The 109783-nt window shown below is 67.9% G+C and carries 104 protein-coding genes and 1 pseudogene (2 of these 105 cut by a window edge); 50 read left to right on the top strand and 55 right to left on the bottom strand.

Going from position 1 to position 109783, the window contains the following annotated elements:
* The 7 genes from VAR608DRAFT_RS09530 to tagF form a co-directional block, all read left to right on the top strand.
* On the top strand, positions 1 to 379 hold the 3' portion of the coding sequence (locus VAR608DRAFT_RS09530; RefSeq protein WP_088953850.1) for a hypothetical protein. It extends 38 nt beyond the left edge of the window; the window shows 379 of its 417 coding nt (coding positions 39-417); its start codon lies off the left edge, out of view; the stop codon is at positions 377 to 379.
* Positions 380 to 411: 32 nt separating this feature from the next.
* A complete protein-coding gene (locus tag VAR608DRAFT_RS09525; RefSeq protein WP_088953849.1) occupies positions 412 to 1146 on the top strand; it encodes a head GIN domain-containing protein in 735 nt (244 codons plus the stop codon).
* Positions 1147 to 1208: 62 nt separating this feature from the next.
* The gene (locus tag VAR608DRAFT_RS09520) at positions 1209 to 1841 is read left to right on the top strand and encodes an OmpA family protein (protein ID WP_088953848.1); all 633 of its coding nucleotides are present in this window, start codon (positions 1209 to 1211) and stop codon (positions 1839 to 1841) included.
* A gap of 132 nt (positions 1842 to 1973) precedes the next feature.
* Entirely contained in the window at positions 1974 to 3173 is a 1200-nt protein-coding gene (gene tssJ / locus VAR608DRAFT_RS09515) for a type VI secretion system lipoprotein TssJ (protein WP_088953847.1), read from the top strand.
* Positions 3170 to 4270: a DotU/TssL family secretion system protein gene (locus tag VAR608DRAFT_RS09510; RefSeq protein WP_088953846.1), complete on the top strand. Its 1101-nt coding sequence runs from the start codon at positions 3170 to 3172 to the stop codon at positions 4268 to 4270. Before tssJ ends, VAR608DRAFT_RS09510 begins: the two co-directional genes overlap by 4 nt.
* Before the next feature lie 17 nt (positions 4271 to 4287).
* The gene (gene tssM / locus VAR608DRAFT_RS09505; RefSeq protein WP_172843829.1) at positions 4288 to 7590 is read left to right on the top strand and encodes a type VI secretion system membrane subunit TssM; all 3303 of its coding nucleotides are present in this window, start codon (positions 4288 to 4290) and stop codon (positions 7588 to 7590) included.
* Positions 7584 to 8171 carry a type VI secretion system-associated protein TagF gene (gene tagF / locus VAR608DRAFT_RS09500; RefSeq protein ID WP_088953844.1) on the top strand — a complete coding sequence of 196 codons (588 nt, stop codon included), beginning with the start codon at positions 7584 to 7586 and terminating at the stop codon, positions 8169 to 8171. Before tssM ends, tagF begins: the two co-directional genes overlap by 7 nt.
* On the opposite strand, the gene VAR608DRAFT_RS09495 is transcribed toward tagF, so the two are convergent.
* Genes VAR608DRAFT_RS09495 through VAR608DRAFT_RS09475 form a run of 5 tightly spaced genes read right to left on the bottom strand, consistent with a single transcriptional unit; the run spans position 8135 to position 13630 of the window.
* Positions 8135 to 8875 (bottom strand): PP2C family protein-serine/threonine phosphatase, encoded by a 741-nt coding sequence (locus VAR608DRAFT_RS09495; protein WP_088953843.1) that lies wholly within the window; start codon positions 8873 to 8875, stop codon positions 8135 to 8137. The genes tagF and VAR608DRAFT_RS09495 overlap by 37 nt on opposite strands.
* The gene (tagH, locus tag VAR608DRAFT_RS09490) at positions 8857 to 10107 is read right to left on the bottom strand and encodes a type VI secretion system-associated FHA domain protein TagH (RefSeq protein WP_088953842.1); all 1251 of its coding nucleotides are present in this window, start codon (positions 10105 to 10107) and stop codon (positions 8857 to 8859) included. Before tagH ends, VAR608DRAFT_RS09495 begins: the two co-directional genes overlap by 19 nt.
* 18 nt (positions 10108 to 10125) lie before the next feature.
* On the bottom strand, positions 10126 to 11649 hold the full coding sequence (locus tag VAR608DRAFT_RS09485; protein ID WP_088953841.1) for a serine/threonine-protein kinase: 1524 nt from the start codon (positions 11647 to 11649) through the stop codon (positions 10126 to 10128).
* Between the two features lie 16 nt (positions 11650 to 11665).
* On the bottom strand, positions 11666 to 12538 hold the full coding sequence (locus VAR608DRAFT_RS09480; RefSeq protein WP_088953840.1) for a c-type heme family protein: 873 nt from the start codon (positions 12536 to 12538) through the stop codon (positions 11666 to 11668).
* A gap of 57 nt (positions 12539 to 12595) precedes the next feature.
* Positions 12596 to 13630, bottom strand: coding sequence for a hypothetical protein (locus VAR608DRAFT_RS09475; RefSeq protein WP_088953839.1), 1035 nt, complete (start codon positions 13628 to 13630; stop codon positions 12596 to 12598).
* 217 nt (positions 13631 to 13847) lie between these two features.
* On the opposite strand from VAR608DRAFT_RS09475, the gene VAR608DRAFT_RS36890 reads away from it, so the two are divergent.
* On the top strand, positions 13848 to 14087 hold the full coding sequence (locus tag VAR608DRAFT_RS36890) for a hypothetical protein (RefSeq protein ID WP_157730764.1): 240 nt from the start codon (positions 13848 to 13850) through the stop codon (positions 14085 to 14087).
* 24 nt (positions 14088 to 14111) lie between these two features.
* Here VAR608DRAFT_RS36890 and VAR608DRAFT_RS37590 read toward each other — a convergent pair whose 3' ends face one another.
* A complete protein-coding gene (locus tag VAR608DRAFT_RS37590; protein ID WP_157730762.1) occupies positions 14112 to 15074 on the bottom strand; it encodes an autotransporter outer membrane beta-barrel domain-containing protein in 963 nt (320 codons plus the stop codon).
* Positions 15075 to 15094: 20 nt separating this feature from the next.
* Here VAR608DRAFT_RS37590 and VAR608DRAFT_RS37585 point away from each other — a divergent pair, with 20 nt between their 5' ends.
* A complete protein-coding gene (locus tag VAR608DRAFT_RS37585; protein WP_157730760.1) occupies positions 15095 to 15634 on the top strand; it encodes a hypothetical protein in 540 nt (179 codons plus the stop codon).
* A gap of 330 nt (positions 15635 to 15964) precedes the next feature.
* Here VAR608DRAFT_RS37585 and VAR608DRAFT_RS09460 read toward each other — a convergent pair whose 3' ends face one another.
* A complete protein-coding gene (locus VAR608DRAFT_RS09460; protein ID WP_088953836.1) occupies positions 15965 to 16288 on the bottom strand; it encodes a DUF190 domain-containing protein in 324 nt (107 codons plus the stop codon).
* Positions 16289 to 16323: 35 nt separating this feature from the next.
* On the bottom strand, positions 16324 to 16710 hold the full coding sequence (gene crcB / locus VAR608DRAFT_RS09455) for a fluoride efflux transporter CrcB (protein WP_088953835.1): 387 nt from the start codon (positions 16708 to 16710) through the stop codon (positions 16324 to 16326).
* Between the two features lie 132 nt (positions 16711 to 16842).
* On the opposite strand from crcB, the gene VAR608DRAFT_RS38230 reads away from it, so the two are divergent.
* From VAR608DRAFT_RS38230 to VAR608DRAFT_RS09425, 6 genes are all read left to right on the top strand, one after another.
* Complete coding sequence (locus VAR608DRAFT_RS38230; RefSeq protein ID WP_088953834.1) at positions 16843 to 17991, top strand: ABC transporter ATP-binding protein; 1149 nt, start codon at positions 16843 to 16845, stop codon at positions 17989 to 17991.
* Entirely contained in the window at positions 17988 to 18914 is a 927-nt protein-coding gene (locus VAR608DRAFT_RS09445) for a carbohydrate ABC transporter permease (RefSeq protein ID WP_088953833.1), read from the top strand. The genes VAR608DRAFT_RS38230 and VAR608DRAFT_RS09445 overlap by 4 nt, the downstream gene beginning before the upstream one ends.
* On the top strand, positions 18914 to 19738 hold the full coding sequence (locus VAR608DRAFT_RS09440) for a carbohydrate ABC transporter permease (protein WP_088953832.1): 825 nt from the start codon (positions 18914 to 18916) through the stop codon (positions 19736 to 19738). The genes VAR608DRAFT_RS09445 and VAR608DRAFT_RS09440 overlap by 1 nt, the downstream gene beginning before the upstream one ends.
* Before the next feature lie 80 nt (positions 19739 to 19818).
* Entirely contained in the window at positions 19819 to 21102 is a 1284-nt protein-coding gene (locus VAR608DRAFT_RS09435) for an ABC transporter substrate-binding protein (RefSeq protein WP_088953831.1), read from the top strand.
* A gap of 4 nt (positions 21103 to 21106) precedes the next feature.
* Positions 21107 to 21907, top strand: a complete 801-nt coding sequence (locus VAR608DRAFT_RS09430; RefSeq protein WP_088953830.1) for a phosphodiesterase — start codon at positions 21107 to 21109, stop codon at positions 21905 to 21907.
* 18 nt (positions 21908 to 21925) lie between these two features.
* Positions 21926 to 22780, top strand: coding sequence for a type IV pili methyl-accepting chemotaxis transducer N-terminal domain-containing protein (locus VAR608DRAFT_RS09425; protein WP_231973385.1), 855 nt, complete (start codon positions 21926 to 21928; stop codon positions 22778 to 22780).
* Positions 22781 to 22812: 32 nt separating this feature from the next.
* Here VAR608DRAFT_RS09425 and VAR608DRAFT_RS09420 read toward each other — a convergent pair whose 3' ends face one another.
* From VAR608DRAFT_RS09420 to VAR608DRAFT_RS09410, 3 genes are all read right to left on the bottom strand, one after another.
* Complete coding sequence (locus tag VAR608DRAFT_RS09420; protein WP_088953828.1) at positions 22813 to 23934, bottom strand: ABC transporter substrate-binding protein; 1122 nt, start codon at positions 23932 to 23934, stop codon at positions 22813 to 22815.
* Between the two features lie 188 nt (positions 23935 to 24122).
* Positions 24123 to 25115 carry a Bug family tripartite tricarboxylate transporter substrate binding protein gene (locus VAR608DRAFT_RS09415; protein ID WP_088953827.1) on the bottom strand — a complete coding sequence of 331 codons (993 nt, stop codon included), beginning with the start codon at positions 25113 to 25115 and terminating at the stop codon, positions 24123 to 24125.
* An 11-nt stretch (positions 25116 to 25126) separates the two neighbouring features.
* Positions 25127 to 25999 carry a VOC family protein gene (locus VAR608DRAFT_RS09410; RefSeq protein ID WP_088953826.1) on the bottom strand — a complete coding sequence of 291 codons (873 nt, stop codon included), beginning with the start codon at positions 25997 to 25999 and terminating at the stop codon, positions 25127 to 25129.
* Between the two features lie 96 nt (positions 26000 to 26095).
* Here VAR608DRAFT_RS09410 and VAR608DRAFT_RS09405 point away from each other — a divergent pair, with 96 nt between their 5' ends.
* Both VAR608DRAFT_RS09405 and VAR608DRAFT_RS09400 read left to right on the top strand, forming a co-directional pair.
* A complete protein-coding gene (locus VAR608DRAFT_RS09405; protein ID WP_088953825.1) occupies positions 26096 to 27058 on the top strand; it encodes a LysR family transcriptional regulator in 963 nt (320 codons plus the stop codon).
* Between the two features lie 117 nt (positions 27059 to 27175).
* Positions 27176 to 27673 (top strand): hypothetical protein, encoded by a 498-nt coding sequence (locus VAR608DRAFT_RS09400; RefSeq protein WP_088953824.1) that lies wholly within the window; start codon positions 27176 to 27178, stop codon positions 27671 to 27673.
* Positions 27674 to 27717: 44 nt separating this feature from the next.
* On the opposite strand, the gene fabI is transcribed toward VAR608DRAFT_RS09400, so the two are convergent.
* The 8 genes from fabI to VAR608DRAFT_RS09360 all read right to left on the bottom strand — a co-directional run bounded on the left by fabI (position 27718) and on the right by VAR608DRAFT_RS09360 (position 35671).
* Positions 27718 to 28500: an enoyl-ACP reductase FabI gene (gene fabI / locus VAR608DRAFT_RS09395; RefSeq protein WP_088953823.1), complete on the bottom strand. Its 783-nt coding sequence runs from the start codon at positions 28498 to 28500 to the stop codon at positions 27718 to 27720.
* The gene (locus tag VAR608DRAFT_RS09390) at positions 28497 to 30926 is read right to left on the bottom strand and encodes a DUF3141 domain-containing protein (protein WP_088953822.1); all 2430 of its coding nucleotides are present in this window, start codon (positions 30924 to 30926) and stop codon (positions 28497 to 28499) included. Before VAR608DRAFT_RS09390 ends, fabI begins: the two co-directional genes overlap by 4 nt.
* Positions 30927 to 30937: 11 nt before the next feature.
* A complete protein-coding gene (locus VAR608DRAFT_RS09385; protein ID WP_088953821.1) occupies positions 30938 to 31504 on the bottom strand; it encodes a GNAT family N-acetyltransferase in 567 nt (188 codons plus the stop codon).
* 65 nt (positions 31505 to 31569) lie between these two features.
* A complete protein-coding gene (locus VAR608DRAFT_RS09380) occupies positions 31570 to 31875 on the bottom strand; it encodes a hypothetical protein (RefSeq protein ID WP_088953820.1) in 306 nt (101 codons plus the stop codon).
* A gap of 88 nt (positions 31876 to 31963) precedes the next feature.
* Positions 31964 to 33154, bottom strand: coding sequence for an acetate/propionate family kinase (locus VAR608DRAFT_RS09375; RefSeq protein ID WP_088953819.1), 1191 nt, complete (start codon positions 33152 to 33154; stop codon positions 31964 to 31966).
* A complete protein-coding gene (locus tag VAR608DRAFT_RS09370; RefSeq protein ID WP_088953818.1) occupies positions 33151 to 34092 on the bottom strand; it encodes a phosphate acetyltransferase in 942 nt (313 codons plus the stop codon). The genes VAR608DRAFT_RS09375 and VAR608DRAFT_RS09370 overlap by 4 nt, the downstream gene beginning before the upstream one ends.
* Positions 34093 to 34226: 134 nt before the next feature.
* A complete protein-coding gene (locus tag VAR608DRAFT_RS09365; RefSeq protein WP_088953817.1) occupies positions 34227 to 34706 on the bottom strand; it encodes a carboxymuconolactone decarboxylase family protein in 480 nt (159 codons plus the stop codon).
* An 86-nt stretch (positions 34707 to 34792) separates the two neighbouring features.
* Entirely contained in the window at positions 34793 to 35671 is an 879-nt protein-coding gene (locus VAR608DRAFT_RS09360) for an RNA polymerase sigma-70 factor (RefSeq protein ID WP_088953816.1), read from the bottom strand.
* A 143-nt stretch (positions 35672 to 35814) separates the two neighbouring features.
* Between VAR608DRAFT_RS09360 and VAR608DRAFT_RS09355 the strand changes: the two genes are divergently transcribed.
* From VAR608DRAFT_RS09355 to VAR608DRAFT_RS09345, 3 genes are read left to right on the top strand one after another with little or no spacing between them, the layout of a single operon-like run.
* Positions 35815 to 39492 carry a GAF domain-containing protein gene (locus VAR608DRAFT_RS09355; protein WP_088953815.1) on the top strand — a complete coding sequence of 1226 codons (3678 nt, stop codon included), beginning with the start codon at positions 35815 to 35817 and terminating at the stop codon, positions 39490 to 39492.
* A 1-nt stretch (position 39493) separates the two neighbouring features.
* Positions 39494 to 39835 (top strand): Hpt domain-containing protein, encoded by a 342-nt coding sequence (locus tag VAR608DRAFT_RS09350; protein WP_088953814.1) that lies wholly within the window; start codon positions 39494 to 39496, stop codon positions 39833 to 39835.
* Positions 39828 to 40880: an adenylate/guanylate cyclase domain-containing protein gene (locus VAR608DRAFT_RS09345; RefSeq protein ID WP_088953813.1), complete on the top strand. Its 1053-nt coding sequence runs from the start codon at positions 39828 to 39830 to the stop codon at positions 40878 to 40880. Before VAR608DRAFT_RS09350 ends, VAR608DRAFT_RS09345 begins: the two co-directional genes overlap by 8 nt.
* On the opposite strand, the gene VAR608DRAFT_RS09340 is transcribed toward VAR608DRAFT_RS09345, so the two are convergent.
* From VAR608DRAFT_RS09340 to VAR608DRAFT_RS09330, 3 genes are read right to left on the bottom strand one after another with little or no spacing between them, the layout of a single operon-like run.
* Positions 40877 to 41761: an alpha/beta fold hydrolase gene (locus tag VAR608DRAFT_RS09340; RefSeq protein WP_088953812.1), complete on the bottom strand. Its 885-nt coding sequence runs from the start codon at positions 41759 to 41761 to the stop codon at positions 40877 to 40879. The two genes, VAR608DRAFT_RS09345 and VAR608DRAFT_RS09340, sit on opposite strands and share 4 nt — an antisense overlap.
* Before the next feature lie 34 nt (positions 41762 to 41795).
* Complete coding sequence (locus VAR608DRAFT_RS09335; protein WP_088953811.1) at positions 41796 to 42881, bottom strand: TAXI family TRAP transporter solute-binding subunit; 1086 nt, start codon at positions 42879 to 42881, stop codon at positions 41796 to 41798.
* A gap of 45 nt (positions 42882 to 42926) precedes the next feature.
* The gene (locus tag VAR608DRAFT_RS09330) at positions 42927 to 43814 is read right to left on the bottom strand and encodes a hypothetical protein (protein ID WP_157730758.1); all 888 of its coding nucleotides are present in this window, start codon (positions 43812 to 43814) and stop codon (positions 42927 to 42929) included.
* 235 nt (positions 43815 to 44049) lie between these two features.
* Here VAR608DRAFT_RS09330 and VAR608DRAFT_RS09325 point away from each other — a divergent pair, with 235 nt between their 5' ends.
* Entirely contained in the window at positions 44050 to 45171 is a 1122-nt protein-coding gene (locus VAR608DRAFT_RS09325; protein WP_157730756.1) for a BamA/TamA family outer membrane protein, read from the top strand.
* A gap of 37 nt (positions 45172 to 45208) precedes the next feature.
* Here the strand turns inward: VAR608DRAFT_RS09325 and VAR608DRAFT_RS09320 are convergent, their stop codons facing one another.
* On the bottom strand, positions 45209 to 46432 hold the full coding sequence (locus VAR608DRAFT_RS09320) for a lipocalin family protein (RefSeq protein ID WP_088953808.1): 1224 nt from the start codon (positions 46430 to 46432) through the stop codon (positions 45209 to 45211).
* Between the two features lie 154 nt (positions 46433 to 46586).
* On the opposite strand from VAR608DRAFT_RS09320, the gene VAR608DRAFT_RS09315 reads away from it, so the two are divergent.
* Positions 46587 to 47000 (top strand): DUF4189 domain-containing protein, encoded by a 414-nt coding sequence (locus tag VAR608DRAFT_RS09315; RefSeq protein ID WP_088953807.1) that lies wholly within the window; start codon positions 46587 to 46589, stop codon positions 46998 to 47000.
* On the opposite strand, the gene VAR608DRAFT_RS09310 is transcribed toward VAR608DRAFT_RS09315, so the two are convergent.
* The 8 genes from VAR608DRAFT_RS09310 to VAR608DRAFT_RS09275 form a co-directional block, all read right to left on the bottom strand.
* Positions 46978 to 47904: a DUF1932 domain-containing protein gene (locus VAR608DRAFT_RS09310; RefSeq protein ID WP_088953806.1), complete on the bottom strand. Its 927-nt coding sequence runs from the start codon at positions 47902 to 47904 to the stop codon at positions 46978 to 46980. The genes VAR608DRAFT_RS09315 and VAR608DRAFT_RS09310 overlap by 23 nt on opposite strands.
* Before the next feature lie 16 nt (positions 47905 to 47920).
* Positions 47921 to 48919: a Bug family tripartite tricarboxylate transporter substrate binding protein gene (locus VAR608DRAFT_RS09305; protein ID WP_088953805.1), complete on the bottom strand. Its 999-nt coding sequence runs from the start codon at positions 48917 to 48919 to the stop codon at positions 47921 to 47923.
* A gap of 13 nt (positions 48920 to 48932) precedes the next feature.
* On the bottom strand, positions 48933 to 49913 hold the full coding sequence (locus VAR608DRAFT_RS09300; RefSeq protein WP_088958699.1) for a Bug family tripartite tricarboxylate transporter substrate binding protein: 981 nt from the start codon (positions 49911 to 49913) through the stop codon (positions 48933 to 48935).
* A 194-nt stretch (positions 49914 to 50107) separates the two neighbouring features.
* A complete protein-coding gene (locus tag VAR608DRAFT_RS09295; protein ID WP_088953804.1) occupies positions 50108 to 50608 on the bottom strand; it encodes a flavodoxin family protein in 501 nt (166 codons plus the stop codon).
* A 39-nt stretch (positions 50609 to 50647) separates the two neighbouring features.
* Complete coding sequence (locus tag VAR608DRAFT_RS09290) at positions 50648 to 51037, bottom strand: hypothetical protein (protein ID WP_088953803.1); 390 nt, start codon at positions 51035 to 51037, stop codon at positions 50648 to 50650.
* 300 nt (positions 51038 to 51337) lie between these two features.
* Positions 51338 to 52582 carry an integrase catalytic domain-containing protein gene (locus VAR608DRAFT_RS09285; protein WP_088958698.1) on the bottom strand — a complete coding sequence of 415 codons (1245 nt, stop codon included), beginning with the start codon at positions 52580 to 52582 and terminating at the stop codon, positions 51338 to 51340.
* 144 nt (positions 52583 to 52726) lie between these two features.
* Positions 52727 to 53317, bottom strand: a complete 591-nt coding sequence (locus tag VAR608DRAFT_RS09280) for a hypothetical protein (RefSeq protein WP_088953802.1) — start codon at positions 53315 to 53317, stop codon at positions 52727 to 52729.
* Positions 53318 to 53375: 58 nt separating this feature from the next.
* The gene (locus tag VAR608DRAFT_RS09275; RefSeq protein ID WP_172843828.1) at positions 53376 to 54347 is read right to left on the bottom strand and encodes a LysR family transcriptional regulator; all 972 of its coding nucleotides are present in this window, start codon (positions 54345 to 54347) and stop codon (positions 53376 to 53378) included.
* Between the two features lie 75 nt (positions 54348 to 54422).
* Here VAR608DRAFT_RS09275 and VAR608DRAFT_RS37415 point away from each other — a divergent pair, with 75 nt between their 5' ends.
* The 7 genes from VAR608DRAFT_RS37415 to VAR608DRAFT_RS09245 are packed head-to-tail and all read left to right on the top strand — an operon-like array spanning position 54423 to position 60623.
* Positions 54423 to 54992, top strand: a complete 570-nt coding sequence (locus VAR608DRAFT_RS37415) for a GAF domain-containing protein (RefSeq protein WP_172843827.1) — start codon at positions 54423 to 54425, stop codon at positions 54990 to 54992.
* Positions 54993 to 54994: 2 nt separating this feature from the next.
* Complete coding sequence (locus VAR608DRAFT_RS09270; RefSeq protein ID WP_172843826.1) at positions 54995 to 56596, top strand: FAD-dependent monooxygenase; 1602 nt, start codon at positions 54995 to 54997, stop codon at positions 56594 to 56596.
* Positions 56597 to 56600: 4 nt separating this feature from the next.
* The gene (locus VAR608DRAFT_RS09265; protein ID WP_088953799.1) at positions 56601 to 57008 is read left to right on the top strand and encodes a VOC family protein; all 408 of its coding nucleotides are present in this window, start codon (positions 56601 to 56603) and stop codon (positions 57006 to 57008) included.
* Complete coding sequence (locus VAR608DRAFT_RS09260; protein WP_088953798.1) at positions 57005 to 57796, top strand: alpha/beta fold hydrolase; 792 nt, start codon at positions 57005 to 57007, stop codon at positions 57794 to 57796. The genes VAR608DRAFT_RS09265 and VAR608DRAFT_RS09260 overlap by 4 nt, the downstream gene beginning before the upstream one ends.
* Positions 57793 to 58593 carry an ABC transporter ATP-binding protein gene (locus tag VAR608DRAFT_RS09255; RefSeq protein WP_088953797.1) on the top strand — a complete coding sequence of 267 codons (801 nt, stop codon included), beginning with the start codon at positions 57793 to 57795 and terminating at the stop codon, positions 58591 to 58593. Before VAR608DRAFT_RS09260 ends, VAR608DRAFT_RS09255 begins: the two co-directional genes overlap by 4 nt.
* Before the next feature lie 12 nt (positions 58594 to 58605).
* Positions 58606 to 59499, top strand: a complete 894-nt coding sequence (locus VAR608DRAFT_RS09250; RefSeq protein WP_088953796.1) for an ABC transporter permease — start codon at positions 58606 to 58608, stop codon at positions 59497 to 59499.
* A 26-nt stretch (positions 59500 to 59525) separates the two neighbouring features.
* Positions 59526 to 60623 (top strand): ABC transporter substrate-binding protein, encoded by a 1098-nt coding sequence (locus VAR608DRAFT_RS09245; protein ID WP_088953795.1) that lies wholly within the window; start codon positions 59526 to 59528, stop codon positions 60621 to 60623.
* Here VAR608DRAFT_RS09245 and VAR608DRAFT_RS09240 read toward each other — a convergent pair.
* Positions 60613 to 62709: an O-linked N-acetylglucosamine transferase, SPINDLY family protein gene (locus tag VAR608DRAFT_RS09240; protein WP_088953794.1), complete on the bottom strand. Its 2097-nt coding sequence runs from the start codon at positions 62707 to 62709 to the stop codon at positions 60613 to 60615. The genes VAR608DRAFT_RS09245 and VAR608DRAFT_RS09240 overlap by 11 nt on opposite strands.
* 77 nt (positions 62710 to 62786) lie before the next feature.
* On the opposite strand from VAR608DRAFT_RS09240, the gene VAR608DRAFT_RS09235 reads away from it, so the two are divergent.
* The 3 genes from VAR608DRAFT_RS09235 (at position 62787) to VAR608DRAFT_RS09225 (ending at position 65271) form a co-directional block, all read left to right on the top strand.
* Positions 62787 to 63905: a hypothetical protein gene (locus tag VAR608DRAFT_RS09235; RefSeq protein ID WP_088953793.1), complete on the top strand. Its 1119-nt coding sequence runs from the start codon at positions 62787 to 62789 to the stop codon at positions 63903 to 63905.
* Between the two features lie 131 nt (positions 63906 to 64036).
* A complete protein-coding gene (locus VAR608DRAFT_RS09230) occupies positions 64037 to 64762 on the top strand; it encodes a cytochrome c oxidase assembly protein (RefSeq protein ID WP_088953792.1) in 726 nt (241 codons plus the stop codon).
* Positions 64759 to 65271 (top strand): CopD family protein, encoded by a 513-nt coding sequence (locus tag VAR608DRAFT_RS09225; RefSeq protein WP_088953791.1) that lies wholly within the window; start codon positions 64759 to 64761, stop codon positions 65269 to 65271. Before VAR608DRAFT_RS09230 ends, VAR608DRAFT_RS09225 begins: the two co-directional genes overlap by 4 nt.
* Here VAR608DRAFT_RS09225 and VAR608DRAFT_RS09220 read toward each other — a convergent pair.
* The gene (locus VAR608DRAFT_RS09220) at positions 65235 to 65744 is read right to left on the bottom strand and encodes a DUF2231 domain-containing protein (RefSeq protein WP_088958697.1); all 510 of its coding nucleotides are present in this window, start codon (positions 65742 to 65744) and stop codon (positions 65235 to 65237) included. The genes VAR608DRAFT_RS09225 and VAR608DRAFT_RS09220 overlap by 37 nt on opposite strands.
* Positions 65745 to 65828: 84 nt before the next feature.
* Between VAR608DRAFT_RS09220 and coxB the strand changes: the two genes are divergently transcribed.
* The 4 genes from coxB to VAR608DRAFT_RS09200 are packed head-to-tail and all read left to right on the top strand — an operon-like array spanning position 65829 to position 70737.
* Entirely contained in the window at positions 65829 to 66491 is a 663-nt protein-coding gene (gene coxB, locus VAR608DRAFT_RS09215) for a cytochrome c oxidase subunit II (protein ID WP_231973382.1), read from the top strand.
* On the top strand, positions 66488 to 69025 hold the full coding sequence (ctaD, locus tag VAR608DRAFT_RS09210; RefSeq protein WP_088953789.1) for a cytochrome c oxidase subunit I: 2538 nt from the start codon (positions 66488 to 66490) through the stop codon (positions 69023 to 69025). Before coxB ends, ctaD begins: the two co-directional genes overlap by 4 nt.
* Positions 69026 to 69080: 55 nt before the next feature.
* Entirely contained in the window at positions 69081 to 69419 is a 339-nt protein-coding gene (locus tag VAR608DRAFT_RS09205) for a hypothetical protein (RefSeq protein ID WP_088953788.1), read from the top strand.
* Between the two features lie 7 nt (positions 69420 to 69426).
* A complete protein-coding gene (locus VAR608DRAFT_RS09200) occupies positions 69427 to 70737 on the top strand; it encodes a ferredoxin reductase family protein (protein WP_088953787.1) in 1311 nt (436 codons plus the stop codon).
* Positions 70738 to 70862: 125 nt separating this feature from the next.
* Here the strand turns inward: VAR608DRAFT_RS09200 and VAR608DRAFT_RS09195 are convergent, their stop codons facing one another.
* The 3 genes from VAR608DRAFT_RS09195 to VAR608DRAFT_RS09185 form a co-directional block, all read right to left on the bottom strand.
* On the bottom strand, positions 70863 to 71246 hold the full coding sequence (locus tag VAR608DRAFT_RS09195; RefSeq protein WP_088953786.1) for a glutaredoxin: 384 nt from the start codon (positions 71244 to 71246) through the stop codon (positions 70863 to 70865).
* Positions 71247 to 71439: 193 nt separating this feature from the next.
* Positions 71440 to 72672, bottom strand: coding sequence for an alpha/beta fold hydrolase (locus VAR608DRAFT_RS09190; RefSeq protein ID WP_088953785.1), 1233 nt, complete (start codon positions 72670 to 72672; stop codon positions 71440 to 71442).
* A 239-nt stretch (positions 72673 to 72911) separates the two neighbouring features.
* A complete protein-coding gene (locus tag VAR608DRAFT_RS09185) occupies positions 72912 to 75335 on the bottom strand; it encodes a DNA polymerase II (RefSeq protein ID WP_172843969.1) in 2424 nt (807 codons plus the stop codon).
* Between the two features lie 452 nt (positions 75336 to 75787).
* Between VAR608DRAFT_RS09185 and VAR608DRAFT_RS09180 the strand changes: the two genes are divergently transcribed.
* From VAR608DRAFT_RS09180 to VAR608DRAFT_RS09160, 4 genes and pseudogenes are all read left to right on the top strand, one after another.
* Positions 75788 to 77728 (top strand): IPT/TIG domain-containing protein, encoded by a 1941-nt coding sequence (locus tag VAR608DRAFT_RS09180; RefSeq protein WP_088953784.1) that lies wholly within the window; start codon positions 75788 to 75790, stop codon positions 77726 to 77728.
* Positions 77729 to 77814: 86 nt separating this feature from the next.
* Positions 77815 to 78842, top strand: a pseudogene (locus VAR608DRAFT_RS38480) (IS630 family transposase).
* Between the two features lie 656 nt (positions 78843 to 79498).
* Complete coding sequence (locus VAR608DRAFT_RS09165) at positions 79499 to 79951, top strand: MarR family winged helix-turn-helix transcriptional regulator (RefSeq protein WP_088953781.1); 453 nt, start codon at positions 79499 to 79501, stop codon at positions 79949 to 79951.
* On the top strand, positions 79951 to 81216 hold the full coding sequence (locus tag VAR608DRAFT_RS09160; protein WP_088953780.1) for an MFS transporter: 1266 nt from the start codon (positions 79951 to 79953) through the stop codon (positions 81214 to 81216). Before VAR608DRAFT_RS09165 ends, VAR608DRAFT_RS09160 begins: the two co-directional genes overlap by 1 nt.
* Here the strand turns inward: VAR608DRAFT_RS09160 and VAR608DRAFT_RS09155 are convergent.
* Complete coding sequence (locus tag VAR608DRAFT_RS09155; RefSeq protein WP_088958695.1) at positions 81213 to 82247, bottom strand: zinc-dependent alcohol dehydrogenase; 1035 nt, start codon at positions 82245 to 82247, stop codon at positions 81213 to 81215. The two genes, VAR608DRAFT_RS09160 and VAR608DRAFT_RS09155, sit on opposite strands and share 4 nt — an antisense overlap.
* A 180-nt stretch (positions 82248 to 82427) precedes the next feature.
* Between VAR608DRAFT_RS09155 and VAR608DRAFT_RS09150 the strand changes: the two genes are divergently transcribed.
* Positions 82428 to 82898, top strand: a complete 471-nt coding sequence (locus VAR608DRAFT_RS09150) for a group III truncated hemoglobin (protein WP_443082927.1) — start codon at positions 82428 to 82430, stop codon at positions 82896 to 82898.
* Here the strand turns inward: VAR608DRAFT_RS09150 and VAR608DRAFT_RS09145 are convergent.
* From VAR608DRAFT_RS09145 to VAR608DRAFT_RS09110, 8 genes are all read right to left on the bottom strand, one after another.
* Positions 82886 to 83254, bottom strand: a complete 369-nt coding sequence (locus VAR608DRAFT_RS09145; RefSeq protein WP_088953779.1) for a cupin domain-containing protein — start codon at positions 83252 to 83254, stop codon at positions 82886 to 82888. The two genes, VAR608DRAFT_RS09150 and VAR608DRAFT_RS09145, sit on opposite strands and share 13 nt — an antisense overlap.
* A gap of 38 nt (positions 83255 to 83292) precedes the next feature.
* Positions 83293 to 84099, bottom strand: a complete 807-nt coding sequence (locus VAR608DRAFT_RS09140; protein WP_231973380.1) for a c-type cytochrome — start codon at positions 84097 to 84099, stop codon at positions 83293 to 83295.
* Positions 84099 to 85721, bottom strand: a complete 1623-nt coding sequence (locus tag VAR608DRAFT_RS09135; protein WP_088953777.1) for a cbb3-type cytochrome c oxidase subunit I — start codon at positions 85719 to 85721, stop codon at positions 84099 to 84101. Before VAR608DRAFT_RS09135 ends, VAR608DRAFT_RS09140 begins: the two co-directional genes overlap by 1 nt.
* Positions 85708 to 86262, bottom strand: coding sequence for a cytochrome C oxidase subunit II (locus tag VAR608DRAFT_RS09130; protein WP_231973378.1), 555 nt, complete (start codon positions 86260 to 86262; stop codon positions 85708 to 85710). Before VAR608DRAFT_RS09130 ends, VAR608DRAFT_RS09135 begins: the two co-directional genes overlap by 14 nt.
* A gap of 94 nt (positions 86263 to 86356) precedes the next feature.
* Positions 86357 to 86521 carry a hypothetical protein gene (locus tag VAR608DRAFT_RS37410; RefSeq protein ID WP_088953775.1) on the bottom strand — a complete coding sequence of 55 codons (165 nt, stop codon included), beginning with the start codon at positions 86519 to 86521 and terminating at the stop codon, positions 86357 to 86359.
* Between the two features lie 11 nt (positions 86522 to 86532).
* Entirely contained in the window at positions 86533 to 87825 is a 1293-nt protein-coding gene (locus tag VAR608DRAFT_RS09120; RefSeq protein ID WP_088953774.1) for a c-type cytochrome, read from the bottom strand.
* Positions 87822 to 88571, bottom strand: coding sequence for a c-type cytochrome (locus tag VAR608DRAFT_RS09115; RefSeq protein WP_088953773.1), 750 nt, complete (start codon positions 88569 to 88571; stop codon positions 87822 to 87824). The genes VAR608DRAFT_RS09120 and VAR608DRAFT_RS09115 overlap by 4 nt, the downstream gene beginning before the upstream one ends.
* A 90-nt stretch (positions 88572 to 88661) precedes the next feature.
* Positions 88662 to 89561 carry a LysR family transcriptional regulator gene (locus tag VAR608DRAFT_RS09110; RefSeq protein ID WP_088953772.1) on the bottom strand — a complete coding sequence of 300 codons (900 nt, stop codon included), beginning with the start codon at positions 89559 to 89561 and terminating at the stop codon, positions 88662 to 88664.
* A 110-nt stretch (positions 89562 to 89671) separates the two neighbouring features.
* On the opposite strand from VAR608DRAFT_RS09110, the gene VAR608DRAFT_RS09105 reads away from it, so the two are divergent.
* Complete coding sequence (locus VAR608DRAFT_RS09105) at positions 89672 to 90646, top strand: Bug family tripartite tricarboxylate transporter substrate binding protein (protein WP_088953771.1); 975 nt, start codon at positions 89672 to 89674, stop codon at positions 90644 to 90646.
* Positions 90647 to 90651: 5 nt separating this feature from the next.
* Complete coding sequence (locus VAR608DRAFT_RS09100) at positions 90652 to 91935, top strand: FAD-dependent oxidoreductase (protein WP_231973376.1); 1284 nt, start codon at positions 90652 to 90654, stop codon at positions 91933 to 91935.
* A 28-nt stretch (positions 91936 to 91963) separates the two neighbouring features.
* Here VAR608DRAFT_RS09100 and VAR608DRAFT_RS09095 read toward each other — a convergent pair whose 3' ends face one another.
* Positions 91964 to 93148 (bottom strand): M20 aminoacylase family protein, encoded by a 1185-nt coding sequence (locus tag VAR608DRAFT_RS09095; protein WP_088953769.1) that lies wholly within the window; start codon positions 93146 to 93148, stop codon positions 91964 to 91966.
* Between the two features lie 102 nt (positions 93149 to 93250).
* Here VAR608DRAFT_RS09095 and VAR608DRAFT_RS09090 point away from each other — a divergent pair, with 102 nt between their 5' ends.
* Genes VAR608DRAFT_RS09090 through VAR608DRAFT_RS09065 form a run of 6 tightly spaced genes read left to right on the top strand, consistent with a single transcriptional unit; the run spans position 93251 to position 99254 of the window.
* Entirely contained in the window at positions 93251 to 94837 is a 1587-nt protein-coding gene (locus VAR608DRAFT_RS09090) for an ABC transporter substrate-binding protein (RefSeq protein WP_157730750.1), read from the top strand.
* Positions 94838 to 94846: 9 nt separating this feature from the next.
* On the top strand, positions 94847 to 95824 hold the full coding sequence (locus VAR608DRAFT_RS09085) for an ABC transporter permease (protein ID WP_088953767.1): 978 nt from the start codon (positions 94847 to 94849) through the stop codon (positions 95822 to 95824).
* The gene (locus VAR608DRAFT_RS09080) at positions 95821 to 96708 is read left to right on the top strand and encodes an ABC transporter permease (RefSeq protein ID WP_088953766.1); all 888 of its coding nucleotides are present in this window, start codon (positions 95821 to 95823) and stop codon (positions 96706 to 96708) included. Before VAR608DRAFT_RS09085 ends, VAR608DRAFT_RS09080 begins: the two co-directional genes overlap by 4 nt.
* Positions 96705 to 97721, top strand: coding sequence for an ABC transporter ATP-binding protein (locus VAR608DRAFT_RS09075; RefSeq protein WP_172843825.1), 1017 nt, complete (start codon positions 96705 to 96707; stop codon positions 97719 to 97721). The genes VAR608DRAFT_RS09080 and VAR608DRAFT_RS09075 overlap by 4 nt, the downstream gene beginning before the upstream one ends.
* Positions 97718 to 98551, top strand: coding sequence for an ATP-binding cassette domain-containing protein (locus VAR608DRAFT_RS09070; RefSeq protein ID WP_088953764.1), 834 nt, complete (start codon positions 97718 to 97720; stop codon positions 98549 to 98551). Before VAR608DRAFT_RS09075 ends, VAR608DRAFT_RS09070 begins: the two co-directional genes overlap by 4 nt.
* Before the next feature lie 7 nt (positions 98552 to 98558).
* Complete coding sequence (locus VAR608DRAFT_RS09065; RefSeq protein ID WP_088953763.1) at positions 98559 to 99254, top strand: phosphoribosyltransferase; 696 nt, start codon at positions 98559 to 98561, stop codon at positions 99252 to 99254.
* Between the two features lie 315 nt (positions 99255 to 99569).
* On the opposite strand, the gene VAR608DRAFT_RS09060 is transcribed toward VAR608DRAFT_RS09065, so the two are convergent.
* The 9 genes from VAR608DRAFT_RS09060 to VAR608DRAFT_RS09020 all read right to left on the bottom strand — a co-directional run bounded on the left by VAR608DRAFT_RS09060 (position 99570) and on the right by VAR608DRAFT_RS09020 (position 108248).
* The gene (locus tag VAR608DRAFT_RS09060) at positions 99570 to 100316 is read right to left on the bottom strand and encodes an SDR family oxidoreductase (RefSeq protein ID WP_088953762.1); all 747 of its coding nucleotides are present in this window, start codon (positions 100314 to 100316) and stop codon (positions 99570 to 99572) included.
* Entirely contained in the window at positions 100309 to 101058 is a 750-nt protein-coding gene (locus VAR608DRAFT_RS09055) for an SDR family NAD(P)-dependent oxidoreductase (RefSeq protein WP_088953761.1), read from the bottom strand. The genes VAR608DRAFT_RS09060 and VAR608DRAFT_RS09055 overlap by 8 nt, the downstream gene beginning before the upstream one ends.
* Before the next feature lie 66 nt (positions 101059 to 101124).
* The gene (locus VAR608DRAFT_RS09050; RefSeq protein ID WP_088953760.1) at positions 101125 to 102330 is read right to left on the bottom strand and encodes an NAD(P)/FAD-dependent oxidoreductase; all 1206 of its coding nucleotides are present in this window, start codon (positions 102328 to 102330) and stop codon (positions 101125 to 101127) included.
* Positions 102327 to 103145 carry an NAD-dependent epimerase/dehydratase family protein gene (locus VAR608DRAFT_RS09045; RefSeq protein WP_088953759.1) on the bottom strand — a complete coding sequence of 273 codons (819 nt, stop codon included), beginning with the start codon at positions 103143 to 103145 and terminating at the stop codon, positions 102327 to 102329. The genes VAR608DRAFT_RS09050 and VAR608DRAFT_RS09045 overlap by 4 nt, the downstream gene beginning before the upstream one ends.
* Positions 103146 to 103186: 41 nt before the next feature.
* Complete coding sequence (locus tag VAR608DRAFT_RS09040) at positions 103187 to 103891, bottom strand: ABC transporter ATP-binding protein (protein WP_197700556.1); 705 nt, start codon at positions 103889 to 103891, stop codon at positions 103187 to 103189.
* Between the two features lie 53 nt (positions 103892 to 103944).
* Positions 103945 to 104760 (bottom strand): ABC transporter ATP-binding protein, encoded by an 816-nt coding sequence (locus VAR608DRAFT_RS09035; protein WP_088953758.1) that lies wholly within the window; start codon positions 104758 to 104760, stop codon positions 103945 to 103947.
* Positions 104757 to 106046 carry a high-affinity branched-chain amino acid ABC transporter permease LivM gene (gene livM / locus VAR608DRAFT_RS09030; RefSeq protein ID WP_197700500.1) on the bottom strand — a complete coding sequence of 430 codons (1290 nt, stop codon included), beginning with the start codon at positions 106044 to 106046 and terminating at the stop codon, positions 104757 to 104759. Before livM ends, VAR608DRAFT_RS09035 begins: the two co-directional genes overlap by 4 nt.
* Positions 106046 to 106963 (bottom strand): ABC transporter permease subunit, encoded by a 918-nt coding sequence (locus tag VAR608DRAFT_RS09025; RefSeq protein ID WP_088953757.1) that lies wholly within the window; start codon positions 106961 to 106963, stop codon positions 106046 to 106048. Before VAR608DRAFT_RS09025 ends, livM begins: the two co-directional genes overlap by 1 nt.
* A gap of 73 nt (positions 106964 to 107036) precedes the next feature.
* A complete protein-coding gene (locus tag VAR608DRAFT_RS09020) occupies positions 107037 to 108248 on the bottom strand; it encodes a branched-chain amino acid ABC transporter substrate-binding protein (RefSeq protein WP_197700499.1) in 1212 nt (403 codons plus the stop codon).
* A gap of 494 nt (positions 108249 to 108742) precedes the next feature.
* On the opposite strand from VAR608DRAFT_RS09020, the gene VAR608DRAFT_RS09015 reads away from it, so the two are divergent.
* Positions 108743 to 109783, top strand: partial view of a hydantoinase/oxoprolinase family protein gene (locus VAR608DRAFT_RS09015; protein ID WP_088953755.1) — the 5' end (the start) only. 1053 nt of this gene lie beyond the right edge of the window; only the first 1041 of its 2094 coding nucleotides appear in the window; it begins with the start codon at positions 108743 to 108745; the stop codon falls past the right edge of the window.

The following is a 109783-nucleotide window of genomic DNA, read 5'->3' as shown; positions in this document are numbered from 1 at the left end:
GCAGCGACGTGCTCGCCTGGCAGTGCTGTCCCTCGCCGCCCTTGGCGCCGTGACCGCCCTGGTGCTGCAGTTGCCCCGCGGCGCGACCGCAGGCGTCGCTTCAGCCGGTGGCGACGAGCGTGTGGCATCCCAGCTCATGGCGGCGCAGCCGCCAGCGGGCAGGAAGGCACCGGCCACCTTTCACCTCCGCTGCTGGCAGAACGGCTACCTGCTGTTCGATGAAGGGCCGGTCACGCTCGACGCCGAATCACGGCAGGGTGCAAAGATGGTGGCGACCGACCGCCATGGGCGGGTCCTGATCGTCACCGCCGATATCAACGGAACGACCTGCCTGGCGCGCCCCTCCCCGCCGCCGCCCAGCCTCTGGCTGCCGCGCTGACCGCATCACCGCTCTGGCCTGGAGTCCCCGTCATGCACTGGTTCGCACAAGCCTTCTTCCCCGTTGCGGCATCGCTGCGGGCCGCGGCCCTCGCCGCCGGCTGCGCCGCAGTCCTTGCCGCAACCCCTTCCGGGCCGGCACAGGCAGCCACCGAAACCCGCAGCGTCGCCGATTTCGACGAAGTCGTGTCCACCGTCCCCGGCGAATTCAGCGTCGAACAGGGCCCGCGCGAGTCGCTGACCCTGGAAGCCGAGCCCGCGGTGCTGCGCAAGATTACTGCCGAGGTCCACGGTCGGCGCCTCGTCATCGGCATTGACGGCAAGGTCGAGACAGAGCAGCCGATCCGGATGAAGCTCGGCGTCAAGACATTGCGAGCCTTCGAGTCGCGCACCATCAACACGACCCGCATCGGGCCGCTGCGCAGCGAGGCCCTCGCACTGGTGCTGGCGGGCGGCGGCTCGATCCGCGTGGAGCGTCTGGAAAACGCGCAGAGCCTCGACGTTCGGATCACCGGCTCCGGCGATGTCGCCGTTGGCGGCGGCCAGGTGACGGCACAGCAACTCGATATTGCCGGCATCGGCAGCTATTCCGCACCCAGGCTCGCCAGCGAGCGCGCCACCGTGGCCATCGACGGCAACGGAAAGGCGCAGCTCGCCGCCAGCAACACGCTGGCAGTGCGCATCGGCGGCATCGGCCACGTGCGCTATCACGGCGATCCGGCGGTGACACGCTCCATTCGCGGCATCGGCTCGGTCGACAAAGATTGAACCGGGCGGACGGTGCGCGCAACCCATGGGCATCGACGACCCCAACGCCTCAGGAGCCTCAAATGATCCGCTACCTCAGCACCCTCGCCCTCGCCCTCGCCGCCGCCGTGGCAATGATCGCCGCCCCCGCCGCGAAGGCCGAGAAGGTCATGGTCTACCGCGAAGGCCAGCTCGTGATCCCGGAGGACGTGGCGGACGTGCTCGGCAACACCCGCTCGATTCGCCTGCTCGACGATGCGCCCGCGGCCCCGGCCAAGGCCACGGTGAAAACCACGGCGATGGCGACGGCTTCCCGGGTGAGCGTATCGGCGCATCCCTCGGACAAGGCACGCGTCGTGCGTGCCGATGCGAACAGCGCTGCCTCGGCGCTGTCCTTGCCGGTGCAGTTTGCCTTCGATTCCGCCGAGATCCTTCCGGCCGCACGGACCCAGCTCGACGCACTCGCCAAGGGCATCAAGCTGCTGGCACCAGGAAAGATCGTCACGGTCGAAGGTCACACCGACGCCTCGGGCAGCCCGGCCTACAACCTCGAGCTGTCGCGCAACCGGGCTCGCGCCGTGCGTGACTATCTCGTTCACGAGCACGGCATCGATGCCGCTCGCCTGAAGACCGTCGGGTACGGCCCGAGCCAGCCGATCGAAGACACCGATCCGTACGCCGCCATCAACCGTCGTGTGCAGTTCCGCGGTTCATGAGCGCCCCCAGGGCCGGGCTGCGCCCAGCCCGCCCCGCCCTCCCCTTGTGCCGCCGCAGCGCTCCACCGAGAATGGGATGCGATCGCCAGTGGAGCCCTCGAGATCCGCAGCATCCATTCTTTCGGCCGCACCATGAACCGCCGTCGCCTGCTCGCCTGCCTTGGCTTCGGTTTCGTGCCCGTCTGGTGGAGCCGAGCCGGCCTCGCGCAACCGCGGGCCACGGGCGAGTCGGCTGGCCAACGCCGTGTCGCACTCGTCATCGGCAACGGGCGGTACCCCGAGATCCCGCTGAACAACCCCGAGCACGACGCTCGCCTGGTCGCGCAGACATTGCGCTCCCTCAACTTCGAGGTCGGCGAGTATCTCAATCTCAATGCCCGCGACTTCAAGCGCGTGTTGCGGGAATTCGCGCGCCGCATGGACGACGATCAGGTGGCATCGGTCTTCTATTACGCCGGGCACGGCGTACAGATCGGCGGGCGCAATTTCCTGCTGCCGGTCGACATCGCATTGCGCGATGAGGCTGAAGTGCGCGACGAGGCCATCGACATGCAGGAGGCGCTGCTCACGCATATCGATCGGGTGCGTCCACGCGCGCGCATCTTCATCATCGATGCCTGCCGCAACGACCCCTTCGCGATGCGCGGCGCTTCGCGCAACGCCAACGGCCTGGCCGAGATGGCGGCGCCAGGTGCCCTGATCGCCTTCTCCGCCGCGCCGGGGCGCGTCGCCGAGGACGGCCCGGTCGGCGGCAACAGCATCTACACGCGTCACCTCGCCGCCGAGATGCGAACCCCTGGCGTGGATGTCGAGGAAATGATGAAGACCGTCCGCATCAAGGTGCTGCGCGACACCTCGGAGCGCCAGATTCCCTGGGTCAACACCTCGATGGTCGTGAATTTCATGTTCAACCCCGCGCCGGCGCCGGCGCTGGCCGGACCCAAACGCAACCTGCAGCTGCTCGTGCAGGCGCAGCGCAGCCTGAACACCGATGCACGCGATGCGTCTGCCTCATTGGCGCTCAGGGTCTACGTGCTGAGCGACGCGAGCAGCTTCGAAAAGGCGAGCTTCGACAGCCTCTACGACGATGACGAAGCCACCCTCGGGCCGAACATGCTCGCGCGCCAGAGTCTCTACCTGCGCCCCGGCGAAGCGCGCGAACTGGACCTCGAGCTGCGCGGCGACGCGCGTGCCGTCGCGGTGTTCGGTGCGTTTCGGGAAATCGAGCGCTCGGAGTGGCGTGCCGTCCTGCCATTGCCGGATGGATCGCTGGTGCCGCGTGCGCGCCTCGAAGCGCAGGCACGCCGACTGCAATTGGGGTGGGCCAAATGATGCAAGCCGATGCGCCGGATCGCGCGGGCGAGCCGGCCGCCGCGCGCGCGCTGCGCGTCGAGGCCCTCCCCCTCGTTGCCCTGGTGGCACGCCTTGGCGAGGCGACGCCGGCCGACCCGGCCGAATTGCGCCGCTCGCTGGCTGCGGCAGTGGCCCATTTCGAAGCCAATGCGCGCGTCGCCGGCGTTGACGAGGCCGGCGTCGCGGCCGCGAGCTACGTGCTCTGTGCCTGGGGCGACGAGCAGTTCGGCGCGGCGCCGTGGGGCGCGGGCGGCGCCGGACTGCTGCAGCGCTTTCACGGCGAAGCCGAGGGCGGCGACAGATTGCTGCGCCTGCTGTCGCGGTTGGCCGAAAAGCCGCGCGAGCATCGCGCGCTGCTCGAACTCTTCCATACCTGCCTGAGTCTCGGGCTGCGCGCGGGCATGGCCCTGGGCAGCCGCGACCACGAGATCCTGCGCACGCGCGTGCACCTCGCGCTCGAACAGGCGGCGCCGGCTCCGGCCTTGGTCGCTTCGTGGCACTGCGCGGCCGCTGCGGCGAGTCCGCCGCGGGCGCCGCGCGTCGCCTTGCCGGCGGTCCTGCTGCTCGGCGTGCTTGCGGTGGGCATCTACAGCGCCAGCCAGCTTCAGCTCGCAGCGCGCGTCGACGGCGTGCTGGCGGCCCTGCAGCGACTCGTACCGGCATCCACCGTCGCCGCGCAGCCGGTCGCGGCCGCGGCGACGGCGCCGCCGCGTCTGGCCCCGGAACTGCAGGGCGACATCGAAGCGGGACGGCTGTCCGTGCGCGACGAGGCGCTGCGCAGCGTGGTCGTGGTGAGCGCCGATGCACTCGGCGACGCCACCGGGCCATTGACGCGCCTGGGCGCAGCGCTGAAGAAGCTGCCGGGCAAGGTGCTTGTCGTCGGCTACACCGATGGCAGCGATCCCCCGACGGCACGCATGCCCTCGGCCTGGCATCAGGCGATGGAATGGGCGCGCGGTGCCGCCGACATCCTGCGGCCACAACTCGGCGATGAGCGGCTGGCGGTCGAGGCCCGCGTCGACGCCGCGGCCGGCGCGCCCCTCAGACGCGTCGAGATCGTCCTGTTCCCGCAATGAAGGCGTTGCCACGCTTCGTGCAACGCGCCGTCAACCTCGGTGCGGCCGGCATCTTGTTGTGGATCGCGGCACCGCTCGTCGCCTTCGGCAGCTGGCACCCCTTCGATGGCATGCGCGCGCGCATTGTCCTGCTGGCTCTGGTGGCGACCCTGCTGGCCGGCCTGCGCGGACTGCGGGCCTTGCTGGCGCGGCGGCGCAACGAGCGGCTGCTGAAGGGCCTCGAATCCGGCGACGCCGGCGCCGAGCTGAGCCAGCGTTTCCGCGAGGCGCTCGCGATGCTGCGGCAGGGAATCGGGGCGCAAGGCACGCATCGCTGGTGGCAGCGCCGGCGACAGGTGCAGCAGCTGCCCTGGTACCTGATCATCGGCGCGCCCGGGGGCGGCAAGACCACCGCGATACTGCATTCGGGTCTGCGCTTTCCGCTCGCAGAAAAGCTCGGACGCGACCCGCTCGCCGGCATCGGCGGAACGCGCCAGTGCGACTGGTGGTTCAGCGAGGACGCCGTGTTCATCGACACGGCGGGGCGCTACACGACGCAGGACAGTGACGCCGCGGTCGACGCCGGGGAGTGGCAGCAGTTCCTCGCGCTCCTGCGCCGGCACCGGCCCGTGCAGCCGATCAACGGCGTGATCGTCAGCGTCAGCGTGCCCGACCTGCTGCAAGGCGGCGCGGAACTCGGGCGCCAGTCGGCAGCCGTCGCATCGCGCCTGGAAGAACTGCGCCGCGAGCTCGATCTCTCCTTTCCGATCTACCTCTTGGTGACCAAGGCCGACCTGCTCGCCGGCTTCGTCGAAACCTTCGGCGACCTCGATGCCGCGCAACGCGAGCAGCTCTGGGGCCTGGTGTTCGACCCCGGCGTGGCAGGCATCCCGGTCGATCTCGCAGCAGCCCTCGACGACCTCGCGCAGCGCCTCGCCGAACGCAGTCCCGGCTTGCTGCAGCAGCAGCGCACGCCGCAGCTGCGCCTGCCGATCTATGCGTTCGCGGCACAGTTCAAGGCCCTGCTCGCGCCCCTCGAAGGCTTCGTGCGCGAGGCCTTCGCCGGCATTGCCGCCGAGCCCGCGCAGCGCCTGCGTTCCCTCGCGCTGACGAGCGGTACGCAGGAGGGCAATCCGATCGACCGGGTGATCGGCGAACTCGCGCGCAGCCACGGTCTGTCGCTCAAGCCGCTGCCGCGCCCGGATGCCGGCGGCAAATCATTCTTCCTGAACGCGCTGCTCAAGCGCCTGGTGATCGCCGAAGCGCCCCTGGCTGGCCAGCGGCTGCAGCGGCTGCGGCTGCGCCGGCGCGCCGCCATTTTCGGCGCGGCATTCGCCGGCGCCGTCCTGCTGGCCGCCTCTGCCCTCTGGTGGCAGAGCTACCGTCGCAACCTCGCCTATGTCGACGCCGTGCGCACCCGCGTCGAGCAGTTGACCCAGCGCATCGGTCCCCTGGAATCGGCAGGGCTCGAGCAGGTGTTGCCGCTTTATTCGCTGCTCGAGCATCTGGCCGCGAACGACGGCATCGATCCGGATGAGCCGCCGGCCGGCTTCGGCTTCGGGCTGTTCCAGGGACCGCGGCTGGCGCGCTCGGCGGAACAGGTCTACCGCGAGATGCTCGACCGGAGCCTGGCGCCGTTGCTCATCGAGCGATTGCGCCGCGATCTGCGCCAGGCCGAGGACAGCGCAACACGCTATGAGGCGCTGCGCGCCTCGTTGATGCTCGCCAACCCGCAGCGGCTGGTCCGCGGCGAGTTGCGCGGCTGGGTCGAGGAGACGCTGGCGCAGGCGAGCGGCGCTGGCGAACGCGGCGAACTGGCGCGCCATGCCCGGAACCTGCTCGAGCGCAGCGGGCTGCCCGAGGCCATGCGCCCCGACGATGCCGGCGTGCGCACGGCGCGCAGCGCCCTCGCGGCGCTGCCGCTGGCGCAACGCGTGCACGAGCGCCTGCTGCGACGCGTTCCCGATCCCGAGCCGCCGCAGGATCTTCCGACACGCCTCGGCGCGGCCAGCGCCCTCCTGTTCGCAGCGTCGAGCGCCGGGCCGATGCCGGCCCATTCGAGCGCCGGCGACTGGCGGCGCAATCTGGCGCCGGCGCTCGAGACGACCTTCGATGCGCTCGCGAGCGAGGCGGACTGGGTGCTCGGCGACACCGGCGGCGAAGTGCGACGCCTGCAGAAGGACCGCGCCTGGCGCGACGAGATCGCCACCCAGGTCGGCAAGCGCCAGGCCGAACGCGTGTTCGCCGCCTGGTCGCGCCAGCTCGATGCCCTTGCGTTGGCACCCAGCAGCGACGCCGGTGACGCGTCGCGCCAGGCCACGGAACTCACGGCACCTGATTCGCCGCTGCGCCGCCTGCTGACGCGCCTGGCCGACGAGTTCAGCGCCAGCTCGCAGGGCGGCAGCGCCGCCGATGTCGCCTTCGATGGCCTGCTCCGGGCCCGCTTCGGCGCCCTCGGCGATTACGCGGCGGGCCCCGGGCCGCGAGCGCTCGACCGCCTTCACGCCCTGGTCGCCGGCAAGCGCGACGAGACGGCCCGCGCCGACCTCGACGCGACCTTGCGCACCGAGGCTGCGGGCGCGCCCGCGGCGCTGCGCCGGGTCTACCTCGACCTCGGGACACTGATCCGCTCGCGCGGCGGTGCCAAGCCGGGTTTCGACGATGCGCTGGTCGAGCTCGCGCAGACTTGCAGCGCGCTGACGCGCGAGCGCTTTCCGTTCACTGCCACCGCGGTGCGGGACATGGCGCCGTCCGACTTTGCCCGCCTGTTCGGACCCGGTGGCCTGTTCGACGAATTCCGGCGCAACCAGTTGGCCGAACGCGTCGACACGACGAGCCGGCCGTGGAAGCCGCGCAGCGCAGGCGCCAACGCGGGCAACCCGGATGCCTTCGAGCGCGCAGCGGCGATCGGCAGCCTGTTCTTTCCCCAGGGTGCACCGCTGCCCGAGCTCAGGCTGCGCCTCACGCCGCAGCGCATGGACGGCGAGCTGCTGCAGTTCAGCATCGATGTCGACGGCCAGCTCCTGCGGTTCGAAAACGGCCCGCCACGCGCCAAGGAGCTGGTCTGGCCGGGACCGGCTTCGACCCAAAAAGTGCTGATGCGGGTGCTGCCCCCCGGCCCCACCGGGGTCGGCGCCGAGATCCATGAAGGTCCGTTCGCCTGGGTTCGGGTGCTGCTGCGCGGCGACTGGAAGGGCGCGCGCGGCGCGCCCGCGCTCCTCACCTTCGCCGTCGACACCCGGACCCTCGACGTCGAGGCGAGCGCAGCCGGCACGCCCGACGCCGATATCTGGACCCTGCGCGACCTGGCCGCCTTTCATTGCCCGCAGACATCATGGTGAAGTCGTCATCGCGTCGCGTCTCCTGGTATGGCAAATTGCCCGCGCGTGGCGACTTCGTCGGCCGCGGCCTGCCCGCGCGCTGGCGCAGTGACTGGGATGGCTGGCTGCAGCGCGGCCTCGCCCTCGCCGCCACGACCTTGGACGCCGCGGCGCTGCGCGAACGCCTGGGCAGCTTCGCACCGTGGCGCTACCTGGCGCTGCCAGCGCCCGGCGAGATCTGGTGCGGCATCATCACGGCGTCACACGATCGTGTCGGACGCGCTTTTCCGCTGACGCTGGCGGAACGCTTCAACGCGCCGCCTTCGCCTCATGAAAACGCCGCCCGGCTCGCGTCGCTGCTCGGCGCGGTCGCCGATGGACCCGACGCGCTCGAAGCCGCGATCGCCGCCTTGCCGCCTCGCCGAGAGCAGGAATTCAAACCCGCCGAGGCCTGGCCGCCGGAGCCGGCCAGCCTCTGGTGGCCGCTCGCCGCCGCGCAGGATGTCGCTGCGCGGCCTGCGGCCTGGCCACCGGACCCGGCGCTGGTGCTCGAACTGCTCGGTATTCAACCGGCCTCGCACCAGATCGCGAGCGCGGAGTAGTTGTCCTGGTCGTTGCGATCGGCCCGCTGCACATCCGCTTCGAGGCGATCGAGCCAGGCCTGGACATTGGTGCAACCGGCCAGGCTGCGCGCCATCGCGGCATCGTCGAAGGCCGACCAGAGGCCGTCGCTGCACAGCAGCAGGGCATCGCCGGAAGCGAGCACCTGGGGCGTCTCCAGGACCTCGAGGTCGAAGCCTTCGGGCGAGCCGAGCGCCGAAGTCAGCTGCCCCGGGGCGGCGTCGCGCGCATTCAGCCCGGCATCGCACAGGCTCTGCGCGAGGCTCTGATCACGCGTGCGCCCGAGCAGCCGGGCGTCATACCAGCGGTACAGGCGCGAGTCGCCGGCATGCGCCCAGAGCGCCGCGCCGCTGCGCAGGTTGAGCAGCAGCACGACGATGGTGGTGCGCATGTCGGCCGTCAGGGTACCGGCCACCTGCTGCGCCACCACTGCGTCGTTGGCCCCTTGCACGAGCCATTTCAGCGCGTTCAGGCTGACCTCGGGCTGGAGCGCGAAGGCCTCGAGCACATGCGTCACGGCCGCCCGCGAGGCCACCTGGCCGCCGCCGTGCCCGCCGGCACCGTCGCACAAGGCGGCAACCAGGGAGTCGGCGCCCAGCCAATAGCCGAAGGCGTCTTCATTGCACTCGCGCCGCCCGATTCGCGACAGCGCCGCGACCGAGACGGTCAGCGCACGTTGGGCCATGGCGCCTCCGGTGGTGGGGCGTCGACGTTGACGTGCGACTGGGCTTCATAGGCACGCAGGAATTCCCGTCCGAAGATGGTCTCGAAGTCGTCATCCAGGTGCTCGAGCAAGTGGGCGTGTTGCAGCCGATGGCGTTCCCAGAGGGCCGCGGCGCGGAGCATGGGAAAGCGCGCAAAGATGCCGCGCGCCGGGCCCTCCGCGTTCTCGGCGGCCTCGGGACCCAGGCGGGAGAAGAGCTCGAACACCGCAGCGCGCATGCCGGCCACCATCGCCACCTGGTGCACCAGCAGGTCGCGATTGGCGTCGCGCAAGGCCGCCACGGGGTCGAGGAAGCCGGGGCTCGGCTCACGCTGCAACATCCGGGTCAACGCTTCGGTGGCGTCGGGCGAGAACTTCAGCGGGTTGTTGTGGCGCGGCGCGATCACCGTCCCCTCGGCGCGCATGTGGCGTTTCGCGACCGCACGGCTTTGCAGCAGCGCGAGCGTGCCTTCGGCGGTCGCCCGCAGCAGCGCCCCCAGATGCTCCATCCATTCCGGCGTCAACGGCGGCACGTGGGCGCCGTCGAGTCCGGCGCCGCGACCGAATGCCGCCGCAAGCTCGGCCAGTTCCGGCGGCCCACCCTCGGCAACCCGAGCCGACGGCCGCGCCGGCACCGCCGACGCCACCGACTCAGGGGCTTGCACGGGCGGCGGAGCCGGTGGCATCGAAGGCGCGCTCTTCGCCATCGGAAAGCCGGTTCGCACGACCAGCCGATTCGTGTCCCACGACACCACGGCACTCGATGACGCCGGCTCGGGCGGCGGTGCCAGGTCCGGAGACGGCGCGACCTCCGGCAGCGGCGATTGCGCAGCCAGCGGATCGAGCGCGCCGTTCAGTTCGAACCAGCGGTCCAGGCGCGCGCGCGGAGCGGCCGGCGCGGCGATGCATTCGACAGCAAGCTCGAACCCGCCGATGCGCAGGCGGTCGCCCACCGACAGCGCGATCTGATCGCCCGGGGCCAGCTCGGTGTCGTTCACCCACAAAGGGGTGGTGCTGCTGATGCAGTGCACGAGCGCGTCCTGGCCGAGCGGGATGACTTGTGCATGTTGGCGCGACACCCTGCGCAGCGGGTCGGCCAGCACCAGGTCGCATTCGTGCGAACGCCCGATGACGAGGCCCTCGGGCGGCAGGGGAAGCGCCGTCGCATCGGGCTCGGAGGCACCGGGGCGGCGCACGACATGCAGCGCGATCACGGCGGCCCCGTTTCGAAATCAGCCCAAGGCTCGCCACAGGTCGGCCAGCACGCGGCGGGCATCGACAGCGGGCGTGAGCTGTTCCATCACGCTGGCAACGAATTGCTCGCGGGTCTTGGAATTCGCGGCGCAGCGCTTCGCGACGACCCGCGCAATCGGTCCCAGCGAGGAAAGGAGTGCGGCGGCCGCCTTGTCGACATCGCCTTCACGCATCGGCGCGCCGCTCGGCGCTGCGCCGTCGGTTCTCGAGGAATGGAAACCAGCGGGCGCTTGCGTCACCGCGCTCTGGGTTCGCGGCGCGCCGGCCTTGGCCAGGAAGGTCTCGCGCGCATCGATGTCGACGATCGCGCCGGCGACGGCGTGGCGCAGTTCGGCCAGCGAAGACGCCCCACGCGCGGCGCGGCGCACCAGCACGCGCGCCACCGCGCCCACATGCTGGGCCAGTTCGCGTTCGACCTCGGTCAGCAAGGCGGTGTCCCAGCCGGTGGGTGGGGGGATCGAAGGGGGCAGCGAGGGGGGAAGCGAGGGCGGGCTGGTGCCGGGCAGCGACTTCGACGGCGCGAGGGGGGGCCGCGCCGAGTCCGGCACCGTCGGCACGATCGGCGGGTACGTCACCGGGATCTCGGTCGCGCCGCGCGCCTTCGGGACGGTCGGGCTCGCCTCCAGACCTTCGAGCAGCGGCGGCATCAGCATGTGGGCCGGGAGCACCTCCGGCACCGCCTCCGTGGCGAGCGCCAGCAACGCGGTTCGCATCGCCAGCGCGTTCGGGTAGCGCTGCGCCGGATCCTTCGCCAGCGCCCTGTCCAGCACCACATCGAAGGGCTTGAGTGCGGCGTCGTTCGTCACCTCGCTCAGCGGCTTGTGGGGCTCGTAGACGATCTTGTACATGATCGCGTCGTCCGTGCCGACGAATGGCGTCGTCCCGCTCATCATCCGATAGAGCAGCACACCCGCCGAGAAGATATCGACGCGGCGATCGATCTCGCGGTCCGTGTACTGCTCGGGTGCGATGTAGCCCGGCGACCCGACGATCATGTTGGCGCGGGTCAGGTTCGAGGTTTCGGTTCGCGCGATCCCGAAATCGGTGATCTTGAGGCGTCCATCATCGGCAATCAGGAGATTCGCCGGCTTGATGTCCCGGTGCACGATGCCGCGCTCGTGGGCGTAGTGCAGGCCGTCGAGCAGCTGCGTCATCACGCACAGCACCTGCGGCACCTCCAGCTTGCGCGGTGCCTGGACATAGTCGCGCAGGTTTCGTCCGGCAACGTACTCCATGACGATGTAGGCGCAGTCGGCGTCTTCGCCGAACTGGTAGATCTGGACGATGTTGCGGTGGGTCAGTCGCCCCGCCGCCTTGGCTTCCACGCGGAAGCGCGCCGCCACGCCCTGGTCGTCGCTCAATTCGAGCAGGCCGCGGTGGATCGTCTTGATCGCCACCGCACGGTCGATTCCCGGATCGTGCGCCAGGTACACGATGCCCATCGCGCCCGAGCCGATCACGGCGCGGATGGAATACGGTCCGACGTGCGTGGGCATCGACATACGGGTGGCGGACCTCTCAGGTGTCGATCATCTTGATGGCCTGATCGAGGCTGCGGCGCATGCGCGTGAACGATTGCGCCAGGGTCCCGATTTCGTCACGGCTGCGCACCGCGAATTCCGGCACATCGGGTTCGCCCAGGCTGACGCGGTTGGCCACCTTCGACAGCGCAGCCACCGGTCGGATCACGAGCAGGTAAAGCATCACATTGAGCACGATGCCGATGGCCACGAAGATGCCGATGAGCGAAGCCATGAAGACCTTGAACGTCTGTTCGGCGCGCGCCAGCGGCACCGTCATGGGAACCGAGACGACCTGTGCGCCGATCACCTCGTTCATCTGCCAGCCGAAGCCGTTGGCCGGCCCGTACTTGTCGATCACCGTGTGGGGCGCCGCCTCGACCGTGCTGTGGCATGCCAGGCAGGCGCCGTTCGTGATGCGGATGGGCCGCGCGATGTAGAGCGCCCGTCCGGTACCCGACTCCCGCTCGCCGACGAACTCCTTCTGGTCGGCCTGGGTGCGAAAACGATTCACGATGTCGGCTTCCCAGTCGACGGCCCGATCGCGCGGATTGGTCGGGTTCAGGGCCGCCTCCTTGTAGGTGTAGTCGGGAAAGGTCTTGGACAGTGTCGCCAGCACTTCGGTGGCGGAATAGGCGGGTACCGTCTGGGGCAGGAACGTGTACTTCAACTGCGTTTCGAGCAAGGGGCGAATCTGGTCCTGGGTATAGGCGCGTACCGCCATGGCCTTTTCCATGGTCAGGCGCGCATGGTTGAGCACTTCCTGCTTCGCGTTGCTCTGCAACAGGTCATAGGAAATCTTGCCTGCGCCGAGCACACCGGCGACGAAGACAATCAGGAAGATCAGATTGAACTTGAACAGAAGGCGCATGAGATTCTCCAGGCCTGTTGTCAGTAGTCGCTGGGTTGCGGCCCGACGGGAGAAGGTTCACTGAGATGTACCCCGCCCGGCGCTGGTGCCCGAGGCTGCGGGCGCGGCCGCAGGTGCAGGTGCAGGTGCAGTCGAGGCTGCAGCGGCGGCCGCAGCCGCAGCCGCTGCAGCCGCCCGGTTGGCCCGAGCCGCTGCCGCGGCAGCTTCCCGGGCGCGGCGACGCTCGGCTTCCTCGGCCAGGCGGCGCGCATAGCCCTCGGGGTCGGCATAGGGCTCCCATTCGGGGTGCTGGGCCAGATCGGCCTTGGCGCCCGCACGGAAGCTCAGGTCGGCCGCGCGCGACTTCCACAGCGGCAGCAGCGGCAGCCTTAGCGCCGGTTCGGTGCGCAGCCACGCGGCCACGTCGGAGTACGCAATGTCGCCGCGCGCCTTGGGTGCGACGCTGCGCTTGGCGAACTGCTCACCGCGCGCCGGCAGCCGGTCGCGGAACTGGCGCGGCAGCCTGCCGAGGAAGTCGGGCGTGGCGCGCGCGCCGACCGTCGGTGCGCCGCCTTCGCGCCGCTGTGCGAAGTCGCCGGCGGCCAGTTGCGCAGTCGTCTGCGTGCCATCGCGCAGCGTCAGCTTGGCGGTGCCGGTTTCGACAAACAGCTCGTACTGCGCGCCTTTGGTGTAGATGACGGCGGCGGCGGCTTGCGTCGCCACCTCGACGCCGGGGCTGACGTAGCCGAAGGCCCCGCTGGCGGTGGTCTTGAGCCAGCCCTCGAGCAGGTAGAGCGAAGGCGTCGCCAGCCCCTTGCCAACGCGAGGCCGCAGCATCAGCCGCGTCGATTCACCGATACCGACGAGGACGCCCCCGGGGAGCTCGATCTGGGCAAATGCGCCGCGTGCTGTCTCGATGATGTCCTGTTCATTCAGGACCACGCCCTCGGCGAGCGTGTAGCGCATGGTCTGGCGGATCAGCGTGACGTCGCCTTCGACGATGCCGACGACGCTGTTGGATCGCGCCCCCGCCGACGAGGCGTCGGCAGATTGCGCGCAAGCAAACGACGACGCGAACAGGTTCGCGACGCACAGCAGCAGGAACCCGAGCAAGTGTCTTGTGAGCCGCAAAGACGTAACTCCGTGCAAGCCAAATCGACCACTTCCATATTACTCATGTCCCCCACCGCCGTGTCCGGCTTTTTGGCCGAGGAGCGCGGCCTCCCGGTAGGCCGCAAGTTGCATCGGCCGGATGGCCGGTCGCGTTCTGCCAATCAGGCAGAACCCGCGTCGACCTTGCCGCAACTCAGTGCCAGACAAGGAGAGCGACATGGAACACGATCTTCGTCCCGTCAACGTCATCCGCGCTGAACTGGCCCGCGCCAAGGATCAGCTCGCGGGCCTGGGTTGCGATTCCGTGGGCGCCGCTCTCGACTTTGCCCGTCACCGCGTCATGTGCCTGGCCGAGGAGCTCCGCGCCAGCGAGGATGCTGCCCAGGGCCTCGCAGAGACGGTCGCGTTGAAATGGATTCATCGCTATGCCGGCATGCAAGCGGCAAGGGTTTGGTGATCAACGAACGCCCCGCTTTTCGAATCACCAGGACACGCGCACGCCCAGCGAGCCTTGCACCGATGACTTCACCCGCGCGTCGCCGCCGCTGCTGAACAACCTGCCCACTTCGCCGTAGATCATCGTGGCGGCAGTCAGCGCGAGCGAAAAGCCACCCGCGACTTCCGTCGACGTGTAGCCGCTCGCGGTAGAGACACGGTTGGCGCCGCCAGCGAGGCCTGTGAAGGTCACCACGTCTGAACCCGAAGCCGCGCGGTATACGTTGACGCGTGCGTAGGGCTGCAGGCGGCCGGCCGCAGTGAAGAGCTCGCCCTTGATGCGCACGCCGAGGCGGCCGATCCAGCCGCCTTCGGCGTCCTGGTGGACGCGGGCGCTGGAGGTCCAGACGTCGTCGAATCGTGTGCTGAGGTACATCAGCTGCCCCTGCGGCTCGATGCTCCAGGCGCCTGCCAGCGCGAAAGACTTGCCGGCTTCGAGCGATGTCGAGTAGCTGCGCGCCTTGCCTGAGGTCGGCAGATCTGCGTTGGACCGTACGTCATAGCGATGGTCGCCCGCTTGCAGCACGGCATCGGCATACCAGCCGGTCGCGTCCATCCAGGTCGCATAGCCGCCGAGGTAGCCCGACCGCAGATCGTTGCGGCCGACGCTGCCGAAGACGCCACGGGCGTTGCCGCTCACGTCGACGTTCCCGTCCAGCGAACCGACGAAGACCCCGGCATGCCAGTTGTCCGCGGCCAGGAGGTCGCTGCCGGCCTGCAGCCCGCTGACATGGCCGCTGCTGGACGGCCCGACGCCGCCGCTCTGCTGGATATCCAGATCGCTGTAGATGACGCGCGCCCAGGCACCGCGTGCGGGTCCGGTATCACCGACGCGGCGATGCAGGTTGCCGATCATGGCGAGATCAGCCTGGCGCAGCTGCGAAGGAACGGCGGCAAAGAGCAGCGTTTCGTTCTCAGATGCGGGCGGCGGCGGAGGCGGTGCTGCCACGCTGACTGCCGCCTGCACGGTTGTCGCTTCGGCGGCTGCGGGCGTGGCGCTCTTGGCGGGCACTTCTGCGGCGGCTGCGGCTGCTGCAGGTGCTGCTGCAGGTGCTGCTGCCGGTGCCGGTGCTGCTGCAGGTGCTGCTGCCGGTGCCGGTGCAGGTGCCGGTGCCGGCGCCGGTGCGGGTGCCGGTGCAGGTGCCGGTGCCGGCGCCGGTGCGGGTGCCGGTGCGGGCGCCGGTGCGGGTGCCGGTGCGGGTGCGGGTGCGGGTGCGGGCGCCGGTGCCGGTGCCGGTGCCGGTGCGGGTGCGGGTGCGGGTGCGGGTGCGGGTGCGGGTGCGGGTGCGGGTGCGGGCGCAGGTGCGGGTGCCGGTGCCGGTGCCGGTGCCGGTGCGGGCGCAGGTGCGGGTGCGGGTGCGGGTGCGGGTGCCGGTGCAGGTGCAGGTGCAGGTGCAGGCGCAGGCGCAGGCGCAGGCGCAGGCGCCGCGGAGGAATGCTCGCAAAGGGCCTTGCCTACATCCTTGTCGTTTCCGCAATTCGCAGCCGAAGAGGCACCTGCAATGGTGAGGAATGCCAGCGCGACAGAGGTTCTTTTGAAAACGGGATTCACAGACGTCTCCTCTAAAAGTGAATACTTTCGAAGTTAATCCGTCGGTATTACTTTCAAGAGGAAATAACTCACACAATCTGTTACATCGACCCTTTCAAGCCTTGAATTGAATGCTTTGGTAGCAATAAAGTCACGCTGCGCGCTGGCCTCGACTGAAACCCGAGGCATCCGAGCGGACGGAATTGGCCGGCCTGTAACCCGGCATGACGCGATCACCGAGAGCCGGCTGCTGCCGGCAAAGACTCAGCGATTCATCGAGATTCTTCGAGCCTTGGCCCAGGTCGCGGTCAGGGTTCGCCCCCGACCACCCCCATTTCCAACGGGACCTTGATGTAGAAGAGCTTCAGTCTTTCGCCGGCCAGATGGTCCAGGAAGCTCCGGGCCTCGTCGTCGGTGAGTGCGAAGCCGACCTCCACGGACACGTCGCCCGCGAGCTCGAAGAAGTGCTCCTCGTGAAGGCGCCCGTGCCGGCCGTATCCCGCGATCGCGCGAAAGGCCGAGCCGCCGTGGATGCCGACCTTCCTGGCCTCCTCCAGCAGCCATTCGTAGGCCAGGATGCCGTGATGGCGGCGGTTCTCCTGCACGTAGAACTTGAGATAGACGCCTTGCATGGTGACCTCCTGTATCGGGCAATTCGAACTCGGCTTCAGGCCTTGGCGAACAGCGCGTTGCTGAGCAGGATGCCGATCGCCGTCAGCAGCAGCGAGCCGGCAAGGTGCACGCCGGCCGTACTCAGCGCCCATCCGTACTGCTGGCGGCCAATCAGCGTGACGACCTCGACCGAAAACGTGGAGAAGGTCGTCAGTCCGCCCATGAAGCCGGTGATGACGAGCAGCCGCCACTCGGGCGGCAGGCTGGCGTTGTGGGTGAAGAAGGCGCTGGCGACACCAACGAGCAAGCCGCCGATCAGGTTGGCGGCCAGCGTGCCCAGCGGCACGGTCGGAAACACGGGGTTCAGCCAGCCGCCCAGCCACCAGCGCAGCAACGCGCCAAAGCCGGCGCCACCAAAGACGGCAATTACGGAAAAGCTCATGTCGCTCCTTGATCGAGGATGCTCGATTCTCCGCGCCCGCGCAGGCGGCGCGTCAATCGCGGGCAACACCCGTCATCGACCCGTCGCAATGCCGAGCCAATATCCACGGTTTGTTTGCATCGGTCACAAGAAATGAAGGCACAGTCGCTTGACTTGGCAGGCGTCGGCAAGGCATTCCGCGGCGCCGACGTACTGCACGGGATCAACCTGGCGGTGCGCCCAGGCGAATTCCTCTCGCTGGTCGGCATGTCCGGCTGCGGAAAATCCACGCTGCTGCGCATCATCGCCGGGCTGGAACAGCCCGACCGCGGCACGGTGGCCATCGGTGGGCGCGACGTGACCGGCACCGACCCCGCGGACCGCAACCTGGCGATGGTGTTCCAGAGCTACGCGCTGTACCCCCACATGACCGTGCGACAGAACATCGCGGCGCCGCTTCGCATGCGCCGCTTGCCGCTGGCCGCTCGGCTGCCGCTGGTCGGACCGCTGGTATCGGGGCGCCGAGGCACCCTGCGCGAGATCGACGCCGAGGTGCGGCGCGCCGCCGAGACACTGGAGATCGACGCCCTGCTGGACCGCAAGCCGGCACGGCTGTCGGGCGGCCAGCGACAGCGGGTGGCGCTGGCGCGGGCGCTGGTGCGCGCTCCCGCGGCCTTTCTGATGGACGAGCCGCTGTCGAACCTGGACGCGCGCCTTCGCACCCAGATGCGCGAGGAGCTGTCGGCCCTGCACCGCCGCCTGGGCGCGACCTTCGTCTACGTGACGCACGACCAGATCGAGGCCATGACCATGTCCGACCGCATCGCGCTGATGGAGGGTGGGCGCATCCTGCAGGTGGGCACGCCGGCCGAACTGTACGAGCGCCCGGCTTCGCTGGCCGTGGCCAGCTTCATCGGCACGCCCGCGATCAACCTCCTGCCGGCCGAGATCAACGCCGCCGGGCGCGTCCATGCGTTTGGCCGGGCCCTGGACCTGGCGGCCCGCCCGGGACAGCACGGTATGGCCACGCTGGGCCTGCGACCGGAAGACCTGCACGTTGTGCGCGATGGCATCCCCGCGCGCGTCTTGCGCACCGAGATGCACGGCGCCGACCGCTACCTGACGCTGCAGGTCGAAGCCCAGGCAGCCACCACCCTGACGCTGCGCCAGGCCGGCGGCGCCGACGCCGGCATCGACGCCGATGGCCGGACCGCCCTCGGCTTCACGGCCTCGCGTGCCCATCTCTTCGGCGCCAACGGCGCACGCCTGGACCATAGCGCGCAACGACCGGAAGCCGCATGAGCGCCATCGACCTCCCTCTGGCCGTGCCCCGGCCGGCCCGACGCCAGCGCAGCCGCGCAGAAAGCCGGGGCCTGAGGCTGGGCCTGCTGTTCGTCGCCCCCGCCGTGCTGCTGCTGATCGCGACCTACATCCTGCCGCTTCTGGCCCTGCTTGGATTCAGCGCCACCGACTACGAGATGGGCGCCGTGTCCTTCCGCTTCGTCGGCCTGGGCAACTTCGTGCACGCCTTCGGCGACCCGGTGTTCCTGCGCGCCCTGGCCAACACCGCGCTCTACGCTGCGCTGGTGATTCCGCTGGGTGTCGTCCTCGCGCTGGGCACCGCGTTGCTGGTGCACGGCTGCACCAGGAGCCGCGGCTTCTGGGAAGTCGCGTACTTCCTCCCGGTCACGGCCACGCTGGTCGCCATGGCGACGGTCTGGCAGTTCGTGCTCCACCCCGCGCTCGGCCCGGTGAACGCCGTGATCCGCGCCCTGGGCTTCGAGCCGGTTGCGTTTCTCACCAACCCCAAGCTCGTGATCCCGACGCTGGCCCTGATCGGCGTGTGGCAGGTGCTGGGCTTCAACATGGTGCTGTTCCTGGCCGGCCTCACCGGCATCCCGAAAGACCTTTACGAGGCCGCGCGCCTGGACGGCGCGAAACACCCCGTCGACCGCTTCCTCACCGTCACCTGGCCGATGCTCGGGCCGACGACGATGTTCGTCGTCGTCACGACCTCGATCTCCGCCTTCAAGGTCTTCGAGACCGTGGCCGTGCTGACCAAGGGCAAGTCGGGGTCGGAGACGCTGCTGTACGCGATCTACCTCGAAGCCTTCGACTACGGCAAGACCGGCTATGGTGCGGCGCTGACGCTGCTGTTCCTGGTCATCGTGCTCGCGCTGTCGATCGGGCAGACGCTGCATCTCGACCGCAAGGTGCACTACTGATGGCCGGCCCGTCCAAACGCGTCGCGACGCTCCTGCTGCTCGCCGCGGGCGCCGTCTGCATGCTGCTGCCGTTCTACTGGATGGCGCTCACCTCGATCCGGGCACCGGCCGAGATCTTCAGCGTTTCGCTGTGGCCCGTGCCCGAGCACTTCGCGTTCGCGCAGAACTTCGGCAAGGCGGCCACGCAGGTGCCGATGGGGCGCTTCATGCTCAACGGCGTGATCATCTGCCTGGGCATCCTGATCGTGCAGGTGGCCACTGCCGTGCCTGCCGCGTATGCACTGGCCAAGCTGCGCTTCCCGGGGCGGGGCCTCTTGCTGGCGCTGGTGGTGGCGGCACTGTGCGTACCGATCCAGGCGCTCGCGCTGCCCTTGTACGTGGGGTTGGCGCAGGCCCGGCTGCTGAACACCTACTTCGCGCAGATGCTGCCCTTCTTCCTCTCGGTGTTCGCGATCTTCCTGTTCCGCCAGTCCTTCCGAAGCTACCCCGACGAGATCATCGAAGCGGCGCGGCTGGACGGCTTCACCGAGATGGAGATCTGCTGGGGCCTGGTGCTGCGCGGGTCGCTGCCGGCGCTCGCGTCCTTTGCGGTGTTCTCCCTCGTCGCGCACTGGAACGACCTGTACTGGCCGCTGATCGTGGTCTCGGACGAAAGGCTGGCGCCGCCGCCACTGGGCATGCTGCTTTTCGCGGATGCCGAGGCCGGCGCCGACTACGGCGCGCTGATGGCGGGCGCCGCCATCGTCACCGCCCCGATCGTTCTCTGCTTCCTGCTGGCGCGCCGCCAGTTCATCGCCGGCATCACCATGACCGGCGTCAAGTAGCCCTCCCATTCCCAATTCGCCAATTCGCCAATTCGCCGATTCGCCGGTTCCCAGATCCCAGTTCCCAAGAGGAGATTTCCATGCAGTTTCTCAAGCGCGTCGCCGCGAGCGCGTTCGCCCTCGGCCTGTCCCTGCCCGGCCTGGCCGCAGCAGAGGACGTGACGCTGAACGTGCTCTACAACAATCCGGGCTTCACCAAGTACCACCAGCCGTTGGCCGAGGAGTTCCAGAAGCGCAACCCCGGCATCAAGCTCAACTTCCAGGCCCCGGCGGTGGACTACAACGCCGGCCACCAGCAGGTTCTGCGTGCCGCCGTGTCCGGCAATCCGCCCGACGTGTACTTCGCGGGCTACAACCTGCTTGGCGAACTGGCCCAGACGCTCGCCAAGCGCCACCAGATCACCGACCTCGGACCGTTCATCGCCGCCGAGGGCGGCAAGGAGTTCATGAACAGAAATTTCGCGCCGCCGCTGGCGGCGCTGGGCGTGGTCGACGGCGTGCAGTACGGCCTGCCGGTCAACGCCTCCTCGCCCATCATGTACATCAACGCCGACCTGGTGCGCAAGGCGGGCGGCGATCCCGACAAGATGCCCGACACCTGGGCCGGCCTGGTCGACCTGGCGGCCAAGATCAAGGCGCTGGACCCGAAGCTCGCCGGCATGGCCTACGACGTCGGCACCTGGGCCGACGACTGGCTGTGGCAGGCCATGATCTACCAGCAAGGCGGCGAGCTGGTCGACCCGAAGACCGGCAAGGTGGCGTTCGACAACCAGATCGGTCTCAATGCGCTGAAGCTCGCGCGCTCCTTCGTGACCAAGGGTGGCCAGGCGCAGATCGAGTGGCAGCAGTCGCAGCAGCAGTTCGGCGCCGGCCTCACGGGCTTCATGTTCTCGACGCCGGCCCAGGTCCAGAACGTCGAAAACCTGGTGGCCAACAAGTTCCAGCTCAAGACGACGACCTTCCCGCTCGACAACAAGGCCAAGGGCGGCGTGCCCACCGGCGGCAACGCGGTGGTGATCCTGACGCAGGACAAGGCCAAGCAGGCCGCGGCATGGAAATACGCCAAGTGGGTGACCGGTCCGGAGGCGCAGAACATCATCGTGCGCATCACCGGCTACCTGCCAACCAACATCCGCGCCACCGGCGACGAGTACCTCGCGCCCTACTACGCCGAGCACCCGAACGTGGCCACTGCGGCGCGCCAGGCCGACAAGTCGCGTCCGTGGGGCGGCTACCCGGGCGGTGATTCGGTGCGCATCTGGCGTACCCAGCGCGACCTGATCGCCGGCGTGATGCGCGGCGATCTCAGTCCCGAGGACGGGCTGAAGAAGATCGTCGCCGAGACCAACGCGCTGATGAAGTGAAGCGATGAAGATCATCCAGTTCACCGATACCCATCTGGTCCGGCCTGGCGAGCTGCTCTACACGCTCGACCCGGCCGACCAACTGCGCCGTGCGGTGGCCGACGTGGCACGGCGCCATGCGGATGCCGACCTGGTGGTCATCACGGGCGATCTCTGCAACGACGGCGACCCCAGGGCCTACGCGCTGCTGCGCGAGGTGCTGGCGCCGCTGTCCTGCCCGGTGCGTCTCTTGCTGGGCAACCACGATGAGCGCAGAGCCTTCCGCGAAGTTTTCCCCGACCAGCCGGTCGACGACGCCGGCTTCGTCCAGTCCTGGATCGACACGCCGCAGGGCCGCCTGTTGTTCCTCGATACCAACCACCCCGGCCACATCGGCGGCCGCTACTGCGAGGCGCGCCGCGCCTGGCTGGAAGGCGCACTCGCCGGCGCTGGCCAGGCGCCGGTGACGGTCTTCCTGCACCACCCGCCCTTTTCCTCGGGCCTGGCCCACTTTCGCCACATCGGCCTGCACGACGCCGAAGCCGTGACGTCCCGGCTGCGGGCCCACCCGGGCGGGGTGCGCCATATCGTGTTCGGCCACGTCCACGTACCGATGGCAGGCACCAGCGCCGAAGGCTTCGCCTACAGCTCGGGCCAGGGCAGTTCGCACCGCTTCATCGCCGAGCCGGACGAGCCCGCGCCGTGGTGGACCGGCGGCAACCCCTGCTACCGCGTGCTGATGCTCGATGAAACGGGCTTCCGTGGCTACAACGTCGAGGCCGGCGAGCCCGCGCTGGTGCGCGCCAACGAGTGCGCCGGGCCGTGACGTCAGCGCAAGGCTGTGATGGCACGCGGCTTGCATGGGAATGGGACCTGGCAACCGTCGCGCCATTTACAGAGGAGCCCGATGAATCGACGAACCGCAATCGGATGGATCGGCAGCCTTTCGCTGCTGACCGTAAGCAACAACTTTGCGCAGGTCGTCGATCTGAACGATGCGATCAACAAGGCGGGGCGTCAGCGCATGCTGTCGCAACGCGTCGCCAAGGCCTACCTGGCGGCCGGCCAAGGTGTGGTCACCCAGCGAGCGGGCGAAGTCTTGACGACCTCGATGGCGCTGTTCGAACGCCAGCTCGTCGAGCTCAAGGCATTTTCCCCCACGCCCGACGTCAAGGCGACGTACAGCGAACTCGAGACGCACTGGAACGACCTCAGGGCCATGCTCGTCGGCCAGGCGCCGGTGCGCGAGAACGCACCGGCGGTGATCGATCTCGATGGCAAGGTGCTGGCGTTGGCGAACAAGGGCACATCGCAGCTCGAGCAGGTGTCCGGCAAGCCTCTGGGCCGGCTCGTCAACATCGCGGGGCGTCAACGGATGTTGTCGCAGCGGGTGGCGAAGTTCTATCTTGCGATGGCCTGGAAGGTCCCTCTGCCCACCGCCCAGGCCGAGCTGGACAAGGCGCGCGCGGAGTTCGTCTCTGCGCTCGACGTGCTTGCCAATGCGCCCGAGGCGACGACGGCCATCAAGCAGGAGATCGAGCTGGCGCGCGCTCAGTGGGTGTTCTATTCGGCGGCGCTTGCGCAACAGGGAGCCGACGCCCCGACACCGGAGCGAAGCGCGAACATCTTCGCGTCCAGCGAAAACATACTGGCCGTCATGGACAAGGTGACCGGCATGTACAGCAGATTGACGACCTGAGCTGCGAGGGCCCGCGGGCCCAGCGGGGCGCCCTACTGCTGGATCTTGCCCTCGCTGCTGATGATCGACAGCTCGACATATTTCGAGCCGGCCCTCGCACCGGGCCTGAACCCGACGGCATAACCTCCGAGGTCGTAGTCGTTCATGGCGTTCAGCGTGCTCGCCATCGCTTCGCGCGTGGGTGTGCGCCCCTGCCGCCGCGCGGCCTCGATGATCACGCGGCCCGCGATGTAACCCTCCATCATCACGTAGCTGACCGGCACGTCGAGCTTGTGCGCCTTGGCGGCCTCTGTGAACTCCCGGGTGAGGCGGCTGGTGTTCTTGTAGGGGTTGGGCGTGACCTGCGAGATGACGACGCCCTTCATCTGCTCCTCGCCCAGGCGCTGCGACAGCTGCTCGACGTCTGCGCCGGAGTACGCGAACAGTTGCGCCGCGCCGCCTTCCGAGCGGTAGCGCTCGATGAAGGCCGCCGTGATGCCGCCGTTGGCCACCATGATGATGGCCTGCGGCGGGGTCTTGAGGAAGGCCGACACCAGGGTCCCGGTGCTCCTGCTGTCCGGCGCATAGGAGGCGCGAACGACGAAGGCGACCTTGGCCCGACCGGCCGCCTCGTCGGCCGCCGCGACCACTGCGTCGGCCCCGGCCTCATGGAGCAGGCCAAGGCGGGTGATGCCCATGGTCGCCAAGTGCTGGGTGAGCTTGGCCAGTTCGTCGCGGACGTCGGCCCTGACGTTGAACAGCAGGGGATGCGCGGGCGGAACCCCGGTCGTGCGATAGCCAACGAGCGCCAGGCGCTGCTGGTCCAGAATGCCGGAGGCCAGGAGCGCCGCCACATTGCGGCTGCCGAAGTAGCCGGCCAGCACGAGCGGGCGCTGCTCGGCGACCAGCTTGCGCGTCTCTTCGACGGTGGACGCGGGCTCGTTGTGATCATCGACGCGCACGAGCGTGAAGGTATTGCCGTTCACGCCGCCTTGCTTGTTGACGCTGTCGAAAGCGAGCCGCAGGCCGGCCGCGTAGCTCAGCCCCTGCTTGGCTTCCAGCCCCGTGAGCGGCGCCACCTGCCCGACCACGATGTCGGCAGCCAAGGCGCTGGCCACCATGGCGCTTGCGGTGGCGGCCCCCAGAATCCAGCGGGACAAGGCGCGTGCGTTCATCAGTTTCTCCGAATGACTACCAGGCATGCGTCCCCTACTCGCCGATCCCGACATAGCCGTTTCACCTCGAAAGTGGACCTCGCGCAAGCGGACCGACACAACTGTATCCATATGTAAATTCACTGTAAAGGTACTTTCAGGCGGATGAGTCCGCCCGCGGGACTCGCGGTCCGGAGCCGATGCCAACTTCAGTCAAGCCTCAGATGCGCCTCGCGCACGATCTCGCCCCACGAGTCGGTCTCCTGCCGGATCAGCTGCGCGAACTCGTCGGGGCCGAGCTTCGGCGCTTCGTAGCCGAGGGTCCGGTACCGCTCCACCGTCTCCGGTGCCGCAAGGCTGTCGGCGATGTCCGCAGCCAGTCGGTCACGGGTGGCCGGCGACAGCCCAGGGGGCCCGAACACCCCGGTCCAGCCGCTGACCTCGTAGCCGCGCAGGCTGTCGCTCTCGGCGGTAGCCGGAACATCGGGATACTGCGGATCGCGGGTCGCCGCCGCAAGCGCGATGAATCGAAGCTTGCCGGCCCGCTCGAGCCCGCCCGCGCTGGCGATGCTGCCCAGCGCCCAATCGACTTCCTGGCTCGCGACCGCGGCGTACAACTGCCCGAAGTCGCGAAATGGCACGTGGACCATATGGATGTCCTTCATGGCTTGCAGACGCAAGGCACCGATATGCCCTGGGCTGCCGTTGAACCACGAACCGTAGGTGATGCGACCGGGCTGCTCGCGGGCGGCTGCGACGATGGCATCCAGCGTGTTGAAGCGACTTCTTGCACTGACCACGATGAAGAACGATGTGCGCAGCAGCATGGAGAGCGGCACGAAATCACGCTGCACGTCGTAGGGCAGGTGTGTGAACGTGTGCGGATGGGTCGTCACGTGCGTGTTGTCGAGCTGGATGAGATCGCGTCCGTCCGTCGCTCCCTGCTTGAAGGCCGCCACCGCAATGAAGCCGTTGCCGCCGGGCCTGTTCTCGATGACCACCGGGCGAGCCCAGCGCTTTTCGAGTTGCTCGGAGACGAAGCGCAGCGCGGCATCTGGACCACTGCCGGGCGGGAACGGGGTGAAGATGCGCACCGGCCCGGGCGCCCAGGGCGCCTCTGCATGGGCACGCGAGAGCAGCGCCGGCACGAAGGTCCCTGCCAGGCTTGCGCACTTGAGGATGAAGTCGCGTCTGTTGTCCATGTCGATCTCCTTCAGGTGAGCGACGCTCTGAACTGCTCGATCTCCGGCGTGGCGCCCCAGGCGCAGAACGACTCGGGGGCGAGCGGAAACTGCCGTGGCCGGTACGTCGCCTCCTCGTTGGCGGGAATGGTTCGCACGCCGGTCGAGTATTCGTACACCATCCCATCGGGGCCGGCGAAATAGAGAAAGACCGCCCCCGAAGTCGGGTGGCGCCCCGGTCCGAAAACGATCCGCACCCCAGCCTTGCGCAGGCGATACCAGGCGCGCATCAGGTCGTCGATGCTGCCGACCTGGTGGTTGATGTGTTGAATCCCGCCGTGCCCAGCGGGAAAGAGCGCGATCCGGTGGTGAACCTCGTCGATGCGCAGCAGTGCCGCCTCTCCGATCCGGTCGCTGACGCGCGCCCCGAGCACTTCGACCCAGAAGCGCTCGTCGCGCGGTGCATCGGTCGAGCACAAGCCGACGTGGCTGAAGCCGGTAATGCAGGGGTCCAACTGGGGCGGACGCGTGCCGCGGCTGGACGCGGGCCCCGCGATCAGGTCGATCCTGTTGCCGCTCGGATCGCAAAAGGCAACGAAGGCCTCGACGCGTCGCTCTGCGCATTCGGATGCGCTGCCCCAGTGTGCGGCGATGTCGAGGCCGTCGAGCACGCCTGCAGCGGCATCGAGTTCGTCAATGCTGCCGACTTCGAAGCCGACGGTCTGCTCCGAAGGATCCGCCGCGAAGACCACCAGCGTGTGGTCCCGCTCGTCGCTGCCGTAGTAACGCAAGTCGCCCTCCACCCCGACGGGCGACAAGCCGAGCATCTGCCGCAGGAAGCGATCCGAGCTCTCCAGCTCCCGCGTGCCGAGTCGGACGTAGCGGATGGCGCTCAGCTCGATCATTCATCACCTCGCGCATTTGGTCTGGGGCCCAGGCGATCTGGATCGATATTAGGTATTGGGGCTATATTTTTGAAATGTGAATCACGAGTTCGTGTCATGCGCGAATCGGATATCAGAAGCCCGCACGCGCGAGCGCTCGTCTCGCGGCTCGATCTGGCGCTGCTCGAGCTGTTCGACTCGGTCTACAGGCTGCGCAACCTGACGCAGGCCGGGGCGCAGCTCGGGCTGACACAACCGGCGGTCAGCCGCGGGCTGGCGCGCCTGCGGAGCGCCTACGGCGACGTGCTGTTCGTGCGTCACCAGCGAGGCGTGCTGCCGACGCCCTTCGCAGACCACCTGGCGAAGCCGCTGGCCGATGCGTTGACCATCGTGCGCGGCACCGTGGAACGACCGCGCTTCGATGCGTCCACAGATCGCCGGTGCTTCCGCATCGCGATGAGCGACATCGGCGAGCGCTTCTTTCTGCCGCGCCTTGTCCGGCACCTGGCGAGGGCGGCGCCGCAGGTCACGATCGATGCGGTGTCGCAGGCGCTGCCGCAACTGAAGACCGGCCTCGAGAGTGGCGACATCGACCTGGTCGCGGGTTATCTGCCGGGCTTGGGCAAGCAGGTGCGCCAGCAGAGGCTGTTCCGGGAGCATTTCGTCTATGTCGCTCGCGCGGCCCACCCCTTGATCGAGGGCTCGCTGCAGCGCGAGCAGTTGCGCAGTCTGCCGCATGTGCTCGCCAGCCCTCCGGGGACCCCTCACGCCGCTGCGGTCGAAAGGGTGCTCACCAGTCCACGCGTACGCGCGACCATCGCGCTGCGGGTGCGCAGCTTCCTGTGCATCGCACCCATCGTGGCGGAGACCGATCTCGTCGCCGCGATGCCGAGCAACCTGGCGGCACTGGTGGCGATCCCGCTGGGCCTTCAACGGATCGATTCGCCGGTGCCGATACCCGGATTCGACGTGTCGATCGGATGGCACGATCGCTACCATCACGATCCGGCGATCGAATGGCTTCGTGGGCAATTCAACGACGTGTTCCGCCGGCGCGATGGCGCAGCAAGCCAGCCCTGACCATCGGATCCAAAGTCCCTCATTCGGATCATTCACAACCCGAACGAGAGCGGCTATCGTTGACAGGCATGCCGCGGCGCATGAGCCGCCCAATGAGCCCCCTGACGGAGGGAATGCATGACCAGTCCCCTGACCGATCGCGCAACATTCGCTGGTGTGCTCGCGCAGCTCGTGCGAAACCGCTGTGCTTCGGGCGCCGATCGAACGTCACGCACGGGCCTGCAGGCCACTGTCCCGGTCAACGAGCGTCCCGCGGTGCGCCGCGGCATCGAGGGCCTGATCGATTCGGGTGTGCTGGCGGTGCACGGCGAAGACATCGGCTTCACGGCCGACGGCTGGCAGTTCCTGACCCACGTCCACAAGGTGCAGGGCCAGAAGGCGGCGGTCGAGCGCCATCACGAGGACCCTGCCGCCTTGCAGCGAATACTCGACAAGATCGAGCAGGACGATCGCTTCCAGCCCTACCGCGACCTCGAGGAGGTGCGCACCCTGCCGGCGCGGCTCGAGAACTACCGGTCGCTTCGCCGCGACTCGCGCATGCCGATGGGCTGGCTGGTCGTGACGACCGTGCTCGTGATCGCCGCGGCGCTCGTGGCGTACTTCTTCAAGCGCTGAGCGCCGGGCTCATCGGGCCACCCTCGGAACGGCCGGGCGGGGGCTCAGGCCATGATGTGCACGCCGCCGTCCACGTAGATGGTTTCGCCGCTGATGCGGCGAGCGTACGGCGTCGCGAGGTAGGCGGAGGCGAAGCCGACGTCCATGATGTCGACCAGTTCGCCAACCGGCGCCTTCTGCGCCGCCTCGGTGAGCAGCAGGTCGAAGTCCTTCAGCCCCGAAGCCGCGCGCGTCTTCAGCGGCCCCGGCGACATCGCGTGCACGCGGATGCCCTTGCCGCCCAGCTCGTAGGCGAGATAGCGGCACGAGGCCTCGAGCGCCGCCTTCACCGGTCCCATGACGTTGTAGTTCGGCACCACGCGATTGGCGCCGTAGTAGCTCATCGCGATCATCGTGCCGCCGCCCTGCATCAGCGGCGCGGCAAGCCTGGCCATGCGGATGAAGGAGTGGCATGAGACATCCATCGCCTTCGCGAAGCCATCCGCCGAGCAGGACAGCAGGCCGCCCTGCAGGTCGTCCTTGGGCGCCCAGGCGATCGAATGCACGAGGATGTCCAGCTTGCCCCAGGTGCGCTCGACCTGCGAGAACACGGCTTCGAGCTGTCCGGGCACGCTCACGTCCAGCGGCATCAGGATCGACGCATCGAGTTGCTTCGCGAGCGGCTCGACGTAGCCTCGCGCCTTCTCGTTGAGATAGGTGAGCGCGAGGTCCGCACCGAGTTCGTGAAACGCGCTCGCGCATCCATAGGCGATCGAATGCTCGTTGGCGACGCCGACCACCAGGGCCTTGGCGTCCTTGAGGACGGGGTGGGACGGGTCGTGCTTCATTTGCGCGCTCCTCGTGCGGCCTTGGCCGCGGCTCGGGCCTGTGGCGGCGTCTTCGTGGTCTTCGCGGACCTGGCGGCGCTCGTCGATGTCTGCGTACGCGTTCTCTTGCGCGCGGCGGCTGCGAGCATCGGCTGTTGCCGCGTGGCGCGAGACGGCAGTGCTTCGCGGATGCGCTCGTAGGCCGCCTCCTGCGCCGGTGTCGCGCGGATCGCGGACACGCGCGGGTCGGCCAGCAGCCGGTCGAGCAGGGTCACGAAGCGTTCACGGTCGTCCGCCGACTTCAGCAGCTTGGGAAGCGTTGCCAGCGCCTGCTCCGGCTCATAGCGGCAGATGAGCTCCTGCCGGCCGCGGATGGCGTGCCACTGCTGCGCGGTCAGCGGCGGCAGCAGGTCCGCGTATTCGCGTGCGAGCTGGCTCTTGAGCTCGACGCGCGCAAGCGGCAGCGGCTCGCCCCTGCGCGCGAGCAGGCAGGCGGCCCGCGCCAGCGCATCGGCGTAGCCGCCCTGCCCGATCGCGGCGAGCGCCTCGCGCACCACCGCTTGCTCGCGCGGCGGGATCGTCTCGCCGGTGACCTTCGCGGCGCGCTTGTGCATGCTGGGATGCAGCGCCGGGAACAGGATGCCGAAGGTCTGGAAGAACATCGCCTCGCTCGCGGCGTCGCGGATGTCGCGGTAATAGTCGAGCGACGCACTGATCCATGCCGAGGCCACGCGCTCGGCCTGCTTGAACGCCGAGGCCTCGGGGGCAGGCTGGCGCGCCGCGCGCACCACCTCGGCCATCGGCGCAACCCAGGCGAACCAGGGATTGCGGTCCGACGGGACGGACTGCTCCAGCCGCATCGGATTCAGCCGCCGGCCGATCTCGGCCGTGGTCTCGTTGGACATGGCCTGCACGAGCGGCTGCGCGAACAGCTCGTAGGCCTTCTGGTTGAACTCGGACATCTCCGCCACCGCCTCGAACGGTTCCTCGTCCTTGCGCTCGAAGCGGTTGAAGCGTGCCGCTATCTCCTCGAGCTCGCGCTCGACGAAGCTCACGCTGTACTGGATCTTGCCGCCGTCGTTCACCTCGTCGATCTGCATGCCGTAGAGGCCCGGCGGCAGTGCCTCGATGGATTCCAGCACCTCGACGATCTGCGCATGCTCCTTGGTCGCGACCTTGCCCGAGACGAAGATGCCCAGGTGCCCGATGTTCTTGTGCAGCAGGCCGATGATGACCTGCCCGCGCGCCTTGATCTCGTCGGTGGAGCCGTAGACGTCGGCCACCCAGTTGAAGGCCTGCTCGGGCGGCGTGATGTTGTCGCCCATCGATGCGAACAGGACGATCGGCGAGCGGATCTCGCGCAGGTCGAAGGACTTGCCGTTGCTGCCCATCGTGCCCGACCAGAGCTTGTTGCCGACGAACAGGTTCTGGACGATCCAGTCGATCTCCTCGCGGTTCATCAGGTAGAAGCCGCCCCACCAGCGCTCGAACTCCAGGAAGCGCGGCGGCTCGGTGTCGATCCTGGCGTAGAGGTTGTAGTACTTGTCCCAGAGCGCGTTGGCCGGGTTCAGGTTCGCGAAGTTCGACACGAGGTGGGCGCCGTCGAAGACGCCGTTGCCCAGGTCCGCGCTCATCGACGCGAGCCAGCTGCCGCCGAGCAGGCCGCCCGAGTAGCGCATCGGGTTCTCGGCCTCGCCCTCGTTGAACGCGCCGCCCCAGTAGGACATCGGCGCGCCGTTGATGACGATCGGGCCGGTGTCGTCGGGGTCCGACGAGGCCAGCATCATCGCGGCCCAGCCGCCCTGGCAGTTGCCCACGATCGCGGGCTTGAGGCTCGCCGGATGCAGCTCGCGCACCTTGCGAACGAAGATCTGCTCCGCGGTGCACACGTCGGGCAAGGTCTGCCCCGGCTGCGGATCGGGAAAGAAGATCACGAAGTACACCGGATGCCCCGCGCGCAGCGCCACGCCCACCTGCGAGTCGTCCTTGAAGCCGCCGATGCCCGGCCCGTGACCGGCGCGCGGATCGATGATGACGTAGGGCCGCTTCTTCGGGTCCACCGTCACGCCCTTGGGCGGCACGATGCGCACCAGCGCGTAGTTGACCGGCCGCGTGAAGCCACGCGCGTCGAGCACCATCTCGCATTCGAAATGCAGGAGCGGCGGACGGCCTGCCGCTTCGTGCTCGTGGTAGTTGTTGCCGCGCTGGCGCAGCGTGTCGAGAAAGAGCACCGAGCGCTGCGACGAGTCGATCACGTAGCGGGCCCAGTCGTTCCAGAACGCCCAGGTCGGCAACTGCGCGCTCTTCGCACCGGCCGGCCACGCGAGACCGGCTTGTTCCACGCGATCCTTGAAGCGCTTCTGCGCCACCTGCGTGCGGTGCTGGTACAGCCGGGCGAGCCTGGCGGCACGCTCCGCGGACTGGGTCAGTCCCTGTTGGACGGGCATGTCGGTTCCTTTCATTGGCAATCGGGTGCGGCCTTCGCCGCGAGATCCATCTCGATGTGGGTCACGCCGCCATCGCGGCGCTTGCGTATCGGAAGCCCGCAGCGATTGAACACCGCCAGCATGGGGGCGTTGTCCGCGAGCACATCGGCTTCGAAGCGCACGATGCGGTGCCTGCGGGCGATCTCGATCATGGTTTCGAGCAAGCGCGTCGCGAGGCCGTTGCCCTGGTAGTCCTCTTCGATCGTGAAGGCCACCTCGGCGGCCCGCGCGCCGTCGGGCGCGTCGAACGCCACGTAGGTGCTGCTGCCGATGACGATCTCGTCGTCGCCGGAGCCGAGGGTCACTGCGAGGCCCGCGAGGTGCTCGAAGTCGATGTCCTTCAGGCGATCGAGGGTCTTCTCGGGCAGCGCTTTCACGTGCGTGAAGTAGCGCGTGTAGATGGAGCTCGGCTCCAGTTGCGCGAACGCCGCGACGATGCGGCCGCGGTCGTCGGGGCGCATCGGGCGGATGAGCGCGGGCGTGCCGTCGCGCAGCGCGATCTGGCGGCGGAACTGCATGTCGTCGCTGCTGTCGCCCATGGCGCTTTTCTCCTACTCGTGTGAACGATGGCCGCTTTGACGGTGGGCGACGCGCGGGTGCGGATTCAGTGGTGTTCCATCCGCTTGCGCAGCCGCTCGCGGATGGTGTCGATCAGCGCCTGCGCCTCGACCGGCCCGAGCCGGTCGTAGGCCTTCTCGCGCACCATGAAGCCCAGCATCAGCGCTTCGCGCAGCTTCTTGAAGGCAAGCGGGTTCTGGTGGCCACAGACCGAGTCGTTGTTCTGCAGCACGGCCTCGATGACGCCCGGGTCCGTCAGCTTCACCTGGCAGATCGCTGCTTCGCGCACGATCTGCGACAGGACGTCGTCGATCTGGTGAGTCCAGACGCTTTCTCTGGGTGTATCCGTCATGAGAGCCCCCATTGGTGAAAGTGATGGTCGTTGAGTCTAGTCGCGAGATTCGTGCCTTGCCAGAAAAGCGCATGAATCCCGGGTCCTGTCAGTCCCTGCCTTCGACCACGCCGCGGGTGTGACGCGCGATCATGAGTTCCTCGTTCGTCGGGATGACCCATGCCGCGGTCCGGCTGCCGGCGCTGCTGATGCGCGGGCCGCCCGCTGCGTTGGCTGCGGCATCGAGTTCGATGCCGAGCCAGGCGGCGTCGCGGCACACGCGCTCGCGGATCGCGGCGCTGTTCTCGCCGATGCCGGCGGTGAACACCAGCGCATCCAGCCCGCCGAGCGCCGCGGCGAGCGATCCGAGCTCGCGGCGGATGCGGTAGATGAACACGTCCACGGCCGTCTTCGCGCGCGGGTCGTCCGATTCGAGCAGCTTGCGCATGTCGCTGGAGATGCCCGACATGCCGAGCAGACCCGACTGGCTGTAGAGCAGCTTCTCGATCGCACGCGCATCCATCTTGCGCTCGTCCATCAGGTAGAGCAGCACGCCCGGGTCCAGCGAACCGGAGCGCGTGCCCATCGCCAGGCCCTCGACCGCGGTGAAGCCCATGGTGTTCGCGACGCTGCGGCCGGCCTCGATCGCGCACATGCTCGCGCCGTTGCCGAGGTGGCAGACGACCACCTTGCCCGCCGCCGCGGCCGGATCGTGCGCGGGCAGCGCCGCGCTCACGTACTCGTAGGACAGCCCGTGAAAGCCGTAGCGGCGCACCCCCGCATCGTGCAGTTCGGACGGGATCGCGAAGCGGCGCACCACGTCCCGGTTGGTGGCATGGAAGGCGGTGTCGAAGCAGGCGACCTGCGGCAGCTCCGGCTGGTGTTCCAGCAGCAGCCGGATCGGCGCGAGGTTGTGCGGCTGGTGCAGCGGCGCCAGCGGCACCAGCTTTTCGAGCGACACCAGCAATTCGGGCGTGACCCGCTCCGGCTGGACGTGATCCATGCCGCCGTGCACCACGCGATGCCCGACAGCATGCAGTTCGTAGTTCGATCCCTCTTCCCGCAGGAACGCTGCCAGGTGTGCAACCGCGCCCTGATGCCCCAATGCGACGCCTTCGCCCCAGCGCTTCTCGCCGACCACGCGACCCTCGCCGTCGCGCGCGATGAAATGCGGCGCGGTGTGCAGCCCTTCGACCTGGCCGCGCAGCACCGGTGCCAGGCCGCCCGGCTGCTCCACGAAGAAGAGGAACTTGATGCTGGAAGAACCGGCGTTGAGAACCAGGATGCCGCGCTGCTTCATGCGACCACTTTCCGCGGCTGTTCGCGCCGTGCGCGCGCCACCAGCCCGGCCACCGCACAGGAGGCGAGCCGCGCGATCAGCGAATCGGCGCGGCTCGTGAGGATGATCGGCACGCGCGCGCCCAGCACGATGCCCGCCGCATCCGCACCCGCCATGAAGGTGAGGCTCTTCGCGAGCATGTTGCCCGCCTCGAGGTCGGGCACGATGAGGACGTCCGCCTGCCCGGCCACCGGCGAGGCGATCTTCTTGATCTTCGCCGCTGTGAGGTCGATCGCATTGTCCAGCGCGAGCGGCCCGTCGAGGATGCCGCCGGTGATCTGCCCGCGATCGGCCATCTTGCACAGCGCGCCGGCCTCGACCGTGGTCGGCACGGTCGGGTTCACGGTCTCCATCGCCGAGAGGATCGCGACCTTCGGCGCACCATTGCCGAGCGCATGGGCGAGGTCGATCGCGTTCTGGATGATGTGGACCTTGTCCTGCAAGGTCGGAAAGATGTTGACCGCCGCGTCGCTGATGATGAGCGGCTGATGCAGCGCCGGCACGTCCATGACGAAGCAGTGACTGATGCGCCGCCCGGTGCGCAGGCCGGTCTCGCGCTTGACCACTGCGGCCATCAGTTCGTCGGTGTGCAGGCTGCCCTTCATGAGCGCCTCCACCTTGCCTTCGCGCGCGAGCCGCACCGCGGCCTCGGCCGAGGCTTCGCTGTGCGGCGTGTCGACGATCGCGAAGCCGGAAATGTCCAGGTCGCAATCGGCGGCCACGGCCCGGATGCGCTGCTCGGGCCCGACCAGGACCGGGGCGATGAGCTTTTCTTCCGCCGCCTCCAGCGCGCCCCTGAGCGAACTTTCGTCGCAGGGGTGCGCGACCGCGGTCGGGAGAGGATCGAACGCCCGGCAGGCAGCAATCAGGCGTTGGTACTTCTCATGCTTGTTCTCCATCGGGAGCTTCCTTCGGCAGGGCACAAGGGGGCATCGTGTGTCGTGAAGCCGCCGATGTCAACGAAACTTCCGTGACGGTGATCAAACCGGCACGGATTGCCCTGCAACGCCTTGTAACCGCGCGCCGCCCGGCTTCAGCTCAGGTTCGCCTTCTCGAGCCCGAAGGCCTTGTCCGCCGAGCCGGGCGGGGTCTTGAACGCGGCGTTCGCACGGTTCCAGGCATTGATCGCCATCACGAGGAAGGTGAGGTCCGAGAGCTCCTTCTCGGAGAACTGCGTGCGCGCAGTTTCGAAGAGCTCGTCGGACACGCCGTGCGGCGGCAGGTGGGTGAGCGCCTCGGTCCAGGCCAGCGCCGCGCGTTCCCTGGCGCTGAAGAGCAGGGACTCGTGCCAGATCGCCACATGATGAAGGCGCAGCTCGCGTTCGCCGTGGATCCTGGCTTCCTTGACATGCATGTCGAGGCAGAAGCCGCAGCCGTTCATCTGCGAGGCCCGGATGTTGACGAGGTCGTGGATGGTGCGGTCGATCGCGCTCTCCTTCAGCGCATTGCTGAACTCGGCGAACTTCTTGAACAGCTCGGGCGAACGCTGGATGTAGTTGATGCGTTGGGTCATGGTTTCTCCGGGTTTGAGGCGCACACCGTGTGCGCCATAACCGGAAGACGTTCGACCGTGCGCGCTTGTGACAGGCACGAGAGCGATCAGTGCCCGAGCATCGCCGCCAGCCGCGCCAGCTTGTCCGGGTTGCGCTGCACGTGGATGCGCACGATGCGCTGTCCATCCGTCTCGCACGACTGCGCCGACTCGAGCACGCCGTCGATGAAGCGCAGCAAGCCCCACTGCCCGTTGATGTTCGCGATCTCGAGGCGCTGCGCGGCGCCGTGGCGGCGGGTGCTCGCGAAGTAGAGCTGCGCGATGCGCTGGCTGCCCACCAGCGGCTTGCCGAAGCTCGGCACCTTGCCGCCGCCGTCGCCCAGCAGCTCGGCCCCCTCGGAGAGCATCGACTTGAGCGCCGCGAGGTTGCCGCCGGTGATCGCCGCCGCGAAGTCGCCCAGCAGCCGGCGGTGCGTGTCGGGCGAGACCGCAAAGCGCGGGCGCTCCTCGCGCAGCTGCGCCTTCGCGCGGTGCACGAGCTGGCGGCAGGCGGCTTCGCTCTTGCCGATCATCTCGGACACCTGCGGGTAGTCGGCGTCGAACACCTCGCGCAGCAGGAAGGCGGCGCGCGCCTCCGGCGAAAGGCGCTCCAGCAGCATCAGGAAGGCGGTGGAGACCTCGTCGGCCCGCTCCAGCATCTGGTCCGGCGTGGGCGGCGAATCGGTCAGGATCGGCTCGGGCAGCCAGATGCCGACATAGTGCTCGCGGCGCACCTTGGCGCTGCGCAGGCGGTCGATCGAAAGCCGCGTGGCGATGGTGACCAGCCAGGCCTCGGCGCTGTCCAGCGTCGCCGGGTCGGTTTCGTGCCAGCGCAGCCAGACGTCCTGCACCACCTCCTCGGCCTCGGCCATGGAGCCGAGCATGCGGTAGGCGATGCTCTCGAGGCGGGGGCGGAGCTGGTCGAAGGTGCGGGTTGAATCGTCCATATCCCGGTAGACGTTCGAGGCCGGCGTTCCGTGACATCGGCCGGGCTGGCGATCTTGCCACGCCGCCGCCGGACGCCGCTAGACTCGACGCCGTAGGCGCCGCGGGCGCGTCCCCCCACCCGATCGCAGGAGGCAGTTGCCCCATGGCAGAGTCCCGGTCCCGGCCATCCACGCAGCATGCGCGGCGCGCAGCAGCCGGGCCGCGCCCGGCCTTCAAGCGACTGGTCGACATCGGGCTGCGCCTGGGCGAGCTGCGCAGCGCGGCCGACCTGCAGCGCTTCGTCGTCGGCGAGGCGGCAGCGCTCCTCGGCGCGCAGCGTGTGCTGCTGGTGCTGGAGTCCAGCGGCGGCCCGCGCATCGCCGGATCGAAGCTGCCGCGCGGCGAAAAGGCCGCCGACCTGCTCCGCGCGATCGGCCCCTGGCTGGCCGAGGCGCGCAGCAGCCGGGCCGCCCGTCTGCGCCACGGCCCGGCGGGCGCGAGGCCCGCGGCCCAGCGTTCCTGCCTGGTGGCGCCGCTGGCGGCGCAGGGTGATCTCGCCGGCTTTCTCTATGCCGACACTGAAGGGCCGCTGGGCCGGTTCGAGCGCGAGGAGCAGGAACTGCTCTCGGCGCTGGCGGCCCAGGCGGCCGCTGCGCTGGCCAGGCTCCGCGCCCGTGCGCGCCTCGAAGACGAGCTGGCCGAGCGCAACGCCGAGCTGGCGCAGAACGCCGGCGCGCTCACCCTGATCGACAGCATCCAGCAAGGCATCGCGGCGCGGCTGGAGTTCTCCACCATCGTCCAGATGGTCGGCGACAAGCTGCGCGAGGTCTTCGACTCCGGCGACGTCACCATCATGTGGTGGGACGACAAGACCAACCTCGTGCAGGCGCTCTACCGCTACGAGCACAACCGGCCGCTGCCCCTGCCGCCGCCCCGGCTGCTGAAGCCCGGCGAGCCGCTGGAGCGCATCCTGCTGCGGCGCGAAGTCGGCGTCGTGAACACGCGCGAGGAGCAGACCCGGCTCGGACTCGGCCCGCACCCGGGCACCGACTGGGCGCTTTCGCTCGCGGCGGTGCCGATCCTCAGCCGCGACCGCGTCCTCGGTGCGCTCGCGCTGCAGAACCACGAGCGCGAGTTCGCCTTCGGCCGCGAGCAGATCCAGCTCCTCGAAACCGTGGCCGCGACCATGGGCGTGGCGCTGGAGAACGCGCGCCTGTTCGACGAGACGCAGGAGGCCCTGGCGCGGCAGACCGCCACCGCCGAAGTGTTGAAGGTCATCAGCGCCTCGCCGACCGACGTGCAGCCGGTGCTCGACAGCGTGGCAGAGCGCGCCGGGCTGCTGTGCCGCGCCGAAGGCAGCCGCGTCTGGCTGGCCGCGGTCGACTGCCTGCGCGCCATGACCAGCTACGGGCCGGCCTACGGCGGCGAGGGCGCGGGGCTCGAGCTGCCGCTGCGACCGTCCTCCATCGCCGGGCAGGCCTTCGTCGAGCAGCGCTGCGTGCATGTCGAGGACGTCGTTCCGCTGATCGATGCGCAGTACCCGGACGTGCGCGAGCTCCAGGCGCGCAACGGCTTCCGCACGGTGCTCGCGGTGCCGATGCTGCGCGACGGCCGCTCGATCGGCGTGATCTCGCTGCTGCGCAACCAGGTGCGGCCTTTCTCGGCGGCGGAGATCTCGCTGGTGCAGACCTTCGCCGACCAGGCCGTGATCGCGATCGAGAACACGCGCCTGTTCAACGAGACCCGCGAGGCGCTGGAGCAGCAGACCGCGACCAGCGATGTGCTCGAGGTCATCAGCGGCTCGATGGCCGATGCGCAGCCGGTATTCGACAAGATCCTCGAAAGCTGCCAAAGGCTCTTCTCGAGCTCGCAGATGGGCATCTCGCTGGTCGGAAAGGACGGGATGGTGTACCTGGGTGCGCACCGCGGATCGGCGCGCGAGGCGCTGGCGAAGCACTATCCGCGCCCCTTCGACGAGACGGCTGCCGGCGATGCCATGCACGCCGGCGTGCTGCATATCCCCGATGCGCTGGAGGCGCCGCAGCTGCCGCAGTTCATGCGCGACATCGCGCAGAAGGTCGGCAGCTACGCGATCATGATCGCGCCGCTGATGTGGGAGGGCCGCGCCATCGGGTCGATCCACGTGACGCGCCAGCCCGTCGGTCCGTTCGCGGACAAGGAGATCAGGCTCTTGAAGACCTTCGCCGACCAGGCGGTGGTCGCCATCCAGAACGCCGCGCTCTTCAAGCAGGCGCAGGAAGCGCGCGCCGCCGCCGAATCCGCGAACGAGGCCAAGAGCGCCTTCCTCGCGACCATGAGCCACGAGATCCGCACGCCGATGAACGCGGTGATCGGCATGAGCGGCCTCTTGCTCGACACGCGGCTCGATGCCGAGCAGCAGGACTATGTCTCCACCATCCGCGAATCCGGCGATGCGCTCCTGACCATCATCAACGACATCCTCGACTACTCGAAGATCGAGGCCGGCCGGATGGACATCGAGGCGCATCCCTTCGACCTGCGCGACTGCGTGGAATCGGCGCTCGACCTCGTGAGCGCGCGCGCCACCGAGAAGGACCTCGACACCGCCTACGTCTTCGAAGGCGATGTGCCCGATGCGGTGAGCGGCGATCTCGCACGGCTGCGGCAGGTGCTGCTGAACCTGCTGAGCAATGCGGTGAAGTTCACCGAGCGCGGCGAGGTGGTGGTGAGCATCGGTTCGGCCCCCCTGCCCGGCGGCGCCGTGCGGCTGACCTTCGCAGTGCGCGACACCGGCATCGGCCTGTCGGAGCAAGGCAAGAGCCGGCTGTTCCAGTCGTTCTCGCAGGCCGATTCGAGCACCACGCGCAAGTACGGCGGCACCGGGCTCGGCCTCGCGATCAGCAAGCGGCTGGCCGAGCTGATGGGCGGCACCATGTGGGTCGAGAGCGGCGGGCCGGGCACCGGATCGACCTTCTTCTTCACCATCGAGGCGCCGATCGCGAGCCTGCCGCCGAGCCGCCGCCGCGACTTCATCGGCGTGCAGCCCGAGATGGCCGGGAAGCGGCTGCTGATCGTGGACGACAACGCGACCAACCGCCGCGTGCTGGCCCTGCAGACCGCCAAGTGGGGCATGAACTCGCGCACGACCGCGACGCCGCTCGAAGCGCTGCAATGGCTCGATGCCGGCGAGCGCTTCGACCTCGCGATCGTCGACATGCACATGCCGGAGATGGACGGCGTCGAACTCGCGCAGCGCATCCGGGCCAGGCACGCCACGCTGCCGCTCGTCCTCTTCAGTTCGGTCGGTCGCCGCGAGACGGGCGATGGCGAATCGGTGTTCGGCGCCTATCTCTCGAAGCCGATCCACCAGTCGCAGCTCTTCGACACGCTCGCCGGCCTGCTGGTGCAGGAGCCCTCGGCCCGGCCCGCGCCCACCGCCGCGCCGAAGCCGCAGATCGACCCCTCGATGGGGGCGCGGCATCCGCTGCGCATCCTGCTCGCGGAGGACAACGCGGTGAACCAGAAGCTCGCGCTGCGCCTTCTGCAGCAGATGGGCTACCGGGCCGACCTGGCCTCCAACGGCATCGAGGCGGTGGAATCGGTGCAGCGGCAGGCCTACGATGTGGTGCTGATGGATGTACAGATGCCGGAACTCGACGGGCTCGGTGCCACGCGCCAGATCTGCACGCTGCTCGAGGCGCCCGCGCGCCCGCGCATCGTCGCGATGACCGCGAACGCGATGCAGGGCGACCGCGAGATGTGCATGGCCGCGGGCATGGACGACTACCTCACCAAGCCGATCCGGGTGGACCGGCTGGTGGAGGCTTTGAACAGCGTGCCCGCACGAAAGGACCGTTGAGATGAGCGAAGCCATCATCGACCCCGCGACCTTTGCCGAACTGCAGGAAACCGCGGGCGCCGATTTCGTCAATGAACTGGTGCAGACCTTCCTCGAGGAGGCCCCCGCGATGCTGCAGGAGCTTCGCGATGCGCTCGCGTCAGGCAACGCCGAGGACTATCGCCGCGCGGCGCATTCGCTGAAGTCGAACAGCCTGACCTTCGGCGCGCGCACGCTCGGCGCCATGGCCCGCGAGCAGGAGCTCGGCGGCCTGCCCACCGACCGCTCGCCCGCCGCGCTCGACGCGCTGGCACAGGAATACACGCGCGTCGCGGCGGCGCTCACGGAGCTTTGCCATGATTGAACCGCGCCATGCGCCCGCCCGCCTGCTGGTGACGGACGACAACAAGGTCAACCGCCTGCTGATGACGCGCAGTCTCGAACTGCAGGGCCACAGGGTCGAGTCCGCCGAGAACGGCCGCGTCGCGCTCGAGCTGCTGCGCCGCGATCCCTTCGACCTGATGCTGCTCGACATGGAAATGCCCGAGATGAACGGCTTCCAGGTGCTGGAGCAGCTCAGCGACGACCCCAAGCTGCGCGATCTGCCGGTGATCGTCACCTCCTCGCTCGAAGGCGTGACGAACATCGCGCGCTGCATCGAGCTCGGCGCCGAAGACTACCTGCACAAGCCCGTCAACCCGGTGCTGCTCAAGGCGCGCATCGATTCGAGCCTCGAGAAGAAGCGGCTGCGCGACCAGCAGAAGGAGCTGGTGCGGCGCTTCGCGACCTCCGAGGTCGCCCAGGACCTGCAGCAGTCCGGCTTCGCGCTCGGCGGCCGGCGGGTGCACGCCACGGTGATGTTCTGCGACATCCGCGGCTTCACCGCGCTGGTCGAATCGCAGCCGCCGGAAGAGACGATCGAGCTGCTCAACACCTACTACACGCTGATGTTCGACGCCATCAACAGCCACGGCGGCGTGGTCAACCAGATGATCGGCGACGGGCTGATGGCGATCTTCGGTGCGCCGCTGCCGCTGGCGGACCACAGCGCAGCCGCGGTGCACGCGGCGCTCGACATGATCGAGTTGATCGAGCTCCTGAACGTGGAGCGCGTCGCCGCGCAGAAGACCGCGCTGCGCATCGGCGTGGGCATCGCCACCGGCGAGATGGTCGCCGGCTACACCGGCACGCAGCAGCGGGCCACCTACACCTGCATCGGCGACACGGTGAACCTCGCGGCGCGGCTGGAGGAACACACCAAGATCGCCAGGCGCGCGATCCTGATCGACCCCGCGACCTGCGCCGAGATCGAGGGCCGCATCGAGGTCGAGGCGCTCGGCCCGGCGTTGTTCAGGGGCAAGTCGGCGCCGGTGGAGGTGCACGCGGTCGCCGGCCCGGCGCCGGCCTAGCGCCGGCCGACCACCCGGTCGATCCAGGCGAGCAGCACGGCCACGACTTCCTCGCGGTTGGTTTCGTTCAGCGTCTCGTGGCGCGCGCCGCCGAACACGTGGCCCGACACGTCGCGCAGCCCGGCTTCGCGATAGCGGCGCACCAGCGGATAGAACCATTCGCCCTTGTGGCTGACCGGGTCCTGGTCGCCGATGAACAGATAGAGCGGCAGCTCGGGCCGGATGCGCTCGCGCATGACGGCCGGCGTGAGATCGGCGACGTTCGCGAAGATCGAACCCATGCCCTCGGGCTTGATGGTGAAGCCGCACAGCGGGTCGTCGATGTAGGCATCGACCTGCGCCGCATCGCGGCTCAGCCAGTCGAAGGGCGTGCGCACGTTGGGCAGCGCGGCATTCATGTCTTCGAGCCGGAAGCCTGATTGCAGCGCCGCGCCCAGCAGGTCCAGCGCAGCCGTCCCGGAGAGCACCGCGCCCGCCAGCATCGCGCTGTGCTTGAGGAGGTAGTACTGCGTGGCGAAGGAACCCATGCTGTGCCCGAGGAGGACGAGCGGCAGGCCCGGATGCCTGAGCCGCGCATGGCGGCTCAGCACGGCCATGTCCTCGACCAGTCCCGCGAAGCCGCGCGGGCCGAAGTCGCCGAGTTCGCCGCGCGACTGCGCCAGCCCGCCGTGGCCGCGGTGTTCGTTGGCGTAGACGGCGCAGCCGGCCCGCGTCAGCGCGTCGGCCAGCGGCCGGTAGCGCAGCGCATGCTCGCCCATGCCGTGCGCGATCTGCACCACGGCGCGCGCTTGTTGCGAGCTATCCTGGGCTTCCCAGCGGTGGGCCTCGATCGGCTGTCCGTCGTCCGCGGTGAGTTCGAAGTGGGTTTCCGTGCTTTGCATCTCTGGTCATCTCCCGTTTGCTGAAGGCGAGAGACTACCGCTTGCAGATGCCGAGCACCATCTCCTGTTCGGTGCAGGGGCGCGTCCTCGGGGGCGGATTGGCGGTGTACGACTGCGCGGCGGCGGCAGGATGGCTCGCGATGCAGCTGCGCAGGTGCTTCTCCATCGGCCCGTAGTAGCGCCAGCCCTGCCGCAGCGGCGGCAGTTCCAGGCGCACCTGCTTCCACTTGGGATGGCCGTTGGCCTGCAGCTTGTCGAAGTTCAAGCAGAGCGAATCGGCGAAGCGCGCGAGATTGCCCACCGTCGACTGCAGCCCGTAGTCGTAGGTGACGAGGTAAGCCTTCACCGTGAGCGTCGGCACGTCGTCGGTGAGCCAGCTGGGGTAGCTCGAGCTGCGGATCGTCGCCGGGAAGTAGGTCTTCATGGCGCGCGCCGATTCCATGGCCCGCTCGTCGAGCCTGAGGATCTTGATGTACTTGCGCGCTTCGGGCTTCATGTCGGAGAACAGCTTCGCGGGCTGCCCGGCGACGATGACCGCAACGTCGATGCTCTTCTCGACGGTCAGTTGCGCGAGCGCTTCCTCGTTGGTGAGGTATTGCGCACTCGCGGCCGGAATGGGCTCGTCGAACATGAGCTGGTAGAGCGTGCGCGAAGTCAGTGCGGTGCCGCTGCCGATGGGGCCGACGCCGATCTTCTTGTCCTTGATCTCGTGGATGTAGGTGAGCGACGAGTCGGCCCGCGCGACGAAATAGATCTCCTCGTCGTAGAGCGGCATGATCAGGCGCAGCGGCCGGATGATGTTGCCCGCATCGGGATTGCCGGCCTTCGCCTCGTCGAGGAAGGCCTGGTAGACATCGGACTGCACCAGCGCGAGCTTCACGCCGGGCTCGAAGCGCATGCGCGAGATGTTCTCGGCCGAGCCCTTGGACTCCAGCACCTCGAGCTCGATGCCGGCCGGCTCGGCGACGTACTTGGCGAGGTCGCGACCGATCTGGATGTAGGTGCCGGTTTTCGACGCGGTGACGATCTTGTACTGCGCCCGGGGCTGTGCGGCCGCCGCGGCCGCGAAAGGCAGAAGGGCGATCAGGATCAGCCCGGTCAGTATGGATCTGAGTGGCATATCGGCTCCTTCGGGGTTGATGATCGATGGCGCGGCGGCGGCGCCTCACGGCGCCTTGCCGGCATCCGAACACAGCGACAGCGCGGCGAGCGCGTCACTGCACGGCGTTGGCTTCACCTGCGCGGGCGCGCTGTTCCTGGCCGCGGCCGGCGCCGACGGAGGTGGTACGGTGGCGACGGGCGTCGCGGGTGCGGGAACAGGCGCCGGCGACGCCGCTTGCGCGGCCGGCGGCTCGGAGCTTTCCGGGAGGCCGAGCGCTTCCGACGCCTTTCTCGCGGCATCGCGAAGCTGCTCGCGCCGGGACTCCTGCTCCTGCATGCGCCGGTCGAGTTCCTCGCGCAAGGGCTGCAGCGTCGGGTTGTCCGCGTAGTCGGCGTCCAGCGAATCGAGCGTGCGCTCGGCAGTGCCGAGGTCGCCGCGGCCGAGGGCGGCGCGCACCTGCGCGATGTCGGACTGGAAGGCGCGCGCCTTGCCAGGCTCCGAGCGCTTGTCGAAGTAGAAGTAGTCGAGCGCCAGCGTGAGCGCGAACAGCACCACCGCTGCCACGAGGCTGATGGCCAGCCCCCCGATCCACCGCATCGGGCTGTTGCCCTGGGGTTCTTCCTTCTGCCAGAAGGTGTCGGGGGCGGTATAGGCGGGGCGCGGCGCGCGCAGCGCGATCGGCGCGGCGGGGGCCGCGACGACGGCACGCCCCGCCGCCGGCTTGTGCCTCGTGCGCCGGGGCATGATCAGCGTCTGGTCGTCCTCGAGCGGCGGCAGCGTGTCGGGGCTCTCGAACTCCGAGAGGGCGCGCAGGCCATCCACCTCCTCGGTGGGTGCGCCTTGGTCGTAGCCGCAGAACGGGCAGATCCTCTCCTGCGGATGCAGCAGCGCCGCGCAGTGCTTGCAGGGCACCGAGAACGCGGGTGGGTCCGATTGGGCCGAGGTCGACATGGCTCCCTTCGTGCTGTCGTCCATACCGTTGCCGGATCAGATCATGGCAGAGCGCACGGGTTTGTTTCAAGTTGAAAGCGCTCCATGCGGCGCGCGCTTGCACCAAGGTGCCATAGACCGTCTCCGCACGATCCATTACGTTGAGGCTTCCGCGCACTCCCCCGCCACGGCTTCGAAAGGAACGCCCTTCATGGTCGGTCGCCGCCCTGCACGCTGCAGAAATGCCCTCGTTCTGTTGCTTGCAGCCGGCGCCCTGTCCCAGCCGGCGCGCGCCTTCATGGAAGGCTTCATCGACCCGCAGGACGGCCATCTCGACATCTCCGACTCGATGATCGAGCGCAAGGGCTTCCTGCCGGTGCCGATCGTCATCACCGAGCCCGCGGTGGGCTACGGCGCCGGCCTGGCGCTGATGTTCGTGCGCAATTCGATCGGCGAAAACGCCGAGCGCGCCAAGCAGACCGGGCACATGACGCCGCCGGACATCTTCGTGGTCGGCGCGGCCGCGACCGAGAACGGCACCAAGGCTGCTTTCGCCGGCGGCATGATGACCTTCCTGGACGACCGCTGGCGCTATCGCGGCGGGGTGGGCCGCGCGGACGTGAACCTGGCCTTCTACGGCATCGGCGGCAGCGGCCTGGGCGGCGGCGCGCGCAGCATCGACTATTCGCTCGACGGCTGGATGTCGCTGCAGCAGGTGCTGCGGCGCATCGGCGAGACCGACAACTGGCTGGGCGCACGCTGGATCTTCCTCGACCTGGGCAGCCAGCTCGACCTCAGCCAGGACCCGCGCTCGGGCCTGTCGCCGGACCAGAGCACGCGCCGCACCTCCGGGCTCGGGTTGACGCTGGAGCACGATTCGCGCGACAACATCTTCACGCCGTCCAAGGGCTGGACCGGCGCGCTCGACGCGACCTTCTACGACCCCGACTGGGGCAGCGACACGCGCTTCCAGAGCTATCGCGCCCACGTGTTCGCCTACTTCCCGCTCGCCAGGAGCCTGGTGCTCGGCGGGCGGCTCGACGGCCGCAGCGTGAGCGGGCAGGTGCCCTTCTACATGCTGCCTTTCATCGACATGCGCGGCATTCCGGCGGCGCGCTACCAGGACGACCACACCGCGGTGGTCGAGACCGAACTGCGCTGGTCGTTCACGCCGCGCTGGGCGGCGATCGGCTTCATCGGCGCCGGGCGCGCCTGGGGCCGGTCGACCGACTTCGGCGACGCGACGAGCGCGGTGAGCAAGGGCGTGGGCTTTCGCTACCTGATCGCGCAGCGGCTCGGCCTGTGGGTCGGCATGGACTACGCCCGGGGCCCGGAGAGCAGCACCTGGTACATCCAGGTCGGCAACGCCTGGCGCTGAGGCGCTCCGGGGCGCGACGACGACGACGAAGGCCGCATCACTTGCGGGGCGCCTGCTTCGCGTCCAGGCGGTCGTAGCCGCTCAGTTCCAGGAACCCTTCGCCGGTCAGCACGCCGGACACCTTCACCGGCCCCTCCCAGTAGACGTTGGCGGTGGTGGCGCTCGAATCGAACTCGCTGTCGGGCTGGAACGGCTTGATGTCGAGCACGCCCGAAGGCAGCTTGAGGCGCCACTCGACCGGGTAGGCGAGATGGGTCCTGGGGCTCACCCACCTGTTGCCGGGAACGAGCTCGATCTCGCCGGCCCTGAGCGGCACCGAACCCTGTTCGCTCGAGATCGTGCCGGCGGTCATGACGCTGCGGCCCTCGGTGTCGAAGAGCTCGTAGAGCATCAGGTCCGAGCCGTCCGACAGATGCAGCGCGAACCAGTTCCAGCCGAGCGTGAGGACGTCGAACTCGCCCCACTGGTGATCGAACCAGATGTCGCCGCCCACCCTCAGCGGCTTGCCGCCGACAGTGATCTCGCCCACGGCCTGCAGGCGCGGGCGCGAGTAGTAGTAGCTGATGCCGCTGGCGCCGAAGTCGAGCAGGCCCGGCGTCTCCGACCCGGGCGCGCGATGCGCTACCACCTGCCCGCCATCGCGCAGCGCAAGGTCCACGGAGGTTCCGCCCTCGATGGCGGCGCGCAGCCGGTGCGACGCGGGGGTCGCGCTGACCTGCCAGCCTTCCTGGCGGAAGTCGAAGCCATTGGTCCCGCCGCTGGCCCCGCCGTTCGCGGGCGTGCCGGCGGTGCGCATCTGGCTGGTGTAGCGCTTGCCGGTCTGCAGGTCGGTCAGCGCCGCATGCATCACCGTGTGCTTGATCAATCCGTTGGCGACGAAGACGACCATGTGGAAGCCGAAGCGCTGCCCGCCCTTCGCATCGAGGACGCCGCTGTAGTACCACCACTCCATGGCGGAGCCGTGCGGCGCATCGTCGGCCGGCAGGTTCAGCGGCGGGAGGGCGGCGGTGCGCTCCTTCGGCTTCTGGCCGGCGTCGGACGGCGGTGCGGCGGCCGAGGCCGCGGCGGCGCGGGCCAGCGGTGTCGGCTCGCTCTCCACGAGGTAGTCGAATGCGAAGGCCGCCGCCACGACGACGACGACGACCGTGGCGCAGAAGATCAGGAGCCCGCGCCGCTTTCGCGCCCGCGACCGGGCTGAGCGGGTCCTGCTGCCGGGGCCGTATCGTCCGTACTTTCTTCGAACCTGCTCGTCGACACTCATGGTGGTGGCGTCCTTTTTTTGCCTGCGGTGCTGCGGCCGGCGGCTATCTTAGCGGCCGGCCCGCGGACGGACGGCGTCATCGAACCTTTGGGCGCGCGCGTTGTCAACCTCGTCACGATCGGGCGCCGATGCGCCCGGGTACCGAAGGACGAAGATGACATTTCGAATGCGCGTGCTGCGCGTACCGGCTCCGCTCGCACTGGCGGGCGCCGCCATCCTTGCCGGCATGGCCGCCCTGCCGGCGCAGGCCGGCCCCGGCGCCAGCTGGGGCGCGATCGCGTCCCGACAGGGCGCCTACGGCTTCTCGTACAACCAGCCCTCGCGCGGCGAGGCGGAACGCGCCGCGCTCACGCAATGCAACCGCGTCGCGGGCCGCACGGGCCACTGCGAAGTGCGCGCGTATTTCGACCGCTCCTGCGCTGCGCTCGCGACCGGCAACTTCGGCGAATGGGGCGCAGGCGTCGCGCCGACCGAGGCGGGGGCGATCAAGACCGCCGTCGGATCCTGCGAAAGCTACCTGCCGACCGAGCCCTGCAAGGTCACGGTCAAGGTCTGCTCGCAGGGCTGAACGGGTCCTTGCCGGCGCTGCGCTCGATCAGCCGGTCCGCATAGGCTTCCCAGGGATCCTTGGCGCCCACGCCTTCGAACACGCCGCCCTCTGCCTGCCGGGCGACCCAGTCCTGCTTGTCCGCGATCGCAGCGGTCATGAGCGGCTCGAAGCCGGCCTCGCGCACCGTGGCCGCCGCTTCGCGCATCTCTTCCGCGCGGCGCTTGCCGTGCTGCACCACGCGGCTGAAGAAATAGGCGCCCTGCCGGTCCCAGTCGATCTGCGGGAAGGTTTCCTTCAGCGTCGGCAGCACGTGCGCCTCGACGCCGTAGCGGCGCGCCGTCGTGTAGCTCTCGATGACGAGGGCTTCCAGCCCCTTGATCATGATGCTGCGGCTCATCTTGATCGCGGAGGCCACGCCGATGCGATCGCTGACCGCGCGCGCATCCATGCCCCAGCCGGCCAGCGTCTGCGCGAGCTGCGCCGCCTGCGCGCCGCCGAGCAGCATCGGCACCCGGATGCCGTACGGCGGCACCGAGGTCATCACGCCCGCTTCGACGTAGTGCCCGCCCGCGCCCTCGATCGCGGCGGCCGCGCGCTGCTTGGTGCCCGGCGATGCCGAATTGAGATCGAGAAAGCGCGCGCCCGCGCCCACACGGCGCGCGGCTTCCTGCGCCACGTCGAGCGTGTTGGACGCCGTGACCGCCGAGATCAGCAGGTCCGCGCCTTCGCACAGATCGGCCATGCCGTCCGCGACACGCATGCCATCCGTGCGCGCCGCTTCGCGGGCGGCCTCGCCGGTCGCCGGATCGGCGAAGCGCAGGTCCCACACTGCGATGCGGTCGATGTCCAGTCCGGGAAGCAGGCCGCGGCCGAAGATCCGCCCCACTTCGCCGTAGCCAATGATGCCGAGCTTGATGCCCATGGTGTGTTCTCCTCGTTCAGTCGACGGTGACATGGGCAGCGCGGATCACGCGCTCCCATCGCTGCAGCTCGGTCGCGATCAGCTTGCCGAACACCTCGGGCGTCGCCGGCGTCGCTTCCGCGCCTTCGGCGGCGAGCCGCGACCTGACCTCCGCCGAGTTCAGCGACTGGTTGATCTGGCGGTTGAGCGCCGCCACCACCTCGGCCGGCGTGCCGGCGGGCGCGGTGATGCCGTACCACTGGTCGGCCTCGAAGTCCTTGGTGCCGGGCACGCCGCTTTCCGCCACCGTCGGCACCTCGGGCAGCGATGCGATGCGCTTCGGGCTCGACACCGCCAGCGCGCGCAGCTTGCCCGCCTTGATGTGCGGCAGCAGCGCCGGGGCGCCGGTAAACAGCAGCTGCACCTGTCCCGCCAGCAGATCGGTGACTGCCGGCGCGGTGCCGCGATAGGGGATGTGAAGGAACGACGCCCCGGTCTGCAGCTTGAGGTACTCCGTCGTGATGTGCGCCGCGCTGCCATTGCCGCCCGAGCCGTAGGCGAGCTGGCCCGGCTTGGCCTTGGCGAGCGCGATCAGCTCGGCCAGCGAGCGTGCCGGCACCGATTCGTGCACCACGAGCACGTTGGGCACGCGGGCGACCCAGGCGACCGGTGCGAAGCTCTGCAGCGGCTGGTAGCCCAGCTTCGGATACAGCGATGGATTGATCGCCAGCGTGCCGATGTGCCCCATGAGCAGCGTGTAGCCGTCGGCCGGCGCCTTCGCGACCCTTTCCGCGCCGAGCGATCCGCCCGCGCCGGGCACGTTCTCGATCACCACGGGCTGCTTCCATGCGCGGCCGAGCTCCATGCCGATCGCGCGCGCCAGCACGTCCGTGGAGCCGCCCGGCGTGAAGGGCACGATCAGGTGGATGGCCCGCGTGGGGTAGCTGGCCTGCGCGAACGCGCTGCGCGAGGTGGCGAGCAGCGCACCGCCGGCCGCCGAGAGCATCGCCTGCCGGCGCGTGATTCCGTCCGTCATCTGTGTCTGCCTCTCAGTCGGGTTGGATGTGGGCTTCGCGGATCAGCTTGCCGTAGCGCGCTGCGTCGCTCTTGAGCAGTTTGTCGAACTGCTCCGTGGGGCCCGGCAGCGGCACGCCGCCCGCGGTGGCGAGCAGGTCGCGCACCTCGTTCGATTCGATCGCCTTCTGCACCGCCTCGTGCAGGCGCGCCTGCACCGGCTTCGGCAGACCGGCCGGCGCCACGAAGCCATACCACACGCTGGCCTCGAAGCCCGGGTAGCCGGATTCGGCGACGGTCGGCACGCCCGGCAGCACCGCCGAGCGCTCGCCGCTCATCACCGCGAGCACCCGCAGCCGGCCGGCCTTGGCGAGCGGCAGCGCTTCGAGCGCGTTGACCGCGACCACGTCCACATGGCCACCGAGCACGTCGGTCAGCGCAGGCGCGCCGCCCTTGTAGGGCACGTGGCGCAGCGACAGGCCGGCCGTGTGCTGGAACAGCTCCATCGCCAGGTGCGGCGTCGAGCCGTTGCCGGGCGTCGCGACCGTGATGCCGCCGGGCCGGGCCTTGGCGGCGGCGACGAGCTGCGCGAGCGTCTTGATTTCCGAGTCCTCGCGCACCGTGAACACCACCGGCACGCGGCCCACGAGGCTGATCGGCGTGAAGTCGCGGTCGAGGTCGTAGGGCGCGGGCTGGAACAGCGAGGGGTTCACCGCCAGCGCATTGGCAGCGAGCAGCAGCGTGTAGCCGTCGGGCGGGCTGGTGGCGAGCGTCTTGACCGCGATGTTGGTGCCCGCGCCGGGCTTGTTCTCGACGATCACCGGCTGGCCGAGGATCGTGGACATGCGCAGCCCGACCGCGCGCGCGACCGCGTCGACCGCGCCGCCGGCGGTGTAGCCGACCAGGATCCGGATCGGCTTCGAGGGGAAGCTGTCGGCGCCATGCGCGACGCAGGAGATGCCAAGGAGCAGCGAGCCGGCCCATGCGGCGAGGCTGCGGCGGGAGATGAGGTTCATGTGGAAAAAAGGGTCCGAAGGATGCGCGTAGTGTCCGCGCGGCACGCCGCGAACGGGTTGAATTTCGCTTGCGCTGCATTCTCAGTGATTGTTGATGTCGGGTTACCCCCAGGCTGGTCTTGACGACTGCTCCGATGCGGTGCGGTCCGTGATCGCGCAGCGGAAGCTGGCCTGGGCATCGAAGCGGCGCTTCTTCAGTAGACGCCGAGCGCCATGCCGGCCGCGAGCGCCGCGCCGAGCTCGCGGCATGGCGCGAGATCCGCCTCGCCGATCTGCTTGGGCCGCAGGATGGCTTCGGGCGTCTGCGCATGCGTGCAGACGATGATCGCCGGCGCCACGGACTTGAGCCGCCAGCCGGTCGCGATGCGGTCGATCTGGCGCACCGCGTTCTGGCCGTCGCTGCCCGCGCACACCAGCGTGGCGTAGGGACGGCCGTTGATGCGGTCGAGCACGGGGTAATAGCAGCGGTCGAAGAAGTCCTTCATCAGCCCGGCGATCGCGGCGAGGTTTTCGGGCGTGGCGAACACGTAGCCGTCGGCGCCCAGCACATCGTCGGGACCGGCTTCGGTGGCGCGCAGCAGCCGCACCTGCACGCCCGGCTCCTCGCGCGCGCCATCAGCGGCGGCCTGCGCCATCTGCGCGGTGCCGCCGGTCATCGTGTGGTAGACGACGAGCAGCGTCTTCTGGGGATTCATCACCGCCCAGCATAGCGGCTCGATCCCGCGGCGCGGGGCTCAGTCCTTGGAGCGGCCGGTGAGGAAGTCGAGCGTGGCCTGCCAGGTCTGCGGCGAATTGAGGATGCCGAGGTGGCCGGTATGCAGGATCGGGTCGTAGGCGCCCTGCCCCGTGAGCACCAGCTCGCGCGCGCCGCGCAGTTGCGCACTCTTGGAGAAGTCCGTCGGATTGCCGAACGAATCGATCGCGGGCACCGGCGCGATCAAGCCGTCCAGCACCGGGAAGTAGACGAAGCTCGCGTCGCCGTTGCGGATGACCAGCACCTTCGTGGGCCCTTCGTTTTCGCTGCCGCCGCTGCGGCCGTTGAGCAGTTGCAGGAAGGGCGTGTTGGGCGAGCCGAGTTCCTGGCACACCTCGCTTTGCGGCGTGAAGCCGCCCGCCGCAGGCAACTGCCAGTAGAGTCTTTTCCAAATGAGGTATGAGCCTGGAGCAGCCTGAGAACGGCGATGCGAAGCGAGTCGATCCGTTGTTGACAGCCTGCAGTGTAGTGAGGGGCAGTTCTGGACTTCTTTTGAACGCAGAAGGGGGTACAGGCGCGGCGCAGCCGTGAGACTGTGGGCAAAGCTACAGCTTGCTGAGCTTTGTCCACAGACCACCCTGAAGGGGCGCCAAGGGGGAAGGCTTTCCCCCTGCTTGTGGGTCTTGCTGCGCAGCAGCACATGCTGTGTCTTGCCTGGCGGGGCGCGCAGCTACGCGCGAGCGGGCACGCGTCGGAACAGTTCTGCGCGCGCTTCGTTCAGCTCCTGGGCGGCCTGAACGTCGCTGAGCGCTCGGGCGAGCTGCTGCAGCTCTTCGAGCGTGACGCCTTCGCGCAGAAACTTTGCCGCATCGGGCAGGCTTGAGAGCTTGTCCAGTGGCGTCATCGCGTCCTTGGGCCGGTACACGCGCTTGATGCGACCAGGCTTCTTCGCATCGGCCACCTCGGTGGCGAACAGGCACGGGAGGTGAAAGTTCAGGAACGGGTTGAGGTACTCGACGCAGAAGGTGTTGAAGCGCCCCGCATGGCGTTGCGCGATGTGCTCGTAGCCGAAGATCTTGCGCACGACCGCACCGTTCTTGGTCTCGGCCAGGCCGTTGTCGTTGCTGCGGCGCGGGCGGCTGCGTGTGAACTCCACGCGCAGCTTCTCCAGCATCGCGGCCACGCGGTGGTTGACGTACTCGCTGCCGTTGTCGGCGTGAAAGCCCAGGATCTCGAAGGGGAACTGCGCGAGCATCTGCTCGATGACCGGCAGCAGGTGGTTCTCGGCAATGGTCTGCACGCTGGCTACCACCTGCCACTGCGTGACGCAATCGACCGCGTTGATGTGGTACAGGCCTTTGGCGCCGTCGAAGTCGCCCTGGTGCACGCTGTCGATGCGGATGAATCCGGGGCGGCCATCTGGCGCGGGGGCCTTGCGCACGCCGATCGTCACGGCTTTGTCGCCGCGCGTCTTGGTCAGCACGACGCGCTGGGCGCGATAGCTCGCATCGTTGCGCAGGTTGTACAAGTGCGCCACCGAGATCGATCCCAGTCGCTCGAACCGCGTGTCGCCGAAGACATCGCGCTGGCGGCGCAGCACGCATGCCGTGGCCGGCCCCGACAGCGTGCCCATGGCGCGATCTACCTCGGCCAACAACGCCACGTCAGCGGCCGTATAGCGCCGTGCAAACGCGTGCTCGGGCGCGCGGTAGTTCTTCACCAGCGGCTTGCCCGCCATCCAGCGCGAGACCAGCCGCGTCACCTGGGCACGGCTGTAGCCGCTCAAACGCTGCAGGTAGGCCAATACCGCGCCCTTGTCGGCCCGACCCAGCTGGCGGTACCCCAGTCGCCGCAGCACAGTCGCAACCCAGCCGTAGCGCCCCTCATCGTCCTGAGCCGCGCGAAACCGCAGTTCCTGCGTCCCTGCCAGCACCTGGCGCACCTGTTCCACCGTGCGTACTTGCGCCTCGTCCATGTCGATCACCATTCGCCTCGATGATCGACTCGCCCGTCGGCAGGCTGCCCGTCAGCCGCTCAACCGCCGCTGCAGGCTCCCGCCAGGCTCATTTCCCACTGGAATCACGAGCCCGGCTCCAGGCTCACACCTCGTTGGACAAGACTAGTAGTTGGCGGGGTCCGGCGAGCAGTTGATGATCCCGTGGTTGGGCCCGTCGATGGCGACGAAGCGGCGCACCATGGCCTGCGCCTCGTCCTGCCGAATCCATTCGCGCGCGATCGTCACGCCGAGGCTGTGGCCGACGATGTCCACCTGCTTCGCGCCGGTGAAGGCCATCACCGCGCGGATGAAGCGGCGCAGGTCCGGCACGTTGGCTGCGCTGGTGTGGGCGATGCTCGAGCGGCGCGTCTGGTCGGCCGGCAGGTCGCACTGATCGCCCTGGTAGCCGATGCCCCAGAGCTCGCTGGTCGAGTAGCCGTTGTCGGCCAGGAACTGGGCCAGCGCCTGCACGCGGCCGTAGGGGTTGCAGGCGGTGGGGAACGGCGTGTCGTTGTTGCCGTGGATGAGGATCACCGGCGTTCGCGTCACCGGCCCGGCGGCGCCGAAGCCGATGAGCGGCTTGTCGGTGAGCGAGGTGTCCTCGATCGCGGGAAAGCCCGGTGGCAAGGTGTTGCCCACGGTGCCCGCCGCCTGCACGGTGGCGGCGACGACGAGGGTGGCGAGAGCGGCGGCATGGCGAGTCCACGATTTCATCAGCGTCTCCTTCCTCAGCGCCGCGCATGATGCCGACGAAGTCGGCCACTGGCAAGACTCAGGCGGCGGCCTCTTTCATCCGCTGCGCGGTCTCGACCACCACGCGGCGCAGCGACTGCACCGTGGGATGCGGCTCCAGCTCCTTCAGCGTGAAGAAGCTCACCGGCGGCAGGTTCCAGCTCAGCCGGTAGGGCAGCGCGGCCCAGTGGCCGGCGCGCTCCATCTCGGCCACCACGTCGCGCGCAAAGATGGTGATCGCATTGGGCTCCTGGCGCAGCACCATCTCCATGCTGCGGATCGCGGTGGTCTCCAGGATCGGCAGCGGCGGCTGCACGCCCGCGCCGACGAAGATCGCGTTGTAGGTCCGGCGCATGGGCGTGTTGGGCGGCGGCAGGATCCAGTCGAGCTGCGCGAGCCGCGCCCAGTCGAGCGGGCCGCGCGACAGGCGCTTGACGTTCTTCGCGCCGACCACGAGGCAGGGCTCCTGCTCGTAGATGGCTTCCTGCACCAGCCCGGTCGCGTCGCCGTCGTACGAGCGGCCGATGGCGCAGTCGAGCTCGCGTGCGACGAGGCTGGCGACCAGCTCGTCCGTCGTGCCTTCGCGCGCCATGACCGAGATGCGCGGCGTGCGGTCGAGCAGGTGCGTGAGCGCGGCGGACATGAGCTGCTGCGGCACCTGCTGCGTGAAGCCCAGGCGCAGCCGTCCGCTGCGGCCCGCTTCGAGCGAGGTGAGCACCCGCGTGGTCGCTTCGAGTTCGGCGAGCCAGCGGCGCGCGTAATGCAGCACCGCATCGCCGGCGGGCGTTGGCACGAGCCCGCGGCTGGTGCGATCGAAGAGCGTGCTGCCGAAGATGTCCTCGACCTCGTGCAGCGCCTTGGTGATCGCCGGCTGGCTGAGCTGCATCTCGGCGGCCACCCGTCCGAGCGTGCGATGCCGGTCGATGGCCTGCAGCAATGACAGCTGCCGCAGCTTCAGGCGGGAAAGCAGCGCGCGCTGCAGTTCGGTGGCGGGGTCGCGGGCGGTCGGCAAGGCCATAACTCCAAGGTTATCGGGCTATCAGAAATTATTTCACTTTGGTGAATTGCGAGTCCTAGACTTTTCCCCATGGACGCAATCCACGCAGCCACGACCCACGGCATCACGGCAGAGTTTCTGGACAGCCTCGCCGAGGCGCGAAGCGCCGACGACGCGCTGCGCCGGATCGATCTCCAGCGCTCGCTGATTGCGACCGACAGCATCTTCAGCATCCAGCAGAACGTGACGACCGCGCACGACGCGGCCGGCCAGGTCCTGCTGCGCCGCTTTTATTCGTCGGAGGCGGCGCGCTTTCCGGTCAACGGCGCCAAGCGCAAGACGCTGACGCCGTGGACCGAATGCCTCTTCGTGCAGGGCCGCGTGTTCGTCGGCGAGGGCGAGCATGTGCTGGCGCAGCACTTCGACGACTTCGAGCAGATGCGCGCCCACAAGCTACGCAGCGTGATCAACGTGCCGCTGATGCAGGGCAGGCTCTGCTACGCCACCTTCAACGTCTTCGGCACCCGCGCCCGCTGGCTGCCGCAGGAATTCCTCGGCATCCGGCTGCTGGCGCTTGCCGCCGCGCGCTGGGTGCCTGTCGCGCCCGGATTGGCCTATCGCTTCACCGGTGTCTCTTTCCCCTCTCCCCTGGAGGCTTGACCATGCAAAACACAGTCCCTGTCGTGATCGTCGGCGGCGGCCCGGCCGGCCTGTCGATGGCGATCCTGCTGCAACGCTTCGGCATCGATTTCGTGCTGCTCGAACGCAACGCGACGACCACCGACCATCCGAAGGCGCGCGGCACCTACACGCGCACCATGGAGATCTTCCGCCAGTGGGGCATCGACGGGCTGATGAAGCGGCATGCCCTGCCGGACGGCTCGGACTTCTTCTCGTTCTGCGAATCGATGACGGGCCGCGAATGGGGCCGCACCCATCCCGAGCCGAACGTCGGCCATTCGCCATGCTGGAAGATCATCCAGTCGCAGGACACGGTGGAAGAGGAGCTGCTGGACCATGCGCGCAAGAGCCAGGTCGGCCGCATCCTCTACGGCCACGAGTTCATGCACTACGACGAGGGCGGCAGCGGCATCGCGGTGAGCAGCCGCAGCGTCGGCACCGGCGAGAAGACCACGTGGCACGCGCAATACCTGATCGCCGCCGACGGCGCGACCAGTTCGGTGCGGCGGCAGGCCGACATCGAGATGCGCGGACCCGCCACGCTCGCCGTGATGGCCAACGAGTACTGGCAGGCCGATCTCTCGCACGTGCGTGATGCCGCCATCTGCGCGGGCTGGCGCGTGTATGCGAAGGATTCGCCCTACCCGATCTCCACGGTGCTCAATACCAACGGCAGGGACAAGTGGCTGACCCTTATGCCGGTGGGGCGCGAGGTCGACGAGCGCATCGGCGAGCGCACCGACGACGAGGTGGTGCAACTGGCGCGCGCCATGTCCGGCGTGCCGAACCTCGACGTGAAGGTGATCAACCGATCCGTCTGGCGCATGAGCCGCCAGGTGGCCGCGAGCTTTCGCAAGGGGCGCGTGCTGCTGGTGGGCGATTCGGCGCACCGCTTTCCGCCGAACGGCGGCTACGGCATGAACTCGGGCATCCAGGACGCGCACAATCTCGCGTGGAAGCTGGCCTTCGTGCTCAGCGGGCGCGCCAGCGCGCGGCTGCTCGACAGCTATGACCGCGAGCGCCGTCCGGTGGCGGAATCGAACGCGGACTTCAGCCTGCACAACGCATCGCGCTTCATCCAGTGCGACGAGGCGCTGCGTTCGGGCAACCCGGACCGCATCGATTTCTGGATCCGCGACAGCGACAACCACATCCACAGCATCGGCCAGTCGCTGGGCTTCTGCTACGAGGACGGCGCGGTGATCCCCGACGGCACCGGCAGGCACGTGATGCGCGCGCGCTGGTACGAGCCGGGCGACAAGCCGGGCATGCGCTTCCCGCACATCTGGCTCGACCTGGCGCGCCGGCACACGACGCTCGACTGGTTCGACCGCGAGTTCGTGCTGGTCGCCGGACCGAAGGCCGACGCATGGATGGAAGCGGCGCGCGCCGTCTCCGGCAAGAACGGCCGAACCGTGCTCACCCGGCAACTCGAAGACTCGCACGAGAAGGACGGGCTGCTGCTCGGACTGCGCGGCGCGGTGCTGGTGCGGCCCGACGGGCACGTGGCCTTCCGCATGCCGTGGACGCCGTCGGACCCGGCCGCGGAACTCTCGGCTGTCCTGTCGACGCTACTGGACTGATGCCATGCCGGTCACCGCCCTGCACCACTTCACGATCCGCTGCACGCCGGACGAGCTGCCGCCGCTGGTGGACTTCTACACGCGCGTGATGCGCCTTTCCGTCGGCGCGCGGCCGGAGATCCCGGCGCCCGGCGCCTGGCTCTATGCGGACGGCCAGCCGATCGTGCACCTCTACGCGCATCTGTCGACGCCCGACGAACCGGTGCAGCCGGTCACGGGCCACGTCGATCACATCTCGTTCCGTTCGCGCGGACTCGCCGAGATGCGCGAGCACCTGCGCGCACTGGGCGTGCCCTTCGCCGAGGCGCCGATTCCGGGCTGGGCGATGCACCAGCTTTTCCTCCACGACCCGCGCGGTCTCAAGATCGAGCTGACCTTCTGGATGGCTGAGGAAGAAGGGAGCGCCGCATGACGCACTTCGTGCAGGCCGGCGAGCTGCGCATCGCCTTCGATCGCGAAGGCGACGGTGCGCCGCTCGTGCTGATGCATGGCGCCGAAGCCTCGCGGCAGATGTTCGCGTCGCTGGTGCCGCATCTGTCGAAGCACTTCACCGTGATCGCCTGCGACCAGCGCGACTGCGGCGAAACCGAAGGCCCGGAGCGCGCATCGACACTCGCGGATCTCGCGAACGATGCGCAGCTCCTCATCAAGGCGCTGGGATTCAGGCGGGCGCATGTGTTCGGCTCCTCCTTCGGCGGCCGGGTGGCGCAGGCGCTGGCGCTGCTGCATCCGCGTTCGGTCGACCATCTCGTGCTGGGCAGCACCTGGCCGCTGCCGAGGCCCTACGAGGAGCTGTGCCCGGATGCGCGGCGGCTAGCCGAGCTGCGGCGCGACCTGCCGGGCACTGCCGAGGAACTGGCGACCTGGTTCTTCCCCGAAGCCTTCCTCAAGCAGCGGCCGGAACTGCGGCGCGTGTTCGCGAATGCGCGGCCCGAATCGGCGCGGTCCGCGCGGCGCGCCGCGACCGTGCAGACCACGCTCGAACGGGGCGTGGCCGACATCGTCGCGCCCACGCTGGTGCTGGCCGGCGAACTCGATCGCGTGGTGCCGCCGAGCGTGACGCTAGCGATGGCCGGGCGCATCCGTGGCGCCGATGCGGTGCTGCTGCCCGCGGTCGGCCACGTGACCGCGATGCAGGCGCCGGAGGTGCTCGCGCATCACATCGTCCGCTTCCTCCATCCCGAAGGAGCCAAGGCATGAACACGACCAGCGAACGCTCGCGGGGCCGGCCCGACTACATCCGCATCGAGGGGCTTTCGAAGCACTTCGGCGACGGCGGCGAAGGCGTGCTCGCGCTGAAGGACATCGACTGCAGCATCGAGCAGGGCAGCTTCGTGACCATCGTCGGCCCGAGCGGCTGCGGCAAGAGCACGCTGCTGCGCATCCTCGCGGGGCTGCTCGACTACGGCATCGGCCGCGTGGTGCTCGACGGCCAGCCGATCCGCGGCACGCGGCGCGACGTGGGTGTGGTGTTCCAGAGTTCGATCCTCCTGCCGTGGCGCACCATCCTCGAGAACGTGATGCTGCCGGCCGAGGTGCTCGGCATCCCGATGAAGCAGGCGCGCGAGCGTGCGATGCAGTTGCTGCACATGGTCCGGCTCGACGGCTTCGAGCACAAGCTGCCGCGCCAGTTGAGCGGCGGCATGCAGCAGCGCGCCTCGATCGCGCGGGCGCTCTTGCACGACCCGAAGATCCTGCTGATGGACGAGCCCTTCGGCGCGCTCGATGCGATGACGCGCGAGCGCATGAACCTCGAACTGCAGCGCATCTGGATGGAAAGCGGCAAGACGGTGGTGCTGATCACGCACTCGATTCCCGAGGCGGTGTTCCTCGGCGACAGGGTGTTCGTGATGTCGCCGCGTCCCGGCACGCTGGAGCGCGTGCTGCCCATCGACCTGCCGCGCCCGCGCGCGATGGAGGTGATGACGCATCCCGCGTTCGCCGCCGCATCGGCATCGATCCGCGAGCGCTTCTCGCATGCCGCTTCCTTCGACTGAAAGGGGCCTTTCATGACCACCGCCATGCTCACCACCAGCACCGATTCGATTGCGCCACCCGAGGCCCACGCCCCGAGCCAGGCGAAGGCCAGGCGCACGCGCCGCATCCATCCGCTCGCATCGACGCGGGTGCAGTCGATCCTGCTGCTCGTCACGCTGCTCGGCGCCTGGGAAGCGGCCGTGCGATTCTTCAAGGTGCCGCAGCACCTCGTGCCGCCCGTGAGCGACATCGCGGTCGCGCTGTGGCGCGGCCTGGCGACCGGGCCGCTCGCGAAGGACGGCTTCTGGTACCACGGCGGCGTGACCGTGGCCGAGATCCTGCTGGGCTTTCTCATCGGCAGCGGCGTCGGCCTCGCGATCGGCATCGTGGTGTCGCAGATGCCGAAGCTCGAAGCGCTGCTGGAGCCCTACGTCGCCGCGCTGCAGAGCGTTCCCAAGGTGGCGGTGGCGCCGATCATCGTCGTCTGGCTGGGCTTCGGCATCGGCTCGAAGGTGATGATCATCTGCCTGCTCACCTTCTTCCCGGTGCTGGTGACCAGCATCGCAGGCTTCAAGGCGGTGGACCCGGACCGCATCGACCTCTTGCGCTCGCTCTCGGCGACGCGCTGGCAGATCTTCCGCAAGGCCAAGTTCCCGAGCGCGCTGCCGTACATCTTCGCGGGGCTGAACATGGCCGCGGCCTTCAGCGTGGTGGGTGCGGTGGTCGGCGAATTCGTCGGCGCGCAGGCGGGGCTCGGGGTGCTGATCCTGCAGATGGAAGCGCAGGCCGACACCGGTGGCAGCTTCGCGGTGTGCGTGGTGCTGTCGGTGATCGGCATCGCGCTCACCAGCCTGCTGCGCCGCATCCAGCGCCGCGTGCTGCACTGGATGCCGGCCGACACCTCGCAGCGGACGGTGAATGTCTGAAGGATTCTTTCTGGAAGGAGTGGACCATGTTGACGCGACGTGATTTCGGTCTGGGCCTCGGTGCCCTTGGATTCGCCGGATGCCTGCCGGCCATCGCGCAGAGCGTGCGCGTGATGAAGGTGGCGAACACCGCGGCGGTGAACGACCCGCAGCAGTGCTTCGTCACCGCGGGCCAGCATCCCAAGCTCGACTTCTACAAGCCGAACGGCGTGGACGTGGAGTACGTCAACATGTCGAGCATGACGCAGGCGCTGCAGAGCCTGCGCGCCGGGCACGCGGATTTCGGCCCCGCGGTGCCGGGCCTGCTGCTGCCGGCAATGGCGAAGGACCCGTCGCTCGACCTGGTGAGCGTCTACAAGTGGCTGCCGCGCAATGCGAACGTGATCGTGGTGAAGCCGGGCAGCCCGATCAAGTCGGCGGCGGACCTCGCGGGCAAGCGCATCGGGGTGCGCAGCCAGGGCGACACCGGCATCGTGGTCACCCGGGCCATGCTGGCCGAACTGGGCCTGAAGGACGACAAGTGCGAGTACATCGCGATCGGCGACGGCGCACCGGCGGGCGCGGCGATCGACAACGACCGCGTGGATGCGATGGTGGCCTTCGACACCGCCGCCGCGCGCATCGAGCTGGTGGGGACCAAGCTGCGCTACGTGCCGCTCGCGCCGAAGTTCGCGCAGGTGGGATCGGGCTGGATCTGCGTGCCGCGCAAGCTGCTGAAGGAAGAACGCAAGTCGCTCGTGGCGCTGTTCCAGGGCATCGCCAAGTCGACGATCTTCTCGCATGCAAACCTCGAGGCGGCGATCGACCTGCACTGGGCGGTGTACCCCGAAAGCCGGCCCAAGGGCCGCAGCGAGGACGAGGCGCGCAAGGAGCTCGCCTTCATCCTCAAGGACCGCAGGAACAGCTGGATGCGCCGGCCCGACGATCCGGACCCGCGCATGGGCGCATCGTCGCTGGCCGAGTGGAAGGCGAACATCGAGTTGGCCGCCGAAAGCAGCAAGAACCCGAAGCTGGCCGAAGAGCTGGGCGACCCGAATCGCCTCTTCAGCAACGAGCTGATCGACGACATCAATGCCTTCGACCGGCAGGCGGTGGTGGAGATGGCGAAGTCGTTCAGGCTCTGAGGCCGCCTACGTCGATGTCCTCGAGCGGCAGGCCCGCCGCGTGACGCGCCCACATGGCCTCGCAGGCGGCCTCGAAATGGCGCGTGAAGCGTTGCGCATCGAAAACGCCGCTGGGCCCGCGCGCTTGAAGCAGCCTGCTGCGAACCGCCGCGAGTCGCTCGGGCGAACCCGCGAGTTCGAGCGCGCGCGACTCGTAGGACGGGGCGTCGTGCGTCACGAGCTCGTGCAGCCCCATTGCGCCGAGCAGGCTCGCGGCCACGCGCGCCGCGAAGGTCTTTCCCTCGAGCGTGAGCACGGGCAGCCCGGCGCGCAGGGCATCGCTGCAGGTGGTGTGGGCGTTGTAGTGGAAGGTGTCGAGGAACAGGTCCGCCAGCGCGTGGCGTGCCAGATGCTCCGCATGCGACGTCCGCTTCGCCCACACGATGCGCGACGGGTCGACGCCGCGCGCACGCGCCTCGGTCGCGAGCGAGGCCGGCGCGCCCGCGTGGCCTTCCAGCAGCCACAGGACGCTGCCGGGCACGGCGGACAGGAGGCGAATCCACACCTCGAAGAGGTCGGGCGTGATCTTGTAGTTGTTGTTGAAGCAGGCGAACACGAAGCCGTCTGCCGGCAGGCCCGCGGCCTCGCGCGTGAGCATGCAGGGCTCGATCGCGCCGAGCTCGTCGTTGCATTGGTACGAGCCGGGGAGCCGCACGACCTTCTCGCTGTAGAAGCGCTGGTCCTCGGGCCGGATCACCACGGCATCGGCAAGGATGTAGTCGATGAAGTCCGCGCCCATCGTACCGGGGAAGCCGAGGTAGCCGGCCTGCAGCGGCGCGGCGCGGCGGGCGAAGATCCCGGGCCGCGAGCCTTCGATGTAGCCGTTGAGGTCGATCGCGATGTCGATGCCCGCTTCGCGCGCCAGGGCCGCGATCTGCGCATCGTCCTGGTTCGCCACCTCGGCGAAGTGCTCCAGAGACTGCATGACGCGCCGGCCCAGCGGGTCCGAGATCGGCGGGCCGAACGAGAAGCCGAAGCATTCGAAGCGCGCGCGGTCGTGGCACTCGAAGTGGCGCACGACGAGCTGCGAGGTCGGATGCGGTCCGAAGCCGGACGAGAAGTAGCCGATGCGCAGGCGGCGCGGGGCCGCGTCGCGCGGCGCTGCTGCGACTGCCTGTGCCGGGACCGCGTGGTCCTGGGCGTAGCGTCTGGCGCAGGCCAGCAGCACCGCCGGGTCGGCGCCGGTCGGCAGCAAGGCGAAGGGCTCGGCCGCCTGCTCCCCGGCCAGAACGCGCCGGCAGGTTTCGTCCAGGAGCGATGCGAAGCCATCCCAGCGGCAGGCGAGCATGCGGTCGTGCAGCCAGTAGCCGCGCAGGTGCCCGGTGTCGGCGGGCAGCCGCGCAAGAAGCGACAGGGCGTCGCGCGCGGCCTCCTTCCGGCCGGCGCGTTCGAGCAGCGCGACCTGGTTCATCGCTGCATACACATCCTGCGGCGCGAACTGCAGCGCCCTATCGCAGCTCGCGAGCGCATCGTCCAGCCGGCCGAGCTCGGCCAGCGCCATGGCGCGCTCGGACCAGGCGCGCGCGAGCTGGGGCTTAAGCTTCAGCGCGCGCTCGAAGTGCACCACGGCCTGCTGCGGACGCTGCAGCGCCAGCAGACTGCTTCCGAGATTGAGCTGGAGCTCGGGCACGCGATCGTTGATGCGCGCCGCGCGCTCGAACGCCGCGAGCGCGAGCGCGTGGTCGCCCGTCGCGCTGCGGGCGACGCCGATTTCATGCAGCGCTTCGAAGAACTCGCCGGCCTCGCGGATCGCGCGTTCGAAGCAGGCGATGGCTTCGCGCGCGCTGCCGCGCTGCAGGCGCACGCGGCCCAGATAGAAGTGCGCTTCGGCGGAGCAACCGGGCAAGGCGACCGCGCGTGCAAGGCAATGCTCGCAGCCTGCCAGGTCGCCCTGGTTGCCGCGGATGAAGGCGAGGAGTTCGAAGGCACGCGCCGGGGCGTCCGCCTTGTCGACGATGGTGCGCAGCATGGCTTCGGCCTGAGGCGCGCGGCCCGATCGGAACAGCTGTTCGGCCTGGACGAGTAAGGGAGAAGGAGCGCTCGGCATGGCGACGATTCTCGCGCACGAGAGACCGCCGCGGTCGGCGTCCTGGCATCACGCCATCATTCATGATATACCGCGCCATGGCCCGCACCTACGCCTTCACCACCGAGACCGCCGGCGACCCGTTGCCGTGGCTGCAAGACCCCGTCGAAGCGCACCGCCGCTGGCGCTCGACGCTGAGCTGGAAGCGGGACGCCTCGGCCGCCGATGCCGATGCACCGCTCTACGCCGAGCACAGCAACAAGCTCTACCAGTCGTTCTGGGGCAAGTTCTGCCGCTGGCTGGCCGGCCGCTCGCTCAAGCTCGACGCGGTCCGGCAGACGCATATCGAGGCCTTCCTCAAGTCGCTGGAGGGACGGCATGGCGCACCGGCCAGCGTTCGCACCATGCGCACCTACCTGGCCGAGATCGACCGCGTGTTCACGCACCTGCATGCGATCGGCATCCTCGATGCCAATCCGGCGGCGACGGTGCTGGCCCGGAAACGCCGCGCGCCCGAGTCCCAGTTCGAGACCGATCCGCCGCTGCCCCCCGGGCCCGGCTTCCTCAAGGCCTACGAAAAGACCGCGCTGCGGATGTTCAGGGAAGAGCGCGCCGAGTTGCCGCGCGCATGGACACCGGCGCGCAACCTCGCCCTGCGGCTCATCGTCGCCGAGTGCGGGCTGAAGCTGTCCGAGATCTGCAAGCTGATCCCGCGCAACGTCACGATCCAGCCGGACGGCACGGTGCTGATCCGGTCCCCGGGGCATCGGCAGGTGGTGACGCGGCCGCTGGTCGGCCGGCCGCTCTTGGCGCGGGCGATGCAGGGCTGGCTCGACGCACGCCGCGGCCTGCGCATCGTGCAGACGCGCCGCGCCCGCGCCGAGGACGGCCGGCGGTCCAACCGGCTCTTCCTGGGCCAGGCGGACAGGGTCATGTCGGCAGAGCTGGTCGGCGGCGGGCTCGGCGACGCCTGCAGCCCGGTGGCGCCCGATCTGGCCGAGCGCGTGATCACGAGCTGCGTCAAGCGCACGCTCGAATCGCTGGGCCACGAGGCCGCGTTCCACGGCCCGCAGCTGGTGCGCAACGCCTACGCCGCACGGCTGATCCGGGACGGCATGAGCGATGCCGAGGTCTCCGGGTTGCTCGGGATGAGGACCACCTTCACCGCCCGCGCCATCCGGACCAAGCTGGGGCTTCCCGACGGGGCAGGTCCATAGGTCACCGCGCGCAAAGTTTGTCAACGCAAACGCTCGGTGCTTGAGCGCCGGCCGCACAGCGCCTATCCTGCGGCGAATTCGCCAAGCGGCGCCGCGTCGTCGCGACGAGCCGAAGGAGGAAGGAGACCACGATGCCCGACTTCCTGATCGCCTACTGCGGTCCGGCAGCGCTTCCGGACAACCTCTGGTTCCGCTGGAACGGCGATCCCCTGCTCGTCGCCGTGCTGGCCGTGCTGTGCGCAGTCATCGGCAGCGGCCGTTCATCCGATGCCCGGGCCGGTTGGGGCGCCGTGGCGCTGATGTTCCTGGTGTTCGTCTCGCCGCTGTGCGCGCTCTCGTCCGCACTGTTCTCGGCGCGCGTGTTCCATCACGTCGTGCTCGTCGCGGCGGTGGCGCCGCTTCTGGCGCGGGCGTTCCCGCTGCGTGGTCTCGGCCATCCGCCGCTCGCGATGGTGGTGGCCGCGCATGCCGTCATCCTGTGGCTGTGGCATGCCCCGGGCCCCTATGCCTGGGGCCTCGCGAGCGTGCCGGCCTACTGGCTGATGCAGCTTTCGCTCCTCGGCAGCGCATGGCTCATGTGGCGCGCGATCCTGGCGCCGGCCCAGTCCTGCGGCCCGGCGCTGCTGGCGCTCGTCGCGACGATCGCGCAGATGGGGCTGCTCGGCGCGGTGATCGTCTTCGCGTCGGTGCCGCTCTATCCGGTGCACTTGGCGAGCACGCTGCCGTGGGGCCTCGCGCCGCTGGCCGACCAGCAACTCGCCGGGCTGCTGATGTGGGTGCCGGCGATGCTGCCCTACCTGGGCGTGGGCCTGTCCATGGCGTGGGCCAGTCTTCGGCACAGCGAGCCCGCGCTGTGACGACCTTTCTCAAGTTCGTCCACCTGGCCGCCATCGCGGTGTGGTCGGGCGGCCTGATCGCCCTGCCCTTCCTGTTCCGGGAGCGCCGCCTGCTTGCGCCGGGGGCGGAGCTCGACCGCCTGCACAGGGTGACGCGGCTGGTCTATGTCGACCTGACTTCGCCGGCCGCCTTCATCGCCATCGCGAGCGGCACCCTGCTCATCTTCCTGCAGACGACCTTCGTCGAATGGTTCTCCATCAAGATGGTGTTCGTCGGCTTGATGGCGATGCTGCACGTGGTCGCGGGCCTCGTGATGCACCAGCTCTTCCTGCCCACGGGACGCTTCGGCCGCCTCTCGTTCGTGACGCTCACGGTGGCGTATCTGGTGCTGATCACCGCCATCGTCTGGGTGGTGCTCGCCAAGCCGCACATCGACTCGAACCAGTTCGCGGCGCGGCTCTTCGAGCCCGGCGGACTCTCGCGCCTGTGGCATCAGTCCTTCGGCGACACCAGGATGCCGATGCCATGATCGAACACCAGCTTGCCCCCGTGCCAGCCGGCAAAGCCCCCCATGACCGAGGCCAGCACCGACAGCACCAGCCCGTGCGGCAGGACCGAGGCGGGGTCGGTCAAGCGCACGCCCCAGCTCGCGCCCGCGATGGCGACGAGCGTCATTGCCGCGACCGCATGCGACCAGCTGGCCTCGTGCGCCCGGATGCCGCGCACCAGCAGCAGCTCGCCGGTGCCGACGAGGCTCGCGGCCACGCCGCTCCAGAAGGCCATGCCGGCCGCCCAGAGCCCTGCACGCAGCCAGAAAGGGTCGCCCGACCACCAGTAGAAGACATCGACACCGAGCGTCGCCACCACGAAGGCGACCGGGAAGTGCACCAGCATCACGTGGATCGGATGGCCGACCAGCGCGACGGCGGAACCGACATCGAGACGCTGGAGCTCGAGCAGGACTTCGCTCCTGGGCGAGCTCGCGTTGCCTTTGTTCGCCATGGTTCTTCTCCTTTGAAACGCATGCCGTTGTCGATGCGCGGCCATCCTAGCCGCAGGCGCGCTGCGCTCCAAGCCGGATCGTTGGTGGCCTCCTTGTCGGGCTGCCGCGGGCCGCTGTCGACGCTCGATCCCTCGGGCCCCGCGGCCGCCTCGATCGCCACCCTATGGTGGGTGATGCTGATCGGCTCGGCGCTGCTCTTCCTGCTGGTCGTGGGCATCTTCATCCAGGTCGTCCGGCGTCCGGGCTGGGGCTCCAGCGTGTCGCCCACGCGCTGGGTCGTGCTCGGCGGCCTGGTGCTGCCCGCGATCGTCCTGCTGCCGCTGCTGGCCTACGGCCTGGTCACCGGCGAGCGTCTTCTGCCCCTGCCCGGCAGCGCGACAGCGCAGCGCGTCGAGGCGGTCGCGGCGCAGTGGAACTGGACCTTCCGCTATCCCGACCACGGGGGCATCGAGACACGCAACATGCTGCTCCTGCCCGCGGGCACGCCGGTCGACATGGTGGTGACGAGCAAGGACGTGATCCACGCCTTCTGGGTGCCGCGCTTCGCCGGCAAGCTCGATGCGGTGCCCGGCCGGGTCAACCGCCTGCGCATCCAGGCCGACCAGCCCGGGCGCTACGAGGGCACCTGCGACGAGTTCTGCGGACTCGGCCACGCAGGGATGCGTTTCGGCGTGATCGTGTATCGGCCGGATGAGTTCTCGGCCGCACTCGAACAGGCGCGCGCGGCACCGGAGGCAAGGAAATGAGCGAACCCGTCGATCCACGGCCCGAAGGCGCGAAGGCGCTGCGGCTGCACCGGGAGTTGCATCGGATCTGGTCGACCGGCCCGGGCTGGCAGCGGCTGTCCTCGGTGAACCACTCGGTCATCGGCATGCGGATGTTCATCACGTCCTTCGTGTTCTTCCTCGTCGCCGGCGTGCTGGGCATGCTGACGCGCGTGCAGCTCGCGACGCCGCATTCGGGCTTTCTCGACCCGGCGACCTACAACCAGGTCTTTACCATGCACGGGTCGATGATGCTGTTCTTCTTCGCGATCCCGATGGTGGAGAGCTTCGCCGTCTACCTCACGCCGAAGATCCTTTGCACGCGCGACTTCGCGTTCCCGCGCCTCACGGCCTACGGCTACTGGTGCTACCTCTTCGGCGCATCGATCGTCACCGCCTCGCTGATCCTCGGCGTGGCGCCGGACGGCGGCTGGTTCATGTATACGCCGCTCAGCTCCAGCGTCTTCACGCCGGGCCGCAACGCGGACATCTGGCTGCTCGGCATCACCTTCGTCGAGATCTCGGCGCTCTCGCTCGCGATGGAGATCGTGGTCTCGGTGCTCAAGATGCGCGCGCCCGGCATGTCGCTCGACCGGATGCCGATCTTCGGCTGGTACATCCTCGTCACCGCGCTGATGATGATCGTCGCCTTCCCGCCGCTGATCCTCGGCTCGATCCTGCTGGAGATCGAGCGCGCCTTCGGCCTGCCCTTCTTCGACCCGACGCGCGGCGGCGATTCGCTCCTGTGGCAGCACCTGTTCTGGCTGTTCGGCCACCCGGACGTCTACATCATCTTCCTGCCGATGGGGGCCGTGCTGTCGACCATCATCCCGGTCTTCGCCAGGCGCGAGCTGGTGGGCTACCCGATCATCGTGGTCGCGATCATCGCGCTCGCCTTCCTGAGCTTCGGCATCTGGGTGCACCACATGTTCACGGTGGGCATTCCGCACCTCGCGCTCGCCTTCTTCTCGGCCGGTTCGGCGATCGTGGCGGTGCCGACCGCGGTGCAGGTCTTCGCGTGGCTCGCGACGCTGTCGCACGGCAAGGCGCGCTGGGACGTGCCGATGCTCTACATCTTCGGCTTCTTCTTCGTCTTCGCGATGGGCGGCCTCACCGGCGTGATGCTCGCGATGGTGCCGTTCGACTGGCAGGCGCACGACACCTACTTCGTGGTCGCGCACATGCATTACGTGGTGGCCGGCGCGCTCGCCTTCCCGATGATGGCCGCGGTCTACTACTGGATGCCGCTGCTCACCGGGCGCACCGCGGTGCACCGCCTTGCGGTGCCCGCGTTCTGGCTGATCTTCATCGGCTTCAACATGACCTTCTTCATGATGCACCTCACCGGCCTCATGGGCATGCCGCGGCGCATCTACACCTACCAGGGCGACGAGGGCTGGAACTGGCTCAACCTGCTGTCGTCGATCGGCGGCTTCGTGATGACGATCGGCTTCGGGCTGCTGGTGATCGACCTCGTCGTGCAGCTTCGCCACGGCCGACGCGTGCGGCGCGACCCGTGGCAGGCGCAGACCCTCGAGTGGGCGATGCCGATTCCGCCGGCGCCCTACGCCTTCGCATCGATCCCGCACGTGGGGCCGGAGACCGAAGGCGTGGCGAAGAGCGCCCTCGCCCTCGCCCTCGCGCGCGGCGAAGGCTACCTGGGCTTCTCGCGCAACGGCTGGCAGGAAGCGCTCGGCGTGCATGCGACCAGCGGCAAGCCCGAGCAACTGATCGTGCTGCCGAATGCGACCTATCTGCCGCTGGTCACGGCGATCGTCACCGCGGGCGTGGTGCTGGGCTTCCTGTTCAAGGCCTACTGGGTGTCGGCGGCGCTCGCGCTGGTCACGCTGGGCCTGTTCGTCCACGGCGCGCGCCATGCGGGGCTGCCGCGCGACTACGGTCCGCTGCCGGTAGGCCGCGGCGTCGAGGTGCCGCCGCACACCGAATCGTCGAGTGCGCCTTCGTGGCTGTCGCTGATCTGCGCCCTGGTGGCCGACGGCACGCTCTTCACCTCGCTGGTGTTCGGCACTTTCTATCTCTGGCTCGCCGGCGCCGACTGGCAGAAGATGACGCCGCCCGAGCCGGGCAAGAGGCTGGCCTTCGGCGCGGTCGCCTGCCTCGTGGTCGCCGTGGCGACGGCGCGCAGCTCGCTCAAGATCGTGCAGCGCGGCGGCAAGCCCTGGGGCTGGCTGGGCCTCACCGCGATCGCGCTGCTCGCGGCCATCTCGCAGGTGGTGCAGCTCATCATGGGTGTGACACCCGATCCGAGCCGGCACGCCCTGGGTTCGACCGCCTGCGTGCTGCTCGGCTACGTGGTGCTGCATGCCGGCGTGGGCCTGCTGTTCCTCGTCAGCAATGCCCAGCGCATCGGCAACGGCTACATCTCGCCGCGCCGCTTCAACGACCTGCGGCTGACGCGCCTCTGGCTGGACTACACCCTGGTCACCGGCATCATCGCGATCGGCCTGGTGCTCGCGCTGCCGGCGCTGGTGAGCGTTCTGGGAGCCCGGCCATGAGCCGCCGGGCCGCCCCAAGGCGAATCCCGAAGCGCTGCTGCGCGGAGGTTCCCCAATGAACGCAGTCCTCGTGCCGCCCGGCCGCGTGTGGTGGCTTGCGGCGGCCTTCATCGTCTGGTGCGTGGCGCTGGTGGTGCTCTATGCGCTGCATGCCATCGGCTGCGCCTTCGGCTGGCCGACGGGCGCGCTGCGCTGGAGCCTCATGCTGGTGTTCATCGCGCACCTGGTCGTGATCGGCTGGATGTGGAGCAAGTTCGCGCGCGGACGTCCGGACCCCGCCACCGGCAGCACCGGCAGCTTCCTGTACGAAGCCATCCTCTGGACCGTCATCACGGCGTTCGCGAGCACGGTGCTCGTGCTCGGGCCGCCGCTGCTGCTTTCGACCTGCATCTGAGGCCCCCATGCGCAGCCGGACCGTCTGGGCCGCCATCTACCTGCTGTTCATCCTCGCGCCACTGCTTGCGCTGCTCGCGGGCGCGATGCCGCCCGCCCGCGATTTCTGGACCGAGTTCTCGGTCGCGCTCGGCTACAGCGGCCTTGCGATGATGGGGCTGCAGTTCGGGCTCACCGCGCGCTTTCGCCACGTCACCGAGCCGTGGGGCGAGGACGTCATCTACCACTTCCATCGCCGCATCTCGCTGACCGCGGTGGCGCTGGTGGTGGTGCATCCAGCCATCCTCGTCGCGGCGGGCTCGGACAAGCTCGCCATGCCCGAGTCGCTCTCCGAGGTGCCGATGGGCGCGGTCTTCGCGGTGCTGTCGCTGGGCTCGGTGGTGCTGCTCGTGATCATGGCGCTGTGGCGCGTCCGGCTGAAGATCAGCTACGAGTTCTGGCACGCGAGCCACATCGTGCTCGCGGTGGCCGCGGTCGGCGGCGGGCTGCTGCACATGGTCGGCTGGGGCTTCTACCTCGCCGACCCGTGGAAGCGCGCCTTGTGGATCTCCATGACGATCTTCTGGATCGCGCTGCTCTTCTACGTGCGGCTCATCAAGCCGCTCTTCATGCTGCGCCGCCCTTACCGAGTGACCGAAGTGAGGCCCGAACGCGGCGACACGACCACGCTGGTGATGCACCCCGACAGCCACGCGGGCTTGCGCTTCAGGCCCGGGCAGTTCGGCTGGCTCACGCTCTGGGGCGGCCCCTTCAGGATCACGGGCCATCCGTTCTCGTTCTCGTCGAGCGCCGAGGCAGAGGGCGGCCGCGTCGAGATGACGATCCGCAACCTCGGCGACTTCACGCAGGGCATCGCCAAGGTGCCGGTGGGCCGCCGCGTGTATCTCGACGGCCCGTATGGCGCCTTCACCATCGGCCATCCGGCCGACATGCACGTTCTGATCGCGGGAGGCATCGGCATCACCCCGATGATGAGCATGATCCGCACGCTCGCCGATCGCGGCGACAAGCGGCCGCTGATCCTTCTCTACGGCGGCAAGGACCTCGAATCGATGACCTTCCGCGAAGAGCTCGACGCGCTCTCGCGGCGCATCGACCTCACACTGGTGTACGTGCTTTCGCAGCCGTCCCAAGGCTGGACCGGCGAGACCGGCTACATCGACGCCGATCTCTTCAAGCGGCACCTGCCGCCGCACTACGCCGACCACGAGTATTTCATCTGCGGACCGGACGTGATGATGGATGCGATCGAGGCGGCGCTCTCCGAGATGAAGGTGCCGATCAGCAAGTACCACTCGGAGCGGTACAGCTTTGTCTAGTAGTAGTAGCTGGGGCCCAGGCTCAAACGTCTGGTCATGGCCGAACCCGGAAATCCAACTGTGCCACTCCGTGGAATCGGGTAGGCACGGCCTGGGTGACATTCACGCGAAAACGTCCAGTTCTGTCAGCTCGGCTCCGGCGAGTCGGCCACCAACCTGGCCAACTCGGCGCTTGCGATGAGCTTCTGCAGATCCTCGGCCCCGCCGATCAGCGTGCCTCGCACGAACACCATCGGCAGTGTTGGCCAGCCGGTCCACATCTTGAGCGCGTTGCGCTCGCGCCATTTTGAGAAATAGCTGCCGTAGGCGATGTAGTGGTAGGGCACCCCGGCTTCTTCGAGCAGACGCTTGGCCTTCTTCGGAAATGGGTTGATTCCCATGCCGACCACCACGACCGGATGCGCTGCCACAGCGCTCTGCACCTCGTGGACAATGGCGGAATGGTGCCGGGCGATCTTGTCGCGGACAGCGGGATGAATTTGGGTCTCGGCTAGGACTGCTCGGGGCATAGATAGTTTCTGTGGAGTTGCCAAGCAGCTTACCCCTACTGTCGAAAGTCAGCCTCTGGAACGCCCGCCGGAGCCACTGGTGCTGCCCCGCCCTACTCACGTCCGGCGCACGTGCGGCACTTCGGGGACTCGGGACTCTTGGAACTGCGGAAACCACGGCTGCGCCTGCGACGCGAAGGCCACGCCCATCGGTTCACGCCCGGCCGCGGACCATGTCGAGCAGGCGACCCACGATGCGCTCGCCATCGGCCCGCAGGCCGTTGTGGGCGTACTCGTTGGTAACCCAGGCCCGCAGCCCACGAACGCCACGGGCCGTCTCCTCGGCAAATGATCGCTCCACGTAGACATCGTCGACGTACACGGTCGCTGCCACTGGGACCTCATTGCGGGCGAGTCGGTCAGCGTCGTACAGGCGCGGCCATGGATGCTGGGCCAGAAGCTGCGCCACCTCGCGGTGCGCGCGCAAGCCCGAGTAGTCATCCCACATCCAAGGGAAGACGTGCTCTGCGCCGAGGAGGTCGCCGGTCATCGCCTCCTCGGGCGCGAGCCGGTGTGCCGACCAGCGGGTGGCACCGCCGTCGGCGTACGAGGACTCATGGAGCGTCGCGTAGATCGGATTGCGCTCCCAGGGTGACGCCATCTGCGCGTCGACCATGAATGCCGCCGAGCCGAAGGGCAGCTCGAGCAGGTGGTGCAGCCGTTCGAACCCGGCGCTGTCGCCGAGCCACATCCCGGTCTGCCGAAACCGACGCGATGTGAGGCGGTCGCCGTTGGGCAAGCGGACGTCTTCCTCGTCGAGCCGGCGCAGGATCGTCCGCAAACGATCGAGGTCTCCTGGGTATCGGGCGTGATAGCGCTGGTTCGCTTCGCATACGCGCGCCCATGTCGCCGCGTAGACCTCGTCGACCGGCCGATTCGTGATCGGCGCGAGGCCGCCGGTGATCAGTACCTCCCGCAGGCCCTCGGGCGCCAGCGACAGATAGGTGAGCGAGGTGAATCCACCGAAGCTCTGACCGAGCAGGCTCCAGCGGTCGACGCCGAGTTCGGCTCGGATCAGTTCGAGGTCGCGCACGATCGAGTCGGCGCGGAAATGCGTGAGGTACTCGGCTTGGTCGGCAGGCGCTGTCCCTGGGATGACTGGCCCGACGGGCGTGGAGCGCCCTGTGCCCCGTTGGTCAAGCAGCAGGACCCGGAAGTCGGTAAGGGCACGCGCCATCCACCCTGAGGGCGGGCTCGTCGGGCGGGCGGCCTCGAAGCCTGGGCCGCCCTGCAGGAACACGAGGTAGGGGCGATCAAGACCGTCTGGGGCAGCAAGCTCGCGCGTGAACACGCTGATCGTGCCACGCAGCGGGTCGCCGTGAACCAAGGGAACCGAGTGCTCGCGCTCGGTCAAAACTGCCCCGGGCATGCGGTAGGTCGTACTCATGGCTCGCATTAGAACCCGAACGTACGCCCGCCTCGGGCGCGACCCGATTGCCTGCGGCGGCCCATTCTCGATTCGGGTAGCGCTGAAAGTGCGGTGCAACAACGAGTAGCGAGCGAGTCACTGAGGCGGCTCGTACATCACGTCTGCTTGTGGGCCGTGTGCCGTCTCAGCATGCCGGCCCACGATTGGCCACTGAGACTTGTCCTCCGGAGGGAAGGGTTCGAAGCCTGAGGGGAGGCTCAGAAAAGACCTTGCTGCGAGCTCGTCAGCGCCATGAAATTCTCCCCCATGGGCTGGAGGATGGCATCGGCAATCGGCTGGAGCTGCTTGGTCAGATAGTGGTCGTAGTCGATGCGGGAATGCCGCGTCTCCAACGGCTCCGGACCGTTCTGCGTCATGACGTATTGAATCCACCCGCCCTTCTGGTACTGCAGAGGTCGGTTGACCCGACCGTTGTATTCATCGGCAATGCGCGCGGCACGGACCTGCGGCGGCACGTTGACCTGGTAGGCATCGAGACGATGGCGCAGCCGCTTCCGGTAGACGAGGAGGTCATCCTTCTGCCCAGCCAACGTGGAGCGCGCATAGTCGGTTACGAACTCCTTGAAAGGGTCGCCGTGGAAGATGCGTGAGAGCAGCCCTTCCTGGAATTGGCGCGCCAACAGGGTCCAGTCGCTACGGGCCATCTCCAAGCCGCGGTAGACCATCTCTTCCTTGCCCGCAGCATCCACGCTCAGGCCCGCGTAGCGCTTCTTGCTGCCAACGTCCGACCCGCGAATGGTAGGCATGAAGAACTTCTTGTAGTGGGTGTCGAACTCGATTTCAAGGAAGTTCGCGAGGCCGTGCTCCTCGCGCAGGGTACGCGTCCACCAGTCGTTGATGTCCCTCACCAGGTTGGTCGCGATGGCGTGCGCTTCCTCGTTGGTGTGGGTGCGCTTGAGCCAGATGAAGATGGAATCGGTGTCGCCATAGATGGCCTCGTAGCCCCGCTTCTCCACGAAGGTACGCGTGAGCTTCATCATCTCGTGCCCCCGCAACGTGATGGCGGAGACGACCTGGGGATTGAAGAAGCGGCAGTCGGCCGCACCCAGCACGCCGGCAAAGGAATTCATGAGCAGCTTCAGGGCTTGGGACAGCGAATCGTTCTTGGCGAGCTTGGCCTCGTCCCGAGCCCGCCAAAGGGTGGTCACGATCTCAGGCAAGCAATGCTTCTCGCGCGAGAACAGGGTGCCCTTCGGCCCCTTGACGACCCTGGCCGGGTCGCTCGTGTTCGAGCCTTCTACGAAGCCGACAGGGTCGACCAAGAACGTTCGAATAATCGAGGGGTAGAGACTCTTGTAGTCCAGGACTACGACCGAGTCGTAGAACCCAGGCTTCGAGTCCATCACATACCCGCCAGGGAAAGCCCTGCTCGCAATCTCGCCCACGTTCGGTGCGACGTAGCCCAGGCGATGCATCCGCGGCAGATAGTGGTGGCTGAACGCGGCAATGGAGCCACCGAAGTGGTCCATCTGAAGACCCGTGGTGTGGGCTCGCTCCATCATGAACTGCAGCAACCTCGCCTTGTCGAAGATGCGCAGGACCAGCTCGCAATCCCGGATGTTGTAGAGGGCGAGCGAGGGCTTGTCCTCTTGGTACCGCCGCTCAATCTCTGCCATCTTGTCGTACTCATCGCCGATGGCCTTACCCTCGCCCAGCAGCTCCTGTGAGACAGCCTCCAGGCTGAAAGAAGGAAAGCTCTTCGACGCGGCTCTGAGTGCCTCGATACCGTCGATCACAACTCGGCCAGGCACGGCTGCGAACAGATAGCCCTGCTTTCCGGGATGGGTCCGCCAATCGATGGGCCGCCGCTCACGGCCCAGAAGGAGCTGCGCCCCACACGCGTCGGCCCCCTTTTGCAGAACTCGCAGGTCGAACTGAATCACGCTCCATCCGATGATGACGTCCGGGTCGTTCCTCTCGAACCAATCGGTGAGCTTCTCAAGCAAGGCCTTGCGGGTCGGGCAATAGATGAGGGCGAAGTCCGAGGGCTCGCTCGACTCAGGTGGCCGCTCGCCGAGCATGAAAACGACGCGGTCGACCGTCCCGTCCAGCGCAATGGAATAGAGCTGTTCGTCCTGGCTCGTCTCGATGTCCAGGGACACCACCTTCAACACCGGCCGGTAGTCGGGCGCGGGCTTCAGTTTGCAGTCGACGATGAGGGAGCGGTCCGCCCTCCCTCCTTCCACCAGCACGCCGGCGGTGATGAACCGCTCCATCAGGAAGCGGTCGTGCGGGCGCACGTCGGCTTCGAGCAGAGGGATTCCCTGTGCCCGGAGGGCACGTGCCAATCGACCTAGTTGGCGGAAATGCTTCGCGTAGACGCCGACAACAGGTTGCTGGCGAAAGGTCTTCAGTTCGAGTTCGCGCACCTCCAGCCCCGGCATCGTGGCGAGGTGCGTTTCGACCGACTCTCTGTACTTCGCTTCGACGAATGCGACAGATGTCTGGGAGGTCAGGACCACTTTCCTCGGCCCCGCATCTGTGGCCAGCCAGTACTCGATTTCGGTACCTGCCGTGACATCACGCCAGTGGCGAGTGAGGATGAAACCCTTGATTTCGGTGGGGACCACGAGAGCTAGACCAACGGATGGCAGAGGAGGCAGGGCTTGGGCACAAGCCATTTTCGCCCGGTTGCGGTCGCATTCCGCTTCGAGGTGCGCCGACCTGAGCCGCGGGACTGCAGCGTTAGCAGTCGTCCAGGTCGGCCACCACAGACGACTCCAAGCTGGCGCTCTGCGGACATTCATAATTCCCTGCTCCGTCGTCACCGCCACATGTCAAGTAGTTACCCGAAGCAGGCGCACAGTGCCCATTTTTTCAACAGACGTGCGTGTCGGAAGGGTGTTCCCCGAACGCCGCCGCTCGCGGCTGAGCCAGGGCAGACGTATCGGCCTGTGGCGAGCCTCTGAATTTGCGATGCACGTGTTGCCGCATGGATTCCCAACAGTCAGAACTCTGCAGTGCAGAACGCTCATCCGTCTATGTCGAGAGGGCTACTTGACGTCTTCTTGCGTTTCGGCACACTTTGCTGCTCGCCGGTTGCCGGTTTGGAGTGCTCCCGGAAGATCGACCGATGGCAGTTCTCATCAGTACAAGGGGACATACCGTGGCCGCACACTTGCCCAGCGATTCGCTGCTGAATCCTTCGCCTTGGACAGAACGGCTTTTGTGTGCACGTCGGGCACTGGCGCTGGTCGCAATCCCGCTGGCGTTCCTATTCGTCGAGCCATCAAGCGCGCAAGCTCCGGTCCTCCAGCGTGGATACGATCCGGGCGCGACGGGTGCGACCCTCTCGGAGACCGTGCTCAATACGTCGAACGTCAATTCAAGCAGCTTCGGCATGTTGTTCAAGTTGCCGGTTGACGATGTCGTCTTCGCACAACCGCTCTATGTCCCGAGCGTCGCCATTTCGAATCAAGGGGTGCACAACGTCCTGTACGTGGCGACCATGAGCGACACGCTGTACGCGTTTGACGCGGACGTCGCCGGTGCTCCGCTTTGGACAGTCAATTTTGCGAATGCCGTCGGTGCAACGCCAGTGCCGATCGCCAACTTCGCGTTTTCCGGGAACCGCAACATCACCGGCAATCTGGGCATCTTGAGTACGCCCGTCATCGATCGGTCTACCAACACGATGTACCTGATCGCGTGCACCCTTGAGAGCAACACGATGGTGTACCGACTCCACGCCGTCGACATCACGAGCGGCGCGCTGCGACCAGGTTCCGGCGTCAAGATCAGCGCGACCTATGGCGGATCGACGTTCGATGGACGTTACCAGACACAGCGGGTCTCGCTGGCGCTTTCCGGCAACCAGGTCGTTTTCGGTTTCGGCGCGGTCGAACTGGAATATTCCGGCGGCTATGTTGGATGGATGATGGCTTACGACAAGACGACGCTCACTCAGAGCGGTGTCTTTGCGACCGTCACGACCGGCAACAGGGGCGGCGGAGTCTGGCAATCGGGGCGGCCACCGGTGGTCGACAGCGCGGGCTTCGTTTATGTCTTTGTGGGCAACGCCTACGGAAGCGGTTATGACGGCGTCAACAACTTCAGCGAAAGCGTGCTCAAACTCGATCCGGCGAACGCGTTGACGCTGGTTGACTGGTTCACCCCGGGTAATTGGAGCTACCTGGACAATCAGGACCTGGATCTCACCAGTTCCGGTCCGCTGCTGATTCCCGGAACCGGCCTTCTTGCAGGCGGCGGCAAGACAGGCGACCTGTACGTTCTCAACACGAGCAATCTTGGCAAATACAACGCGACGGACAGCCAGGTGGTCCAGAAGGAAAGCATCTCCGCTTCCGAATTCCGCGGTGGGCCCGTGTACTGGCAGCGCTCGGCAGCAAACGGTGGCCCGCTTCTCTATAACTGGGGCGTGAACGATCGACTCAAGACCTACCCTTTCAATGGAAGCACGTTCGCGGCGAGTCCCAGCGCGCAGGGCAACGCCACCAACCAGATTTTCCCCGGGGGCATCCTCACATTGTCCGCGAATGGCGACACGCCGGGCAGCGGCGTGCTCTGGGCGACGACCGCCGGAGGCGGTGATGCAGAAAACAATCCTCCTGTTCCCGGTGTGCTGCATGCCTTTGACGCTGGAAATGTAGCCAATGAGTTATGGAATACGACCATGAACGCGGCAAGCGACGGTTTCGGGAACCTTGCGAAGTTCGTGCCCCCGCTCGTCGCCAATGGGAAGGTTTATCTGGCGACTTGGTCGGGCCAGGTGGCTGTCTACGGGATAAAGAACGCATCGCTGAGCCTCAAGAATGTCGTTCCCGGCACTGGATCAGCAGGAACGACGGTGACACTGCAGGGAACCGGGTTCGTGCCTGGCGCATCCGTTGTCTTTGGGGGGGTCGCCGCAACCAATGTCGTCGTCTCTGGTAGCACGAGGTTGACGGCAGCCGTCCCGGCGCACGCGGCCGGCGTCGTGGATGTTGTGGTAACCAATGCCAACGGAAAGAGTGCCACGCTGCCGAGCGGGTTCACATACAAGAAGCTGCATTGACGCCGGCGCCACCTTGGATGTTGCGCCGCGAGACCCACTATTGATATTTCCATAAATCATGACAACCGTTGAGCGCCTCATGCGTTATGCCTCCAGGAACAACGCTGGAGACTATCGGCATGGTGCAAAAGCGATTGAGCGAGGCGGCGAAGAGGCGATTGCGGGCCGGGCGAATGCTGCTGGCCGGCAAGAGTTGTGCCGAAGCAGCGCTGGCTGTCGGGGTGGCTCGGCAAACCGTGCACACATGGAAGCGCCTGCTCGATGAAGGCGGTATCGACGCGCTGCGAGCCGTGCCCGAACGCGGGCGTCCGGCCCAGTTGGATGAGGGGCAACTGGCAGCCGTGCGCGCGGTCCTCCTGCAAAGCCCGACCGAGCATGGATTTGCCACCGAGTTGTGGACGCTCAAGCGCGTGGGCGCTGTCATCGAGCGCATGTACGGCGTGCGCTTTGGCCAGACGCAGATCTGGCGGATTCTGGGCAGCTTGGGCTTCAGTGTGCAAAAGCCCGAGAAGCGCGCCATCGAGCGCAACGAAGAGGCGGTGCGCAGTTGGAAACGCAGGACCTGGCCGGCCCTCAAAAAAAGGCCCAGCGACAGGGACGGCTGATCGTCTTCGTGGACGAGTCCGGCCTGAGCGAACGCCCCACCCGAGTGCGCACCTGGGCACCCCGGGGACAGACACCCATCATCCAGTTCCATTTCAACTGGACTCACGTCTCGGTCATCGCCGGACTCACGCGCACCAACTGCATGTTCCGGCTGCACGAGGGCAGCATCAAGAAGGAAGAGATTGTCGAATTCCTGAAGGCGCTGAAGGCCCACCTGAAGCAACCGCTGCTGGTCATCTGGGATGGTTTGAAGGCGCACCGCAGTCGCCTGGTGCGCGACTACCTGGACAGCCTTGGCGGACACATCCAGATCGCGTTCCTGCCGCCGTACGCGCCCGACCTCAATCCGGTGGAATACCTGTGGGCCTGGCTCAAGCGCCATGCGCTGGCCAACTATTGCCCCAACGACCTCGCCCAGCTTCACAGCGCCGCGCGCAACAAGCTCAAGAGTGCCCAGAAGCGCCCCTCGATCATCGCCGCTTGCTGGATGCAGGCCACGCTTTGGTGATGTCATGAATTACGGAAACCTCAATAGGAAACCCGAGCGAGACGAGCGGTCAGCACTCAGCGCGATGGAGTTCTTGTCCGCTGTTGAATCCAACGAACCTTGCGAGCTCGTGTCAACGAAGAAGACTGGCCTCAACCGCACCGTTCAGACGGCGCGGGGCATCTTGGCGCCTCCTCAGCGGAGTGCTTCAGCGCGGATATGAGCCGGTCCCGGCAGGTGCATCGGTTCCGGAACGGCACTCCTTCGTTCCGCCAGTAAGGGCGCGAACTTCCGCTCTCACCAGCAGCCGACATCCCGGGGCTCGCCGCGACTGACCGCAACAGTCTGGATGAGTCACCCCCGTCGATTCCTCCGCTGATCGCGCAGACGTTTGATGGTCTGACTGCAACCCAGCGAGGTGGGTCACCAGACACTCAAATACCAGAGGCCCCAAACGGATCCAGCAATCGAAGCTGATGTCCGTGATTCCGGCTTCGTCAAAACGCTTGGCCGGCACGGTGCCCGTGATAGCCGATCCGTCACGAACATCTATTCGGCTTCGCTCGGGGCAGACTTTATTCTTTATTGGCCTTTTAGACTTTTTTGAGCCGACGCCGCCGACGAGCAAGGTTTTTGATACGAAGCTAAACTTCGTAGTCTTCCTGTCCAAATACGACATGTCCGCCGCCCTCGCCGATCCCGCAACCGACACCGCCCACGCGCTGGCGGTGGAACTGCGCATGCTCGCGTCGCAGCTTCGCCGCCGTCTGCGGCAGGAAGCCTCGGTCGCCGACTGGACCGAATCGCAGCGTGCCGTGCTCCTGCGGCTGGAGCGCCAGGACGCCGCCACCGTGACCGAACTGGCGCAGGCCGAAGGCGTGCGCTCGCAGTCCATGGGCGCCACTGTCGCCTCGCTGATGGAAGCCGGCTGGGTCAAGGGCGCACCGGATCCGGCCGACGGCCGCCGCACGCTGCTGTCAATCACGGCGCAGACGCGCAAGGTGTTCCGGCAGGTCCGCGCGGCGCGCGAAGACTGGCTGCAGCGCACCATCTCCGCACGCTACTCGGCGGCCGAACAGAAGCAGCTCGCGGGCGCCGTCCGCCTGCTTCAGCGCCTGCTGGAGGACTGATGGGCAACACCTTCCGCTCCCTTCGCATCCGCAACTACCGCCTGTGGGCGGCCGGCGCGCTGGTGTCCAATGTCGGCACCTGGATGCAGCGCACCGCGCAGGACTGGCTGGTGCTGACGCACCTCACGAACCACAACGCGACCGCGGTGGGCATCGTGATGGCGCTGCAGTTCGGCCCGCAGCTCGCGCTGCTGCCCCTCACCGGGCTCGCGGCCGACCGGCTGAACCGCCGCAAGCTGCTGATCGCCACCCAGGCCTCGATGGGCCTGCTGGCGGTCGGCCTGGGCCTGCTCACCGTGAGCGGCATGGCCCAGCTGTGGCATGTCTTCGTGTTCGCGCTGCTGCTGGGCTGCGTCGCGGCCTTCGACGCGCCGGCGCGTCAGACCTTCGTGGCCGAGCTGGTGTCGGATGCCGAGCTGTCCAACGCGGTGGCGCTCAACTCCACGTCCTTCAATGCCGCACGCATGGTGGGGCCCGCGGCGGCCGGACTGCTGATCGCGGCCACGGGCCCCGGCGAGGCATTCCTGCTCAATGCGCTGTCCTTCGTGGCGGTGCTGATCTCGCTGGCCTGCCTGCGCCAGGGCGAGCTCTTTGCGCGGCGGGACGCGGCGGGGCGCCAGAAGGCCGGCCTGATGGAAGGCTTCCGCTACGTCTGGAACCGCCCCGACCTGCGCGCCGTTCTGGCCATGCTGTTCCTCGTGGCCACCTTCGGCCTGAACTTCCCGATCTTCATCTCGACGATGTCGGTCGGCGCCTTCCACGGCGGGCCGGGCCAGTACGGCCTGCTCTCGTCGACCATGGCGATCGGCTCGGTCACCGGCGCGCTGCTGGCGGCAGGGCGGGCCCGGCCGCGTTTCGGGCTGCTGCTGGTCGGCTCGGCGGTGTTCGGCCTGGGCTGCCTCGCGGCGGCGCTGATGCCGAACGTCATCGGCTTCGGCATCGCGCTGGTCGTGACCGGCGTCGCCGCGCAGACGATCACCACCTCGACCAACAGCCTGGTCCAGCTGTCCACCGAGCCGGCGTTGCGCGGCCGTGTCATCGCCATCCTGATGGCGACGCTGCTGGGCAGCACGCCGATCGGCGCGCCGGTGGTGGGCTGGGTGGCGGATGCCTTCGGCCCGCGCTGGGCGATGGGCGTCGCTGCGGCTGCGGGGCTCTGCTCGGCCGCGATCGGACTGCGCTACCTGGTCAGGCACCACGGCCTGCGGCTGCGGCTCGAAGGCTTCCGGCTGCGCTACAGCCTGCAGCAGACGCGGCCGCGCTAGGGCTCGTCGGTCAGGCGCAGCACCACCCGGCCTTCGATCTCTCCCTTGCGCAAGCGGTCGAAGATCGGATTGATGTTCTCCATCCGGTCCTCGCTGAACACGGTGTGCACCTTGCCCTCGCCGGCGAAGGCCAGCGCCTCCTGCAAGTCCTTGCGCGTTCCGACGATCGAGCCGCGCACCGTCTTGGCATTGAGCACCACGTCGAAGATCGGCAGCCCGAAGTCGCCCGGCGGCAGGCCCACCATCGACATCGTTCCGCGCTTGTGCAGCATGCCCAGGCCCTGTGCGAAGGCGCTGCGGGCGGCGGCCGTCACCAGGACGCCATGCGCGCCCTTGAGTTCGCGCTGCAGCGTCTTCACCGGATCGCCGGTGGCCGCATTCACGACCATGTCCGCGCCGACTTCCTGCGCGAGCTTGAGCTTGGCGTCGTCCACGTCCACCGCCGCCACGTGGAATCCCATGGCCTTGGCGTACTGCACCGCCAGATGCCCGAGGCCGCCCACGCCGGAGATCGCCACCCATTCGCCCGGCTTGCAGTCGAGCACCTTGAGTCCCTTGTAGACGGTGACGCCGGCGCACAGGATCGGCGCGATCGCCGAGAACCCGATGTTGGCGGGCAGGTGGCCCACGTAGCCGGGATCGGCCAGCACGTATTCGGCGTAGCCGCCGTTGACCGTGTAGCCGGTCATCTGCTGCGAATCGCACAGCGTCTCCCAGCCGGTGATGCAGTGCTCGCAATGCCCGCAGGAGGTGTGCAGCCACGGGACGCCGACGCGGTCGCCCTCCCTCACATGCTTCACCCCGGCGCCCACCGCGGCGACGTAGCCCACGCCCTCATGGCCGGGAATGAAGGGCAGCGAGGGCTTCACCGGCCAATCGCCGTCGGCCGCATGCAGGTCGGTGTGGCAGACGCCCGAGGCCGCGACCTTCACCAGCACCTGGCCCGCAGGGACCTCGGGCACCGGGACTTCCTCGATGCGAAGCGGCTCGCCGAACCCGTGCACCACTGCTGCTTTCATCATCTTCATGATCACCTCCGTTGTGGAATCGGAGGCATTTTGGGTACGCGTGCGACGCAGCCGGAAGCATCTTTGCATGCGGATACAGAAGCCGGCACGGCAGTGCGCTTTTGTTGCTCTGGGTCAAAGACTGCCGCCCCGCGAAGGCACTAGTCTCCCGCGGACGGCCAGGCGAAAAGAACGGAGACACGGATGTACTCGGATCAAGAGCTGATGGAATCCCGCACGATCAGTCCTTTTGCGCGGAGTCCGGAATCCATCACGGAAGAAGAGGTCATCAGCCTCGTGCAGCGCTTCTATTCCAAGGTCCGCAACGACGAGGACCTGGCGCCGGTCTTTGAATCCCATGCGGTGGACTGGGACAAGCACCTTCCAAAGATGGTCGACTTCTGGTCGTCGGCACTCCGGGGCACCGGCCGGTACAAGGGGGCGCCGATGCCGAGGCACATTGCGCTCCACGGCCTCACGGCGCAGCTCTTTCATCGCTGGCTCGCACTGTTCTGGGAAACCACCGCCGAATCGGGCAACGCCGTGCTGCAGCAGCGGGCCGATGACCTGGCGCGTCGCATGGCGGGCGGACTCTGGCACGGCTACCAGATGGCGCATGCCGAAGCGGCCGACACGGCGCGCGCTTCGCAGGAACACCGCTGTCACGCCACCTGAGGAGGGGCGCCTGCGTCATCGCCATCGCCATCGCGCAGCACGATCGTCACCAGCGCGGAGGCATCCGTCTCGGCGGCGACATCATGCAATTCGCCGCCCCGGAGAAACAGGATCTGGCCCGCCTCGAGTTTGCGCGGGCCGCTCTCCAGGCCGACGACCAACGCCCCCTCGATGCAGTGGATCGTGATTTCGCCCGGGACCTTGTGAGGCGGCAGCTTCCTGCCGGCCCGCAGGACCAGACGCATGACCTCGAGTTGGCGCGACTTGAAGATCGCTGCCGTCTTGTGATCGGCCAGCGCCGCTCCCAAGGGGCGGACATCGCGGGGCTCGCCCGGGGCGGCGTGTTCAAGTGCCATGCTGGACTCCTTCGAGGCCGCGTCCGGGTGCCATGAGGTCACTGCGCGGCAGCGCCGGCCTTTCGTGCATAGAACGCCGACACCTCCTCGATTTCCCGATCCGTCATCGTGCGGGCCACGTTGCGCATCACTGCCTCGGGATCACTGGCGCGCTGGCCCGAGCGGAATGCCCTGAGCTGCTGCTCGAGATAGCCCTTGGGCATGCCTTCGAGCCACGGAGCGCCGAACTTCTGGTCGATCCCGCCATGGCACGAGACGCAGGGTGCGATGTTGCGCAGCGGCGAACCGACCCGCACCAGCGCGGGCAGCGCCTCGTCGTAGGTGGTCGGCGCGGTCCGTGCCTTCGGCAGGTAGGCGTAGTAGGCGGCCAGGTCGGCGATGTCGTCATCCGACAGGCCCCTCGCAAGCGCCTCCATGATGGGACTGCCGCGCTTGCCGCTGCGGTAGTCCATGAGCTGCTTGATGATCACTTCCGGGTACTGCCCGGCCAGGTTGGGCGCATCGGAGGTGCTCATCCCCTGCGCGCCGTGGCACATGGTGCAGTTGAGCGCCAGCGTCGCACCGCGGCCGATCGCCTCCCGCGAGCCTTCCTTGCCCATCGTGCGGTCCAGCACCACGTCCGTGGCGGTGGCGGCCTGGCGCGGCGCCGTGCCGAACGACCAGTCGCTGGGCACCCCCGCGGCCCGGCAGATGCTCGCCCACAGCCCCTTCGCGCTGAAGTCGCTGTGCGCGGAAGGCAGCAGCACGAAGCCCACCAGGAATGCGCCCACCGTCAGGACGATCAGCCAGATGATGCTCTTGCGGAACCATGGATTGCTCCAGCCCGGCATGCCGTGGACTTTCATCATCGGCTCCCGATCGGTATGACCGGCACGGAGGCTTCCTTCAGCGAAGCCAGCTGCACGATGGGGTAGCCATAGTTGACGATCGTGAGGCCGATCATCATGGCGATCCAGAGGCCGAAGCCGTTCAGCGCGACCGGCGTATGCGCTGCCGGATGCGCCGTGCGGCTGAAGCTGAAGGGCGCCACGACCGCGCCTTCCTTCTTCCGCGCGGTGGCAAGCGTGTACACGAGCAGGATGCCGGACGCGAGCAGGATGAAGCCGCCGATCGCGGACATCGTGACGGTCCAGGCTTGCGGCTGAAGCTCGGGATGCGTGTAGTCGTAGTAGGCCATGCGCCGCGGCATCCCGAGCAGGCCGACCAGGTGCCACGGCATCGACAGCACCAGCATGCCGACGAACCACAGCCAGATCTGGGTCTTGACGAGCCCGGCCGGCAGCGGCGCGCAGCCCGTGAGCTGCGGCCACAGTTCGTAGGCGATCATGAAGTACATCAGCACGATCGCGCCGGCGAAGATCAGGTGGAAGTGCCCGGTCACCCACTGCGTGTTGTGGACCGTCTCGTTGAGCTGGTAGCTCATGTTGATGATGCCGCCGGCGCCGCCGAAGCCGAGCATGATGAACGAGAAGGTCACCGCCAGCATCATCGGGTTGTCCCACGGAAGCGCCCGGAGCCAGCCGAAGGCTCCCTTTCCGCCGCGCAGCCGGCCGGCGATCTCGACCGAGGCCACGATGGTGAACACCGTGAGCAGCGTCGGCACCGACACCATCGCGGTCATCACCGCATGCACGAACTTGAAGCCCGCGCCCACCTGCGGGTCGGCGAAGAGGTGGTGGATGCCGATCGGCATCGAGAACACGAGGAAGAGCACGAACGCCACGCGCCCCATCGTGTCGCTGTACAGCCTGCCGCCGATGGCGCGCGGCACGATCGTGTAGAACACGATGTACGAGGGCATCAGCCAGAAATACACGATCGCGTGCAGCGTCCACGAGAAGAAGACCCGCGCCAGACCGGCGTTGATGGTGTCCGTGAGCCCCAGCGATGCCGGCAGGATCAGCACCAGGACTTCGATCGCCGCCCCGAGGGACGTCCACGCCCACAGGTAGGCACCGGCCACGTTGCCGAACATCGCCAGCGGGACCGGCATGCCGGGGTTCTCTTTCTTCCATGCGCGCAGGTTGATCGACATCAGTGCGACCCAGATCCACGAGCCCACGACCACGAGGACGACGCCCAGGTAGTAGAACGGACTGCCGAGCATGGGCGGGTAGAAGGTGTAGAGCACCGACGCCTTGCCCAGCCCCATCGTCACGGCAGCCACCGCCGTGCCGACGACCACGAGCCAGAACCCGGTCCACGCCCAGCGCATGCCGACGAGGGGCTTCTTCAGTGCCAGCTCGCTGATGGCGTAGCCGAACCCCATCGCCACCAGCGTCGGCAGGACGTAGGCCATGACCGTGCCATGCGCGGTGACCGAGCGGTAGTAGTGCTCCGGGTTGTTGATCCAGGTGGACAGCGGGCTGCGGATGTACATCTGCCACGCACCCAGCACCAGCGCGCCGAGGAAGGCGACGAAAGCCACCCAGAAGTGGGCCAGGACGAGTTTCTTAGCGAGGAACACAGCTGAGCCTTTCCCCTGGCCGGACCTTGGCCATGAACTCGTCACGCGGCAGCACCTGCACGCGCGCCCACATCGCCTCGTGCCCGGTGCCGCAGTACTCGTGGCAGGGCATCAGCTGCTCGCCGGTCCGGCTGAACGATGTCGTGAAGGTCGCCACGAAGCCCGGCACGACCATCGTGTTGGCGTTGGTGCGGCCGATGATGAATCCGTGAATGGCGTCCGTCGCCGTCGCGCGAAAGGTCACCGGCGTATCGGCCGGGACCACGATGCACTGCGGCTCGAACGAATACTGCTGCGCGATCAGGCGCACGACCACCCGGTCGCCCGCTTCGATCGCCGTGCCGAGGTTGCTTTCGACGAACTCGCCGCGCAGATGGAGCGTCCTCACGTCGACCGTCTCCACGCGCGACGGCGGCATCGAGGCCCAGTGCAGGCCGGTGACGACCATCATCAGCATCAGCACCGCGATGATGGCGCCGACGATCCAGGTCCAGCGCCGCTCGGCCGCGACCGCGATCGCCTCGGAATCATGCGAAGGCATCGCTGCGCTCATAGGCACCCCCACGCTCGGCACTTCGTGTCCTCGCTGCCCCCCGAGGGGGCGCGAGCTTGCTTGGAGCGGTCCATCGCTGCGCTCATTGCACCGCACCGCGCGGCAGGTACACCGCGAAATAGAAGATGAAGTAGATCGCCACGACGATGGCGGTGGCGACGCCCGCGACCGCGAACGCGCCCATCGGCCCGCGGCGCACGATGTCGTCGACGCGGCGGTCTTCCTCTTGCTCGTTGATGGGGGACATGGCTGGTTTCCTCACTCGGGCAGCAACTTGCGAAGTTCGCTGATCTGGGATGCGTCGACCGGCGTGCCGCTGTTGTCCCAGGCGACCCGGATGTAGGTCACGACGGCCGCCACTTCGTCATCGTCCAGGATGTGGCTGAAAGGCGGCATGCCGTGCGGGCGCGGGTTCTTGCGCGTTCCCGGCGCGTAGCCGCCATTGAGCACCATGCGGATCGAGTTGACCGGCGACGCCATCGTGATGGACTGGTTGCCCGCCAATGGCGGGTAGGACGGTGGATGTCCCTTGCCCTCCTCGCCATGGCACATCGCGCATTGCGTGCTGTAGATCTTGCGGCCCGTCTCCATCACGCCGGGACTCACGAGCCTGGCCTGGCTCGTCGGCGGCGGCTCGGAATCACGCTGCGGCAGGGCCTTGAGATAGACGGCCATGGCCCGGACGTCCTCGTCGGTGAGGTACTGCAGGCTGTTGTAGACCACCTCCGCCATCGGGCCGTAGGTGGTCCCGTGGTGCGAGATGCCGGCCTGCAGCAGGTCCGCGATCTGCTGGATCTCCCAGTTGCCGAGGCCCGCTTCGCGGTTGGAAGTGAGCGACGGCGCATACCAGTTCTGGTTCGGGATCATGCCGCCCTCGAAGGCCTTCGATTCGCTCGATCCGCCCAGCGCATTGATGGCCGTGTGGCACATCGCGCAGTGGCCGAGCCCCTGCACGAGGTAGGCACCGCGGTTCCATTCGGCGCTCTGGCTCGGATCCGGGACGAATTCGCCCTCCTTGAAGTAGAGCGTCCGCCACCCGATCAGGAGGTCCCGGTTGTTGAACGGGAACTTGAGCTCATGCGGCCGGTTCTGCTGCCGCACCGGCGTCACCGACATCAGGTAGGCAAAGATGGCATCGCTGTCCGCACGGGTGACCTTGGTGTAGGACGCAAACGGCATCGCCGGATACAGCAGCGTGCCGTTCTTCGAGATACCCGTGTGCATCATCCGGTAGAAGTCATCGGGGGTCCATCGGCCGATGCCGGTCTCGTCGTCCGGCGTGATGTTGGGCACGAAGAGCGCGCCGAAGGGCGTGGGCATGGCCCGGCCGCCCGCGAACGGCTTGCCGGTAGGCTCCGTATGACAAGCCACGCAGTCGCCGGCGCGCGCCAGATATTCACCGCGGGCGATGATCTCGGTGGTCGCATCCTTCGGCGCCGTGCTGGCTCGGCCGGCCTCGGGCAAGGCGGCGGGCCGCAGCCACCACAGGACGGCCGCGCCCGCCAGCGCCAGCACGACGAGCGCGAGGAAGATCCGGAATGCCAGCTTCATGACCGTCCCTGCTGGCTGCCGCACGCCAGGGGCATGCGCACGAGATTGGCCGGTTCCGGCGACGGGTCCTTGGGCGCGCCCTGCTGCGACAACCAGGCCGCGACGGCGTTCATGTCCGCGTCGGAAAGGCGCGTGGCCACGCGCTTCATGCAGTCGGGCTCGGCCGCGTGGCGCTCGCCGACGCGCCAGCGCGTGAGTTGCGCGACCACGTAGGTCGGACGCAGGCCGACGAGGCCCGGGATGCCCGGCTCCATGCCCGTCAGCCCGGCGCCATGGCAGGCGACGCACGCGGGGATGCCCTTGGCGGGATCGCCGCGCGCCACCAGCGCGCCGCCCCGGCGCAAGGTTTCCTGGTCGGCCTTCAGCGCTTCTGCCGGCGCGAATGGCGGTCGTTGGCTCGCGAAGTGCTGGGCGATTTCCTTCAGGTAGGCATCCGGCAGATAAGCGACGAGGTAGTTCATCGGCGCGTAGTGCCGCGTACCGTCACGAAAGGCCACGAGCTGGTTGTAGAGATAGCCTGCAGGCTTGCCGGCGATGCGGGGGAAGTTGCCGCTTTCGCTACCCTGGCCGCTCTGGCCGTGGCAGGTCACGCAGCCCTGGACGCGGGCCTCCATGGAATCGACTTCCTTGAACGATGGCGTCGCCCCCGTCTGCGCGAAGGCGGGCAGGCCGGCGCTCCCCCATGCGATCGCTACCGCACCGACCGTTCGCCAGATTGCCGAGCGGCGGATGACGCGAGACTTCATCGTGGCGCTCCTGTTCCTTGCTTGGTATCACCGAGAGCGAGCGGGGTGATCGTAGCGACGGCCACCGCGCTGCGCAAGAAGTGCCTCAACTCACCCGGCTGACGCTCTCTGTGCCTTGAACGCAGCCTTCACGAACCCGACGAACGCCTGCGCCGCGGCCGATTGCGGCATGTTGGCGTGGCGAACGACATACGCCGGGTGCGTAGGCCCGCCGCGCAGCGGCCGGAAGCACAGCTCCTTGCGATGCCAGGAGCGCGCGGTCAGTTCGTCGACCACCGCGATGCCTGCGCCGCAAGCCGCCAATGCGCATGCGACCTGTCCGGAGCGCACTTCGATCTGGGCCGGTGGCAAGCGCTTGCTCCGGGCCCATTGCGATTCGATCAGGCGGCCCTGCGGCGTGTCCGGGCTGAAGGCGATCAGGCGCTGCCCCATGACGTCCCGCAGGCTCACGCTCTTCTTGTCCGCGAATGGATGATCGCTTCGGAAGACGCACGCCATCGACCAGCTTCCGACCTCTTCGCTGATCAGGAGCGCGTGGTCGATCGGCAGGGTGGACACCGCGACGTCCGCCTCGTTGCGCGCCAGCTGGCCCACCATCTCGCGCACGAGCTGTGTCTCCATGTAGACGCGCGCGGTCGGGAATCTGGCCGCCAGCGCCGACACCGCGTGCGGCACGACCTCGAGGGCGGTGCTCGGGCTCGCGAGGATGCGCAGCGGCAGGCCGCCCCCGGCCTGCAGGTCCCGCGCGCGCTCCTCGATGCGTTGCACGCCGCGGTAGACGCTCTCGACTTCGGCATAGAGCGCCTGCGCTTCGGGCGTGGGCCTGAGCTTGCTGCGGCCGCGCTCGAAGAGCTTGAGGCCCAATTGCAGCTCGATGTGGCCGAGCATGCGGCTGATGCCGGGTTGCGAGACGTGCAGCAGCCGCGCGGCATCGGTCACCGAGCCGGCGAGCATCACGGCACGAAAGACCTCGATCTGGCGCAGGTTCATGGTCGTGGCGCGTTGAATAACACGAGGTTATGGGTGTCTTGAATCATGGTATTTGCCGGTATACCCGACGGGCGCCATCATCGCCCTGACTGCAACCAGGAGACAAGCTGATGACATTCCATCTCGACCGCCGCTCGCTGCTGGCGTTGCTGGCCTCGGGCGCCTGCGTCCGCGCCCTGGCGGCAGAGGCCTGGCCGACCAGGCCGGTGCGGATCATCGTGCCCTTCGCCCCCGGCGGCGCCGCCGACTCGTCCGCGCGGGTGCTGGCCGACCTGTTGGCGCCGAAGCTCGGCCAGAGCGTGATCGTCGAGAACAAGCCGGGCGCGGGCAGCGCGATCGGCGTCCTCGCCGCGGCCCAGAGCAAGGATGGCCACACGCTCCTGATGGCGAGCAACAGCATGGTCATCAATCCGTCGCTCAATCCCCAGATCGGCTACGACCCTGCGCGGGACTTCGATGCGGTGGGCATGGTGTCCGCGCAGCCGCTCGTGCTGGTGGTACCAGCGAGCTCGAGCATCAAGTCATTGCAGGACCTGATTTCCGAGGCCAAGGCGAATCCCGGCAAACTGGCGGCGGGCAACAGCGGCAACGGAACGCTCGCGCACATCGCCTCGGAGATCTTCGCCAGCGAAGCCGGGGTGCAGATCACGCCCGTGGCCTACAAGGGCGAAAGCGCGCTGTTGCCGGAACTGATCAGCGGCCTGGTGGCATTCGGCTTCCTGAACCTGCCCAGCGTCGCGCCGCACATCAAGTCGGGTCGCATCCGCGCGCTGGCCGTTTCCTCGCCAGAGCCCGTTGCGGAACTTCCGGGTGTTCCGACGCTGCGCTCGCTGAAGCTTCCGGCACTGGAAGTCCAGGGCTGGGCGGCGCTTCTTGCGCCCAAGGGGGCCATCCCTGCGGAAGGCCTGGCCAAGCTCGAGAGCCTGCTCGCGCAGGCGCTGGCTTCCGACACGGTGAAGACGCGCTTCGCTTCGCTGAGCGTCACGCCGATGGCGATGAACCGTCAGGCGACCGCCCAGTTCCTGCAGGCGGAGACCGCGCGATACGCCAGCGTGATCAAGGCGCGCGGCATCAAGGCGGGGTGACGGGCGTGATCGACCACGATACCGATGTGCTCGTCTGCGGCGGCGGCGTGGCGGGCACGATCGCCGCGGTGGCCGCGGCGCGCCACGGGGCGCGCGTGATCCTGCTGGAGCGCTACGGCTTCCTCGGCGGCAACGCGACCGCCGGTGCGGTGGCCCAGTTCAACAGCTGGCAGACGGCCAACGGCCGGCGCGTGGTGGCGGGTCTCGCGCAGGAGGTGGTCGACCGGCTGCGCCAATACGGAGCGGCTGCCGAGCACCAGGTGTTCGTGATGTCGACCGGCCATCGGATGGACCGCGTCGAATACGCACCCGAAGTGCTCAAGCTCGTGCTGGACGACATGGTGCGCGAAGCCGGCGTGCAGCCGCTGCTGCATGCGAATCTGCTGGATGTCTCGCGCCAGGGCCCGCGGATCGATTCCGTCCGCGTGCTGACCAAGGGCGGCGTCGTGCGCATCCGGCTGCGCGTGCTCGTGGATGCGTCGGGCGACATGGACGCCATGCGGCAGGCCGGCGCGGAATTCCTGCCGCTGGGCGATGGCGAGGCGCTTCAGCCCGCGACCATGATGTTCCGCTTCGGACCGATCGACTTCGCGCGCTTCGATGCGCTGTCGCCGTCGGAACTGGCGGCCCTGGCTCGCCGCGGCTACGAGGAGAAAGCGCTGGCGCGCGCCGCCCTGCATGTGGCGCGCGACCCCTATTCGAAGGACGGCTGGTTCAACATCAGCCGCCTGGCGATCGATGCGACGGACGCCATGGCCCTGGGGCAGGCGGAGATCGAGGGGCGCAGGCAGGCCTGGAGCGCCGCGCAGTATCTGCGCGCCCATGTGCCCGGATGCGAGTCGGGGCGGCTGCTTGCATTCGGCACGCAGGTCGGCGTGCGTGAAACGCGCCGGGTGCTCGGCACCCATGTGCTCACCGCAGAAGAGCTGCTCGCGCCGGTCGCGTTCGACGACGCGATCGCGGCGGGCGCCTATCCGATCGACATTCATCCGGCCGCCGGCGGCGAGCTGGTGTATTGCGCACTCGGCGACGATCACGCCTATCAGATTCCCTATCGCAGCCTGTGCCCCTTGGGACTGGACAACGCCCTGGTGGCCGGGCGCGGCCTGTCGGCGACGCATCAGGCGCTGGCTGCCGTCCGGGTGATGACCATCTCCATGGCGGTCGGCCAGGCGGCAGGAACGGCGGCGGCACTGATTGCGCGAGAAGGGCCGGCATCGACCACGCGCGGCATCGGCACGCAGCAGCTTCGCGAAACGCTCCGGCGCGATGGGGCCTGCCTGGCCTAGGTGGCCCAGCCGCCCTTCTTTTCCGGCCTCAGCGCAGGTAGGCCTGCACGAGCGCGACCCAGTAGCTCGCCGTGCTGGGCAGGATCTCGTCGTTGAAGTCGTAGCCCGTGTTGTGCACCATGCAGCCCGGGCCGCCGCCGGGCTTGCCATCGCCGTTGCCGACGATGAAGTAGCTGCCGGGCACTGCGTTCAGCATGAACGCGAAGTCGTCGCTGGCCTGCAGCGGCGCCATGTCGGGGATGAGCGCCTTTTCGCCCATCGAAGCGAGTGCCACCTGCTGCGCGAACGCGGTCGCGGCTTCGTCGTTCACGCAGGGCGGCATCTTCCACTGGTAGTCGACCGTGGCGGTGGCGCCATGCACGGCCGCCTGGCCTTGCGCCATCGCGATGATGCGCTCGCGCAGGAAGGCGCGCACTTCGGGCTTGCGCGCGCGGATCGACAGCCTGAGTTCCGCGCTCGTCGGGATCACGTTGGGCGCCTTGCCGGCGTTCATCGCGCCCACCGTGACGACCGCCATGTCGTTGGGGTCGACCTCGCGCGACACCAGCGTCTGCAGCGCGAGGATCAGGTGCGCCGCGACCATGATCGGATCGACCGTGGTGTGCGGCATCGCGCCGTGGCCGCCCTTGCCTTCGATGGTGATGACCGCCGTGTCCGACGAGCTGTAGATCACGCCCGGCAGGAAGCCGAACCGCCCCGCCGGAAAGCCGGGCTCGTTGTGAAAGGCGTACACCGCATCGCACGGAAAGCGTTCGAAGAGGCCCTCTTCGACCATCCTCTTCGCACCCATCAAGCCTTCCTCGGCCGGCTGGAAGATGAGGTTGAGCGTGCCGTTGAAGGTCTTCATGACCGCGAGCAGCTGCGCCGCAGCGAGCAAGGTGGCGGTGTGCCCGTCGTGGCCGCACGCATGCATCGCGCCCGGCTTGCGGCTGGCCCAGGCGAGGCCGGTGGTTTCGGTCATCGGCAGTGCATCCATGTCGGCGCGCAGCCCGAGCCGCCTGGCGCCGTCGCCGACCCGGAGCGTGCCGACCAGGCCCGTGCCGCCGATGCCGCGATGGACCGTGTAGCCCCATCGCGCAAGGCGCTCGGCCACGAGTTCACTGGTCTGGAACTCCTCGTAGCCGAGTTCGGGATTCGCATGGATCTGCCGCCTGAGGCCGATCATCTCCTCGGTAGATGCCTGGATGCCGGGATGGATGGGAACTGAAATCATCGAGACGTCGCCCTCAAAGCACTGGATTCACATTTTCCACGCCAATAATGCGGGCTGCCGAGATGGCCTCGATATTGCTTGCCACCGACGATGACTGATCACTTGAAGAATCTCCCTCGCCTGACCCGCCGCCACCTGACCCTCGGCGCGCTTGCCGCGGCCGGCGGCCTCGCCACCACGCGCTACGGCCGCGCGGCCACCGGCAAGGGCACCGCGGTGCTCGCCATCGACGCCGATCCGCCGACGCTGAACCTCGGCACGACCACCGACTTCGCCGCCGGCGACGTCTCGGCCAAGATCCTCGAAGGCCTGGTGTGGCTCGATCCGCAATACAACGCGAAGCCCTCGCTCGCCACCGCGTGGACGGTGTCGCCCGACGGCAAGACCTACCGCTTCACATTGCGCCCCGGCGTGAAGTGGCACGACGGCAAGGACTTCACGAGTGCCGATGTCAAGTTCACCCTGACGGAAGTCATCGGCAAGCTGCATCCGCGCGCGGCGCCGGTGTTCAAGAACCTCGGCCTGGAGGTCGACGCGCCCGACGCGCTCACCGTGGTGGTCAGGCTGCAGAAGCCTTACGCGCCCCTGCTGTCGCAGATGACGGTGTTCGACGCGCCGATCCTCCCGCGCCACCTCTATGAAGGCAGCAACATCGGCACCAACCCGGCCAACCAGAAGCCGGTCGGCACCGGTCCTTTCAAGTTCGGCGAATGGAAGCGCGGGGCCAGCATCAAGCTCGTGCGCAACGACCAGTACTGGGACGGCGACAAGCCCTTTCTCGAATCGATCATCTTCCAGGTGATTCCGCAGGCCGCCAACCGCGTGCCCGCATTGCAGACGGGCGAGATCGACGAGCTGCTCGACTTCTACACGCCCAAGCCCGAAGTCCCGCGCATCCTCGCCGACAAGAGCCTGGCGCCGCGCCGCGGCGTCAACATCCCGGCGGTCTACTTCCTGATGTTCAACACAGAGTCGCCGCTGTTCTCGAAGCTGGAGGCGCGCCATGCGGCGGCCTTCGCGATCGACCGGCAGCGGCTCGTCAAGCAGGCCATGAACGGCATCGCCCGCCCGGGCGCGGGGGCCTTCGGCGACGGCTTCAAGTGGCTCTTCAACGACGAGGTGAGCTACGCGAAGAAGTACCCGCTCGATCCCGCGCGTGCCAAGGCCCTGTTCGAGAAGGCCGGCGCCAAGGCCGGCAGCACGACGGTGCGCATGCCCTTCGACGCCAGCCGCGCGCAGATGCGCGCGCAGGCGCAGATCATCCAGGACAACCTGCGCCAGATCGGCCTGGAAGTGAAGCTGGAGCCGCTGGAGCGCTCGGTGTACTACGACCGCGTGTTCGCCAAGCGCGACTACGACATGATGCTGGGCTCGTACTTCTCGGCTGGCGACCCGGCGATAGGCTACACGCGCCTGTACAACACCTACACCGGCACCGCGCCAAACACCAACGCGAGCGGCTATTCGAATCCGAAGGTCGACGACCTGCTCGCCCGCGCCGCCACGGCCACCGATCGCGAGGTTCGCGCCAAGCTCTACAAGGAGCTGCAGGTGATCCTCAACGAGGACCTGCCGACGCTGGTGCTCTTCGATGAAGAGACGGTCGACACCGCGAGCAGGAAGCTCACCGGAGCCTTCCCGGCGCTCGATGCGCGCGACCAGTGGGCTGGTGTCAAGCGTACAGACTGACCGCGATCGATGTCCTCGTTCATCCTGCGGCGCCTGCTGCATGCGATACCGCTGCTGCTCGCGGTGGTGGTGCTCAACTTCCTCTTGATCGCCTTCACGCCGGGCGATCCGATCACGCTGCTGGTGGGCGACTTTCCCGCGCCGCCGGAATACCTCGAGCAGATGCGCCGCGAGTTCGGGCTCGACCAACCCGTGTGGATCCAGTTGCTGCGCTACCTGGGCAAGGTGGTGCAGGGCGACTTCGGCTATTCGTTCGCCAACCAGCAACCGGTGGCGGCGCTGATCCTCGAACGGCTGGGCGCCACGCTGGAACTCACGATGACAGCGCTCGCCTTCGCGAGCGTGCTGGGGATCGCTTTCGGCGTCGTCGCCGCGCGCTCGGCTTCGCGCCCGGGTCGCGGGCTGGTCGACTCGGCGATCCAGGGGCTTTCATCGGCGGGCTATTCGGTTCCGGATTTCTGGCTCGGCCAGTTGCTGATCCTCGTGTTCGCGATCTGGCTGGGATGGCTGCCGTCGCAGGGCAACAACCCCGTGCGCGGCCTGCTTCCGGGCTTCGAGGGCTTCGTGCAGCACCTGTCGTACCTGGTGCTGCCGGCCTTTGCGTTGTCGCTGCGCTATCTCACCTTGATCACCCGCATCACGCGTGCCGCGATGCTGGAGGTGATGAACGCCGACTTCATCCTCGCTTCGCGCTCGCGCGGCGCGTCCGAATGGACGGTCGTCGTGGTGCACGCGCTGCGCAACGCCGCGGCACCGGTGCTGACGGTCATCGGCTACAACGTCGGCTTCGTGCTCGCGGGCTCGGCCCTGATCGAGGCCGTGTTCGCGTGGCCCGGCATCGGGCGGCTGCTCTATGAATCGATCTCCAAGCGCGACTATCCGGTGATGCTGGCGATCCTTTTGATGGTGTCCGTCACCGTGGTCATCGCGAACCTCGTCACCGACATCATTCACCGACTGATCGATCCGCGGATCGAACGCGCATGAGCGAAGTGACCCTCAGCCCCGTTGCGGTCCCCACGGCGGGCACGCTCTTTCGCAAGGCCGGCTTCCGGCGACGCCTGTTGCGCAGGCCGACCACACTCTTCGCGCTGGTCTTCCTCGCGCTGCTCTTCGCGCTCGCGATCCTCGCGCCCCTCGTGACCGCCTACGACCCGCTCGGCGGCGGCGACAGCTCGCTGCTCGAGCCGCTCTCGCCCGGCCACTGGCTCGGCACCGACGACCTGGGCCGCGACATCTGGGCGCGCGTCGTTTTCGGCACGCGCATCTCGCTCACCGTCGGCGTGTTGAGCGCGCTGTGCGCGGTCGTCGTCGGCGTGATCGTCGGCGCGCTGGCGGGCTACTTCGGCGGCTGGCTCGATGCGCTCCTGATGCGCATCGCCGAGTTCTTCCAGACGCTGCCGCGCTTCGTCGTCGCACTGATCGTGATCGCGCTGTTCGGCACCAGCGTGTTCAAGATGATCGTGGTCATCGCCGCGCTCGCGTGGCCGCAGCTCGCGCGCGTGGTGCGCGCCTCGGTCGCGGCGCTCGCGCAATCGCAGTTCGTCGACGCGGCGCGCGTGGCGGGCATGGGGCACGGCGCGATCATCCTGCGCGAGATCCTGCCCAACGTGGCGGCGCCGATCATCGTGCTCGGCTCGCTCGACATCGCGATGGCGATCCTGATCGAGGCGAGCCTGAGCTTCTTCGGGCTCGGCGATCCCAACCACGTGTCGTGGGGTGCGATGCTCAACGACGCGCAGCAGTACCTGCGCAGCGCCTGGTGGATGTCGGCCTTTCCGGGACTGGCGATCGCGCTCACCGTGCTGTCGTTCAATGTCTTCGGCGACGCACTGAACGATGCGCTCAACCCGCGGGGGCATGCGAAGTGAGCCACGCCGAACCCTTGCTCGACGTGCGCGGCCTGTCGGTCGATATCGGTCGGGGCGCGACCGCGCTGCGGGTGGTGAACGACCTGTCGCTGTCGGTGCGCCGCGGCGAGGCGGTGGGCCTTGTCGGCGAATCGGGTTCGGGCAAGTCGATGACCGCCTTTGCGATCATGAACCTCTTTCCCTCGCCGCTGGCGCGGGTGGCCGCGGGGCAGATCCTGATCGACGGCCGCGACCTCGCGCAGCTGAGGCACGCCGAGCTGCGCACCGTGCGCGGGGCGCAGCTCGGCATGGTGTTCCAGGACCCGACGAGCTACCTCGACCCGCTGATGCCGGTCGGGCGCCAGATCGCCGAGCCGTTGCGCGCGCATGGCCGCACCGAGGGGCTGGAAGCGCGCGTGCTCGAACTGCTCGACATGATGGAGCTGCCCAACGCCGCGCGGGTGGCCCGCCAGTACCCGCACGAGCTTTCCGGCGGCATGCGCCAGCGTATCCTGATCGCGGCGGCACTCGCGATGCGGCCCGCGCTGCTGATCGCCGACGAGCCGACCACGGCCCTCGACGTCACCGTGCAGGCGGGCATCCTGAAGCTGCTGATGCGCCTGCGCAAGGAACTCGATCTGGGCATCCTGCTGATCACGCACGACCTCGCGGTGGTGGCCGAGACCTGCCAGCGCGTCAACGTGATGTACGCCGGCCAGGTGGTCGAGTCGAACCAAGTCGCAGCGCTCTTCGCGGCGCCGCGCCATCCCTACACGCAGGGGCTGCTGGGGAGCATCCTGAGCCCGCGGTCCCGCGCGCATTCGCTGTTCTCGATTCCGGGCAGCGTGCCGATCGCCGGCCATTGGCCGGAAGGCTGCCGCTTTCATCCGCGATGCCCGATCGCCCGCGGTGGTCTCTGCGACGCCGCCGTGCCGGCGCTGCGCGCGCACGGAAACGGCGCCGACCGCTGCCACCTGAGCGACGACCCGATCGCCGCCGACGCGTGGCAGCGCAGCGAGCTCACCTCACTATGAACGCAGGCACGAACGCACCGCTGCTCGAAGCCCGCGACCTCTGCCGGCTGTTTCCCGTGCGCGCGAGCGGCGGGCTGTTCCGCGCCCGGCAGATGCAGCGCGCGGTGGATGGCGTCTCGCTCTCGATCGGTGCCGGCGAAGTGCTGGCGCTGGTCGGCGAAAGCGGCAGCGGCAAGACGACGCTCGGGCGCATGCTGCTGGGGCTCACCGCGCCGAGCGAAGGGACCATCCTCTACAAGGGCGTCGACATCTCGATGCACTCGGGCGATGCGGCGCGCAGGTTTCGCCGCGAAGTCCAGGTGGTGTTCCAGGACACCGGCGGTTCGCTGAATCCGCGCCGCACCATCGGCCAGAGCGTCGCGCTGCCGCTGACCTGGCACCGCGGACTCGACCGTCGCGCCGCCTCGCTGGAGATCGATGCGCTGCTCGATCAGGTCGGGCTGCCGGCCGCGCACTTTCGCGACCGGCTTCCGCACGAACTCTCCGGCGGCCAGCGCCAGCGTGTGGGCATTGCGCGCGCGCTGGCATCGAACCCCGCGCTGATCGTGGCCGACGAGCCGGTGTCGGCGCTCGACGTTTCGGTGCGCGCGCAGATCCTCAGGCTGATGTTCGACCTGCAGCGCGAAAGAAAGCTCTCCTACCTCTTCATCACGCACGACCTGGGCGTGGTGCGGGCCATGGCCGATCGCGTGATGGTGATGCACCGGGGCCGCGTGGTGGAAAGCGGCAGCGCCGACTCGGTGCTCGACGCGCCGCGCGACCCGTACACCCAGCGGCTGCTGGCCGCCACGCCGCTTCCCGATCCCTCGCGCCAACTCGAAGCGCTCTGAGCTCGCCATGGCCCGCCACTTCACCGAACCCACCACCGGCTACTGGCAGCACATCGTTCCGGCCGATGCGGTCGATCGGACGGAGGCGCCCTGGCAGTTCGGCTACCCGGCGCGCCTGCCGGACGGGCGTGTGCTCGTGCTGCCGATACGTCAGCTGGCCGGCGAGCCCTCGCATGCCGTGGCATCGCTGCTGGTCAATCACGCATCACTCGATGTCGTCGAGACGCTGGGTGCGATGCTGGCCGCACGCCTGTCCGCACAGATGCCGGAGCTGGTGATCGGATTGCCCACCCTCGGCCTTGCGCTCGCGCCCGTGGTGGCGCGCGCGCTGGGCCACGCGCGCTATGTGCCGATGGGCTACTCGCGCAAGTTCTGGTATGACGAAGCACTGTCCGCGCCGGTGCATTCGATCACTTCCCCGACACCGGGCAAGCGCGTCTACCTCGACCCCAACCTCAGGCCGCTGATCGACGGCAAGCGCCTCGTGCTGGTCGACGACGCCGTCAGCACCGGCACGACGCTGCTCGCGGCGTGGGACCTGATCGAGTCGCTCGGCGGCAACGTGATCGCCTGCGGGGTCGCGATGCTGCAAGGCCGCCGCTGGATCGACCGGCTCGGCGCCGAACGCGCCGCGCGCGTCGTCGGCGTGTTCGAGAGTCCCCTGCTGAAGGCCGTGCCCGACGGCTGGGTGCTGCGCGACTAGCCTCCGAGCAGTGATCGGGCGATGGCCGCGGCAGGACCACGGCAGAATCACATCATCATGATGACCCAGCCAGGAAATCTCTCCGACGAGGATCTTCTCGACCGCGCGCATCAGCTTCGGCTCCTGGCACTTCGCGGCCACGTGGAAGCTCGCGGAGCGGGGCGGCCATCGCGGCTCCCGCGGCAAGCGGTTCGGCCAGGCAGCGGTTGCTGTCGTTGAAGATTCCGCACGCTACTTGCCGTCTCGATCCCATTGCAGTCATCGAGGTTCATTGAGCCCGCCATTCGCAATGACTGCTATCGAAGTTATCGCGATTCAACGCGCCTTGACGATGCGTGCCCCGCCTACCGCCTGATCCGTCGGAAACACTTCGACCCGGGAGACGTCCACGTGTGGCGGCAGTTGCAGGCAGGTGGCCACCAATTCGGCGATCTCTTCGGGCTGGATCGATGCGTAGCCCTCGTAGAGCTGCGTGCCGGCATCGTCTCCCAGGGTCGATCTGTAGAGCTGGGTCTGGACCCGCCCGGGCGCAACCTCGGTGACACGAACGCCCGTGCCGAGAAGATCGCATCGCAGTGCATCGCAGAACAGGCTTACCCCCGCTTTCGTTGCCCCGTACACCGAGGCGTTCGGATGCGGCCAACGGCCCGCACTGGAGCCGATGAAGACCAGGTGACCCCGCTGGCGCGCGATCATGCCTGGCAACAGCGCCCGCGTGAGCTGCAGGGGCGCAGCGAGGTTGGTCGCGATCATCTGGTCGATCGCGTCGGGCTCGATGTCCTGGAAAAGCTCGCGGCTTGCGAGCACGCCGGCGGCATGGATCACTGCGTCAATCGACTGGTCGGCCAGCCGCCGGGCGATCGTTGTCGTGTCGCGAACATCGGCGCAGAACGGGTCCGCGCCAGATTCCTCGGCCACGCTCCGCAGCGCAGCTTCGCTTCTGCCGAGCGCCAACACGCGCCAGCCTTCGCGGCGAAGCCGTACCGCCACCGCGCGACCGATGCCACTGGACGCGCCGGTCACCAGGGCCGTGCGTTGCTCCTCGACGGGATGCTCAGCCATAGATGTAGCCTCCGCTCACGATGACGTTTTCGCCGGTTGCGTAGGTGTTGCGGCTAGAGGCCAGCATCACGATCCATTCGGCAATCTCTTCCGGCTCGGCCGCGCGCCCCAGGGGATTGGCCTGCGCAAGTTCGGCCAGAAAGCCCAGTTGCTTGGCGCGCTCCGTGGCGAAGCCCGCCGGGGCCACGGAGTTGACCAGGATGCCGGACTTGGCGCAGGCATGGGCAAAGCTCTTGGTCAGACTGACCACGGCGGCCTTGGTCGCCGCATAGTGGGCGTTCTGGGGATGGGCCTTGAAGGCGTCGACGGAGGTGACGTTGACGATGCGGCCCGCGACAAGCCCCGCAGGGGGCTGCTGCAGGACGTGCTTCACGAAGGCCACCATCATGTGGTAGGTGCCCTTGATGTTGATGGCGTTCTCGAGATCCCAGTCCTCGTCCGTGATCTCCAGGATGTCCTTTCGAGGATAGATGGCGGCCGAGTTGATCAGGCTGTCAACCCGGCCGAACGCGCGTGCGACCGCCTCGAACGCCGCATGCGCGGAATCTCGGCGAGAGATGTCGCCCGCGACAATGATCACGTCGCCGCCTTCCGATCTCAGCCGGGATGAGGCCGCCTCCAGGGCCTCTTCGTTCCTGTCGATCAGCGCAATGCGCCGGACGCCGTGGCTCAGCATCAGCCTTGCCGTTGCCAACCCCAGGCCCGAGGCTCCCCCCACAACGGCCACCGATTGATTTTTCACGAGATCACACTCCTTTCATAGGGTCAATTGAGTCATGGCTGCGCGAAGCGGCTGAAGAGCGCGAGATCAAATCACGGCCTTTTCCAGGAAGGGCCTGTTCTCGATGATCCGTTCGAACCCGACTTCCGACAGGTCCAGCGTGCGAAACCCCCCGTAGATGATCAGTTCGGAGACGCCGCGTCCGGCGGCCGGCCCTTGCTGCAAGCCATGCCCGGAGAAGCCGTTGGCGAAGACGAAGTTCTTCACCTCCGGATGCGGCCCGACGACGAGGTTGTGGTCCAGGGTGTTGAAGTCGTAGTGCCCAGCCCACTGGCTGACGACCTTGATCGCCTCGAAGGCCTCCGATCGCTCGGCCAAGGCGGGCCAGATGATCTCCTCGAACTCGTTGTAGCGAGGCTCGAAGTCGTCCCAATCGACCGCAGGATCCTCCACCGGCGGGCAGCCCGTCAGGAAATACTTGCCTTCAGGTCGACAGAACACACCCGACGGATCGATCATCAGCGGCAAGCGCCCTGAGTTGACTTGGGCGCTTCCCTCCGGGGTCCTGGCACAGTCGAACACGAAGAGCGTGCGCTTGCGCGGCTCGACCGGAATATCCAGACCCGCCATGCGCGCTGTCAGCGCGGCGCGGGGCCCGGAGGCGTTGACCACGATGCCCGCCTGAACGACACGGTCTGACTTGAGCGTTACCGAGTGGATGCGATTTCCTTCGCGGCCGATCGCCACTACTTCGTCGTGGACGAACGTCGCGCCCTGCGCCCGCGCCTTGGCCTTGAAGCCATTCATCAGGCCGGTGTTGTTGAACCAGCCTTCCCCGGAACGGCCATAGGAGGCCAACTCGATGTCGTGCACGCGCAGGTGCGGAAAGGCGCGGACCAGTTCGTCGCGATTCCAGAGCACGACGTCGGCGCCGCAGGCGCGCTGAACCTCGTGGTTCTCGCGCAGCGTCTGCACCTGCTCGGGCGTGCTGGCAAGAAAGAGGTATCCCCCCGAGTGAAAGTGCAGATCCGGGCGGTCGTCCTCGACCTGCATCAGATCGGCGAAGTTGCGGATCACCTCCGAGCCGTATTGGCTGATCTTGACGTTGATGGCGTTCGAGAACTGGGTCCGGATCGAGGAAGACGACAGCGAGGTCGCTGCCGTGATGTAGGTGGGATCCCTTTCGACGACCAGCACCGAGCCGCGGAAGTCGGGGTTGGCTGTCAGGTAGTAGGCAACGGAGGAACCGATCACGGCCCCGCCGATCACCACGACGTCATAGCGTTCGTTCATTTCTCTTCCTTGTCATCGGGATGCCCCAGGTCCACGAACCAGCCCCCCAGGTAGCGGGTGGCCGGTGCGCGCGGATCGGCGGGCGGGAATCTGGCCTCCACCGCTTCGCGGTAGGGCTCGGTACTGTCACGCGGCACGTAGCCGAGGTGCCCCGCTCTCGCGTTGTCCACCGGCTTCACGGCGTTGTCGGACAAGCCGAAGCTGATGGTGTGGCCGACCTGCGGCGCGGTCAGGGCCGCCTGCACCAGGCGCACACAATCGTCGAAGCTCAGGTAGGACCACAGCATGCGCCGATCCGCCGGTTCCGGAAACGACGAGAAGATGCGAAGGCACACGCTTTCGAGGCCGAACTTGTCCCAGTAGAGCCTTGAGAGCGCTTCGACGAAGCACTTGGAGACTCCGTAGAGGCTGTCCGGCCGAACCGGGGCATCGGCATCGATGTGCGCTTGCAGCGGGTGGTAGCCGATGGCATGGACCGACGACGCATAGACGACGCGCTTGGCACCATGCCTTCGCGCGCCTTCGTAGACGTGGTAGCTGCCGCGGATATTGGCGTCCAGGATCTCGGCCCAGGGGCGCTCCAACGGCGCCCCGCCGAAATGCACGATGGCGTCGACGTCACGGGTGGCTGCCAGCGTCGCGGCCTCGTCCGCGAGATCGAAGACGAGGCTTTCCTCATTGGGGCGCAGGTCCTCGATGGCCACGCGGTCGGCCAGGCGCAGTTGCTTTGCCAAGGGTGCCAGCCCCCTGCGCAGCTCGGTGCCGAGGCGGCCGGCGGCGCCGGTGATCAGAATGCGGTTGTAGCGCGGAGTCATGAGGGTACCTATCGTTGCAGTTTGCGTTGTAGTGCTGGCGCTCAGGCCGCACCCAGGTAGGCCCTGGCGACCTCCGGGTTGCTCAACAGTTCCTCGCCTCGGCCCTGCATGCGCACCCGCCCGTTGACCAGCACGTAGCCCCGGTCAGACAGTCGCAGCGCGTGGTGGGCGTTCTGCTCCACGAGGAAGATCGTCTTTCCGCTGGACCGGATCTCCTTGAGCACCTCGAAGATCATCTTCACCACCAGCGGCGCCAAGCCCAGCGAGGGTTCGTCCAGCAGGATGAGCGCCGGTCGCGACATCAGCGCGCGCGCGATGGCCAGCATCTGCTGCTCGCCGCCGGACATGGTCCCCGCCGGTTGATTGCGCCGCTCCTTGAGCCGGGGAAAGAGGTCGAAGGCGGCCTGCCGGTCGGCCTCGAAGTGCCGATCGCCCACGGCGGTGGTGCCCATCAGCAGGTTCTCCTCGACAGACATGTCCAGGAAGATCTGCCGTCCCTCCGGGACGATGGCAATGCCACGGCGCGCCACCAGGTTGGTCGGCAGCCGGGTGATGTCGTCGCCGCGGTGCAGGATGCGTCCCCCGTTGGCGCGCGGCGTGCCGAACACCGAACCCATCAGCGTCGTCTTTCCCGCACCGTTCGCTCCGATGAGGGTCACGATCTCCCCCGGCATCACGTCGAGGTCCACGCCGTCGATGGCTCGCACGGGCCCGTAGCATGCGCTGACCGACTCGAAGCGCAGCAGCGGCGCCACTTCCGCGGCTGCCAAGGCGGCCGCGATCTGCAGTTCGTTCATCTTCACGCTGCCACCTCCTCGGGCGCACCCAGATAGGCGGCCACGACCGCCGGATTCCCGGCCACCGAATTCGGTGTGCCGGAGGCGATGACCTGGCCATGGTCCAGCACGACGATGTGATCGGAAATGTTCATCACCAGACCCATGTCATGCTCGATGACCATCACGGTCACACCGTGCACCGAACGCAGCCGCTTGATGAGCTCCGCCAGATCCGCGGTTTCCGAAGGATTCAGCCCTGCGGCGGGCTCGTCGAGGCAGATCACCCGAGGCGATGTGCACATGGCACGGGCAATCTCCAGGCGGCGCTGGCGGCCATAGGGCAGCTGCCCTGCCAAACGGTTGGCGTCGGACTCCAGACCCAGTTCGCGCAACCAGTGGTAGGCGTTCTCCACCGCTGCCGCCTCCGCGCGCCGATAGGCCCGCGTGCCGAGAATCCCGGCCAGCAGGTTGCGGTTGACGGCCCCGTGTTGTGCCACCAACAGGTTCTCGACCACGGACATGTCGCGGAACAGGCGGATGTTCTGGAAGGTGCGCGCGATGCCGGCGCGCGCGGCCAGGTGCGAACCGCCCAGCAAGGGCTTGTCGAGCAACTGGCCGATCTCCACCTCGCCCTCGGACCCCGAGAGAGTGATCGTTCCGGAAGTGGCCCGGTAGAAGCCGGTGACGCAATTGAAGACCGTGGTCTTGCCGGCCCCGTTCGGTCCGATCAGCGCAGTGATGGAGTCCTGTTCCACGGTGAACGAGACGTCCTTGTTGGCCACGACGCCGCCGAATCGCATGGTCAGGTTCCGCGCCTCAATCAACGACTTGCTCATTTCGCCACCACGGTCATCGATGATGAAAAGGCCGGTCGTGCCGGGCGGATCAAGCCGCGGGGGCGCCACAGCATCATCGCCACCATCAGCGCACCAAAGACCAGGGTGCGGAATTCGGCGAAGTCGCGCAGCAGCTCCGGCAGCAGGGTCAGCACGATGGCCGCCAGGACGACACCCACCGTGGAGCCGAGTCCGCCCAGCACGACGATGGACAGCACCAGCACCGACTCGAGGAAAGTGAACGAGGTCGGGCTGACAAAGCCTTGCTGCGTGGCGAAGAACACGCCGGCCAACCCGCCGAAGGACGCGCTCAGCATGAAGGCCGAGAGCTTGACCATCACATGGTTGATGCCCAGGCTGCGGCAGGCAATCTCGTCTTCGCGCAGCGCCTCCCAGGTTCGCCCCAGCGGCATCACGCGCAGTCGCGTCACCACATGAATGGCCGCCAGCACGACGCAGAACAGGACGCCGTAGAGGAACAGATACTTGCCGTTCGGGCTGTAGCCCAGTCCCAGCAACTCGTGCAGCGGCATCCCGCCCTGCTTGGCGACTCGGCCGAACTCGATGCCCATCAATGTGGGCTCGGGCGCGGGCAACCCGTTGGGCCCGCCGGTGACATCGACTGCGTTGATGAGCACCAGGCGAATGATTTCCCCGAAGCCGAGCGTGACGATGGCGAGGTAGTCGCCGTGCATTCGCAACACAGGAAACGCCAGTACCGCACCACAGATGGCGGCCAGCAAGGGAGCCAGCGCCAGGGCGGCCCAGAAGCCGATCCCGAAGTGTTCCGCACCAATGGCCAGGAAGTACGCTCCGACCGCATAGAAGGCGACAAACCCCAGGTCCAGCAGGCCTGCCAGGCCCACCACGATGTTGAGCCCAAGGCCGAGCAGCACATAAATGAGCGCGAGGGTCGCCACGCTCAGCCAGTACTTGTCGGCCAGGAACGGCACCAACGCGCCCAGCGCCACGAGGGCCAGCACCCAAGGTGTGCGCAGGGCCCGTTGCGGCGCCATGACCTTCACGCTCGATGCCGTCGCAGCGTTGAAACGCCCCACGAGGGACGCCCCAGCGCCAGTGCCCAGCGCCGCCGTCATCAGGAAGCGGCCCGCCGCCACCACCAACGCCAGCGCGAGGGGGCGCAGCGGATGGCCCTGGAAGCCGAAGCCGTCCAGCACCACCCCCGAGATCGGCCCCAGCACGATGAGGGCCAGGACAAAAACCGTGAGGGCGTCGAGGCTGGCTCGCACGATCGGCGTGCGATCGACTTGAATCGACATGATCATTACACCTTCTGGATTTCCGGACGCCCCAGCAATCCGGAGGGCTTGAAGTAGAGGACGCAGATCAGGGCCGCGAAGGCGAACACGTCCTTGTAGTCGGTACTGACGTAGCCGGCGAACAAGGCCTCGGCAAGGCCGAGGATCAACCCGCCCACGATGGCGCCGGGTAGCGAGCCGATACCACCGAGAACCGCTGCGGTGAAGGCCTTCACCCCGACCACGAAGCCCATGTAGAAGTTGAAGGATCCGTAGTTCAGCGTCACCAGCACTCCGCCAACGGCGGCCGTGATGGCGCCGATGACGAAGACCAGCGAGATGATGCGGTCGGTGTTCACTCCCAGTGCCGCGGCCATGCGGCGGTTCTGCTGGGTCGCGCGGCATTGCCGACCCAGGCGGGTGTAGCCGATGACGTAGGTCAACACCGCCATGGCCGACAGCGCGACGAGCAGGATGACCAGCTGCATGTAGGTGAACTGCGCGGTACCCGACCCGATGTTCATCTGGACGGAGCCGGCGAGCAGGTTCGGCACGCCCTGGTCGCGCGCCCCCTGGGAGATCTGCACATAGCTTTGCAGCATGAGAGACACGCCGATGGCAGAAATCAGCGGCGCCAGGTTGGTGGAACCGCGAAGCGGCCGGTAGGCGACGCGCTCGATCGCCCAGCCGAACAGGCCGGTGATGGCGCAGGTGACGAAAAGCACCAGCAGCAGCACCAGGACAGGCGACCTCACGCCCAGAACGGTCAGCACCGACAACACGATGGCCGAGATGTAGGCGGAGACCATGTAGACCTCGCCATGGGCGAAGTTGATCATCCGGATGACGCCGTAGACCATCGTGTAGCCCACGGCGATGAGCCCGTATATCGCTCCGAGGGCGCAACCGTTTGCGATCTGCTGCGCAGCAATGTGAAGATCCACGACAGGTCCGATTCAGGTTCGTTGTACGTGCTATCGACTGCAGCTGGTGCCGCGGTGATCCCGGAGCGCTGCCTCAGTGGTACTCGAAGCGACGGCCGTTCGAGTCGAAGGCGAAGAAGTCGAACTGGAAGTCGACCACGTCCCCCTTGTCGTTCCAGGCCAGCTTGCCGACTGCGGAGTTCACGCTATGCTTGCGCAGCCAGTCGGCCATCGCGTCGGCGCCGCCCACATTGGTGCCTTCCATTGCGGCGACCAGAGCCTGCACGCTCGCATAGGCGAACAGGGCGTAGTTGCTGGGCTCGACATTGGCGCGCTTCAGCGCTTGCGTCACCTCCGAATTGCCGAGCTTCTTGGTGGGATCCGGTGCCGACGAGTAGTAGACGTCCTTCAGGAACTGCGGGCCACCCGCGGCATTCACGATCTCGGCCTGCGCCAGGGCATCGCCCGAGACGAACTTGGCGGTCAAGCCCTGCTCCCGCATCTGGCGGATCAGCGGACCCGCCTCCGGGATCAGCCCACCGAAGTACACCGCGTCGGCATTGGCCGCCTTGATCTTGGTGACCAGCGAATTGAAGTCGCGCTCTCCCCGGATCAGTCCCTCGTACAGGACGGGCTGCACACCACGCTTGGCCAGCGCCGCGCGCAGCGCATCCACCAGACCTTGACCATAGGTGTCCTTGTCATGGATCAGAGCGATCCTGGTGACCTTCAGTTGGTCCAACAGGAACGATCCGGCCACCACTGCCTGCTGGTCGTCGCGCCCACAGGAACGGAACACCGTCTTCAGCTTGCGCTCGGTCACCATCGGGTTGGTGGACGCAGGCGTGATGCTGAGAATGTTGGCGTCCGCGTAGATGACCGAGGCGGGGATCGTGCTGGACGAGCAGAAGTGCCCCACGACGGCATCGACCTTGTCCTTGTCGACCAGGCGGTTGGCCAGCGCGACAGCCTGCTTCGGTTCACAGGCGTCATCCCCCTTGACGAGTTCGATCCTGCGCCCCCGGATTCCACCCTTCTCGTTCACCAGGTCCGCATAGGCTTTGGCGCCCCCCCAAAATTGCTCGCCGAACGTGGCATTCGATCCCGTCATCGGCCCCGCGATCGCGATCTTGACGGGCGCCTGCGCAGCCGCAGGCAGATGAATCGCCGAAGCGGCCACCATCGCCAACCCGGCAAGCACGGACTTGATTCGAATCATCTGAGTCTCCTTCTGTTTGATGTGGCGACGGTCGCCGATGCATGGAGCCGCCATCAGGGCAGCAAGACAAGAAATGAACTTTTTCATGTGGGTGTTCCGGAGAGATAGGCCTGTTCGGGATCACTGGGGTCAGCAACACTGCGGCGAGACCGTCGAGCCTTCACCGACAGGAACGGGCTGTGTTCCTGTTTGCTGCGGCAATGATGGTCAGCACCGGGTGGTTCGACAAACAACATTTATCTGTCCGGAGGGCAAGTAGCGCTGTGCCCGCGTTTGCCCTAGGTTGGAAATGGTGCAGGCGTGGCAACGAATGTCCCGCTGCTGGTGCACCACCACCCCGCTGGGACCACGGAAGCAGCGGATTGCCCTGTGCGTGTTCCAGGTTGGAGCGCGGACACCTGCTCATCCAGCGTTGTCCCGCATCGACAAACCCGTCGTCGATGGCAAGCCCCACTTGTCCTATCGCTAGGAATTAATTGTTTGTCAGCGTCCGCCGCGCTGAAGAAGATTCGTCGCAGCTTCCGTGAAGACGGTTCAGCGCAATACATCACGGCACCCATCCCAGACAAGGAACATCAGCAATGGGCAATCAACGAGTCAGAGCCGGTGTCGACATCGGCGGAACCTTCACCGACGTAGCACTCGAGTTCGACGGGCGCATCCATACGGCCAAGATCCTCACGGACTACCAAAAGCCGGAGCGCGCCATCGTGCGCGGCCTGCAGGCGGCGGCCGAGGAGGCGCGCATCTCGGTGAAGGAGATCGGCACCGTCATCCACGGGACGACGCTGGCCACGAATTCCCTGATCGAGCGAAGAGGGGCCAGGACTGCCTTCATTACCTCGGAGGGCTTTCGCGATGTCATCGAGATGCGTACAGAAGGACGCTTCGAGCAATACGACCTCGGGATCACGCTGCCGACGCCGCTGATCGCACGCGACAGCCGGCTGACGGTCGGCGGACGACTGAACGCGCAGGGCGACGAGCTGGTGCCCCTGGACATCGCCGGCGTGCACCGCGCGATCGAACTGCTGCGCCACGGCGGCTACGAGAGCGTCGCCATCGGCCTGATGCACAGCTACCGCAACGGCAGGCACGAGCGCGAAGTCCGCGACCTCATCGCCCGAGCGCTTCCGGACATCTCCATCTCCATTTCCTGCGAAGTCTCCCCGCAGATTCGCGAGTTCGAGCGCTTCAACACCGTCTGCGCAAATGCATACGTGAAGCCCCTCATCTCGTCCTACCTGAATCGCCTGACGGGTGCGTTGGAGGCCGAGGGCATCGTCTGTCCGCTCTACCTCATCCATTCCGGCGGCGGCCTGATGTCGCTGGCGAGCGCGGCCCGGTTCCCGGTCCGCCTGCTGGAGTCGGGCCCTGCCGGCGGTGCGATCTTCGCGAGCGACATCGCGGCGCGGTTCGGGTTGCCCGAGGTGGTGTCCTTCGACATGGGCGGCACGACAGCCAAGATCTGCCTCATCGAAGACCAGGCGCCCAAGACCAGCCGCGTCTTCGAAGTCGCGCGCACCTATCGCTTCAAGAAGGGCAGTGGCATGCCCATCTCGATCCCCGTGATCGAGATGATCGAGATCGGAGCGGGCGGCGGCTCCATCGCCCACGTGGAC

The sequence above is a fragment of the Variovorax sp. HW608 genome (genome assembly GCF_900090195.1).
Lineage (GTDB): Bacteria > Pseudomonadota > Gammaproteobacteria > Burkholderiales > Burkholderiaceae_C > Variovorax.
Note: the sequence above shows the minus strand (reverse complement) of the source record. Positions and strands in the feature narration are given on the sequence as shown.

What these genes read in the sequence shown, in the direction of transcription:
- VAR608DRAFT_RS09080 (WP_088953766.1), top strand. Translation starts at nt 95,821, where the DNA reads ATGAGCGAAGTGACCCTCAGCCCCGTTGCGGTCCCCACGGCGGGCACG.
- VAR608DRAFT_RS09480 (WP_088953840.1), bottom strand. Translation starts at nt 12,538, where the DNA reads ATGCGCCTTCTGTTCAAGTTCAATCTGATCTTCCTGATTGTCTTCGTC.
- VAR608DRAFT_RS09050 (WP_088953760.1), bottom strand. Translation starts at nt 102,330, where the DNA reads ATGAACGAACGCTATGACGTCGTGGTGATCGGCGGGGCCGTGATCGGT.
- VAR608DRAFT_RS09430 (WP_088953830.1), top strand. Translation starts at nt 21,107, where the DNA reads ATGAAGATCATCCAGTTCACCGATACCCATCTGGTCCGGCCTGGCGAG.
- VAR608DRAFT_RS09150 (WP_443082927.1), top strand. Translation starts at nt 82,428, where the DNA reads ATGTACTCGGATCAAGAGCTGATGGAATCCCGCACGATCAGTCCTTTT.
- VAR608DRAFT_RS09265 (WP_088953799.1), top strand. Translation starts at nt 56,601, where the DNA reads ATGCCGGTCACCGCCCTGCACCACTTCACGATCCGCTGCACGCCGGAC.
- VAR608DRAFT_RS09105 (WP_088953771.1), top strand. Translation starts at nt 89,672, where the DNA reads ATGACATTCCATCTCGACCGCCGCTCGCTGCTGGCGTTGCTGGCCTCG.
- VAR608DRAFT_RS09385 (WP_088953821.1), bottom strand. Translation starts at nt 31,504, where the DNA reads ATGGGCGACAGCAGCGACGACATGCAGTTCCGCCGCCAGATCGCGCTG.
- VAR608DRAFT_RS09270 (WP_172843826.1), top strand. Translation starts at nt 54,995, where the DNA reads ATGCAAAACACAGTCCCTGTCGTGATCGTCGGCGGCGGCCCGGCCGGC.
- VAR608DRAFT_RS09415 (WP_088953827.1), bottom strand. Translation starts at nt 25,115, where the DNA reads ATGGACAACAGACGCGACTTCATCCTCAAGTGCGCAAGCCTGGCAGGG.
- VAR608DRAFT_RS09355 (WP_088953815.1), top strand. Translation starts at nt 35,815, where the DNA reads ATGGCAGAGTCCCGGTCCCGGCCATCCACGCAGCATGCGCGGCGCGCA.
- VAR608DRAFT_RS09460 (WP_088953836.1), bottom strand. Translation starts at nt 16,288, where the DNA reads ATGCAAGGCGTCTATCTCAAGTTCTACGTGCAGGAGAACCGCCGCCAT.
- VAR608DRAFT_RS09435 (WP_088953831.1), top strand. Translation starts at nt 19,819, where the DNA reads ATGCAGTTTCTCAAGCGCGTCGCCGCGAGCGCGTTCGCCCTCGGCCTG.
- VAR608DRAFT_RS09140 (WP_231973380.1), bottom strand. Translation starts at nt 84,099, where the DNA reads ATGAAAGTCCACGGCATGCCGGGCTGGAGCAATCCATGGTTCCGCAAG.
- VAR608DRAFT_RS09330 (WP_157730758.1), bottom strand. Translation starts at nt 43,814, where the DNA reads ATGTCGACCTCGGCCCAATCGGACCCACCCGCGTTCTCGGTGCCCTGC.
- VAR608DRAFT_RS09300 (WP_088958699.1), bottom strand. Translation starts at nt 49,913, where the DNA reads ATGAACCTCATCTCCCGCCGCAGCCTCGCCGCATGGGCCGGCTCGCTG.
- ctaD (WP_088953789.1), top strand. Translation starts at nt 66,488, where the DNA reads ATGAGCGAACCCGTCGATCCACGGCCCGAAGGCGCGAAGGCGCTGCGG.
- VAR608DRAFT_RS09350 (WP_088953814.1), top strand. Translation starts at nt 39,494, where the DNA reads ATGAGCGAAGCCATCATCGACCCCGCGACCTTTGCCGAACTGCAGGAA.
- VAR608DRAFT_RS09410 (WP_088953826.1), bottom strand. Translation starts at nt 25,999, where the DNA reads ATGATCGAGCTGAGCGCCATCCGCTACGTCCGACTCGGCACGCGGGAG.
- VAR608DRAFT_RS09440 (WP_088953832.1), top strand. Translation starts at nt 18,914, where the DNA reads ATGGCCGGCCCGTCCAAACGCGTCGCGACGCTCCTGCTGCTCGCCGCG.
- VAR608DRAFT_RS09160 (WP_088953780.1), top strand. Translation starts at nt 79,951, where the DNA reads ATGGGCAACACCTTCCGCTCCCTTCGCATCCGCAACTACCGCCTGTGG.
- VAR608DRAFT_RS09045 (WP_088953759.1), bottom strand. Translation starts at nt 103,145, where the DNA reads ATGACTCCGCGCTACAACCGCATTCTGATCACCGGCGCCGCCGGCCGC.
- VAR608DRAFT_RS09165 (WP_088953781.1), top strand. Translation starts at nt 79,499, where the DNA reads ATGTCCGCCGCCCTCGCCGATCCCGCAACCGACACCGCCCACGCGCTG.
- VAR608DRAFT_RS09495 (WP_088953843.1), bottom strand. Translation starts at nt 8,875, where the DNA reads ATGGCCCAACGTGCGCTGACCGTCTCGGTCGCGGCGCTGTCGCGAATC.
- VAR608DRAFT_RS09220 (WP_088958697.1), bottom strand. Translation starts at nt 65,744, where the DNA reads ATGGCGAACAAAGGCAACGCGAGCTCGCCCAGGAGCGAAGTCCTGCTC.
- VAR608DRAFT_RS09245 (WP_088953795.1), top strand. Translation starts at nt 59,526, where the DNA reads ATGTTGACGCGACGTGATTTCGGTCTGGGCCTCGGTGCCCTTGGATTC.
- VAR608DRAFT_RS09520 (WP_088953848.1), top strand. Translation starts at nt 1,209, where the DNA reads ATGATCCGCTACCTCAGCACCCTCGCCCTCGCCCTCGCCGCCGCCGTG.
- VAR608DRAFT_RS36890 (WP_157730764.1), top strand. Translation starts at nt 13,848, where the DNA reads ATGGAACACGATCTTCGTCCCGTCAACGTCATCCGCGCTGAACTGGCC.
- VAR608DRAFT_RS09285 (WP_088958698.1), bottom strand. Translation starts at nt 52,582, where the DNA reads ATGGACGAGGCGCAAGTACGCACGGTGGAACAGGTGCGCCAGGTGCTG.
- VAR608DRAFT_RS09420 (WP_088953828.1), bottom strand. Translation starts at nt 23,934, where the DNA reads ATGAACGCACGCGCCTTGTCCCGCTGGATTCTGGGGGCCGCCACCGCA.
- VAR608DRAFT_RS09280 (WP_088953802.1), bottom strand. Translation starts at nt 53,317, where the DNA reads ATGAAATCGTGGACTCGCCATGCCGCCGCTCTCGCCACCCTCGTCGTC.
- VAR608DRAFT_RS09255 (WP_088953797.1), top strand. Translation starts at nt 57,793, where the DNA reads ATGAACACGACCAGCGAACGCTCGCGGGGCCGGCCCGACTACATCCGC.
- VAR608DRAFT_RS09095 (WP_088953769.1), bottom strand. Translation starts at nt 93,148, where the DNA reads ATGATTTCAGTTCCCATCCATCCCGGCATCCAGGCATCTACCGAGGAG.
- VAR608DRAFT_RS09115 (WP_088953773.1), bottom strand. Translation starts at nt 88,571, where the DNA reads ATGAAGTCTCGCGTCATCCGCCGCTCGGCAATCTGGCGAACGGTCGGT.
- VAR608DRAFT_RS09345 (WP_088953813.1), top strand. Translation starts at nt 39,828, where the DNA reads ATGATTGAACCGCGCCATGCGCCCGCCCGCCTGCTGGTGACGGACGAC.
- VAR608DRAFT_RS38230 (WP_088953834.1), top strand. Translation starts at nt 16,843, where the DNA reads ATGAAGGCACAGTCGCTTGACTTGGCAGGCGTCGGCAAGGCATTCCGC.
- tagF (WP_088953844.1), top strand. Translation starts at nt 7,584, where the DNA reads ATGGTGAAGTCGTCATCGCGTCGCGTCTCCTGGTATGGCAAATTGCCC.
- fabI (WP_088953823.1), bottom strand. Translation starts at nt 28,500, where the DNA reads ATGAAGCACGACCCGTCCCACCCCGTCCTCAAGGACGCCAAGGCCCTG.
- VAR608DRAFT_RS09525 (WP_088953849.1), top strand. Translation starts at nt 412, where the DNA reads ATGCACTGGTTCGCACAAGCCTTCTTCCCCGTTGCGGCATCGCTGCGG.
- VAR608DRAFT_RS09200 (WP_088953787.1), top strand. Translation starts at nt 69,427, where the DNA reads ATGCGCAGCCGGACCGTCTGGGCCGCCATCTACCTGCTGTTCATCCTC.
- VAR608DRAFT_RS09235 (WP_088953793.1), top strand. Translation starts at nt 62,787, where the DNA reads ATGGCCCGCACCTACGCCTTCACCACCGAGACCGCCGGCGACCCGTTG.
- VAR608DRAFT_RS09180 (WP_088953784.1), top strand. Translation starts at nt 75,788, where the DNA reads ATGGCAGTTCTCATCAGTACAAGGGGACATACCGTGGCCGCACACTTG.
- VAR608DRAFT_RS09240 (WP_088953794.1), bottom strand. Translation starts at nt 62,709, where the DNA reads ATGCCGAGCGCTCCTTCTCCCTTACTCGTCCAGGCCGAACAGCTGTTC.
- VAR608DRAFT_RS09425 (WP_231973385.1), top strand. Translation starts at nt 21,926, where the DNA reads ATGGCACGCGGCTTGCATGGGAATGGGACCTGGCAACCGTCGCGCCAT.
- tssJ (WP_088953847.1), top strand. Translation starts at nt 1,974, where the DNA reads ATGAACCGCCGTCGCCTGCTCGCCTGCCTTGGCTTCGGTTTCGTGCCC.
- VAR608DRAFT_RS09065 (WP_088953763.1), top strand. Translation starts at nt 98,559, where the DNA reads ATGGCCCGCCACTTCACCGAACCCACCACCGGCTACTGGCAGCACATC.
- VAR608DRAFT_RS09110 (WP_088953772.1), bottom strand. Translation starts at nt 89,561, where the DNA reads ATGAACCTGCGCCAGATCGAGGTCTTTCGTGCCGTGATGCTCGCCGGC.
- VAR608DRAFT_RS09020 (WP_197700499.1), bottom strand. Translation starts at nt 108,248, where the DNA reads ATGAAAAAGTTCATTTCTTGTCTTGCTGCCCTGATGGCGGCTCCATGC.
- VAR608DRAFT_RS09390 (WP_088953822.1), bottom strand. Translation starts at nt 30,926, where the DNA reads ATGCCCGTCCAACAGGGACTGACCCAGTCCGCGGAGCGTGCCGCCAGG.
- livM (WP_197700500.1), bottom strand. Translation starts at nt 106,046, where the DNA reads ATGATCATGTCGATTCAAGTCGATCGCACGCCGATCGTGCGAGCCAGC.
- VAR608DRAFT_RS09120 (WP_088953774.1), bottom strand. Translation starts at nt 87,825, where the DNA reads ATGAAGCTGGCATTCCGGATCTTCCTCGCGCTCGTCGTGCTGGCGCTG.
- VAR608DRAFT_RS09060 (WP_088953762.1), bottom strand. Translation starts at nt 100,316, where the DNA reads ATGGCTGAGCATCCCGTCGAGGAGCAACGCACGGCCCTGGTGACCGGC.
- VAR608DRAFT_RS09320 (WP_088953808.1), bottom strand. Translation starts at nt 46,432, where the DNA reads ATGAGTGTCGACGAGCAGGTTCGAAGAAAGTACGGACGATACGGCCCC.
- VAR608DRAFT_RS09510 (WP_088953846.1), top strand. Translation starts at nt 3,170, where the DNA reads ATGATGCAAGCCGATGCGCCGGATCGCGCGGGCGAGCCGGCCGCCGCG.
- VAR608DRAFT_RS09365 (WP_088953817.1), bottom strand. Translation starts at nt 34,706, where the DNA reads ATGACCCAACGCATCAACTACATCCAGCGTTCGCCCGAGCTGTTCAAG.
- VAR608DRAFT_RS09085 (WP_088953767.1), top strand. Translation starts at nt 94,847, where the DNA reads ATGTCCTCGTTCATCCTGCGGCGCCTGCTGCATGCGATACCGCTGCTG.
- VAR608DRAFT_RS09295 (WP_088953804.1), bottom strand. Translation starts at nt 50,608, where the DNA reads ATGAATCCCCAGAAGACGCTGCTCGTCGTCTACCACACGATGACCGGC.
- VAR608DRAFT_RS09070 (WP_088953764.1), top strand. Translation starts at nt 97,718, where the DNA reads ATGAACGCAGGCACGAACGCACCGCTGCTCGAAGCCCGCGACCTCTGC.
- VAR608DRAFT_RS09380 (WP_088953820.1), bottom strand. Translation starts at nt 31,875, where the DNA reads ATGACGGATACACCCAGAGAAAGCGTCTGGACTCACCAGATCGACGAC.
- VAR608DRAFT_RS09485 (WP_088953841.1), bottom strand. Translation starts at nt 11,649, where the DNA reads ATGTCGATGCCCACGCACGTCGGACCGTATTCCATCCGCGCCGTGATC.
- VAR608DRAFT_RS09370 (WP_088953818.1), bottom strand. Translation starts at nt 34,092, where the DNA reads ATGGAGAACAAGCATGAGAAGTACCAACGCCTGATTGCTGCCTGCCGG.
- VAR608DRAFT_RS09340 (WP_088953812.1), bottom strand. Translation starts at nt 41,761, where the DNA reads ATGCAAAGCACGGAAACCCACTTCGAACTCACCGCGGACGACGGACAG.
- VAR608DRAFT_RS09335 (WP_088953811.1), bottom strand. Translation starts at nt 42,881, where the DNA reads ATGCCACTCAGATCCATACTGACCGGGCTGATCCTGATCGCCCTTCTG.
- VAR608DRAFT_RS37415 (WP_172843827.1), top strand. Translation starts at nt 54,423, where the DNA reads ATGGACGCAATCCACGCAGCCACGACCCACGGCATCACGGCAGAGTTT.
- VAR608DRAFT_RS09305 (WP_088953805.1), bottom strand. Translation starts at nt 48,919, where the DNA reads ATGACGGACGGAATCACGCGCCGGCAGGCGATGCTCTCGGCGGCCGGC.
- VAR608DRAFT_RS37410 (WP_088953775.1), bottom strand. Translation starts at nt 86,521, where the DNA reads ATGTCCCCCATCAACGAGCAAGAGGAAGACCGCCGCGTCGACGACATC.
- VAR608DRAFT_RS09195 (WP_088953786.1), bottom strand. Translation starts at nt 71,246, where the DNA reads ATGCCCCGAGCAGTCCTAGCCGAGACCCAAATTCATCCCGCTGTCCGC.
- VAR608DRAFT_RS09130 (WP_231973378.1), bottom strand. Translation starts at nt 86,262, where the DNA reads ATGCCTTCGCATGATTCCGAGGCGATCGCGGTCGCGGCCGAGCGGCGC.
- VAR608DRAFT_RS09035 (WP_088953758.1), bottom strand. Translation starts at nt 104,760, where the DNA reads ATGAGCAAGTCGTTGATTGAGGCGCGGAACCTGACCATGCGATTCGGC.
- VAR608DRAFT_RS09205 (WP_088953788.1), top strand. Translation starts at nt 69,081, where the DNA reads ATGAACGCAGTCCTCGTGCCGCCCGGCCGCGTGTGGTGGCTTGCGGCG.
- crcB (WP_088953835.1), bottom strand. Translation starts at nt 16,710, where the DNA reads ATGAGCTTTTCCGTAATTGCCGTCTTTGGTGGCGCCGGCTTTGGCGCG.
- VAR608DRAFT_RS09190 (WP_088953785.1), bottom strand. Translation starts at nt 72,672, where the DNA reads ATGAGTACGACCTACCGCATGCCCGGGGCAGTTTTGACCGAGCGCGAG.
- VAR608DRAFT_RS09360 (WP_088953816.1), bottom strand. Translation starts at nt 35,671, where the DNA reads ATGGACGATTCAACCCGCACCTTCGACCAGCTCCGCCCCCGCCTCGAG.
- VAR608DRAFT_RS09185 (WP_172843969.1), bottom strand. Translation starts at nt 75,335, where the DNA reads ATGGCTTGTGCCCAAGCCCTGCCTCCTCTGCCATCCGTTGGTCTAGCT.
- VAR608DRAFT_RS09250 (WP_088953796.1), top strand. Translation starts at nt 58,606, where the DNA reads ATGACCACCGCCATGCTCACCACCAGCACCGATTCGATTGCGCCACCC.
- VAR608DRAFT_RS09405 (WP_088953825.1), top strand. Translation starts at nt 26,096, where the DNA reads ATGCGCGAATCGGATATCAGAAGCCCGCACGCGCGAGCGCTCGTCTCG.
- VAR608DRAFT_RS09310 (WP_088953806.1), bottom strand. Translation starts at nt 47,904, where the DNA reads ATGGGCATCAAGCTCGGCATCATTGGCTACGGCGAAGTGGGGCGGATC.
- VAR608DRAFT_RS09445 (WP_088953833.1), top strand. Translation starts at nt 17,988, where the DNA reads ATGAGCGCCATCGACCTCCCTCTGGCCGTGCCCCGGCCGGCCCGACGC.
- VAR608DRAFT_RS09375 (WP_088953819.1), bottom strand. Translation starts at nt 33,154, where the DNA reads ATGAAGCAGCGCGGCATCCTGGTTCTCAACGCCGGTTCTTCCAGCATC.
- VAR608DRAFT_RS09230 (WP_088953792.1), top strand. Translation starts at nt 64,037, where the DNA reads ATGCCCGACTTCCTGATCGCCTACTGCGGTCCGGCAGCGCTTCCGGAC.
- VAR608DRAFT_RS09145 (WP_088953779.1), bottom strand. Translation starts at nt 83,254, where the DNA reads ATGGCACTTGAACACGCCGCCCCGGGCGAGCCCCGCGATGTCCGCCCC.
- VAR608DRAFT_RS09260 (WP_088953798.1), top strand. Translation starts at nt 57,005, where the DNA reads ATGACGCACTTCGTGCAGGCCGGCGAGCTGCGCATCGCCTTCGATCGC.
- VAR608DRAFT_RS09400 (WP_088953824.1), top strand. Translation starts at nt 27,176, where the DNA reads ATGACCAGTCCCCTGACCGATCGCGCAACATTCGCTGGTGTGCTCGCG.
- VAR608DRAFT_RS09315 (WP_088953807.1), top strand. Translation starts at nt 46,587, where the DNA reads ATGACATTTCGAATGCGCGTGCTGCGCGTACCGGCTCCGCTCGCACTG.